At 58.1% G+C, this 113,759-nt stretch carries 113 protein-coding genes (2 of these 113 running past the window's edge); 47 read left to right on the plus strand and 66 right to left on the minus strand.

Annotated features, from left to right (window positions below):
- Positions 1-830, plus strand: the 3' portion of a protein-coding gene (hemC, locus tag BM174_RS08195) for a hydroxymethylbilane synthase (RefSeq protein ID WP_093923369.1). The gene continues 124 nt to the left of window position 1, outside the view; the window shows 830 of its 954 coding nt (coding positions 125-954); its start codon lies off the left edge, out of view; its stop codon occupies positions 828-830.
- 57 nt (positions 831-887) lie between these two features.
- Here hemC and BM174_RS08200 read toward each other — a convergent pair whose 3' ends face one another.
- A complete protein-coding gene (locus BM174_RS08200; RefSeq protein ID WP_093923370.1) occupies positions 888-1,343 on the minus strand; it encodes a c-type cytochrome in 456 nt (151 codons plus the stop codon).
- Positions 1,344-1,536: 193 nt separating this feature from the next.
- Here BM174_RS08200 and idi point away from each other — a divergent pair, with 193 nt between their 5' ends.
- From idi to BM174_RS08215, 3 genes are all read left to right on the plus strand, one after another.
- Positions 1,537-2,088, plus strand: coding sequence for an isopentenyl-diphosphate Delta-isomerase (gene idi, locus BM174_RS08205; RefSeq protein WP_093923371.1), 552 nt, complete (start codon positions 1,537-1,539; stop codon positions 2,086-2,088).
- A gap of 70 nt (positions 2,089-2,158) precedes the next feature.
- On the plus strand, positions 2,159-3,040 hold the full coding sequence (gene hemF / locus BM174_RS08210; protein ID WP_093923565.1) for an oxygen-dependent coproporphyrinogen oxidase: 882 nt from the start codon (positions 2,159-2,161) through the stop codon (positions 3,038-3,040).
- Positions 3,041-3,050: 10 nt separating this feature from the next.
- Positions 3,051-3,725, plus strand: a complete 675-nt coding sequence (locus tag BM174_RS08215) for a DUF1045 domain-containing protein (protein ID WP_093923372.1) — start codon at positions 3,051-3,053, stop codon at positions 3,723-3,725.
- Positions 3,726-3,793: 68 nt separating this feature from the next.
- Here the strand turns inward: BM174_RS08215 and BM174_RS08220 are convergent, their stop codons facing one another.
- The gene (locus tag BM174_RS08220) at positions 3,794-5,284 is read right to left on the minus strand and encodes a heme biosynthesis protein HemY (RefSeq protein ID WP_093923373.1); all 1,491 of its coding nucleotides are present in this window, start codon (positions 5,282-5,284) and stop codon (positions 3,794-3,796) included.
- Positions 5,285-5,286: 2 nt separating this feature from the next.
- Positions 5,287-6,261: a COG4223 family protein gene (locus BM174_RS08225; protein ID WP_245766303.1), complete on the minus strand. Its 975-nt coding sequence runs from the start codon at positions 6,259-6,261 to the stop codon at positions 5,287-5,289.
- 82 nt (positions 6,262-6,343) lie between these two features.
- On the opposite strand from BM174_RS08225, the gene BM174_RS08230 reads away from it, so the two are divergent.
- Positions 6,344-6,940, plus strand: coding sequence for a hypothetical protein (locus BM174_RS08230; protein WP_093923374.1), 597 nt, complete (start codon positions 6,344-6,346; stop codon positions 6,938-6,940).
- Positions 6,941-6,967: 27 nt separating this feature from the next.
- On the opposite strand, the gene BM174_RS08235 is transcribed toward BM174_RS08230, so the two are convergent.
- Positions 6,968-7,669, minus strand: coding sequence for a uroporphyrinogen-III synthase (locus tag BM174_RS08235; protein WP_177209447.1), 702 nt, complete (start codon positions 7,667-7,669; stop codon positions 6,968-6,970).
- Positions 7,670-7,757: 88 nt separating this feature from the next.
- Here BM174_RS08235 and tsaD point away from each other — a divergent pair, with 88 nt between their 5' ends.
- The 3 genes from tsaD to BM174_RS08250 are packed head-to-tail and all read left to right on the plus strand — an operon-like array spanning position 7,758 to position 10,258.
- Entirely contained in the window at positions 7,758-8,849 is a 1,092-nt protein-coding gene (gene tsaD, locus BM174_RS08240) for a tRNA (adenosine(37)-N6)-threonylcarbamoyltransferase complex transferase subunit TsaD (RefSeq protein WP_093923375.1), read from the plus strand.
- Complete coding sequence (locus tag BM174_RS08245) at positions 8,849-9,799, plus strand: NAD(P)H-dependent glycerol-3-phosphate dehydrogenase (protein ID WP_093923376.1); 951 nt, start codon at positions 8,849-8,851, stop codon at positions 9,797-9,799. Before tsaD ends, BM174_RS08245 begins: the two co-directional genes overlap by 1 nt.
- Before the next feature lie 39 nt (positions 9,800-9,838).
- Entirely contained in the window at positions 9,839-10,258 is a 420-nt protein-coding gene (locus BM174_RS08250; protein ID WP_093923377.1) for an EVE domain-containing protein, read from the plus strand.
- A gap of 227 nt (positions 10,259-10,485) precedes the next feature.
- Here the strand turns inward: BM174_RS08250 and BM174_RS08255 are convergent, their stop codons facing one another.
- The 5 genes from BM174_RS08255 to BM174_RS08275 all read right to left on the minus strand — a co-directional run bounded on the left by BM174_RS08255 (position 10,486) and on the right by BM174_RS08275 (position 14,300).
- On the minus strand, positions 10,486-10,827 hold the full coding sequence (locus tag BM174_RS08255; RefSeq protein ID WP_093923378.1) for a DUF2853 family protein: 342 nt from the start codon (positions 10,825-10,827) through the stop codon (positions 10,486-10,488).
- A 185-nt stretch (positions 10,828-11,012) separates the two neighbouring features.
- Positions 11,013-11,708: a PRC-barrel domain-containing protein gene (locus BM174_RS08260; protein WP_093923379.1), complete on the minus strand. Its 696-nt coding sequence runs from the start codon at positions 11,706-11,708 to the stop codon at positions 11,013-11,015.
- A gap of 122 nt (positions 11,709-11,830) precedes the next feature.
- The gene (locus BM174_RS08265) at positions 11,831-12,313 is read right to left on the minus strand and encodes a DUF922 domain-containing protein (RefSeq protein ID WP_093923380.1); all 483 of its coding nucleotides are present in this window, start codon (positions 12,311-12,313) and stop codon (positions 11,831-11,833) included.
- A 188-nt stretch (positions 12,314-12,501) separates the two neighbouring features.
- Positions 12,502-13,890, minus strand: a complete 1,389-nt coding sequence (gene ahcY, locus BM174_RS08270) for an adenosylhomocysteinase (RefSeq protein ID WP_093923381.1) — start codon at positions 13,888-13,890, stop codon at positions 12,502-12,504.
- Between the two features lie 104 nt (positions 13,891-13,994).
- Positions 13,995-14,300 (minus strand): hypothetical protein, encoded by a 306-nt coding sequence (locus BM174_RS08275; RefSeq protein WP_093923382.1) that lies wholly within the window; start codon positions 14,298-14,300, stop codon positions 13,995-13,997.
- Positions 14,301-14,497: 197 nt separating this feature from the next.
- Between BM174_RS08275 and BM174_RS08280 the strand changes: the two genes are divergently transcribed.
- Together BM174_RS08280 and BM174_RS08285 are read left to right on the plus strand one after the other, a co-directional pair.
- Positions 14,498-15,094 carry an HD domain-containing protein gene (locus BM174_RS08280; protein ID WP_093923383.1) on the plus strand — a complete coding sequence of 199 codons (597 nt, stop codon included), beginning with the start codon at positions 14,498-14,500 and terminating at the stop codon, positions 15,092-15,094.
- The gene (locus BM174_RS08285; RefSeq protein ID WP_093923384.1) at positions 15,091-15,585 is read left to right on the plus strand and encodes a GNAT family N-acetyltransferase; all 495 of its coding nucleotides are present in this window, start codon (positions 15,091-15,093) and stop codon (positions 15,583-15,585) included. Before BM174_RS08280 ends, BM174_RS08285 begins: the two co-directional genes overlap by 4 nt.
- Here the strand turns inward: BM174_RS08285 and BM174_RS08290 are convergent.
- The 3 genes from BM174_RS08290 to secA form a co-directional block, all read right to left on the minus strand.
- A complete protein-coding gene (locus BM174_RS08290; protein ID WP_093923385.1) occupies positions 15,578-17,134 on the minus strand; it encodes a phosphate ABC transporter substrate-binding/OmpA family protein in 1,557 nt (518 codons plus the stop codon). The two genes, BM174_RS08285 and BM174_RS08290, sit on opposite strands and share 8 nt — an antisense overlap.
- 19 nt (positions 17,135-17,153) lie before the next feature.
- Complete coding sequence (locus tag BM174_RS08295) at positions 17,154-18,161, minus strand: hypothetical protein (RefSeq protein ID WP_093923386.1); 1,008 nt, start codon at positions 18,159-18,161, stop codon at positions 17,154-17,156.
- Between the two features lie 108 nt (positions 18,162-18,269).
- Complete coding sequence (gene secA / locus BM174_RS08300) at positions 18,270-20,978, minus strand: preprotein translocase subunit SecA (protein WP_093923387.1); 2,709 nt, start codon at positions 20,976-20,978, stop codon at positions 18,270-18,272.
- 174 nt (positions 20,979-21,152) lie between these two features.
- Between secA and BM174_RS08305 the strand changes: the two genes are divergently transcribed.
- The 6 genes from BM174_RS08305 to BM174_RS08325 all read left to right on the plus strand — a co-directional run bounded on the left by BM174_RS08305 (position 21,153) and on the right by BM174_RS08325 (position 25,685).
- Entirely contained in the window at positions 21,153-22,001 is an 849-nt protein-coding gene (locus BM174_RS08305) for a peptidylprolyl isomerase (protein ID WP_093923388.1), read from the plus strand.
- A gap of 2 nt (positions 22,002-22,003) precedes the next feature.
- Positions 22,004-23,230, plus strand: coding sequence for a bifunctional glutamate N-acetyltransferase/amino-acid acetyltransferase ArgJ (gene argJ / locus BM174_RS08310; protein WP_093923389.1), 1,227 nt, complete (start codon positions 22,004-22,006; stop codon positions 23,228-23,230).
- Between the two features lie 10 nt (positions 23,231-23,240).
- Complete coding sequence (locus BM174_RS08315; protein ID WP_093923390.1) at positions 23,241-23,639, plus strand: (deoxy)nucleoside triphosphate pyrophosphohydrolase; 399 nt, start codon at positions 23,241-23,243, stop codon at positions 23,637-23,639.
- 118 nt (positions 23,640-23,757) lie between these two features.
- Entirely contained in the window at positions 23,758-23,886 is a 129-nt protein-coding gene (locus BM174_RS21580) for a hypothetical protein (RefSeq protein WP_273458308.1), read from the plus strand.
- Between the two features lie 78 nt (positions 23,887-23,964).
- Entirely contained in the window at positions 23,965-24,882 is a 918-nt protein-coding gene (locus BM174_RS08320) for a diacylglycerol/lipid kinase family protein (protein WP_093923391.1), read from the plus strand.
- Positions 24,879-25,685: a metallophosphoesterase family protein gene (locus BM174_RS08325; protein WP_093923392.1), complete on the plus strand. Its 807-nt coding sequence runs from the start codon at positions 24,879-24,881 to the stop codon at positions 25,683-25,685. The genes BM174_RS08320 and BM174_RS08325 overlap by 4 nt, the downstream gene beginning before the upstream one ends.
- 9 nt (positions 25,686-25,694) lie before the next feature.
- Here the strand turns inward: BM174_RS08325 and infB are convergent, their stop codons facing one another.
- The 6 genes from infB to pip form a co-directional block, all read right to left on the minus strand.
- Positions 25,695-28,169, minus strand: coding sequence for a translation initiation factor IF-2 (infB, locus tag BM174_RS08330; protein WP_093923393.1), 2,475 nt, complete (start codon positions 28,167-28,169; stop codon positions 25,695-25,697).
- A 9-nt stretch (positions 28,170-28,178) separates the two neighbouring features.
- Positions 28,179-28,799, minus strand: coding sequence for an RNA-binding protein (locus tag BM174_RS08335; protein ID WP_093923394.1), 621 nt, complete (start codon positions 28,797-28,799; stop codon positions 28,179-28,181).
- 22 nt (positions 28,800-28,821) lie between these two features.
- The gene (gene nusA, locus BM174_RS08340) at positions 28,822-30,576 is read right to left on the minus strand and encodes a transcription termination factor NusA (RefSeq protein ID WP_093923395.1); all 1,755 of its coding nucleotides are present in this window, start codon (positions 30,574-30,576) and stop codon (positions 28,822-28,824) included.
- Entirely contained in the window at positions 30,576-31,157 is a 582-nt protein-coding gene (gene rimP, locus BM174_RS08345; protein WP_093923568.1) for a ribosome maturation factor RimP, read from the minus strand. The genes nusA and rimP overlap by 1 nt, the downstream gene beginning before the upstream one ends.
- Positions 31,158-31,341: 184 nt before the next feature.
- Positions 31,342-32,190 carry an ABC transporter substrate-binding protein gene (locus BM174_RS08350; protein WP_093923396.1) on the minus strand — a complete coding sequence of 283 codons (849 nt, stop codon included), beginning with the start codon at positions 32,188-32,190 and terminating at the stop codon, positions 31,342-31,344.
- Entirely contained in the window at positions 32,187-33,158 is a 972-nt protein-coding gene (gene pip, locus BM174_RS08355) for a prolyl aminopeptidase (RefSeq protein ID WP_093923397.1), read from the minus strand. The genes BM174_RS08350 and pip overlap by 4 nt, the downstream gene beginning before the upstream one ends.
- 49 nt (positions 33,159-33,207) lie before the next feature.
- Here pip and ubiG point away from each other — a divergent pair, with 49 nt between their 5' ends.
- Positions 33,208-33,954 carry a bifunctional 2-polyprenyl-6-hydroxyphenol methylase/3-demethylubiquinol 3-O-methyltransferase UbiG gene (gene ubiG / locus BM174_RS08360; RefSeq protein ID WP_093923398.1) on the plus strand — a complete coding sequence of 249 codons (747 nt, stop codon included), beginning with the start codon at positions 33,208-33,210 and terminating at the stop codon, positions 33,952-33,954.
- Here the strand turns inward: ubiG and BM174_RS08365 are convergent.
- Genes BM174_RS08365 through BM174_RS08380 form a run of 4 tightly spaced genes read right to left on the minus strand, consistent with a single transcriptional unit; the run spans position 33,951 to position 36,257 of the window.
- On the minus strand, positions 33,951-34,385 hold the full coding sequence (locus tag BM174_RS08365) for a MarR family winged helix-turn-helix transcriptional regulator (RefSeq protein WP_093923399.1): 435 nt from the start codon (positions 34,383-34,385) through the stop codon (positions 33,951-33,953). The two genes, ubiG and BM174_RS08365, sit on opposite strands and share 4 nt — an antisense overlap.
- Before the next feature lie 12 nt (positions 34,386-34,397).
- Positions 34,398-35,228: a carbon-nitrogen hydrolase family protein gene (locus BM174_RS08370; RefSeq protein WP_093923400.1), complete on the minus strand. Its 831-nt coding sequence runs from the start codon at positions 35,226-35,228 to the stop codon at positions 34,398-34,400.
- Positions 35,228-35,485: a glutaredoxin 3 gene (gene grxC, locus BM174_RS08375; RefSeq protein WP_093923401.1), complete on the minus strand. Its 258-nt coding sequence runs from the start codon at positions 35,483-35,485 to the stop codon at positions 35,228-35,230. Before grxC ends, BM174_RS08370 begins: the two co-directional genes overlap by 1 nt.
- A 37-nt stretch (positions 35,486-35,522) precedes the next feature.
- Complete coding sequence (locus tag BM174_RS08380; RefSeq protein ID WP_093923402.1) at positions 35,523-36,257, minus strand: double zinc ribbon domain-containing protein; 735 nt, start codon at positions 36,255-36,257, stop codon at positions 35,523-35,525.
- Between the two features lie 11 nt (positions 36,258-36,268).
- On the opposite strand from BM174_RS08380, the gene BM174_RS08385 reads away from it, so the two are divergent.
- Positions 36,269-37,087: a methyltransferase domain-containing protein gene (locus tag BM174_RS08385; RefSeq protein WP_093923403.1), complete on the plus strand. Its 819-nt coding sequence runs from the start codon at positions 36,269-36,271 to the stop codon at positions 37,085-37,087.
- A 49-nt stretch (positions 37,088-37,136) separates the two neighbouring features.
- Positions 37,137-38,183 (plus strand): ferrochelatase, encoded by a 1,047-nt coding sequence (gene hemH, locus BM174_RS08390; RefSeq protein ID WP_093923404.1) that lies wholly within the window; start codon positions 37,137-37,139, stop codon positions 38,181-38,183.
- 77 nt (positions 38,184-38,260) lie between these two features.
- Here the strand turns inward: hemH and BM174_RS08395 are convergent, their stop codons facing one another.
- Both BM174_RS08395 and BM174_RS08400 read right to left on the minus strand, forming a co-directional pair.
- Complete coding sequence (locus BM174_RS08395) at positions 38,261-38,443, minus strand: hypothetical protein (RefSeq protein ID WP_093923405.1); 183 nt, start codon at positions 38,441-38,443, stop codon at positions 38,261-38,263.
- A 141-nt stretch (positions 38,444-38,584) separates the two neighbouring features.
- Positions 38,585-39,196, minus strand: coding sequence for a L,D-transpeptidase (locus tag BM174_RS08400; protein ID WP_093923406.1), 612 nt, complete (start codon positions 39,194-39,196; stop codon positions 38,585-38,587).
- Between the two features lie 167 nt (positions 39,197-39,363).
- Between BM174_RS08400 and dalA the strand changes: the two genes are divergently transcribed.
- Entirely contained in the window at positions 39,364-39,873 is a 510-nt protein-coding gene (dalA, locus tag BM174_RS08405; RefSeq protein WP_093923407.1) for a divisome-associated lipoprotein DalA, read from the plus strand.
- Positions 39,874-39,934: 61 nt separating this feature from the next.
- Here dalA and BM174_RS08410 read toward each other — a convergent pair whose 3' ends face one another.
- From BM174_RS08410 to hslO, 7 genes are all read right to left on the minus strand, one after another.
- Positions 39,935-40,432 carry a L,D-transpeptidase family protein gene (locus BM174_RS08410; protein ID WP_093923408.1) on the minus strand — a complete coding sequence of 166 codons (498 nt, stop codon included), beginning with the start codon at positions 40,430-40,432 and terminating at the stop codon, positions 39,935-39,937.
- Between the two features lie 155 nt (positions 40,433-40,587).
- Positions 40,588-41,808 (minus strand): class I SAM-dependent RNA methyltransferase, encoded by a 1,221-nt coding sequence (locus tag BM174_RS08415; RefSeq protein ID WP_093923409.1) that lies wholly within the window; start codon positions 41,806-41,808, stop codon positions 40,588-40,590.
- A 39-nt stretch (positions 41,809-41,847) separates the two neighbouring features.
- Entirely contained in the window at positions 41,848-43,680 is a 1,833-nt protein-coding gene (locus BM174_RS08420) for an ABC transporter ATP-binding protein (RefSeq protein WP_093923410.1), read from the minus strand.
- Positions 43,677-45,515, minus strand: coding sequence for an ABC transporter ATP-binding protein (locus BM174_RS08425; protein WP_093923569.1), 1,839 nt, complete (start codon positions 45,513-45,515; stop codon positions 43,677-43,679). The genes BM174_RS08420 and BM174_RS08425 overlap by 4 nt, the downstream gene beginning before the upstream one ends.
- Positions 45,516-45,683: 168 nt before the next feature.
- A complete protein-coding gene (locus tag BM174_RS08430; RefSeq protein ID WP_093923411.1) occupies positions 45,684-46,862 on the minus strand; it encodes a CCA tRNA nucleotidyltransferase in 1,179 nt (392 codons plus the stop codon).
- Positions 46,838-47,434, minus strand: coding sequence for a CoA pyrophosphatase (locus BM174_RS08435; RefSeq protein WP_093923412.1), 597 nt, complete (start codon positions 47,432-47,434; stop codon positions 46,838-46,840). Before BM174_RS08435 ends, BM174_RS08430 begins: the two co-directional genes overlap by 25 nt.
- Positions 47,427-48,410, minus strand: coding sequence for an Hsp33 family molecular chaperone HslO (gene hslO, locus BM174_RS08440; protein WP_093923413.1), 984 nt, complete (start codon positions 48,408-48,410; stop codon positions 47,427-47,429). Before hslO ends, BM174_RS08435 begins: the two co-directional genes overlap by 8 nt.
- Before the next feature lie 78 nt (positions 48,411-48,488).
- Between hslO and BM174_RS08445 the strand changes: the two genes are divergently transcribed.
- Positions 48,489-48,926, plus strand: a complete 438-nt coding sequence (locus tag BM174_RS08445; RefSeq protein ID WP_093923414.1) for an NUDIX domain-containing protein — start codon at positions 48,489-48,491, stop codon at positions 48,924-48,926.
- Here BM174_RS08445 and BM174_RS08450 read toward each other — a convergent pair.
- Entirely contained in the window at positions 48,923-50,215 is a 1,293-nt protein-coding gene (locus BM174_RS08450; protein ID WP_342742057.1) for a PP2C family protein-serine/threonine phosphatase, read from the minus strand. The genes BM174_RS08445 and BM174_RS08450 overlap by 4 nt on opposite strands.
- 128 nt (positions 50,216-50,343) lie before the next feature.
- On the opposite strand from BM174_RS08450, the gene BM174_RS08455 reads away from it, so the two are divergent.
- Positions 50,344-50,688: an Hpt domain-containing protein gene (locus tag BM174_RS08455; protein ID WP_177209448.1), complete on the plus strand. Its 345-nt coding sequence runs from the start codon at positions 50,344-50,346 to the stop codon at positions 50,686-50,688.
- Here BM174_RS08455 and BM174_RS08460 read toward each other — a convergent pair.
- Together BM174_RS08460 and ilvA are read right to left on the minus strand one after the other, a co-directional pair.
- Positions 50,673-51,485 (minus strand): SDR family NAD(P)-dependent oxidoreductase, encoded by an 813-nt coding sequence (locus BM174_RS08460; protein ID WP_093923415.1) that lies wholly within the window; start codon positions 51,483-51,485, stop codon positions 50,673-50,675. The genes BM174_RS08455 and BM174_RS08460 overlap by 16 nt on opposite strands.
- 9 nt (positions 51,486-51,494) lie before the next feature.
- Entirely contained in the window at positions 51,495-52,706 is a 1,212-nt protein-coding gene (ilvA, locus tag BM174_RS08465; RefSeq protein WP_093923571.1) for a threonine ammonia-lyase IlvA, read from the minus strand.
- Between the two features lie 147 nt (positions 52,707-52,853).
- Here ilvA and BM174_RS08470 point away from each other — a divergent pair, with 147 nt between their 5' ends.
- Positions 52,854-54,074 carry an argininosuccinate synthase gene (locus BM174_RS08470; protein WP_093923416.1) on the plus strand — a complete coding sequence of 407 codons (1,221 nt, stop codon included), beginning with the start codon at positions 52,854-52,856 and terminating at the stop codon, positions 54,072-54,074.
- A gap of 114 nt (positions 54,075-54,188) precedes the next feature.
- Here the strand turns inward: BM174_RS08470 and BM174_RS08475 are convergent, their stop codons facing one another.
- Both BM174_RS08475 and BM174_RS08480 read right to left on the minus strand, forming a co-directional pair.
- Positions 54,189-54,602, minus strand: coding sequence for a DUF7282 domain-containing protein (locus BM174_RS08475; protein WP_093923417.1), 414 nt, complete (start codon positions 54,600-54,602; stop codon positions 54,189-54,191).
- Positions 54,603-54,674: 72 nt separating this feature from the next.
- The gene (locus BM174_RS08480) at positions 54,675-55,367 is read right to left on the minus strand and encodes a sulfotransferase-like domain-containing protein (protein ID WP_093923418.1); all 693 of its coding nucleotides are present in this window, start codon (positions 55,365-55,367) and stop codon (positions 54,675-54,677) included.
- 193 nt (positions 55,368-55,560) lie between these two features.
- Between BM174_RS08480 and msrA the strand changes: the two genes are divergently transcribed.
- Complete coding sequence (gene msrA, locus BM174_RS08485; RefSeq protein WP_093923419.1) at positions 55,561-56,208, plus strand: peptide-methionine (S)-S-oxide reductase MsrA; 648 nt, start codon at positions 55,561-55,563, stop codon at positions 56,206-56,208.
- Here msrA and BM174_RS08490 read toward each other — a convergent pair.
- From BM174_RS08490 to BM174_RS08500, 3 genes are all read right to left on the minus strand, one after another.
- A complete protein-coding gene (locus tag BM174_RS08490; protein ID WP_093923420.1) occupies positions 56,205-57,077 on the minus strand; it encodes a ribokinase in 873 nt (290 codons plus the stop codon). The two genes, msrA and BM174_RS08490, sit on opposite strands and share 4 nt — an antisense overlap.
- Positions 57,074-59,332, minus strand: coding sequence for an NADP-dependent malic enzyme (locus tag BM174_RS08495; RefSeq protein WP_093923421.1), 2,259 nt, complete (start codon positions 59,330-59,332; stop codon positions 57,074-57,076). The genes BM174_RS08490 and BM174_RS08495 overlap by 4 nt, the downstream gene beginning before the upstream one ends.
- A gap of 72 nt (positions 59,333-59,404) precedes the next feature.
- Positions 59,405-61,183: a glycosyltransferase 61 family protein gene (locus tag BM174_RS08500; RefSeq protein ID WP_143092433.1), complete on the minus strand. Its 1,779-nt coding sequence runs from the start codon at positions 61,181-61,183 to the stop codon at positions 59,405-59,407.
- Positions 61,184-61,302: 119 nt separating this feature from the next.
- Here BM174_RS08500 and mutS point away from each other — a divergent pair, with 119 nt between their 5' ends.
- Positions 61,303-63,924 carry a DNA mismatch repair protein MutS gene (mutS, locus tag BM174_RS08505; RefSeq protein WP_093923423.1) on the plus strand — a complete coding sequence of 874 codons (2,622 nt, stop codon included), beginning with the start codon at positions 61,303-61,305 and terminating at the stop codon, positions 63,922-63,924.
- Positions 63,925-63,987: 63 nt separating this feature from the next.
- Here the strand turns inward: mutS and BM174_RS08510 are convergent, their stop codons facing one another.
- Positions 63,988-64,542: a nucleotide exchange factor GrpE gene (locus tag BM174_RS08510; RefSeq protein ID WP_093923572.1), complete on the minus strand. Its 555-nt coding sequence runs from the start codon at positions 64,540-64,542 to the stop codon at positions 63,988-63,990.
- A gap of 9 nt (positions 64,543-64,551) precedes the next feature.
- On the minus strand, positions 64,552-65,616 hold the full coding sequence (gene hrcA / locus BM174_RS08515; RefSeq protein WP_093923424.1) for a heat-inducible transcriptional repressor HrcA: 1,065 nt from the start codon (positions 65,614-65,616) through the stop codon (positions 64,552-64,554).
- Between the two features lie 111 nt (positions 65,617-65,727).
- Here hrcA and rph point away from each other — a divergent pair, with 111 nt between their 5' ends.
- Genes rph through hemW form a run of 3 tightly spaced genes read left to right on the plus strand, consistent with a single transcriptional unit; the run spans position 65,728 to position 68,199 of the window.
- Positions 65,728-66,441: a ribonuclease PH gene (gene rph, locus BM174_RS08520; RefSeq protein WP_093923425.1), complete on the plus strand. Its 714-nt coding sequence runs from the start codon at positions 65,728-65,730 to the stop codon at positions 66,439-66,441.
- A complete protein-coding gene (gene rdgB / locus BM174_RS08525; protein ID WP_093923426.1) occupies positions 66,438-67,049 on the plus strand; it encodes an RdgB/HAM1 family non-canonical purine NTP pyrophosphatase in 612 nt (203 codons plus the stop codon). The genes rph and rdgB overlap by 4 nt, the downstream gene beginning before the upstream one ends.
- Positions 67,042-68,199 carry a radical SAM family heme chaperone HemW gene (gene hemW / locus BM174_RS08530; RefSeq protein ID WP_093923427.1) on the plus strand — a complete coding sequence of 386 codons (1,158 nt, stop codon included), beginning with the start codon at positions 67,042-67,044 and terminating at the stop codon, positions 68,197-68,199. The genes rdgB and hemW overlap by 8 nt, the downstream gene beginning before the upstream one ends.
- Here hemW and BM174_RS08535 read toward each other — a convergent pair.
- From BM174_RS08535 to BM174_RS08565, 7 genes are all read right to left on the minus strand, one after another.
- Complete coding sequence (locus BM174_RS08535) at positions 68,196-69,089, minus strand: ParB/RepB/Spo0J family partition protein (protein WP_093923428.1); 894 nt, start codon at positions 69,087-69,089, stop codon at positions 68,196-68,198. The two genes, hemW and BM174_RS08535, sit on opposite strands and share 4 nt — an antisense overlap.
- Positions 69,090-69,098: 9 nt before the next feature.
- Positions 69,099-69,899 (minus strand): ParA family protein, encoded by an 801-nt coding sequence (locus BM174_RS08540; protein ID WP_093923429.1) that lies wholly within the window; start codon positions 69,897-69,899, stop codon positions 69,099-69,101.
- A complete protein-coding gene (gene rsmG, locus BM174_RS08545; RefSeq protein ID WP_093923430.1) occupies positions 69,892-70,500 on the minus strand; it encodes a 16S rRNA (guanine(527)-N(7))-methyltransferase RsmG in 609 nt (202 codons plus the stop codon). Before rsmG ends, BM174_RS08540 begins: the two co-directional genes overlap by 8 nt.
- Positions 70,497-72,368, minus strand: a complete 1,872-nt coding sequence (gene mnmG / locus BM174_RS08550; RefSeq protein ID WP_177209449.1) for a tRNA uridine-5-carboxymethylaminomethyl(34) synthesis enzyme MnmG — start codon at positions 72,366-72,368, stop codon at positions 70,497-70,499. The genes rsmG and mnmG overlap by 4 nt, the downstream gene beginning before the upstream one ends.
- A gap of 3 nt (positions 72,369-72,371) precedes the next feature.
- Complete coding sequence (mnmE, locus tag BM174_RS08555) at positions 72,372-73,658, minus strand: tRNA uridine-5-carboxymethylaminomethyl(34) synthesis GTPase MnmE (RefSeq protein ID WP_093923432.1); 1,287 nt, start codon at positions 73,656-73,658, stop codon at positions 72,372-72,374.
- A gap of 31 nt (positions 73,659-73,689) precedes the next feature.
- Positions 73,690-74,961 carry a transcription termination factor Rho gene (rho, locus tag BM174_RS08560; protein WP_093923433.1) on the minus strand — a complete coding sequence of 424 codons (1,272 nt, stop codon included), beginning with the start codon at positions 74,959-74,961 and terminating at the stop codon, positions 73,690-73,692.
- 125 nt (positions 74,962-75,086) lie between these two features.
- The gene (locus BM174_RS08565) at positions 75,087-75,536 is read right to left on the minus strand and encodes a CopD family protein (RefSeq protein WP_093923434.1); all 450 of its coding nucleotides are present in this window, start codon (positions 75,534-75,536) and stop codon (positions 75,087-75,089) included.
- A gap of 403 nt (positions 75,537-75,939) precedes the next feature.
- Here BM174_RS08565 and BM174_RS08570 point away from each other — a divergent pair, with 403 nt between their 5' ends.
- The 4 genes from BM174_RS08570 to dnaQ are packed head-to-tail and all read left to right on the plus strand — an operon-like array spanning position 75,940 to position 78,638.
- Positions 75,940-76,539, plus strand: coding sequence for a Maf family protein (locus BM174_RS08570; protein WP_093923435.1), 600 nt, complete (start codon positions 75,940-75,942; stop codon positions 76,537-76,539).
- Positions 76,536-77,369, plus strand: a complete 834-nt coding sequence (locus tag BM174_RS08575; protein WP_093923436.1) for a shikimate dehydrogenase — start codon at positions 76,536-76,538, stop codon at positions 77,367-77,369. The genes BM174_RS08570 and BM174_RS08575 overlap by 4 nt, the downstream gene beginning before the upstream one ends.
- Positions 77,369-77,959 (plus strand): dephospho-CoA kinase, encoded by a 591-nt coding sequence (gene coaE / locus BM174_RS08580; protein WP_093923437.1) that lies wholly within the window; start codon positions 77,369-77,371, stop codon positions 77,957-77,959. Before BM174_RS08575 ends, coaE begins: the two co-directional genes overlap by 1 nt.
- Positions 77,952-78,638: a DNA polymerase III subunit epsilon gene (dnaQ, locus tag BM174_RS08585; protein WP_093923438.1), complete on the plus strand. Its 687-nt coding sequence runs from the start codon at positions 77,952-77,954 to the stop codon at positions 78,636-78,638. The genes coaE and dnaQ overlap by 8 nt, the downstream gene beginning before the upstream one ends.
- 14 nt (positions 78,639-78,652) lie before the next feature.
- On the opposite strand, the gene secB is transcribed toward dnaQ, so the two are convergent.
- Positions 78,653-79,135, minus strand: coding sequence for a protein-export chaperone SecB (gene secB, locus BM174_RS08590; protein ID WP_093923439.1), 483 nt, complete (start codon positions 79,133-79,135; stop codon positions 78,653-78,655).
- 57 nt (positions 79,136-79,192) lie between these two features.
- Entirely contained in the window at positions 79,193-79,726 is a 534-nt protein-coding gene (locus BM174_RS08595) for an FxsA family protein (RefSeq protein ID WP_093923440.1), read from the minus strand.
- Positions 79,727-79,831: 105 nt separating this feature from the next.
- On the opposite strand from BM174_RS08595, the gene BM174_RS08600 reads away from it, so the two are divergent.
- The 3 genes from BM174_RS08600 to BM174_RS08610 all read left to right on the plus strand — a co-directional run bounded on the left by BM174_RS08600 (position 79,832) and on the right by BM174_RS08610 (position 82,100).
- Complete coding sequence (locus BM174_RS08600) at positions 79,832-80,488, plus strand: Tim44/TimA family putative adaptor protein (protein ID WP_093923441.1); 657 nt, start codon at positions 79,832-79,834, stop codon at positions 80,486-80,488.
- Between the two features lie 80 nt (positions 80,489-80,568).
- On the plus strand, positions 80,569-81,522 hold the full coding sequence (mltA, locus tag BM174_RS08605) for a murein transglycosylase A (RefSeq protein ID WP_425442346.1): 954 nt from the start codon (positions 80,569-80,571) through the stop codon (positions 81,520-81,522).
- Positions 81,519-82,100, plus strand: a complete 582-nt coding sequence (locus tag BM174_RS08610; protein ID WP_093923443.1) for a Smr/MutS family protein — start codon at positions 81,519-81,521, stop codon at positions 82,098-82,100. Before mltA ends, BM174_RS08610 begins: the two co-directional genes overlap by 4 nt.
- Here BM174_RS08610 and BM174_RS08615 read toward each other — a convergent pair.
- The 3 genes from BM174_RS08615 to hslV form a co-directional block, all read right to left on the minus strand.
- A complete protein-coding gene (locus BM174_RS08615) occupies positions 82,097-83,314 on the minus strand; it encodes an MFS transporter (RefSeq protein WP_093923444.1) in 1,218 nt (405 codons plus the stop codon). The genes BM174_RS08610 and BM174_RS08615 overlap by 4 nt on opposite strands.
- Positions 83,315-83,351: 37 nt before the next feature.
- Positions 83,352-84,656 (minus strand): ATP-dependent protease ATPase subunit HslU, encoded by a 1,305-nt coding sequence (gene hslU, locus BM174_RS08620; RefSeq protein WP_093923445.1) that lies wholly within the window; start codon positions 84,654-84,656, stop codon positions 83,352-83,354.
- A gap of 91 nt (positions 84,657-84,747) precedes the next feature.
- Entirely contained in the window at positions 84,748-85,311 is a 564-nt protein-coding gene (hslV, locus tag BM174_RS08625; RefSeq protein WP_093923446.1) for an ATP-dependent protease subunit HslV, read from the minus strand.
- Between the two features lie 102 nt (positions 85,312-85,413).
- Here hslV and BM174_RS08630 point away from each other — a divergent pair, with 102 nt between their 5' ends.
- Entirely contained in the window at positions 85,414-86,319 is a 906-nt protein-coding gene (locus BM174_RS08630; protein ID WP_093923447.1) for a hypothetical protein, read from the plus strand.
- Between the two features lie 50 nt (positions 86,320-86,369).
- Here the strand turns inward: BM174_RS08630 and trxA are convergent, their stop codons facing one another.
- The 8 genes from trxA to regB all read right to left on the minus strand — a co-directional run bounded on the left by trxA (position 86,370) and on the right by regB (position 98,228).
- Positions 86,370-86,690, minus strand: coding sequence for a thioredoxin (gene trxA / locus BM174_RS08635; protein WP_093923448.1), 321 nt, complete (start codon positions 86,688-86,690; stop codon positions 86,370-86,372).
- A gap of 42 nt (positions 86,691-86,732) precedes the next feature.
- Positions 86,733-90,110, minus strand: a complete 3,378-nt coding sequence (gene addA, locus BM174_RS08640) for a double-strand break repair helicase AddA (protein WP_093923449.1) — start codon at positions 90,108-90,110, stop codon at positions 86,733-86,735.
- Positions 90,107-93,064, minus strand: coding sequence for a double-strand break repair protein AddB (gene addB / locus BM174_RS08645; protein WP_093923450.1), 2,958 nt, complete (start codon positions 93,062-93,064; stop codon positions 90,107-90,109). The genes addA and addB overlap by 4 nt, the downstream gene beginning before the upstream one ends.
- Complete coding sequence (locus BM174_RS08650) at positions 93,057-93,749, minus strand: nucleotidyltransferase family protein (RefSeq protein WP_093923451.1); 693 nt, start codon at positions 93,747-93,749, stop codon at positions 93,057-93,059. Before BM174_RS08650 ends, addB begins: the two co-directional genes overlap by 8 nt.
- Positions 93,725-94,729, minus strand: a complete 1,005-nt coding sequence (locus BM174_RS08655; protein ID WP_093923452.1) for an aminoglycoside phosphotransferase family protein — start codon at positions 94,727-94,729, stop codon at positions 93,725-93,727. The genes BM174_RS08650 and BM174_RS08655 overlap by 25 nt, the downstream gene beginning before the upstream one ends.
- Complete coding sequence (gene tsaE / locus BM174_RS08660; RefSeq protein ID WP_093923453.1) at positions 94,726-95,202, minus strand: tRNA (adenosine(37)-N6)-threonylcarbamoyltransferase complex ATPase subunit type 1 TsaE; 477 nt, start codon at positions 95,200-95,202, stop codon at positions 94,726-94,728. The genes BM174_RS08655 and tsaE overlap by 4 nt, the downstream gene beginning before the upstream one ends.
- A gap of 47 nt (positions 95,203-95,249) precedes the next feature.
- Positions 95,250-96,767, minus strand: a complete 1,518-nt coding sequence (locus BM174_RS08665) for a PAS-domain containing protein (RefSeq protein ID WP_093923454.1) — start codon at positions 96,765-96,767, stop codon at positions 95,250-95,252.
- Between the two features lie 87 nt (positions 96,768-96,854).
- Positions 96,855-98,228: a sensor histidine kinase RegB gene (regB, locus tag BM174_RS08670; protein ID WP_093923455.1), complete on the minus strand. Its 1,374-nt coding sequence runs from the start codon at positions 98,226-98,228 to the stop codon at positions 96,855-96,857.
- Between the two features lie 98 nt (positions 98,229-98,326).
- Here regB and BM174_RS08675 point away from each other — a divergent pair, with 98 nt between their 5' ends.
- Entirely contained in the window at positions 98,327-98,941 is a 615-nt protein-coding gene (locus tag BM174_RS08675) for an SCO family protein (RefSeq protein WP_093923456.1), read from the plus strand.
- A 65-nt stretch (positions 98,942-99,006) separates the two neighbouring features.
- Positions 99,007-99,558 carry an ActR/PrrA/RegA family redox response regulator transcription factor gene (locus BM174_RS08680; protein ID WP_093923457.1) on the plus strand — a complete coding sequence of 184 codons (552 nt, stop codon included), beginning with the start codon at positions 99,007-99,009 and terminating at the stop codon, positions 99,556-99,558.
- Positions 99,559-99,561: 3 nt separating this feature from the next.
- Here BM174_RS08680 and BM174_RS08685 read toward each other — a convergent pair whose 3' ends face one another.
- The 4 genes from BM174_RS08685 to dnaK form a co-directional block, all read right to left on the minus strand.
- Positions 99,562-100,020 (minus strand): hemerythrin domain-containing protein, encoded by a 459-nt coding sequence (locus tag BM174_RS08685; RefSeq protein ID WP_342742058.1) that lies wholly within the window; start codon positions 100,018-100,020, stop codon positions 99,562-99,564.
- 185 nt (positions 100,021-100,205) lie between these two features.
- Positions 100,206-100,967, minus strand: coding sequence for a RadC family protein (gene radC / locus BM174_RS08690; protein ID WP_093923458.1), 762 nt, complete (start codon positions 100,965-100,967; stop codon positions 100,206-100,208).
- Between the two features lie 123 nt (positions 100,968-101,090).
- Complete coding sequence (dnaJ, locus tag BM174_RS08695) at positions 101,091-102,245, minus strand: molecular chaperone DnaJ (protein WP_093923459.1); 1,155 nt, start codon at positions 102,243-102,245, stop codon at positions 101,091-101,093.
- A 76-nt stretch (positions 102,246-102,321) separates the two neighbouring features.
- Positions 102,322-104,235 carry a molecular chaperone DnaK gene (gene dnaK, locus BM174_RS08700; protein ID WP_093923460.1) on the minus strand — a complete coding sequence of 638 codons (1,914 nt, stop codon included), beginning with the start codon at positions 104,233-104,235 and terminating at the stop codon, positions 102,322-102,324.
- A gap of 215 nt (positions 104,236-104,450) precedes the next feature.
- On the opposite strand from dnaK, the gene BM174_RS08705 reads away from it, so the two are divergent.
- Positions 104,451-105,050, plus strand: a complete 600-nt coding sequence (locus BM174_RS08705; protein WP_093923461.1) for an alpha-ketoglutarate-dependent dioxygenase AlkB family protein — start codon at positions 104,451-104,453, stop codon at positions 105,048-105,050.
- Between the two features lie 34 nt (positions 105,051-105,084).
- Here the strand turns inward: BM174_RS08705 and BM174_RS08710 are convergent, their stop codons facing one another.
- Positions 105,085-105,909 (minus strand): ABC transporter permease, encoded by an 825-nt coding sequence (locus BM174_RS08710; protein ID WP_093923462.1) that lies wholly within the window; start codon positions 105,907-105,909, stop codon positions 105,085-105,087.
- A 115-nt stretch (positions 105,910-106,024) separates the two neighbouring features.
- Here BM174_RS08710 and cysQ point away from each other — a divergent pair, with 115 nt between their 5' ends.
- From cysQ to BM174_RS08750, 8 genes are all read left to right on the plus strand, one after another.
- Entirely contained in the window at positions 106,025-106,822 is a 798-nt protein-coding gene (gene cysQ / locus BM174_RS08715; RefSeq protein ID WP_093923463.1) for a 3'(2'),5'-bisphosphate nucleotidase CysQ, read from the plus strand.
- Complete coding sequence (locus tag BM174_RS08720) at positions 106,822-107,622, plus strand: 3-deoxy-manno-octulosonate cytidylyltransferase (RefSeq protein WP_093923464.1); 801 nt, start codon at positions 106,822-106,824, stop codon at positions 107,620-107,622. Before cysQ ends, BM174_RS08720 begins: the two co-directional genes overlap by 1 nt.
- Positions 107,619-108,854 (plus strand): glycosyltransferase family 2 protein, encoded by a 1,236-nt coding sequence (locus BM174_RS08725; RefSeq protein ID WP_093923465.1) that lies wholly within the window; start codon positions 107,619-107,621, stop codon positions 108,852-108,854. The genes BM174_RS08720 and BM174_RS08725 overlap by 4 nt, the downstream gene beginning before the upstream one ends.
- Before the next feature lie 120 nt (positions 108,855-108,974).
- Entirely contained in the window at positions 108,975-109,868 is an 894-nt protein-coding gene (galU, locus tag BM174_RS08730; protein ID WP_093923466.1) for a UTP--glucose-1-phosphate uridylyltransferase GalU, read from the plus strand.
- 20 nt (positions 109,869-109,888) lie between these two features.
- Entirely contained in the window at positions 109,889-110,872 is a 984-nt protein-coding gene (gene galE / locus BM174_RS08735; protein WP_093923467.1) for a UDP-glucose 4-epimerase GalE, read from the plus strand.
- Positions 110,832-112,070 (plus strand): glycosyltransferase family 4 protein, encoded by a 1,239-nt coding sequence (locus BM174_RS08740; protein WP_093923468.1) that lies wholly within the window; start codon positions 110,832-110,834, stop codon positions 112,068-112,070. The genes galE and BM174_RS08740 overlap by 41 nt, the downstream gene beginning before the upstream one ends.
- A gap of 43 nt (positions 112,071-112,113) precedes the next feature.
- Positions 112,114-113,124, plus strand: a complete 1,011-nt coding sequence (locus BM174_RS08745; protein WP_093923573.1) for a glycosyltransferase family 2 protein — start codon at positions 112,114-112,116, stop codon at positions 113,122-113,124.
- Positions 113,121-113,759 carry the start of a DUF5927 domain-containing protein gene (locus tag BM174_RS08750; RefSeq protein WP_093923469.1) on the plus strand. Its footprint extends 1,059 nt past the window's final position, so only the first 639 of its 1,698 coding nucleotides appear in the window; it begins with the start codon at positions 113,121-113,123; its stop codon lies beyond the right edge, outside the window. The genes BM174_RS08745 and BM174_RS08750 overlap by 4 nt, the downstream gene beginning before the upstream one ends.

Raw genomic sequence — 113,759 nt, forward strand, 5'->3', positions numbered from 1 at the left:
AGGCGTTCCAGATTGTCGTGATTAAAACCACCGGGGACCGGATCATCGACCGCCCGCTCAAAGAGATTGGCGGCAAGGGCCTATTCACCCGCGAGATCGAAGATGCGCTGCTTGATGGCGGCATCGATATTGCCGTGCATTCGATGAAAGATATGCCGACCTTGCAGCCAGACGGGTTGCTGCTCGATACCTACCTGCCCCGCGAAGACGTGCGCGATGCCTTCATCTCGCCTCGTGCCAAGAGCCTGGCCGATCTGGCGCCCGGCACTGTCGTAGGCACTTCGAGCCTGCGCCGTCGCGCCCAGTTGAAACTGCGCCGCCCCGATCTGGAAGTGGTGGAATTTCGCGGCAACTTGCAGACCCGTTTAATGAAGCTTGATCAAGGCGTGGCGGAGGCGACGTTCCTCGCGATGGCGGGGCTGAACCGTCTCGCAATGGATGAAGTGCCACAGACCCCAATTGAAGTGACCGATATGTTGCCCGCCGTGGCGCAAGGCGCGATTGGCATTGAGCGCCGTGCCGACGACATGGCAATGGCCGAGATGCTGAGCGCGATCCATGACGTGCCAACAGGCCAACGACTCGCAGCAGAGCGGGCGTTCTTGGCCGCGCTTGATGGCTCCTGCGAAACCCCGATTGCAGGCTTGGCGGAACTGGAGGGCGGTTCCCTGCGCCTGCGCGGCGAAGTGCTGCGCCCCGATGGCAGTGAAAGCATCACCGATGATGTGACATGCGCCATTGAGGATGGTGCCCTAGTGGGACAGCGGATGGCGGAAAAGCTGCTGGCGGAGGCGGGTGCGGGCTTTTTCGATTGGCGCACCGGCAACTGACCCTCGCCAGCGAAGAAATCACCACCCGGATAATCCGGCTGGTGACATCCGCAACAATTACTCTTTGGCGGTCGCGCCGACTTCGGGGCCGACCGAGACCAGATAGGCCCAAAGATCGGTCGCGTCTTCTGCGTCTTTCAGCTTGAAACCCATCTTCGATTTCGCCTTGGTATCCTCTAGGTAGGTTTGCAGGAATTTTCTCGGGTCCGCGACGTAACCGACAAAATCAGCCTCGGTCCAGACCAAGCCCTTTTCCCCAGCCTCTACGAGCGATGCGCCATAGCGAAACCCTTCGACGCTTCCGGCCTTGCGATCAAAAAGGCCGTAAAGATTGGGTCCGGTTTTTCCGCCCTTCTGGATAGCTTCGTCATCGTTGTCGATCACCGCATGGCAGGCCTTGCACTTGCGAAAGACGTTCTCGCCCTTTTCAGCATCGCCCGTCGCATGCGCCTCTGCAGAGGCTCCTCCTGCAGACAGTAACAGCCCGAGTGTGGCGGCGGTAAATAGCTTCATGATGGTTTCCTTTTGTTGACGGGTCATAACCTAGCGCGGCTTAAGCCAAGGTAAATTCCAATTGCGCCAGCGCGCCGGTTCGACCCACACGACAAGATGCTGGTCAACATCCCGCCCATGGTCCATACCACCGCCCATTCTTCGGACAGGCTCCGAGCACCACAGCAAACTCCGACAAGGACGATGATCTGACATGGAAATTCTTATCCCCGCCTGGGTTGATGGTGTGTTACAGCCTGTTGAAAAACTGGCCGCCCACCAGCGGGGCCTGCGCCATCTGGCGGTGTCAGTATTTGTGATGGATCAGAGCCGGATATTGCTCCAGCAGCGCGCTCTAGGCAAATACCACACTCCCGGACTTTGGGCGAATACCTGCTGCACCCACCCCGCATGGCGCGAAGACCCTGCCGCTTGCGCCGAACGGCGGCTAAAGGAAGAGCTTGGCATTGGCGGCCTGACGCTCAGGCATCGCGGGCAGCTTGAATACCGTGCTGACGTGGGCGGCGGGATGATCGAGCATGAAGTGGTCGACGTTTTTATCGCCCAAGCAGCCGCCGACCTGCCAAGGACCCTTAATCCCGATGAGGTGCGGGCGGCGCGATGGGTCGAACTCGACATGCTCAGGCGCGAGATCGCCACCGAGCCAGAGAGCTTTACCCCGTGGCTGCGGATATATCTGGCCAAACATGCCGAAGCGATCTTTGGCAGCAATGGCCCGCCCACCCGAGATCGCGACGAAAATTAGCTGCCCAAACATGGTTTATCACGGCCCCAACCCTGATAAGACCATCACAACAGCCAACGGGACATTCGATATGACGCAGGAATTTGTTGAAGAGCGCAAAGAGGCCGCCGCATGGTTTCGCACCCTGCGCGACCGGATTGTCGCCGAGTTTCATGCGATTGAAGACCGCCACGCCGGAGATACCCCAGCGGGCCGCGTCGAGGTTACGAAAACCACCCGCACCTCTGAGGACGGCTCCGACGCGGGCGGCGGCGAGATGAGCGTGATGCGCGGCGGCCGTGTGTTCGAAAAAGTCGGCGTCAATATCTCGACCGTCTACGGCACGCTGGGGGACCGTGCCCAAGCCGCGATGGCGGCACGTAAAGGCATTCCTGGCATGGCGGAAGACCCGCGCTTCTGGGCCTCGGGTATTTCGCTGGTCGCACATATGCAAAACCCGCAGAGCCCTGCTGTGCATATGAACACCCGCATGTTCTGGACCCCGCATGCCTGGTGGTTTGGCGGTGGCGCCGACCTGAACCCATGCATTGAATACGCCGAGGATACCGCGCATTTCCACGACCAGATGGCGCAGGCCTGTGCACCCCATGGCGACACGCTCTATTCCGAGCTGAAAGAATGGGCCGATACCTATTTCTATATCCCGCACCGCAAACGTGCGCGTGGTGTGGGCGGCATTTTTTACGATGACCGCAACACCGGCGATTGGGAGGCCGATTTTACGCTGACCCGAGATGTCGGTGCGGCCTTCCTGCCAGCCTTTGTGCCGCTGGTCGACAAACGCCATCCGACGCCGTGGAGCGACGCTGACAAAGACACGCAGTTGCGCCATCGCGGGCTCTATGCCGAATATAACCTCGTCTATGATCGTGGCACCCGCTTTGGTCTTGAAACCGGGCATGATCCCGATGCGGTTTTGATGAGCCTGCCGCCCATGGCCAAGTGGTATTAAGGTCGCGGCAGTGTTTGACAGATATGCAATCTACTACACGCCGCAGGGTGCCTTGGCCGGGTTGGGTGCTGCGTGGCTGGGTTGGGATGTGGCGCAAGCGGTAACGCGCACCCATCCTGACGTGGCGGGCGTTGACGTTGCGGCGCTGACCGAAACACCGCGGCAGTACGGATTTCACGGCACGATCAAGCCGCCCTTCGCCCTCGCATCCGGCAGCACCGAAGCCGAACTGCGCGCCGCGACACGCGATCTTTGTACGCATCTCTCCCCTGTGACGCTAGAAGCGCTTGAGGTTTCGGCAATGGGCAGCTTTCTGGCGCTGACGCCCTGCGGTGACCAGACGGCGCTGCGTAGTCTCGCCGCCGAAGTTGTGCGCGGGCTAGATGCCTTTCGTGCGCGCCCCTCCGAGGCCGAGCTTGCCCGCCGCCGCCAGCGCCGGTTGAGCGCCGCGCAGGAGGCTAACCTCACCGATTGGGGCTATCCCTATGTGATGGATCAGTTCCGCTTTCACATCACCCTCACCGGCAGGGTGGCGCGTGCCGAGGTTGAAAGCACCCGTGTTACGGCGGATGCACTGTTCACACCGCTCCTGCCAACACCTTACAAAATCGACAGCCTGACCTTGGTCGGGCAACGCAGTGACGGTAATTTTCAGGAAATCGAACGGTTTGGCCTGACCGGATAACTACCATTCGGGTCTGCGGTAATAGCCTGTCGAGCCGACCCAGACGTGGCCAGCTCGACAGATGTCGCTTATTTTCTCAGATCTTCCGTGCCCTGCTCCGGTGTATCCGGAATGATCTGGGCATCCTCGATCTCGTCATCCTCGACGATAATCACCGGATCAGCAGCTGTCGATTTATCTTCCAAGGCGCCAACGATCAGCGGCAGCATCTGCACACCGCCAGGCATGGCGACCTCGGATTGCGGCGGGTGCTTCCATGCCAGCGTATCAAAGCTCTTGCAGTTCTCGCAAATCGGCTTCCACTCGGCGTGGATGTGATGGCAGTTTTCGCAGATCCATTGCGGGCCGCGCGACACAGTCAGAGCCCGCGCCAGCCAGCCTTTGACCACAGTATCAGACGCGCCTTCGCCCCGTTCGATCGCAGCCATCAGTGTGACAGAACGCGCTGTCGGATCGGTTTCGACCAAATTGCCCAGCGCACGGCGGGCTTGCGGGAAATCCTCGTTGGCGATGTGCAGCTCTGACATCACCATCTTGGTTTCCGGATCTTGCGGCTGAGATTTGGTCAGCGACGAGAACCGCTTCAAGCGCTGCTCTGGCGTTTCGTCAGGTGCGATGGCGGCAAATGCGGCGGCCAGATCGGGGTGCGGATGCACGCTCCACGCCTTTTGCAGCACCCGTGCGGCATAACGCGGCTTACCTTGGTTGATATAACCATGTGCGGCCATGACCGCAGCGGGGATCAGATCGGGCGACAATCGGTTCGCCTCAATCGCGGCTTCGCGGGCCTCGATGCTGTTGCCTTCGTTTATCACATCCTTGGCTTCGGACAGCGCCAGAACTGCATCGCGGCGTTTGTGCACATCGCGCGGCAATTGGCCGTTCTTCAACTTGGCGCTCAACGTACGGCGTGCACCGGCCCAGTCTTCCTTGGCAGCCTGAAGCTGCAACAGAACATCGCCGGTTTCTTCGTGCTTGGGTTTCAGCGCAAAGGCTTTCTCCGCCAGCTTGAGCGCGGTCTCGGTGTCGCCATCGGCCAACTTTTGCTTCATGATGCCGCGCACGCCGACAAAGCGGGTTTTCTCATCAGTTACCAGCTTGCGATAGGTTTCTTCTGCCTTACGGCGATCGCCCGCAAGCTCGGCAGCCTGCGCGGTCAGCAGGTTGGTCAGCGCAGGACGGTTCAGATAGCGGTCTGCCTTCGCCGCCTTGGCCATCGCCACGCGCCCCTCGCCGCTCGCCAGCGCCATCAGCCCCTCTGACAGCGCGTCAAAGCCTTTGCGCTCGCGATTGCGATCAAAATACCGCGACAGCGCAGTGTCATCGCCGTTGAGGAACTTCCACGTCGCCACGAGCAGCGACAGAACCTTAAGCAGCAGCCAGACGACAACCATCAAAATTGCAATCGCGATGACCGATTGGAGCGGGCCAAAGCTGTATTCGGTGCCCATGACAGTCACCTGAATGCCGCCCTGACTTTCGAGCAGGAAGCCCGCACCCCATGCCAACGCAGCCACAACAGCAACGAAAAGGATAATCTTGATCAGAGACCACAACATACTCAGTTTCCTTTGGTTGCTGTCAGGCGGTCTGACAGATCTTGCACAGCCGCCTTGGCAGCTTGGCGGGCTTGGGCATCGGCCAGCCAGTCGTTAATGCCGCCACGCGCAGCTTCGGGCAGGGTATCAAGCTCGGCAATTGCGTCGTCGAGCCGACCGTCGCGCACTGCGGCTTCGGCACGTGATAGTACCGCATCCGGATCGTTACCCTCGCGCGGCGCGACCGAACGGGCACCTAACTGGCGGCGCAAAAATCCGCCAAATCCGGCGTCATTGTCTGACGGCGCCTCGGCGCGGGCAGCGGAGAGTGTCGCGCGGGCGCTGTCAGGAAAGCGGCTTTGCAGACTGTTGAGGGTTTTGACGCCGGTTTCCGCCGTGGCCGTCAGCGCCTCCGGCACATCCGAAATCCCGTTGTCGCGCAGTTCGGCCAAGGCGCTTTCAAAAAGCTGGCCATCATTGATCGCAGCAGTAATGCGGGTCAGTCCTGACTGGATCGCGGCGGTCTGGGCCGCATTCGCGGTTGCCTCCTCAACGCTCAGGGCATTGTCCAGCAAGCCTTCAATCTCGCGGCGCTGCTCTGCGACTGATGATTGGAGCGCCGCCAGCTCTCGCTCATACGCGGCAATCGCCTCCTCCGAGGTGCCACCGGTGATCGGTCGCTTTTCAACGGCAGTCAGGCGGGAATCAATCTCGGCCAGGCTAGCTGACTGCGCCGACAAATCATCGCGCAGCGCTGAGATTTGGGGCGGCAGGTCTTCGAACGCGGACAGATCGGCGCTCGGCGTAGGCTCGGCCCCTTCCAGCGCGGCGATACGGTCTTGCTGCTGCGACAGGGTTTCGCTGAGTTGCGCGGTGCCTTGATCATTCCGAAGGTTCAAAAGGTCCAACTCTGATGCGGCATAGCCAAGCCCGCCGGCAATTACGCCGCCAAAGACCAGCGGCAAGAACACGCTGCGTCGCGGCTTGGCTTCTGGCATAGATGGGGGCGGGGTCGAGGCTGAAGTCTTGTTAGAAGGTGGCGTCGTGGTGGTGGGCTTTGGCTGATCCGGGGCACTTGCCTTGCTGTCGGATTTCACATCAGGCCGTGCCGAGGCGGCAGCGGTTGCGATGAGCGTATCAGACGCCGCGCTGTTCTTTACGTCGGGCTTGTCAGGCGCGCTGGAGACCTTTGTGTTGGCCGTACCACTGGACGCTATAGATTTGTCGGTAGCGGCGGCGACCGTGGCAGCCTTCTCGCTAGTGAGTTTGGTATCTTTGCCGGAGGAGGCTTCATCCTTGGTCGCAGATGCCGTCGCTGCATCAGATTTCGTCACATCTGACGAAGACGAGACGGCAGGCGATGGGGGGCTCTTGGCTCCCGCGTCAGAAGTTCCCGATGCGGGTTTAACTTTGGAGGTGGCCGCATCAGTGCTTTGCGCCGAAGATTGCGTTGACGCCGCTTCGCCCGCTGGAGTCAACGTAACTCCCGCGCCGGATGTGGGCGTACTGTCGGCCGATTTCGCTTTTGCACCAGCCGCGCTCGCACTCGAAGTTACAGATTTGTCAGGAACGGCTTTGGATGCCTCCGCAGACTTGCCGCCCGCAGGTGCCGTCTTTTTCGCTTTTGCCAATGTCTTCACCCTTCCCGATTCTAGCCCGCTTATCAGCCTGCTTTGACAACCTTAGCGGTCAACCCTGCTGCTCTCAAGGTAAGCTGGGGTGACGCAACAGCTTTTCAACGTTGGCGATCATTTCTTTGGCGGTAGGTGCTGCTGCCACCGTGATATCAGCCTCAGCCAAGCCCCCCAACGCTTCCGCAACCGCAGAACTGAGAGCAATAACCGTCGCGCGTGTGGCGTGAGGTACGCAACCAGCAAACAGCGCGGCACTACGGGGGGAAAACAGCGGGACGATCACGCTATCGCCCGTCACCAAAGCCTCATGCGCCTCAAAGGACAGCGCCACTGCCTGTTGGTCATAGAGCACGTGCACATCCACCGACTTACCAAACCCCTGCAAACTCTCGGCAATATCGCCGCGCTGATAACGGCCAGCCAGATGCAGCAAGCGGCGGGCCTGTCCCTTTGACAGCGCAGCTATTAAATCCGCTGCGGTTTGCGCCACATGCGCAACGACCCAGCCTTGCCCCTGCGCGGCCTCGGCGGTGCGGGCACCCACGCAATATACTGTTGTCCCCTGACCCTCAGGCGCGAACTCGACGGCCTGCGCCGATGTGAAAATCACCCCATCATAGGGGCCAATATCTGGGGCACTGCCTGTCGCAACGATTTCGAGCACAGGCGAGGTAACCACCCGCACGCCCGCCATAACCGCTGGATCAAGCCGCGCGACAAAGCCGTGTGACTGGCGCAGCGGTCGGGTCATCAGCAGGGTTGGCTTGGTCATTTCGGCCCTCGGGAATGATCGCCAGCATTGTTTGACAGTGGAAGCGGTGTTACCTGCGCTGACAGAGTGTTGCAACGGAAAGCAAGTGATGTCGGGCACATTGACCATCCTCGGGTTGGAAAGCAGTTGCGACGATACCGCCGCTGCGGTGGTGCGCGTGCATGCAGATGGCAGCGCCGAAGTATTGTCCTCGGTCGTGCTGGGCCAGAACGACCTGCACGCCAGCTTTGGCGGCGTGGTGCCTGAGATCGCCGCCCGCGCACATGCCGAGCAACTTGATCACGCGGTGGAACAGGCTCTAACACAGGGCGATCTGGCAATGACTGCTGTTGACGCCTTCGCCGTCACCGCAGGCCCCGGTCTGATCGGGGGCGTGGTATCAGGGGTTATGTGTGCCAAAGGGTTGGCGGCCGGGACCGGAAAGCCGCTGTATGGGGTCAATCACCTGGCCGGACACGCACTGACCCCGCGCCTCACCGATCAGGTACCCTACCCCTATTTGATGTTGCTGGTGTCAGGCGGGCACTGCCAGTTTCTGATGGTCCACAGTGCCGACCGGTTCGAGCGTTTAGGCGGGACCATTGACGACGCCCCCGGCGAGGCGTTTGACAAAATCGCCCGCCTGCTCGGCCTGCCCCAGCCTGGTGGCCCAAGCGTCGAAAAAGCGGCTCTAACAGGGGACAACTCACGCTTTGTGTTTCCCCGCCCCCTGTTGGACAGGCAAGGGTGCGACCTATCCTTCTCCGGCCTCAAAACAGCCGTGCTGAGAACCCGCGATGCGCTAATTACCGATAATGGCGGGTTAAGCGGCACGGATCAGGCTGATATTGCGGCGGGGTTTCAGGCCGCAGTAGTTGATGTGTTGGCGCAAAAATCGCGACGTGCTTTTGCGGCCTACCCGCAAGAAGCCACGCGCACCTTCTGCGTCGCGGGCGGGGTTGCAGCTAATGGCGCGATCCGCGCAGCGCTTGAGGGTATAGCGCAAGAGTTTTCGGCTGGCTTTGTGGCGCCACCTTTGGCGCTGTGCACCGACAATGCCGCGATGATTGCCTATGCTGCTGCAGAACAGATGGCGGGCCGAGCGCCCGATGGATTGACCCTCTCGGCGCGCCCGCGTTGGCCGCTAGATACCTCACAGCCTGCGATGCTTGGCAGTGGCAAAAAAGGAGCGAAAGCTTAATGGTCTCTGTTCTGGGCGGCGGCGCCTTTGGCACCGCATTGGCAATCTCACTGGCGCAGAAAAGCCCTGTGATCCTCTGGGCGCGGGCACCGGAAGACATGGCGCAAAATCGCGAGAACAAGGCGCGCTTGCCGGGTTGCGAGCTGCCCGAAGCGATCACGGTAACGGGCGATCTTGCGCTGGCCATCAAGGACGACATCCTGCTGGTCGCCGTTCCGCTGCAAAGCCTGCGCGGTTTTTTGGCAGGTCACGCTGATGCATTTACCGGCAAAACGATCGTCGCCTGCTGCAAGGGCATTGAACTTTCCACCGGCGCAGGGCCGGCCACAGTTATTGCGGAAACCATCCCCAGCGCCACCTCGGCGATCCTGACCGGCCCCAGCTTTGCCGCCGATATCGCGCGCGGGCTGCCCACTGCACTCACTCTTGCCTGCGCCGAAGACGCGGCGGGTGCACGCTTGCAGCAGGCTCTAACAACGGCAAACTTGCGGATATACCGGACCACAGATACCGCAGGGGCCGAGCTTGGTGGCGCGCTCAAGAATGTGGTGGCGATTGCTTGCGGTGCCGCGATGGGCGCGGGGTTAGGCGAAAGCGCCCGTGCCGCCCTGATGACCCGTGGTTTCGCCGAGATGCAGCGTTTTGCCGCCCACCGGCACGCTGACCCTGCGACCCTGTCGGGGCTGTCCGGCTTTGGCGATTTGACACTCACCTGCACCTCACAACAGTCGCGGAACTACAGGCTAGGGCTGGCTCTGGGCAGCGGTAGCGATTTTGATGCCTCGACCACCGTCGAAGGAGCGGCCACGGCGCGTGCGATGCACGAAGTCGCCGTGAAAAACGCCTTAGAAATGCCGATTACAGCGGCGGTGACTGGCCTGTTGGATGGGAGTCTGGACGTAAAAAGCGCGATGGCGTCCTTGCTGAACCGGCCCTTGAAGGAAGAATAAATCCTTCGCGACGAGACATATTTAAGGGAGACGATTGCCATGGCCTACTGGCTGTTCAAAACCGAACCTGCGACGTGGAGTTGGGCCGACCAGATGGGCCAAGCCGAGCGCGGTGAAGAGTGGAACGGCGTGCGCAATTATCAGGCCCGTAATTTCATGCGGCAGATGGCAATCGGCGATCTGGGGTTTTTCTATCATTCGCAAACCGAGAAAGCCGTTGTCGGGATTGTCGAGGTATGCGCCTTGTCGCACTCCGACAGCACGACGGAGGATCCGCGATGGGATTGCGTCGATATCCGCGCGGTTCGGCCTTTTAAGAGGCCAGTGACGCTGGATCAGATCAAATCCGATGGCAGTCTTGATGAAATGGTGCTGGTGAAGAATTCGCGGCTTTCTGTGCAACCTGTGCTCCCCACTGAGTGGGAGATCATCTGCGAGCTTGGCCAGACAACGCCCTGAGGCAAGACCTTCCCCCGCCGCAAACGGAAAAAGGGTCCTGACGCCCTGCCAGAACCCTCTCTCACCCGTCTCATCCCGACCGAAAGAAACGGTCTGGAAAGGTTCGGACCCACACTCCCGTCTAGGCCAGATCGAAGATTCCAGCAACAAATTGCTAGGTCAAATTGTACCGATACCGGGGCTGGCGATATGCTGCGCATGGCCCCGACTTCGCTCAAGCCGGTATTTCAGCTGTAAACAGATTCTTTGCTAAAGTGTTTGGTCAGCATATAGTAAATTACCGCACGGTATTTGTTCCGCTCGGATTTACCGTAAGTCTCGATCGTCTTCTGAATGCCCGCCATCAGATCAGGACCGTCTGGCAGGCCGAGTTTCTTGATCAGGAAGTTGTTTTTGACAGTTTCCAGCTCACTATCCTGACTGGAGGCCACAGTCTGTGAATCTGCGTTATAAATTGAAGGGCCGCAGGCGATTGTCACTTTAGTAAGCAACGCCATATCCGGCGACATGCCACACTTATTCTTGAGATCGTCCGCGTATTTTTCGATCCATTCGTCGCGTTTACCCATCGTGAAATTCTCCCGCCTTGAACTTTTAGCCGGTACATCCGGCTTTGCACGCAGAGCCTAGTGTCAAACAGCGTTTCAAAAAAGCATTTTCTCAGGCCTGCTATTTGCACGCGAACCGCGTGAGGCGAGGGGTAAAAAAGGGGCGCCGCGTGGCACCCCTTTATCGTTCAACCATTGTCGGAAAGTTATACGCCTGAGTCCAAGGGCGCATCAGCGTCCAGTTTCTCATATTCGGCCTCGTCAATTTCGGCCATCGCCTCGAGTTCTGCGTTGGTGCGCGTGCTCAGTTTCAGGTCACCTTCGGCAGCCCGCGATATCTCGCTCAGCGGTATCGCCACCTCATGCTCGCCAAACCCGAGGAACCCGCCAACGCCGATAATGGCAGCAAGTTCACCGTTATAGCGCACGATCGTATCGATCTCGCCAATATCTTCGCCGTTGGCTTCGACCACATTCAGGCCAACGATATCAGACGCAACCATGCCTGAGAAGCTATCGACCATCGTGTCGGTGGTCGTCGTAGCTGTCTGGCTGGAGGAAGCACTGGCTTCGGCTTCGGCAACGTTATCACTGGCAGGCTTGCTTACCGAATTGGCGGTATCCGATGCGCCGGTGAGCGTATCTGTTTCTGCCTCGGCCTCTTTCAAATCCGTGTTGGGCGTATCGCCATCAGCCGCGACTGAGGTTTGAGCAGATTGCTTGACCGAGGTGTTTGTATCCGTGTTCACATCGACGCTCGACTGGTCGGCACCTGCGGAAACGGAAGCGCCCGTATCGGCTGAAACTGAACCGGCAACATCGCCTGTAGCGGCTGTCTGTGCCCAAGCGGAACCTGCAGTCAAAGCAATTACTGCGACGGTGGCTTTCAAAGTATGTGTCATCGTTTTCTCCTTTAATGCTGTAGCATCTTCGGGAATAAAACGAACGGGTGCGGTGCTTGTTCCAACAATGTCACAGGTCAGCGAAATAATGCCGGATGCGGGAACCTTTTGGCGGATTGCAGCTAGCGCAGGGTCGCGCCGTCTTTGACGCCGTGGTTCGTTTGCGCGTCAAAAGCGATATCCGCAGCATTATATCTCCGAATGATCGCATCGCCGTTCTGACATTTGTCAGCCTCGATCTCTCGCGCGGCTTGAATACTGTGTAGACCATGCTGGGCCTCATGCTGCGTCAGGGCGGTGAGCATTGCGTCGAACTTTCGCCTGACCTGTGCTGGCATCGCGGAAGGGTTGGCATGTTGCGGCAGGATATAGGCCACGTCGACCTCAAGCTTGCAGGAACGAGACCATCGCACATGCCATTCGGTGAAGGCCCAATATCCTCGCGGCCCGCGCTTGTTCATCTGCTCGATCAGCCCATTCACGGAAGTTGCCGTTACCTCGTAAACCTTAGTCTGCTGCGAAACCTTTGGCTCTGCTATGCTTGTGCCCGCAAATGCGAGGACCAAGGCGGCGGCGGTCGTGATGGACTGAAAAAGACGCGTCATCCTACCCTCGACATTTGAATGCTTGGCACAGCTTTGCCGCAAGCAGGCTATATATCAAGCCGCTTGGCTTTTGCATGACGCATTAAATTCATATGGGAATCGTCGGCAGCCTGACGGGCCGGAGTTCTTTGCCGCTTGGCGAGAACGCGCGGCGGCACGAGGGGAACCCTGCGCCGCCGCTGCTTTGATTAGTAGCGGTAGTGTTCTGGCTTGAACGGGCCTTCTGGCGTGACGCCGATATAGGCGGCCTGCTCGGGGCTCAATTTGCTCAGCTTCACGCCGATCCGGTCCAGATGCAGGCGCGCGACTTTTTCGTCCAGATGCTTGGGCAGGATGTAGACGTCATTTTGGTACTTGTCGGTATTTTCCCAAAGCTCGATTTGCGCCAACACCTGATTGGTGAAGGAAGCGGACATCACGAAGGAAGGGTGGCCGGTGGCGTTGCCAAGGTTCAGCAAGCGGCCTTCGGAGAGCAGGATCAGACGATGCCCGTTCGGCATCTCGATCATGTCGACCTGTTCCTTGATGTTGGTCCACTTGTGGTTCTTCAGCGCGGCGACCTGAATTTCGTTGTCGAAGTGGCCGATGTTGCCGACGATCGCCATGTCCTTCATCTCGCGCATATGCTCGATGCGGATCACGTCTTTATTGCCTGTCGTGGTGATGAAGATATCGGCGCTACCGACAACATCTTCCAGCAGCACGACTTCGAAACCGTCCATTGCAGCCTGAAGGGCGCAGATCGGATCAACTTCGGTCACCTTCACCCGCGCACCAGCCCCGCGCAACGATGCGGCAGAGCCTTTGCCGACATCGCCGTAGCCCATGACGACCGCAACCTTGCCGGCCATCATCGTGTCGGTTGCGCGGCGGATGCCATCGACCAGCGATTCTTTACAGCCGTATTTATTGTCGAACTTCGACTTGGTGACGGAATCGTTCACGTTGATTGCAGGGAACGGCAGCTGGCCTTGCTTGACCAGCTCATACAGACGGTGAACGCCCGTTGTGGTTTCCTCGGAGACGCCTTTGATCTGGTCACGCACTTTGGTGAACCAACCGGGGGACGCCGCCATGCGCTTCTTGATCTGCGCCTTGATGACTTCTTCTTCCTCGGAAGTCGGGACGGCGATGACGTCTTCACCAGCTTCGGCGCGGGCACCGAGCAGTACATAAAGCGTCGCATCGCCGCCGTCATCGAGGATCATATTGGGGCCGTCAGCAAACGCGAAAGACTTGTCGAGATAGTCCCAATGCTCTTCCAGTGACTGGCCCTTGATCGCGAAGACCGGCACGCCGGATGCGGCAATGGCTGCGGCGGCATGGTCTTGGGTCGAGAAAATGTTGCATGAGGCCCAGCGCACGTCAGCGCCCAGCGCAGTAAGTGTCTCGATCAGTACGGCTGTCTGGATGGTCATGTGCAATGAGCCGACAATGCGCGCGCCTTTCAGCGGTTTGCTTTCGCCGTACTCGGTGCGCAGCGCCATCAGGCCCGGCATTTCAGTCTCGGCAATGTCGAGCTCTTTGCGGCCATAGGACGCCAGCTCAATGTTCTTAACGATATAATCCGCGGCCATGTGGCACCTCATCCAAGCATATATGAGGGCCGCGTATCATCACTGGCGATGTTTCTCAATCGTTGCTGACCGTGGCAGGCGGGTTACCTACCAATTAGATGTGCTCAACTCGCCGTGCCGGGAATGGTTTTCAAATCCGACTCGAAGAAATCGGTCCCTGCCGCCACGATACAGGTCGTGCCATTGGCATTCGTCATCAGCACGGTAAATGTGCCGGTTTCCGGAGACGCCCAGACCTCGACCACGGCAGCGGCCTTTTTGGTTTTCTGCAACCCGCCCGCTGTCAGCTTTTCAGAGTACTTGGAGGAGAGTTTATCCACTACAGCATCGCGCGGTCCGCATTGTGCGGCATAGGCCGGCGTCATTACTGCGCTGATCGCCACGAGGGCGGCTAGAATATGTTTGTACATGTCGTTTCCTTACCCGTTTCGTGTTTCAAGAAAAGGAAAGGGCGCAAAGTGTCAGAGACTGCGTCCTCCCCCCACTATTGCTCTTGTGATCGCGGAACTGTTTTGCAAAAACCGTTCCGTCGGCAGCATGCGATCCACCTGAAAGGGTGCGCCTGAATTATGGCGAAATAGAGGCACATGGCAGGACCTGTGATTTAATGGCAACAACACCACGCGCATGGCAACGGATGCTCTCGGGCCGCAGGCTCGACCTGCTGGACCCGACGCCGATGGACATCGAAATTGACGATATCGCTCACGGGCTTGCCTTTGTGGCCCGCTGGAACGGGCAGACACGCGGCGACTTTGCCTATTCGGTGGCCGAGCATTCACTTTTGGTCGAGACCCTTTATGGGCGCATTGAGCCGCGGGCGCCTGCAAAATGGCGGCTGGCGGCCTTGCTGCATGATGCGCCGGAATATGTGATCGGCGATATGATCTCGCCCGTAAAAGCGGCGGTCGGGCCGAGCTATGGTGCGCTTGACGAACGGCTGACCGGCGCGATCCACTTGCGCTTTGGCTTGCCCGCAGCACTGCCCAAATCGGTCAAACGACAGATCAAACGCGCCGACAGAATTAGCGCTTGGATGGAAGCGACCCAGATCGCCGGTTTCTCCGAAGCCGAAGCAACACGGTTCTTTGGCCGTTTTGATGCGGAACTGACTGAAGGGCTGGATATAGTGCTGCGCGCCCCCATTCAGACCCGTAACGCCTTTACCGAGCGCCACGCGGCCTTGCTGGCGGAAATGCCATGATTACTGTGCGCCGCGCCGCTGAGGCCGATGCAGGCCAGATGGCCAGCCTGCTGAACGAGATTATCAAGATCGGCGGCACCACGGCAATCGTGCGGCCTGTCATCCGCGAGGACCTCGCGGACTGGATGGCGCAGAACGCAGATCACTCGGCATGGCACATCGCCAGCGACGCGGCGGGTAAAGTCGTCGGCTTTCAATGGGTCGCGCCGAATTCGACTTTGCCGCCAGACGCCGCAGATATCGCGACCTTCGTGCAGATCGGCCAAAACGGGCTCGGTATCGGTTCGGCGCTGTTCGAGGCGACCAAAGCGGCGGCGCGCACGCTCGGCTATAGTTGGATCAATGCGAATATCCGCGCCGACAACGAAGGCGGGCTGATCTATTACCAAAGCCGCGGCTTTCAGGATTACGGCGTGATCGACGGCTACACGCTGTCCGATGGGCAGGTGGTCGATAAACGGCTCAAGCGGTTCGACCTGTCGCTTACCTGACCCAGACCTCGACGCGGCGGTTTGCTTGCCTGCCCCATGCACTGTCGTCACAGGCCATCGGCATCGCTTCGCCGAAGGCATCAACCGAGATCCGGATGCGTTCCAGATTGGCGGTCACGGCAGCAGCACTGACGGCCCGTTGCACGGCCTCCGCACGGCGCAGTGCGATGTCGCGGTTGGCCCGCGCTGCCCCGTCACCATCACTGAACCCCACAAACAGCACATCGCGCGCATCGTATTGGCCCTGCTCCATCGCGCGGGCAAGTTGCTGCACGTTGGAGCGGGACTGCGCATCCAGCCGGATGGACCCCGCCTCAAACCGGAACGAGGTGGTCAGCCGTGCCATCGGCTTCAGAGTCGCGTTCATCCGCTGCAATTCCTGCAAGGTAATCTCCTCCCCAGCGACGGTAATGGCGTTGGAGAACCGGTTGCCCTGCTCTTCGATAGGAATTTCCTCGGGCGTCTGGTCCACAAACCCTGCCCGCCGGATCACATTCTGCGCGGCAGGTTCGCGGGTGAAGGCCAGAAACTCGCGGGCGATCAGCGGCAGGCGGCGGGCGGGGAAATAAAGAAACATCGGCGCGGTGAGCGGATAGTCTTCGGTTTTGATTGTGCGCCGTGCCGCATCAAGGTCAAACCCGCAGTCCCCGCCCAGCGTCAGCACCTGTGTATCACGGTGATCGGCATAACTGGTGATCCCCAGTGCGAAAATATCCTTGGAGACAGCCTCCGCCAACTCGGCGGGCAGCGCATGACGGATGATGCCGTCGGTCAATTGCAGGCTGGCGGGGGTCATCACATGGTCGACGATGGCTTGGCTCAATCCACTGGCTACGGCAGGTAGGTGTAGCTCGATCGGCGCGTCCGGCCCGCCCAGGTCCTGCCAGTTCGTGACCCGTCCAGCGAACACCCGCGCCAGCGTCTGCGGCGAAATGCGTTTAACTGGGTTGGTCGGGGATACCACAGGCACAACGGCATCCAAGGCCAGCACGCGGCTACGGTTGGCACCTGTCATATCGCCGAGCCCCAATTCGCGGGCATTGATCCGTTCTTCGCGCCGGATTTCACGCAGCGCCATGACGATATCGGCATCATCGGTCAGCAGATCGGCAAAGCCTTCGTCGGTATTGGTGGCACTGAACCTGAACCGAGCGGCAAGCTGGCCATCATCTTTGCGCGACAACGATAGCGTAAAGACAGTTTCGCTGCCTTCGCGGACGACGGTGTAATTATCCCGTTGGGAAAAGGCCTCGATTAGCGCCGGCATCAAAACCGCACCCATTGTGGCAGAGCCGGATAGATCGACCTCGGCCACGAAGTTCTCGAGGTTCGGACAGCCGGGACCGTCACAATCGACGCCCGAGCCATCGATCGTCAGCTCGCCGTATTCAGTGCGCAAACGGTAAAACTCGCCGTCGTACCCCAGAAGCATGCCAGCGAGTTCGACCTTGCCATCGCGTGAGGTCAAGGTCACATCCTGCGCTTGCGCGGCAAGGGTTGTGCAAAGGAAAAATGCGGCGATGGCCGCCGCATGTTTCAGGTTGATCATGTGACCCCGAGGTGTTGCGTTAGTTCTGCGCAACCTTCAGGTCTTGGAGCAAATTATTCAACACAAGAAAGCTGCCAACCGCATCGCAATCCGGCACGGGGAGTGTCAGATTCTGGGTTTTGATCCGGCCACCGCTATCGATTTCAAGCGTTTGCGCTTCAATCTCGACGCCACAGTTGCTGGCGCTTATTTCTGTCTCAACACTCAACGCGACGTCGCCAGAGCCTACTGCGGCGTTCTTGGGGAAGGTATAGACTTCTGCCAATAGCGGATCAGCGGCCATAGTGTCGCCATTGCGGGTCAGCATGCCACCGGTTCCGACCACGGTCGCCGCCATATCACCAGGCGCGCCAGACCAGACATGGCCAGCGGTGCCGTAATCCGCACCGAATTCGCGGGCGTGTATCTGAAAGCCGGTATCGCCTTTCCACTGCAACACCACGCGGTCGAAATCGCTCAGGTCTTCGACGGTTGTCTGCGCAACAGCGCCATCACCATTGGTGAAGGCCATGACAAATACCGCATCCCGCGCAAGTGCAGGCACCTGAACCGACAGGCTGCCAGTGGCGGAGGTGGTTTCCGTGAAGATCATCCCGTTATGGTGCACGGTAATCCGCTCGTTGGGCAGACAAGGCGCATCGAGTTGCAGCTCCACCATCGCCGTGGCGACAGGTCGCGCATCGGCGGTTATCGCGCAGCCGGGGCGCTTGATCTTGGCGGTATCAGGCATGGCGGGCTCGGCCAATACACTGCGCGGCGCAGAGACAGTGGTAATGCGGCTGTCCGTCGTGGGCAGCGCCACATCCGAGCTTAGCTCGCCGGAGGTAAGCGTGATTGCCTCGACCGTCAGCAGCGCGTTACTGGCCGAATTTTTAGTGACATAATCCTGCGGTACCGGCAGGGCGGACATGTCCTGATCGGGCCCATACCGTTTTTCAGCCGCTTCGCTGTTCTGCATGACAAAACCAATACCAAGCGCGCAGCCCAGCGTTCCGACCGCAGTCAATATTTGCTTCTTGCGTGACATGTTTTTGTCCCTTCCAACGGAATCGTTCAAGGACATGTATCGCGCTAGAAAGGGGCCTAGATGTGGCCAACTAGTGAGTTGTTTTAGGCAGAACCTAGGCGGGCTCGCTTACGCGAGCCGACCGTGGCAATGCTTGAACTTCTCGCCCGACCCGCAGGGGCAAGGCTCGTTCCGGCCTGGATCACCCCATGTGGTTTGGTCGTCTTCGACAAAGCCATCGGCGGGTTGATTGGCGTTTTCGGCTGCAAGTTGATCGTTGGCCGATGCATCTGCTGCAGCCTCGACTGCGGCCTGACGTCTGGCAAGATCTTCCAGCATCGCTTGACGCTCTTCGTCGGACATCGGCTGGATCTGGCCGAGCTTCTGGGTCACGTCCTGACGCAGGGAATCGAGCATCACCTCAAAGAGTTGGAAGGACTCGTTTTTGTATTCGTTCAACGGGTCACGCTGCGCGTAGCCACGGAAACCCACGACCGAGCGCAGATGCTCAAGAGTCATCAGGTGATCGCGCCATTTGCCGTCAATCGACTGCAAAAGCAGCTGTTTCTCGATATTGCGCATATTCTCGTCGCCGAAAGCGGCAGCCTTATCGGCCATCATCTTGTCGGTCGCTTCGATCAGGCGCTCGCGGATCACCTCGTCGTCAACACCGTCTTCTTCACACCAAGCAATGACCGGCACATCGACATTCAACTGTTCGATTACAGCAGCGTAAAAGCCCTGCGTGTCCCACTGATCGGCATAGGTGCGCGCGGGCATATAGGTGTCGATCAGATCGTCGATCACCTGATGGCGCATGTCGGTGACGATCTCGTTGAGGTCCTCGGCTTCCATGATATCGCGGCGCTGGCCAAAGATGACTTTGCGCTGTTCGTTCATCACATCGTCGAATTTCAACAGCTGCTTGCGGATGTCAAAGTTGCGGCCTTCGACCTTGGCTTGGGCCCGCTCCAGCGATTTGTTCACCCAAGGGTGGATGATGGCTTCGCCTTCTTTTAGGCCCAATGTGGTAAGAACTTTCTCTAGCCGCTCGGAGCCAAAAATACGCATCAGATCATCTTCGAGCGACAAAAAGAACGAGGTCCGGCCCGGGTCACCCTGACGGCCTGATCGGCCACGCAACTGGTTGTCGATCCGGCGGCTCTCATGGCGCTCTGACGCGAGAACATAGAGCCCACCTGCGGCCAGAACCTTTTTCTTCTCATCGGCGTGCTCTGCCTCGATCCGCTGGCGGATTGCGACGGGATCGGCCTCGGGATCTGCGTCCAGCGCCTCCAGAACCTTCAACTCGACGTTGCCGCCAAGCTGGATGTCGGTCCCTCGGCCCGCCATGTTCGTGGCGATCGTCACAGCCGCAAATTTGCCCGCATCGGCAATAATCTGCGCTTCCTGCTCGTGCTGGCGCGCGTTCAGAACGTTGTGCTCAAGGCCCGCCTCGGTGAGCAGCTTGCTCAGCATTTCGGACTTTTCGATCGATGTGGTCCCGACAAGACAAGGCTGGCCTTTGTCGTGAGCCTCCTGAATCTTTTCGATCATCGCCGCATATTTTTCCTGCACCGAGCGATACACGGCATCATCTTCGTCAATCCGCGCAATCGGCACGTTCGTCGGGATTTCCACAACACCGAGGCCATAAATCTCGGCAAATTCCTCGGCTTCGGTCAGAGCTGTACCGGTCATTCCCGCCAGCTTGTCGTAAAGCCGGAAGTAGTTCTGGAAGGTCACCGAGGCCAGCGTCACGTTCTCTGGCTTTATCGTCGTGCCTTCTTTCGCTTCGATCGCCTGATGCAGCCCGTCCGACAAGCGGCGGCCTTGCATCATCCGGCCGGTAAATTCGTCGATCAGCATGACCTCGCCGTCACGCACCATATAATCACGGTCTTTCAGGAACAGCTTGTGCGCCCGCAGACCCTGGTTGATGTGGTGAACGATGCTGGTGCTTTCGGGGTCGTACAGCGTCTGCTCAGGCTCCAGCAGCGAACGCGCGCGTAATTGCTGTTCGAGGAACTCGTTGCCCTCGTCGGTAAAGCTCACATTGCGGGTTTTCTCATCCAGATCGTAGTGTTCTGGCTCGAGCAGCGGGATCACCTTGTCGATGATGACATACATATCCGAGCGATCTGTGGAGGGGCCGGAGATGATCAGCGGCGTGCGGGCTTCGTCAATCAGGATGCTATCGACTTCATCGACAATCGCAAAATGGTGTTGCTTTTGCAGGATTTCGCTGAGGTTCGACTTCATGTTATCGCGCAGATAATCAAAGCCGAGCTCGTTATTGGTGGCGTATGTAATATCGCAATCATAGGCGGCGCGTTTAGCGTTTTCCGACATCTGCGAAACCGCGGCACCCGTGGTCATACCCAGCGAGGCAAAAACCTTGCCCATCCAATCCGCGTCACGTTGCACAAGATATTCGTTGACGGTCACGATGTGCACGCCCTTGCCGGTCAGGGCATTCAGGTAGGCGGCGAGCGAGGCAGTCAGGGTTTTACCTTCACCGGTCTTCTGCTCGGAGATATTGCCTTGGTGCAGGAATATCGCCGCCAAAACCTGTGTATCAAAGGCGCGCAGGCCCAATGTGCGGCGCGCACCTTCGCGGCAGTTGGCGAAGGCTTCGGGCAGCAGGGCGTCAAGGCTTTCGCCTTCCGCCACACGCTTGCGGAACTCTTCGGTCTTCTCGATCAGGCCCGCATCGCTGAGCTTGGCAAATTCCGGCTCCAGCGCATTGACCTGCTCAACCAGCGGACGGGTCGCCTTGATTTTGCGGTCGTTTGGTGTGCCAAAGACCTTTTTGGCGATTGTTCCGATACCGAGCATGTGATCCCCTGCCGAAGTTGTGATGTTTGCGCCGATCTGCTTGCCCAGCGTCCAGTGCACCCCTAGATAGGTGCGGAACCCGGCATCCGAGCGGCGCCCTTAGGGCGATGTAAGGGCCGCACGAAACGCTGTCAATGTAGCAGCCCTCCAGCGGGGCGAACGATAGGACGAACCATGCATAAACCACTCACTTTTCTGGCATCCCTGACCATTGCGGCCAGCCTTGCCCTGCCCGTTGCGGCCCAAGATGCACCGACCATCGATACAGTTGTCGCCTCCGTTAATGGCAAAGACATCACGCTGGGCCATATGATCGTGGCGCGCGCCAGCCTGCCCGAGCAGTATCAGCAGTTGCCGGACGACGTGCTTTTCACCGGCATTCTCGACCAGTTGATCCAGCAAACCGCGCTGGCTGATACCTTCACCGGCGATTTGCCGCCACGGGTGACGATCTCGATAGAAAATGAAACACGCTCCCTGACCGCAGGCGAGGTGGTCGAGGGCATCATGGCCGAGCCAGTGGCCGAGGATGCGATCAAAGCAGCCTATGACGAGCAATACGCCAACGCAGAGCCAACCGAGGAATACAACGCCTCGCATATTCTGGTTGAGACCGAAGAAGAAGCAAAAGCCATTCAGACCGAAATTGAAGGTGGCGCTGACTTCACCGAGATCGCCAAAGAGAAATCAACGGGCCCATCTGGCCCAAGCGGTGGTGAACTGGGCTGGTTCGGTGCCGGCATGATGGTTCCCGCTTTCGAGGCGGCAGTGGTCGAAATGGACACCGGCGCAGTATCCGACCCCGTCCAGACCCAGTTCGGCTGGCACATCATCAAGTTGAACGAAAAGCGCAAGAGTGAAGCGCCTGCTTTGGAAGATGTCCGCGAAGAGATTGAGCTGCAGGTGCGCCAGACTGATGTGCAAGCCGCCATCGAAAAGCTGACTGCCGATGCAAAAGTTGAAAAGAACGACGTCGAAGCCATCGACCCAGCCGTTCTGAAAAACCTCGACTGGCTGGAATAAACATGGGCAAATCACTTTCGGTTTCCCCGCTCGCCCCTGCGCAGTTCCCTGACCTGCCGGTTATTGAGGGCGTCCGCTTTGCCACAACGGCGGCGGGCGTCAAATATCAGGGGCGAACCGATGTGATGCTGGCGCTTCTGGCGCCGGGCAGTGCGGTTGCGGGGTCTTTCACGCGCTCTGCAACCCGCGCCGCGCCGGTGCTGGATTGTCAGGCCAAGATCAGCGGCGTCTCGGACGAAGGCGCTGCGATTCTTGTGAACTCCGGCAATGCCAATGCCTTTACCGGCAAGGGCGGCGTCGCGGCGGTTGAGGCGATTACCGCCGCCGTCGCCAAGGCCTGCGATGTGCCACAGTCCCGCGTCTTCACCTCCTCGACCGGGGTAATCGGAGAGCCTCTGCCCTATGAGCGGATCACAGCGGTATTAGGCGATCTGACCGCCAAGCTGGATGCTGGATCCATCGCCGAGGCCGCCAAGGCCATCATGACCACCGACACCTTCCCCAAAGGCGCCTCCGCCTCCGTCGAAGTGGATGGCAAGACCGTGAAGATCGCGGGCATTGCCAAAGGGTCGGGTATGATCGCGCCGGATATGGCGACGATGTTGGTCTATATCTTCACTGACGCGCAGATCGAGCAACGGGCTTTGCAGAACATTGTATCGATCCACACAGATGGCACTTTCAACTGCATCACCGTGGACAGCGACACCTCCACTTCTGACAGTCTGATCATGGCCGCGACCGGCGCCTCTGGTGTTGACGTAACCGAAAGCGAAGCGTTCAGCGATGCCCTGCACACGCTAATGCTTGACCTGGCACATCAGGTCGTGCGCGACGGTGAAGGAGCGACCAAATTTGTCGAGATCGCTGTTACAGGCGCCGCCAATGATGCCGATGCCAAGACCCACGCGATGTCGATTGCAAACTCGCCGTTGATCAAAACTGCTATTGCCGGCCAGGACCCGAACTGGGGCCGTGTGGTCATGGCGATTGGTAAGTCAGGCGCCGCCGCTGATCGGGACCGCTTGTCGATCCGCTTTGGCGATATCGAGGTGGCCAAGGACGGCTGGCGCAGCCCCAGCTACTCCGAAGAAGCCGCGGCCGCGCACATGAAGGGCGAAAACATCGTCATCGGCGTTGAACTCGGCTTGGGCGAAGGCACCGCAACGGTTTGGACCTGTGACCTGACCCACGGCTACATCGAGATTAACGCCGATTATCGGTCTTGAGGGCAAAGTGGTGAAAACTGTACTCGTCTCAGCCGTCGCCCTGATTGATGTAGACGGGCGGGTTTTGCTGGCACAACGTCCTGAAGGCAAACCAATGGCGGGCCTTTGGGAGTTTCCCGGCGGTAAGGTTGAGACGGGTGAGACGCCTGAAGCAGCGCTGATCCGCGAATTGCACGAAGAGCTTGGCATCGAGACCTGGCAATCGTGTCTGGCACCGCTGACCTTTGCCAGCCACAGCTATGATGATTTTCACCTGTTGATGCCGCTTTTTGCCTGCCGGAAATGGCAAGGCACGCCAGTAGCGCAGGAAGGCCAGACCTTGGCTTGGGTGCGGGCCGCGAACCTGCGCGATTATCCGATGCCCGCCGCTGATATACCCCTCGTGCCGATCCTTCGCGACTGGCTTTAGTTTCTCGTTAATGGTGTAAAAATTAACACATCGCTAATTATTTGAGCAGCTTTAAGACAATCTTGTAGATTTAGTGAGATTGTATCGTAGAATCACTTCAGGTTTGGGAGAGATCTACATGTTGCGTACAATTACCATGGGCTCGTGCATATCCGTTCAGGGCATCTTTGTTAAAACCATGCCAGATGGCCGGATTTGCGTTAAAGTTGATGACGTGGTGTTTTCGGGAAAACCGGTCACACGCTAAGCGTTACAGCGATATTTCAGTCGCCGGCGAACCAATTGCCGGTCACGGGCGTTTGCTCTCGAATAATTTGAGAAGCATATGCCCCAACAACGCATTACGATTGTCCTGAATTCAGCGTCTGGGCGTCACAATAGTACCGATCAAGAGACGACCTATCGTCGCGCGTTCGAGCATCACGGTTGCGATGTGCGCATCGTGCGGATCAGCGACTATGAAAGCGTCGAGGATGCAGCACGCGCAGCGCTGAGCAAAGCTGATCATACTTTGGTCGTCGCTGGCGGCGATGGCACTATCTGCGCTTTTGCCTCGGTTATGCTAGAGCATGACCGTCCCTTCGGCATCATTCCGTCAGGCACGTTCAATTATTTTGGTCGGTCGCTCGGTTTGCCCGAAGAGCTTGAGGCCGCGGTCGAATTGATTGTTACCGGCGCGGCAGGGCCGGTCGAAGCGGCGACGATTAACGGCAAAATGTTTCTGAACAATGCCAGCATCGGCGCTTATGCGGCAATCTTGCAGACCCGCGAGGGGATTTATAAGCGCTGGGGTCGCAGCCGGATTGCGGCCTATTGGTCTGTCGTAAAAGCGCTAGCGACATTTCGGGCGCCGCTGCACCTTGATGTGACGATTGATGACGTACATCGTAGCTTCAAGACGCCGCTTATCTTCATCATCAACAATGCCTTTCAGCTTGAGCAGATGGGGCTGGACGGCATCGACTGCATCCATTCCGGCAAAATGGTGGTGCTTCTCGCCCCAGACACCAATCGCTGGGGGCTCTTTAAACATGCGGCCGCCCTTGCTGTTGGATTGGCCAGAAAGCAAACGGATTACACCATGCATTGCGGGAAGGACGTCAATATCGTCATGAGGCGCGCCAGGCGGCCCGTCGCACGGGATGGCGAGTTGACCCGCATGGCAGGGCCATTTGAATTGCGCCGTACCAGCCGGCCCCTGCAAGTGATCATGGCGCCGGAGCGAACGGAGCAGGTCAGATGACCCGGCTCGTTCACCTTTCCGACCTGCACTTTGGCAAGGACCGCCCCGACTTGCTGGAGCCGCTGCTCACTGCTGCCGAAAACCTGAACGCCGACCTGGTGGTGATTTCGGGCGATCTGACACAGCGGGCGCGCCGGAGCGAATATCAGGAGGCCCGCGCGTTTATTGACCGTATTGCGGCGCCCGTTCTGTGCGTACCGGGCAACCATGACATCCCGATCCACCGCCCCTTCACGCGGTTCTTTGCGCCGTGGCGATATTACCGCAAATGGATTTCGGCGAACCTGACGCCCGTTGTCGAAACCGAGGACGCTTTGGTGGTTGGGCTGAATTCCGTTGATCGTTTCAGCTGGCAAACTGGCCGGATGAGTCGCGGTCGCCTGCGCAAGGCCTGCAAAGCGATGGAGGCCGCCGATCCCGGAAAGTTACGGATCATGGTCACGCATCACCCGCTCGACCATCCATCCGAGACAAAGAAAAAACCCATTCCCGGCGCGGCTGACGCGCTCGACAGGCTGATCACCTGTGGCGCGGATATGATCCTGTCGGGTCATCTGCACGTTTGGCATGCGGGCATGTTTGCCCACCGTGCCGGAAACAATGGCCAGCGCGTGGCAGTGCAGCTTCATGCAGGCACCAGCCTGTCATCGCGGGTGCGCGGCGAGCCGAACGATTTTAACCTGATCGATATTCGCACCACAGAAGTGGCGGTTGAGCGGATCAGTTTTAATGAAGAAGACCGGCGCTTCGAAAAGACAGAGGCCCGAACTTTCGAACGGGCCTCTGACAGAATAGTTCGGTAGCGCGGCTGCTTAGCTGAGCGTCCGCGTCACTTCCTCGCGCTCGAAAATCTCGATCACATCGCCGGGGCGGATGTCGTCGTAATTCTCGAATGCCATGCCACATTCCTGACCGGACTGCACATCGCGGACTTCGTCCTTGAAACGCTTGAGCGTTTTGAGCGAGCCTTCGTGGATCACGATGTCGTCGCGCAGCAGGCGCACACCGGCGCTGCGGCGGGCAGTGCCTTCGGTGACCAAGCAACCCGCGACTTTGCCGATGCCTGTGACCTTGAAGACCTCCTTGATCGAGGCATACCCTATGAAGGTCTCCTTGATCTCGTTGCTCAACAGGCCAGAAGCGGCGGCTTTCACGTCGTCCACAAGGTCATAGATCACCGAATAATACCGGATCTCGACGCCCTTTTGGTTGGCGGTGTTACGCGCTGAAGCGTTGGCACGGACGTTGAAGCCCATGATCGGCGCACCTGACGCTTCGGCCAGACCAACGTCGGTTTCCGTAATCGCGCCCACACCGGAGTGGAGAACACGCACGCGAACCTCGTCGTTGCCAATTTTTTCCATCGCCTGAACGATGGCCTCGGCGGAACCCTGAACATCGGCTTTCACCAAGATCGGTAGCTCGCTGACGCTCTGGTTGGCTTTGGCGTTGGCCATAAGCTGTTCCAGCGTTGTCGCGGCACCAGCGGCCGCACGTTTGTCTTTGGCCGCTTTCGAGCGATAGGTCGCGATTTCACGCGCCTGTGCTTCGGTTTCTGTCACGTTCAGTGCGTCGCCCGCTTCGGGTGTGCCGTTCAAGCCCAAAACCTCGACCGGAACAGACGGACCGGCCTCTTTGACACGCTCGCCTTGGTCATTGATCAGCGCACGGACCTTGCCGTATTGCTCACCCACAACAAAGATGTCGCCCTGACGCAGTGTCCCGTTCTTGATCAGAACAGTGGCAACCGGACCGCGACCGACATCAAGTTGAGCCTCGATCACGGCACCAACGGCAGCGCGATTTGGGTTGGCTTTCAGCTCAAGGATCTCTGCCTGCAAAGCAATCGCTTCGAGGAGTGTATCCAGACCTTGGCCCGTGACAGCCGAAACTTCCACGTCCTGAACATCGCCCGACATCTTTTCAACAATCACTTCATGCTGAAGCAGATCAGTGCGGACCTTGTCAGGGTTGGCCGAGGGTTTGTCGATTTTATTGATCGCCACGATCATCGGCACTTTCGCCGCTTTCGCGTGGTGAATTGCTTCGATGGTCTGAGGCATTACAGCGTCATCCGCTGCAACGACCAGAACCACGATATCGGTGACCTGAGCACCGCGTGAGCGCATCGAGGTGAATGCCGCGTGGCCGGGCGTATCGAGGAACGACAGGACCTGACCGCTTGCGGTTGTGACCTGATAGGCACCGATGTGCTGGGTAATGCCACCGGCTTCGCCAGCAACAACCTTTGCGTTCCGGATCGCGTCAAGCAGCGATGTTTTACCGTGGTCGACGTGGCCCATGATCGTAATGACCGGCGGACGGCCGACCAGATCCTTGGCATCGTCTTCTACGGTTTTGATCACGTCTTCGACGTCCGCATCAGAAACACGCACAACTTTGTGGCCAAACTCTTCGATGATCAGCTCGGCTGTGTCAGCGTCGATGACCTCGTTCTGGGTGACCATCATGCCGTTGTTCATCAATGCCTTAACAACTGCGCCGATTTTCTCGGCCATACGTGTCGCGAGTTCGGACACCACAATTGCTTCGGGCAGGTTGACGTTACGCACAATCTTTTCACGCTCGACCGAACCGCCCATCGCCTTTTGGCGTGCACGCTCCTGCTTGCGCTTCATCGCAGCCATTGACCGCTGACGACCACCTTCGCCGCCTGTAAGCGCTTGGTTCAGCGTCAGCTTGCCACCACGACGGTTGTCATCGCCTTGGCGGTTGCGCTTGTCTGTATCCTCACGGTCACGTTCGGTTTTCCGTGCGGGTGCCGGTGCGGGTGATTTCGCATTGGCTTGTTTGGAGGCGACAGGATCGGACGGCGCAGCAGCAGCCTGAGCGGCAGCCTCTGCTTCGTTCTTGCGGCGTTCGTCTTCCTCGGCTTTCGCCTTGAGGCTTTCCTCGCGCTCGCGCTCTTCAGCCTCTTTGGCTTCCAGCTCGGCCCGACGGCGCTCGCGATCTTCGGCGCGCGCCTTCTCTTCGGCTTCGCGCTGAGCGGCCTCTTCGGATTCGCGGGCCTTGGCGGCCTGAACCGCCTTCAGGCGGCGATCCATTTCAGCATCTGTGATGCCTGCGGGACGCTTGGAGGGGTCACCAACAGGGCCGGCTCCCGGCCCACTCGGCTTTTGGCCACCCGGTTTGGGGACCACAACGCGCTTGCGCTTGGTTTCGACCACAACGTTTTTGGTCCGCCCATGGCTAAAGCTCTGCTTTACATTGCCCGGGCGTGCGCTGCCGCGCAGACCCAAAGTCTTCTTGCCGTCACTATCGCTCATCTAGCTCGTCTATCCTTTCGGCTGGCCCTTGCCAGCCTCGTTATCGCGCACGCCTCGTAGTCGTTGGGCTTCCTCTACAACACGTTGCGTGAGTCCACCAGAGGCGAGCGCCCCATGTATCACAGTTTGGCGACCGAATGCCAAACCCAATTCATCTGCGGTCAGCCACCCGATATAGTGGCCATAATGCGGAGTGCTCAGCTTGCTTTTACCGCGCCCTGAGCCGTCTACCGCCTGTATCAATACTTCGGCCTCTTCGGTCTGCAACCAGCCTTTGACCTTTTCGTATCCCGCTACGGCCTTACCGGCCTTGCGTTGCAGCGAAATCAAATCAACGACCCGCCGCGCCAATTGCCGTTCTACCTCGTCTGGCAGATCTTCGGCTACCTTCACGGGCTGCTTGGCGGCCCGTGAAAACAAGTTCTTTTTCGTTGCCAGCTCCAGGGCGGCCCGATCAGCGGCGACATACATGCCGCGCCCGGGAAGCTTGCCCAGTACATCCGGGAAAACCTGACCATCCGGCCCCACCACGAAACGCACCAACCCATACTTAGGTTGGACTTCGCCCGTGGCAATGCACTTGCGGTCAGGACCGTCTGTCCGGTCGTTCGGAGCGCCATTGCGACCCATCAGGAAACCTCGAGGCCTGCGATCAGGCCTCGATTTCCTCGCTGGCTTCGTCGTCTTCGGCGTCGCCTTCCAGATCGCTCGGATCAACCCAGCCCAGCATGACCCGTGCGGTCATGATCATTTTCTGTGCTTCCTCAAGGGTCACTTCGAATGGTTCCAGCGTGCCGTCATCCTTCACGCGCTCGCCATTCTCGGTAGTCCAACCGCCAGCCAGCTCCCAATCGGCGCAGGTGGCGAAATCTTCGAGCGTTTTTACATCGTCTTTGGCAAGTGCCTCTAGCATCTGGGGTGTCAGGCCTTCAAATTCAACCAGGCTATCTTCGACACCCAAGGCACGGGCCGCATCCAGCGCCGCTTTGTTCTGCGCTTCCAGCACATCCTGTGCGCGGGCTTGCAATTCCTTCGCGGTATCTTCGTCAACACCGTCGATTACCAGCAGTTCGTCAACTTCGACGTAAGCCACCTCTTCGAGGTTTGTGAAGCCTTCGGAGACCAGCAACTGGGCGAAGAATTCATCGAGGTCGAGGTTGTCCATAAACAACTTGGTGCGCAGTTCGAACTCGGCCTGACGGCGCTGGCTCTCTTGCGCCTCTGTCATGATGTCGATGTCGAGACCGGTCAGCTGTGACGCAAGGCGGACGTTCTGGCCACGACGACCAATCGCCAGCGAAAGCTGTTCTTCGGGCACAACGACTTCGATCTTGCCTGCTTCTTCGTCAAGAACCACCTTGGTGACCTCGGCGGGCTGCAATGCGTTCACGAGGAAGGTTGGCTGGTCTTCGTTCCACGGGATGATGTCGATCTTTTCACCCTGCAATTCGTTTACCACGGCCTGAACGCGCGAACCGCGCATACCGACACAGGCACCGACCGGATCGATCGAGCTGTCATAGCTGATCACCGCAATCTTGGCGCGCGAACCGGGGTCGCGGGCAACGGCTTTGATCTCGATGATGCCGTCATAGATCTCGGGCACTTCCATCTTAAACAGTTCGGCCATGAATTCAGGTGCCGTACGGCTCAGGAAAATCTGTGGGCCGCGCTGCTCGCGACGGACTTCTTTGATATAGACACGGATACGGTCGTTCGGGCGATAGCTTTCGCGGCCGATTTTCTCGTTGCGACGCAGGATCGCTTCGCCTGCACCAACATCAACGATGACGTTGCCATATTCTTCGCGCTTGACCTGACCGTTGATGATTGTACCGGCACGGTCTTTGAATTCTTCGTACTGACGGTCACGCTCGGCTTCACGGACCTTTTGCAAGATCACCTGCTTGGCGGACTGCGCAGCAATCCGGCCCATTTCCACGGGCGGTACTTCGTCAACGATCTCATCGCCGATTTCTGGCGCTGTCTTCTGCTCGACATCCTGCATCGCGGCGTTATCGGCCTCGGTCGGGACGCGCATTAAAAAGCGGCGGATCGGGCGCGAAACAGCGCCTTCTTCCTCAGAGACTGACATGCCTTTGACCACAACGATCGGCGTGCGTGAGGCTTTGACAGTTTCAGCAGCCTGCTCGGGCGTAAACTCGGACTGGTAGTTTTCCAGAATATCTTCGGCAACCACGGTGCGGACGCGGGTGAATGTCGCGCGGCCGGTCTTGCGGTTGATCGACACGCGAATGTCCATCTCGGCGCCGTAGCGGGATTTGGCCGCACGGGCCAAGGACTCTTCCATTGCTTCGACCACCAAACCGGGGTCGATCATCTTTTCACGCGCTACAGCTTCGGCAGTTTGCAACAGCTCGAGCTGGTTGGCAGATGTAATGGCCATCAGTTTTCTCCCTCATCAGACTCGTCGGTCTGGATCTCATCAAACTTTGTTTCGTCAATTGCGCCCGATGCCTTGCGCTGGCGCAGCATCTCGCGAATCAGTTCGTCGGTCAGGACCAGCTTGGCGTCAGTCAACCATTCGAACTTGAGGCCAATGGTGCCCTCTTCGACGTTGATCAACACCTCGTCACCCTCGACACCGGCCAGCTCGCCTTTGAACCGGCGGCGGCCATCAATCAATTCTTCAGTTTCGATCTTGGCCTCATAGCCCTCGAAAGCTTCAAAATCCTTGAGGCGGGTCAAAGGCCGGTCAATGCCGGGGCTGGAAACTTCGAGCGTGTATTCATCAAGGATCGGATCCTCAACGTCCAGCGTGGCCCCGATGGACTGGCTGATCAGCGCAAGATCATCGACCTCGATACCGCCATCAGGGCGGTCGGCCATGATCTGCAAAATGGTGGATTTGCCCGACATCAGCCGAACGCGCACCAATTCGAATCCCAGATCCTCGATCACCGGAGTGATGATCTCGGCCATACGGCGGTCAATGGCGGCTTTGGCGATTAAGTCGTTGTTGGACATAGTTTCCTGCAAGCACAAAAAAACGGGCGCGCGGCCCGTGTTCAAGATCGGTGGAGCGTTTGGTTTGGACCCGAACGCGCCGCTGTTGAAGGGGATATAGGCTGATTGCGCCAAGACTGCAAGCCCAGTGATCAGGGCCCCGAAAGGCGGAGTGCGTAAGGGCGCGACATTCAGCCGAGCAGCGTTATCCGAACCACCAGCGTTCAGCAGCGCGCAGATTATCCATGCTGCGCTGGGTGCCAATCTGTGCCGGATGCGCCAGATCGCGATTTGCCGCACAGCCCTTGGCCACCATCAACCCGCGATCGCAGCCTTTATGCCCGACAGGCAGATCAGCGGCATCAACGAGATACTCCTCTAGCGCCTGCACCCGCACCTGCGGCGCCGGGATCGACACCAGCTCAACCTCGTCAAACCAACCCGCCTGTCCGTCTTTGTAGTGGCTGGCAGCGCGCGTTGCGATCACCTGCTGTCCAGCGGCGAAATGGCGAAGCTGGTAGAGCCCCGTGCCGATACCCGCCATCGGCGCATGGGCGGACCGGATGATGAACTCGGGCGCAGAAAGCCGCAGCGGCAAACCGGCGTCAGGCTCATCCAGCGTAATTTCCAGTCGGTCTTTGCCACGCTCGGTGATCACGGCACCCGATCCCAGCGCGCCCCGCAGGCTGAACGCCACATCCCGCGCCGTAACCCGCGCCCCGTCATGAAAAAGCACATCAGGCCGCAGATCAAACTGCCAAACGTGGCCCAGCGCATCGGAGCGCCAATCCACCGCCAGCTCGCCGCGCAATGTACCGTCGGCGGCAAGCTCGGTCAGTGTGTCAAAGATCAGCCCCTGCCGCGCGACCTGCATGAACAGCCCGTCACCCTGCGCCCAGGTATCGCTGCGCATCGCTCCTGAAAGCGCCACCCGAAACCGCCCGCCTTGACGTGGGGCGCCTGCCGCAGAAACGCCTGTCGCGGCGAGCAAAGCGGCCGCTGCCGCGCTGGAAAATAGCGCGCGTCGGTCAAGCTGGGGGCGGCCTTTGGTCATGCTGCTGCAATCCGGTCCATGGCACGCACCAATTCGCCGCTGATACCCGGCTCCGATAGGGCGTGCCCTGCATTGCGCACCATCTTCAACTCACCAGCAGGCCATTTTTGCACAATGTCATAGGCGCTTTTGGGCGGGCAGATCATGTCATAGCGGCCCTGCACCACGATGCCGGGAATATGGGCAATCCGGTCCATATTTGTCAAAAGCTGACCATCAAACTCCAGGAAACCCGCATTGGTGAAATAATGATTCTCCAACCGCGAAAAGGCGCGGGCATATTCCGATGGCCCCTCATGGCTGCTGCCAGATGAATGAATCGAGGCCAGCGCATTTTCCCACGCCGCCCAGGCCCGTCCATACTTCTGCTCGGTCGGCAGATCGCCGGAGAACAAGCGGCGGTGATAAGCTGCGATCATATCGCTGCGCTCGTCTTCGGGGATCAGCGCGATAAACCGCGCCCAAACCTCGGGCCAGAATTTGCCCGCCCCGCCGCCATAAAACCAGTCGAGCTCGGCTTGGGTCATCAGAAACACGCCGCGCAGAACCAGATTGCGCACCGCTTCGGGATGGGCCTGCGCATAGATCAACGCCAGCGTCGCCCCCCAAGATCCGCCAAACACCACGAATTTCTCAATCCCCAGCGTCGAGCGAATCAGCTCGATATCCGCCACCAGATGCCATGTCGTATTGTCGGTGACCGAGGCATGGGGCCGCGAGCGCCCGCAGCCGCGCTGGTCAAACAACACAACGCGGTATTTTTCAGGATCAAAATAGCGCCGCATCGACGGGCTGCACCCGCCCCCGGGACCGCCATGGAGCACCACAACGGGGATACCTTCGGGGTTACCACACTGCTCGACATAGACCTGATGGCCTTGGCCAACCGCCAGCATCCGCTGGTCAAACGGATCAATCGGCGGATAAAGGTACTGCACCGCGTGCTTTTGGTCGGGAAACTTGTCCATGGACGCCCTATATAAACTGTCAGCTCAAGAAGAACACAGGGAGAGCAAAATGCAAGGGCAGCGATCAACCGTAGATACCGCTGAAGTCGCGAAATTCGAGGCAATGGCGGCCGAGTGGTGGGATCTGAACGGCAAGTTCAAGCCGCTGCACATGCTCAACCCCTGCCGGCTCGACTATATCACCAGTCAGATTGCAGGCGAGTTTGATCGTGATCTTGCGGAGGCACAGCCGTTCAAGGGCTTGCGGATACTCGATATCGGCTGCGGCGGCGGCTTGCTCTCCGAGCCGATGGCGCGATTGGGGGCAGATGTTGTGGGCGCCGATGCGGCGGCGGGCAATATCCCTGTTGCGCAGGTTCATGCCGAACAGTCGGGCCTAGAGATCGATTACCGCCACAGCACCGCCGAAGCACTGGTCGAAGCGGGTGAGCAATTCGACATTGTGCTGAATATGGAAGTGGTGGAGCACGTCGCCTCGCCGATCGATTACCTGACCGCCTGCCGCGCACTGCTCAAACCCGGCGGGTTGCACATCTGCTCGACGCTCAACCGCAATCCAAAATCGTTTATGATGGCGATCGTCGGTGCCGAACATGTGATGCGCTGGTTACCCAAAGGCACGCATGAATGGTCCAAATTCATCACGCCAGACGAGTTGTTTGACCTGCTGACCCGCGCAGGGCTGGAGCCGGTTGATCGTAAGGGCTTTGTGTTCAATCCAATTGCTTGGACATGGCGGCTGTCGGATCGCGACTTGAGCGTGAATTACGTTACTGCGAGCCTCAAGCCTGCTTAATCGAGCTGACGCCTGATCTCGCGCAGGATTGGCAGCGCGGCGCGCGCCTGCTCTTCGCCGAGCTTTTCAACAACCTGATTGATCATCGGCGTAATCGCCGAGACCGCATTCACATGTGCGAGCCGCCCAGCGGGACTGATCCCCACCATCTTGCGCCGCGCATCGTCCCAATCGGGGCGGACGTGGATATATCCGGCCCATTCCAGCTTGTTGAGGGTATTGGTCATTGCGCCGCGGGTGACATTAAAAGTTTCGGCCAATTGCGCCGGAGAACGTTCGCTGCCGTGCCACGCGAGACTGTTGAGCACCGAGAAATGTGAGATTTCCATCCCCTTGGGCAGCACCCGCGTCAGTCGGTTGCGCACACTTTGATCGGCTGCCAGCAATTCGCTGAACAACTGGATCGCGAGGGTATTTTTCTCATCACTCATCAACTCAACCGGTTAGGGGCCTGAAAACGCGCGGCGATTGGTCAAGCTTGGTACCTTGCGCCGCGTCGCCTCGATGCTTTGTATATCCAGATCAACGGTATAGACGCCAGCCTCGGTGCCTGCGTCAAGCAGCACAGTGCCCCAAGGATCAATTGCCAGCGAATGGCCGTAGGTGTCGCGGGTTTTATGCGTCGCGCTGGCGTGGGTGCCGGTTTGCGCCGGTGCCAGCACAAAACACCCCGTTTCAATCGCCCTTGTGCGCAGCAGGCTGTGCCAGTGCGCAGCACCGGTGACGGGAGAGAAAGCCGCAGGTGCGGTCAATATCTGTGCGCCCGCCCCCGCCAATGCTTGGTAAAGGGCGGGGAATCGCATGTCGTAGCAAATGCTCAGGCCCAACTTGGCGAAACCGGTCTGTGCCACCACCGCCTGTGCGCCCGGACGGTAGCCAGCCGATTCGCGGTAAGTTTCGGTCTCGTTGATATCGACGTCGAACATATGGATTTTATCATAACGCGCCGCGATGTCGCCCGCAGGGGAGATCAGGAAACTCCGGTTGGCAAAGCGGCCGTCGGCATCGCCGGTTTTCAAGCCGAGCGATCCGATCAGCAGCCAGATGCCGGTTTCTGCCGCAACAGCACGCAGGGCGGCGAGGGTGATGTCGTCGTCTTCCAGTTGCAGGACATCATTCTGATGCGCGCGGCTGGTAGAAACACAGTTGGTTACTTCGGGGGTCAACACAAATTCAGCCCCCTGCGCTGCTGCATCGCGCACCATTTTCAGGGTCACCGGCAAGTTTGCCCCCGGATCATCCGACACGTTCAATTGCAGCAGCGCGACTTTCATCACGAGGCCAGCAGCGCGTCGAGTTTGCCTGCACGTTCCAGCGCGTGCAGATCGTCGGAGCCGCCAACATGGATATCGCCGATGAAAATCTGCGGCACCGTGCGGCCACCATTGGCGCGCTTGATCATCTCGGCCTTACGCTCGGGATTGGACAGCACATCAATCTCGGAAAAGCTGACGCCTTTGTTGGACAAAAGCCGTTTTGCAGCGTGGCAAAAACCGCAAAGTGGCGAGGTATAAAGTTCGACTGTTTTCATTTTTTGGATCTCTTTAATCGGAGGAGTAGCCCTTGATCTAGGTCTCTTTTGCCACGCGCGCCAGTGTTACGACTGAAATCGGTCCGGAACCGGCTGCCAGACAGGCGTTTGCGCAGGCGCTTAAGGTAGCGCCGGTGGTCATCACATCGTCTACTAAAAGCACGGGACGCCCGATCATCCTTTGACTGCGTCCGGTGGTGATACTGATCGCATCGTGCAGGGTATCCCACCGCTCCCGCGCGGTCATCCCGTCAAGCGTTTGGGTAGATTTGTACCGCCTGAGCAGATCAGGACACCAACTCATCTCCATTCGCTTGGCTAATGCAGCCGCGAGCAGCGCCGACTGGTTATACCGCCGCCGCAACAACCGCCGCGGATGAAGGGGCACAGGGGCAATTATTGCGTTTTCGGGGATCCGGCCAGCGATGGCATTGTGCATCCACAGCGCGGCAGGCTTGGCGATCTCCTGCCGGTCGCCGTGTTTTAGCGCCAGCACCAGTTTGCGCCCCACACCTGTATAAATCAGCGCCGCACGCCCTAACTCCCACGGGCGCGGATAGTGCAAACAGTCGTCGCAGGCGGCGGCCTCGGCCCCGATAAAGCCGGGCAAAGGAATGCCGCAGCCATCACAAACAGCGCCGCCGATGAAGCTTGTTTCGCTCCAGCACGGGCCGCACAAGCCAAAGTCACTGTCGACGCGGTCGCCGCAGGTCAGGCACCGTGCGGGATAAATCGCATCCAACGCTGTTTGAATTCCTGCCAACAACGTCATATTGACCTCCTATGACCGCGCACCCCACCATGACCGACCTCACTGCCCTTGATCGCTACCGCGCCCGCGCCACGGCGGCGGGGATGTTTCTGCACGAAGCAGCTGCGGATGATCTGCAGGATCGCCTAGGCATGGTTAATAAATCCTTTCGCCAAGGCGTCGTGGTCAGCGGGTTTCCTGACTTTTGGGCAGCGCGGTTTCCCGAGCTTGAAATGCTGGCCGCGCAGGAAACTCTCGCGCTTGAGCCTACCTCGCAGGATTTGGTGATCCACGCGATGGCACTGCACTGGGCCAATGATCCCGTTGGCCAGTTGATCCAATGCCGGCGGGCTTTGCGACCTGACGGGCTGATGCTTTCGGTGGGCTTTGGCGGGCAGACCTTGACCGAACTACGCGCCTGTCTGGGCCAAGCCGAAGCTGAAGTGCGTGGAGGCATGTCACCCCGCGTGGCTCCGATGGCAGATTTGCGCGATATGGGCGCTTTGCTACAACGTGCGGGCTTTGCCCTGCCGGTGGCCGATAGCGTGACGATCCTCGTTGAATATAGCGATGCCTGGCATTTGATGCGCGATTTGCGAGCGATGGGCGAAACCAATGCGCTTGAAGCCCGCCTGCGCCGCGCCACCGCGCGCAGCGTGCTGACCCACGCAGCCGAGCTTTACCAATCACATTTTGCCAAAGATACTGGCCGGATCACCGCGACTTTTGAGCTGGTTTTTCTTGCTGGTTGGGCGCCTGACGCCAGCCAGCAAAAACCTCTGCGGCCTGGATCGGCCCGCCAAAGTCTGGCCGCAGCGCTGAGTACAGACGAGACGAAGCTACCGATTTGACGCTAAGCTGACGAACCACTCCACTTTATTCCGTTCTAAGGATCTTTCTATGCAGGCCGCCCGCCCCGACCACAGCGCTGCTGACCATCCGAAACTGCCCAAACAAAAGGTCGGCGTGTTGCTGGCCAACCTTGGAACGCCCGACAACTACGACTACTGGTCGATGCGCCGTTACCTTGGCGAGTTTTTAAGCGACCGCCGCGTGATTGATTACAGCCCGTGGCTCTGGCAGCCCTTGTTGCAGTTGGTGATCCTGAGCAAACGGCCCTTTACCAGCGGTGCCGCCTACAAATCAATTTGGAATCATGAAGCGGACGAAAGCCCCTTGATGACCATCACCAAAGCCCAGACAGCCAAAATCTCGCAAGCGATGCAGGCGCGGTATGGCGACGATGTGATGGTCGAGTTTTGCATGCGCTATGGCAATCCCTCGACCCGTTCAAAGGTCGCGGCAATGACCGCTGCGGGCTGCACCAAAATCCTGTTCTTCCCGCTTTACCCGCAATACGCCGGAGCGACCTCTGCTACTGCTTGCGATGCGTTCTTTGCCGCCCTTGGCCACGAAAAATGGCAACCAATCGCGCGTGTTGTGGAGCCATACTTCGACCGACCGGGTTATATCGAGGCTTTGGCGCAATCTGTTGAAAAAGCCTATGAAAATTTGGCGCGTAAGCCCGATATCCTGATCTGTTCCTACCACGGCGTGCCGATCCGCTACCTGATGGAGGGCGATCCCTACCACTGCCAGTGCCAAAAAACCACGCGCCTGCTGAAAGAGCGACTCGGTTGGGCCGATACCGAGATCATGACGACCTTCCAGTCCAAGTTCGGGCCCGAAGACTGGCTCCAGCCTTACACGGTTGAGGAAGTGGCGCAGCAGGCTGAGGCGGGCAAGAAAAGCATCGCAATCTGTGCGCCTGCCTTCTCGGCTGATTGCATCGAAACGTTGGAAGAGATCAACGAAGAAATCCGCGAAAGCTTTGAACACGCTGGCGGCGAGCAGTTTACCTACATCCCCTGCCTGAACGACGATGACGCCCATATCGCTGCGTTGTCGGATGTAATTGCAGAGAATCTGCAGGGGTGGGTCAGCTAAGCGGCTGATTCCACACCCTGAAAACAGAAAAGGCGGCGCCAAAGCACCGCCCTTTCCAATTTAGTAACCGTTACCGATTAGTCGGAAGCAACAGCAGCAGCAACCAGAGCCAGCAAGATCAGCGGGATCAGGATACCAGCCGAAGAAGAAGTAGCTTCTTCAACGATAACCGGCGCTTCGATGATCGGATCAGCCAGCGAGCCAGCAAATGCAGTCGATGCAGCAGCAGACAGAGCAGCGGCGAGAACGAGTTTTTTCATATTCATAACCTCCAGAAAAGGCGTGTTGCACAACGTACAATCACGCACCCAAGACTTACCTCGTGAAACTTTGTAAACAGCATAACTTGAGGATTGCAAACCCGGATTCAGGATTCAGTCCCCACAATCAGTGTTATGTCGTCAAATTAGCAACACTTGAGTGCCCACATTGGCCATGCCGAAGAGCTCGGTAATATGCTCGTTATACAGACCGATGCAGCCATTGGACGAACGGCGGCCGATCTTGCGTGTGTCATGGGTGCCGTGGATCCGGTAATAGGTCCAGCTGAGGTACAGCGCGTAAGGCCCAAGCGGGTTGTCAGGGCCCGGTCCGATCACGGCTGGCCACTCGGGGTTCCGTTCCAGCATCGACGGCGTCGGGCGCCATGTAGGGGCCGTAACCTTCTGGGTGACGCTCGTGCGACCACGGCGGGTCAGCTCTTCGGTCAGTGGTACGCTGGAGGGGTAGAGCTTATAAATGCTCTGATCTTCGGACCAGTAATGCACTGCGCGGCTGTCGATATCGACAAGGATCGCGCCATTGCGGGTGTTGGAGAAATACGGCTGCCAGTCCAGCATACGAAAGCTGGAGATGTTGCGCGGTACGGATTCTGTCAGGTCACGTTCGGCTTCGGTCGTGGCGGCAGAATTAACCGATGACGTGTTTTGAGCCAGTGCCGGAGTTGCCAACAGGGCTGCGCTGCCTGCAAGGAACGTCCGGCGGCTGGGGTAAGGAAATCTCTTGTCAGACATGTGTATGTCTCCGTTGAGGGTATGGAATAATTCTGTGCACTATATGGCTTGAATGCCGCAGTTTCAAATCAAAGCCGCGTCATCAAGCAGAGTCACGCCGATGTGCGTTTGAACTGCAACGCCACGCCATGTAAGGACGTGCAAACCAAATTGCGTGGAGCTGCGCCATGATCCGTCTACTTTCTATTCTTCTTTCTCTCACGATTGCCCTCGCGGCTTGTGTTCCTGCATCCACGCCCAATGGGTCAGACGGCAGATCAAACCCTCGCGCCTATCGCATCGACCGGGCTGATGCCGGAAAGATTCAGTTCCGTATGGTTGATTCGATTAACGCACTGCGTAGTTCCGCAGGTGTTGCCCCGATCCAGCTGGACGCCAAGCTGAACGCTGCAGCAGCGACACACTCCCGTGATATGTCGGTGCAGAACCGTCCATGGCACTTCGGCTCAGACGGGTCGTCACCTTTGGACCGTATCCGCCGCGTTGGCTACACTGGCCCGCTGGTCGGCGAGAATATCTCCGAGACCTACGAGACCGAGCTTGAGACTTTGGCCGCGTGGATGGAACAGCCCGACACCCGCCGCATCATCATGACAGAAGAATCCCGCAACATGGGTTTCTCATGGCACCAGGAATCCGGCGGCAAAATCTGGTGGACGCTGGTAATGGGCGGCTAAACAAAAATGGGCGGCCCACAAGGCCGCCCGTTTTTGCAGATCAGGGTTTCTACCAGAAATCCTAGGGCGTGATCAGGATCGGGGTTCCGTCACGCACCATCGCATAAACATCTTCAATCTCTTTGTTTTTTACCGAGATGCAACCCCACGTCCAATCATGCTTGAGGAATTTGCGCGGGTCCTGCTGGCCGTGGATAAAGATATCCCCACCAGGTGACTTACCCATTTCCTGCGCGCGCATCCGGTCCAACTCGTTGGGGTAAGAAATCCCGACGGACAGGTGGAATTTGCTATTCGGGTTACGCCGGTCGATGGTGTAAATACCTTCGGGCGTGCGTCCGTCACCCTCGAACGTCTTATGGCCCACGGGCGCAAAGCCAAGCTGAATGTCGTACTGCTCCAGCACCCGGTCATGGTGCAGCAGCATCATTTTGCGGTCGGTTTTGTTCACCACAACATAGGTGACCTCCGGCCCCCTATATTTCTTGAATTTGGTCTGACTACACGCTCCGAGCGCCACCAATGCAGTGCCGCCCAGAATCAATGTCCTGCGATTCATGTCCCTTGCCCTTTGCCTGCGGCCTTTTTGGCCATTTTTTCAGGGACTAGCATATATCGCGGAGTTTATCATTCAAAAAGAGGTGAACAGCGGCCTGCACGTCGGCCTGAAGCAGGTTCGCAACAAAACGCCGATACCGGTATTCCGTAACGTACTTAGGCAGGTTTTGTGAGGCAGGCGGCCAGCTCGACATGGCTGGACCAGCGGAACTGATCCACCACCTGTATCCACTCCAGCACATAGCCCGCCGCGACCAGAACCGCCGCATCGCGGGCAAAAGACACCGGGTTACACGAGACATAGGCCACTTTTGCAACCTTACTGCGCACAATCTCGGCAATCTGCGCCTCGGCTCCGGCGCGGGGCGGGTCAAGTACAACGGCGTCGATCTTAGCCAGCTCATCCGGCAACATTGGACGTCGGAACAGATCGCGGGTTTCGGTGGTCACCGGTTTTAGCCCCTTGGCCATCCGCCAGCCCTTGTCCAAGGCGGCCAGCATCGGCTCTTCTGATTCGACCGCATGAACGGAGGCATGCAGCGCCAGCGGCAGCGCGAAGGTCCCGACACCGGCAAATAGATCAACGATATGCGCCGCATCGCCAACCGCTTCCCTGACCGCGTGCAGCAGTGCCGCCTCGCCGTGGGCGGTCGCCTGAAGGAAAGCACCTGCGGGGGGCGTGACATCTGCCCTGCCCATGCGCAGCACCGGCGGCACCCGTTGGGCAATCGTTTCGCCCTCCCACGTCAGCCGCGCCAGACCCGTCTTTTCACAAAGCTCGGCCAGCTCCTGACGAAGAGGTCCGTCGAGCTCCTTGCCGTTTTCGACCGAAACATCGAGCCCGTTATCACAGGCCGTCAAAGTCACCGCCAAGGCAGCCTTGCGGCTGGTACCGATCACGGCAAGCTGTTCGGCAATCGGAAGTCCGGCCATCACAGCAGGAGAGAGCAACTTGCAGTCGGGGATTTCGATAATCACATCCGAGGCACGCCCGTGAAAACCGACCATCGCCGCCTTTTTGGTGCGCCGCGCGGTAACTGTGGCCCGTCGGCGCGATTGCGGCGGCGAAGTTTTAATCGGGCGGAACGTCGTTTCCAACCCATGTGCCGTCAAAGCGTGCCGGACAAAATCAACCTTCCACTCCGCCACAAATGGATCAGAAGCATGTTGCAGCAGGCACCCGCCGCAAGACTTGAAATGGCGGCACGGCGGGGCCACCCGCTCCGCCGAAGGGGTGATGATACGCACATCGCGCAGCGTTTGGCCTTCAAGCGTGCCTGAAACCAGTTCGCCGGGAAGGGTTAGCGGGGCATAGACCGGACCTTCGGCGATCCCGTCGCCGTGATGACCAAGTCTGTGGATTTTATATTCGCTCATGCACAGGCCATAGCGTGAGCGGCGCTGTTGCGAAAGGCTCTATTCTGCGGCGTCCATGCTGAGGAACCCGCCGGACTGGCGCTGCCAATACCGCGCGTAAAGCCCGTCTTGCGCCAAGAGAGCCGCGTGTGTGCCATGCTCGGCAATGCCGCCTTGATCCATGACCACGATCCTATCCATCTCGGTCAAGGTCGAGAGCCGGTGCGCGATGGCCAGAACGGTCTTGCCCTGCATCACTTGCTCCAATGCCGACTGGATCGCGGCTTCGACCTCACTGTCGAGCGCGCTTGTCGCTTCATCCAGCACCAGAATAGGCGCGTCTTTGAGGATAGCGCGGGCTAAGGCTATGCGTTGGCGCTGCCCGCCAGAAAGCTTGACGCCTCGCTCCCCCAGATGTGCGTCATAGCCGCGCCCGCCCCTGTGGTCCTGCAATTCAAGAATGAAATCATGCGCCTCAGCGCGTTTGGCGGCCTCCATCACTTCGGCATCTGTCGCGTCAGGTTTGCCGTAGCGGATGTTGTCCATCGCCGAGCGGTTGAACATCGCAGTTTCCTGCGTGACCATGCTGATATTCTGCCGCAAACTCTCCTGAGTGACATCGGCGATATCGGTCCCGTCGATCAAAATGCGCCCCTCCTCTGCTTGATAGAGCCGCAAGAGCAGCGAAACCAAGGTTGATTTCCCCGCGCCCGAGGCACCGACGATGCCGAGTTTTTCGCCCTGCCCGATGGTCAGATCGATCCCGCCAATGCCGCCCTTTTCACGACCATAGGCAAAGCCCACATCTTGAAACGCGATTTCGCCGCCTACGACCACCAGATCCTGCGCATCTTGGGCGTTCTCCACCCGCACCCGCGGGGTCAGCGTCCGCATGCCGTCTTCGATTTCGCCGACATTGGAGTAAATCGCCATCAGCGTGAAGCTTACCCAGCCGGTCATCTGCGCAATCCGGATCGAGATCGCGCCTGCCGCAACGATATCGCCCTCGCTCGCAATGCCGCGCTGCCACAGCAGAAGGGTGCTGCCGATCAGCAGAACCGGTAACAATCCCGCAAGGCTCATCAGCGCCAGCCGGAAGCCTGCAGCCAGATACCCGAAATCAAGCGCGCGTTGCCGGAAGGTACCCATCGCGCCCAAGGCGGCACGGTCCTCGAAATCGGCATGGGCAAAGAGCTTGACGGTTTTGATGTTGGTGATGGTATCGACCACCTGCCCCGACACCATCGCCCGCGCGCCCGCACGGGCAGCAGATCGCGCGCGCACCCGTGGCAGAAACCAGTTGATCAACCCGAAATAGAGCACCAGCCAAACGGTAAAGCCCAAAGCAATCCGCCAATCGATCCCGACCAACAGCGCGACCGAGCCAAAAAGCGACGCCAACGCAAAGGCCACAACGTTGATCACTTCCGAGGCGACATCCGTGACCGCGCGGGCTGCTTGCATTTGTTTTTGCGCAATCCGTCCCGCAAAATCGTTGTCGAAAAACACCACGTTCTGACCCAGCGTCCAGCGGTGCAACCGCGACAAGACCAGCGGGTTCAGGTTTGGTTGGACCATGATCGCGTTCGAGGCCGAGGACAGACCAAAGAGCACCGGACGGGCGATCAGAAAAAACGCTACCGCGCCTAAAATCAGCGCCAGATTGCTGCCGTCAAAGAAACGCTCGGGGCCCGAAGCGCTCGTGGCATCAATCACCTTGCCTAAAATCCAAGCGGTTCCCGCTTCCATCATGCCTGCCGCAGCCGACAAAAACGCCGCCAGCCACAACACGGGCCAAGCGCCGGAAAGGCACCACTTCATGAACGCCCACAGGGTTTCAGGGGGCGCGCCATCTGCCGCCCGAAACGGTTTTATCCAATCTGAAACCATCACGCGTCATCTTCTGTTTGCAGGAAACCACCTGACTGACGGCCCCAGAAGCCAGCATATAGCCCGCCCTGCGCCAAAAGCGCGTCATGGCTGCCCTCTTCGGCGATCTTGCCACCATCCAGCACCAAAATCCGGTCCATCTCGGCGATGGTGGACAGGCGGTGGGCAATCGCGATCACCGTTTTGCCCGCCATCATACCATAAAGCGTTTCTTGAATGGCCGCTTCCACTTCGCTGTCCAATGCGCTTGTCGCCTCGTCGAGCAGCAGGATCGGCGCATCTTTCAGGATGACCCGCGCCAAGGTGATGCGTTGGCGTTGGCCGCCTGACAGCTTTACGCCCCGCTCCCCGACCCGCGCGTCATAACCGCGATTGCCCTCCGGATCGGACAGATCGAGGATGAACTCATGCGCTTGCGCCTGTTTGGCGGCGGCGATCATCTGGGCTTCGGTGGCCTCGGGGCGCCCGTAGAGGATGTTGTCGCGCACCGACCGATGCAGCAGCGAGCTGTCCTGTTGGACCATCCCGATACGCTGGCGCAAGCTGTCTTGTCGGACTTTGGTGATGTCCTGCCCGTCGATCAATATTTGCCCTGCGTCGGGATCGTAGAACCGCAACAGCAGTTTGACCAAGGTCGACTTCCCCGCGCCCGAACGGCCCACGAGGCCGATCTTTTCACCGGGCTGGATTGTCAGACTAACCCGCTCCAACCCGCCGGACCCGCGCCCGTAGTGGTGGCTGAGTTTCTTGAGCTCGATCCGCCCATCGGTCAGCTTTAGCGGTTTGGCGTCAGGATCATCCGTGAGGTGGATGGGCTGTGCGATGGTCTCCATCCCTTCGGCAACGACACCCAGCTCGCGGAAAAACGACGAAAGCGCCCACATGATCCACGCGGTCATCGAATTCAGCCGCAGGGTGAGCGCCGCAGCAGCAGCGACCACGCCAACACTGGCCTCCCCGTTGGTCCATAAAGCCATCGCCCAGCCGATAACGCCGACAATCAACAAGCCGTTCAGCGCCACCAAAGTCACATCCATGATGGTGAAGATCCGCATCTCGACCTGAAATGTTTTACGCGCGTTTTCAATTGCATCTCGGGCAAATTCGACCTCCAGATCATGATGTGCAAACATCTTGACCGAATGGATGTTGGTATAGGCGTCTACCACGCGCCCCGTCACTTGCGACCGCGCATCCGAAGCGGCCTTTGACGCAGGACCGACCCGCGACACGGTCCACGCAACCAGCCCGCCATAAAGGACGAACCAGCCAAAAAGCGGGATCAAAAGCCGCAGATCAGAGGTGGAGAGCAAGATCGCCGCGCCGATCATATAGGCAAGCGAGTAGGAGATTGCATCAAAGACCTGAAACACCACCTCGCCCGCTGCTGGGGGTGTCTGCATGATGCGGTTGGCGATCCGGCCAGCGAAGTCATTCTCAAACCAGCCGACCGATTGGCGCAACACCTGCCGATGCGCCCGCCAGCGGATTAGCGTGCCGAAATTCGGCAGGATGGTGTTGTTGAGCAAGGCCACATCCAGTCCCTGCAGCACCGGACGGACCAGCACGATAAACAGCGCCACGAGCAGCAGTTCGGTCCCGTAGTCGGCCCACATTCGCGCCGGATCACCGCCCAGCAAATCCACGATTCGGCCCATGTAATAGATCAGCCCGATCTCGATTGCAGCGACAACGATCGACATCGCCGCCGTCAGTGCGAAAACCTTTTGAAACGGGCCGGCATAGGCGCGCATGAATGGCCAAAGCCGTTGGGGCGGGGCGTTGTCTTCGGCGTAATCGGTGTAGGGATCGACAAGATTTTCAAAAAAACGGAACATGAAAGGGAGTCCAATAACTTGAATATACGAAATGTTCAGGCGCTGCATTTGCAGGCCTGCCGTGGATGGTGGTTATGCCAACTTCAGCTGAACCAGATCCCGCGATACATTTTGCATTCCTCCGTCTTGTCCCTCGGCTCTACAGAAAAATACCATCTGTGTCGAGCTTCAGGGCGTAGCGAGCAGCGCGTCACGGCTCAGAGTAAAGCTGCTATCGATCCAGCGTTGTTCGAGCAAGGCAAGCCGAGCGCCCAGCGCGGGACCTGTGAACTGCGGCATCAGGTCGGTTGCGCGAATGGGGAACTGCGCCTCAGTCGCCGATTTTATCGTCTCTAACCCAAGCGGATCGGGCTGTGTTTCGGTCAGGGCAGCGCGCAGTACCAGCGCTTGCTCGGCGATGTGACCGCTGTGCCGATATGCGATTTCAGCGATCTTTTGCGAGCCCAGCGCCGCCCCTCTGATCTTTTCCAACGCGCTTGCATCGGCTCTACTCAGCCGCATTCGGCTGACAACATCTTCACCCCCCAACCCTGCAAGTCGGCAAATCCAATCAGGCTGAACTCCTGCGAGGGTTTCCATATGTACCAGAACGCTGATCCAGCGGTCGTCGGAAGCGGGCAGGATTGCGGGCAGCACCCCGATCTGGCGCATCACGGCGAGAGTTGGTGCCGGGTCTGGCGCGGCGAGGAGTTTGCGTATTTCCAGCCCGATACGATCCGCCGAAAGCGTCTCTAACCCGTCAATATTTGCAGAAATAGCAGCGAGGACTTCAGGGTCGTAGCCTTGGTCGGGCGCCGTAAAAAGTGCGGAAAACCGGAAGTATCTCAAAATCCGTAGGTAATCTTCGCGGATGCGGGCGCTGGCGTCTTCAATGAATACCACCCGCCGCGCCAGCAGATCGGGCAGACCTTCGAGCGGATCAATCAACCGCCCCTGCACATCGGCATAGAGCGCATTCATCGTAAAATCGCGTCGGCGGGCATCATCGGTGATGTTGTCCGAAAACGCGACGACCGCGCGGCGTCCGTCCGTTTCGACGTCTCTCCGGAAGGTGGTAATCTCGAACGGGGTACCGTCAGCCACAACCGTGACGGTGCCATGCGCAATGCCCGTAGGGACCGATTTCAACCCTGCCGCGCTGGCGAGTGTGATGACCTGCTCCGGCAAAGCATCAGTCGAGAGATCGACGTCACCGCCAAACCGACCCAATAGTGCATCCCTGACGCAGCCGCCGACGAAATAAATCTTGTGCCCGCCCGCCTCGATAGCGCGACACAGCTTTTGCGCCGCCGCATCGGTCAGCCACCACGTATCGGGTGGGATTATTGTGCCATCTGCTCTGTCCATGCCCGCAACATACGCGCAGTCGCGCCCCAGATGTAATAGGGGCCGTATGGCACCACGAAATAATGCCGCTGTTGCTTGCGCCAGCGCCGTGAATGCACAAGGTAATTCCGCGCATCCAACACATGTGTGAGCGGCACGGTAAAGACCTCCTCCACCTCGCCGGGTTCGGGGATAATGTCGAACTCTTCGCGGATCAGGCCGATCACCGGCGTCACCGTGAACCCCGTGACCGTTTCATGCGCCGGCAGCGTACCGAGAACATCCACCAAGTCAGTGGGAAGCCCGATTTCCTCTTTCGCTTCGCGCAAGGCCGCGGCGACGACATCTGCATCGGTCTCGTCCTGCTTGCCGCCCGGAAAGGCGATCTGCCCCGGATGGTGACGCAAAGCCGAAGATCGTTTGGTGAGGATTAATTCGAAACGCCCGTTGCGCTGAATAATCGGGGCCAGCACCCCCGCAGGCCGCAACGTCCGATCAGGCGACAATACGACATCGGGGTTCAGATCAAAATCGGACGACGTGACACCGGTTTGTGCCAACGCCGCCCGAAAGGTTTCAATCTCGTTATCCACCTGCTTCTTTTGCCTCGAACCCGACGCTGGCAGGATCAAGATCGTAATGTGCGCCGCAGAATTGACAGTCTGCGGTGACGCGGCCTTCGTCCGTGGTCATCTTTTCTATGTCGCGTGCCGAATAGATCGACAGGCTTTGACGAACCTTATCTTCGGAACACGAACAGCCAAATCGCACCGGCTGGGGTTCAAAAACCCGCGGGATTTCCTGATGGAACAAACGTGCCAGCAACTCGGTCGGCGGCAGGCTGGGGCCGATCAGTTCAAGCTCCTCAACAGTGTCGAGCAGGACATTGACGCGGTGCCAGTTATCGCCCTCTTCGCCGTCAACCAGATCGGTCGCCTTCAATACGTCGCCTGAGCCTTCGACCTTGGCAACAAATGGCGATGCTTTGGGCATGTGCTGCAACATCACACCACCCGCGCGCCAATGTTCCGCCGTTTTGGGACCGGACGACTTGCCAAAGCTGAGCGAGAACCGTGTGGGCAACTGTTCGGACTGGGCGAAATAGGCCTCGGCGCAGGTGGCGAGTGACCCGCCTGTGAGAGGCGTAATCCCTTGGTAGGGCGTCATGCCGCTGCCTTGATCGATCATGATCGCGAAATAACCTTCGCCAACCTGCTCAAAGGGCGTGCCGTCGGTCAGCCGGTCTTTGTCATAGCTGGCATAGGCGCGAATGCGGGCGGGCTGATCCTCGGACTCAGGGCCGTAATAATCAGTGGCGATCATCCGCACCGGTCCTTTGGACTGCACCTGCAGTGACAGCTTCCAGCGCAGTTTGACTGTCTGGCCGATCAGCGCGGTCAGTAGAGCCATTTCGGCGACCAACGCCTCGACCTGTGGTGGATAGTCATGCTGGCGCAGGATGCCCTCCAACACGCCGTCAAGACGCGCAACGCGGCCCCGCACATCAGCATTTTCGAGCTGGAAAGGCAGGACGCTATCGTCCCACGCGATCTGGTTTGTTGGGGTCATTTAGGTTTCCTTTTCGGGGGTCGCTTGGCATACCGCGTTTATATAGGCACAGCAACTCAGGGATAAAGGGGCGGCGAGATGATCAGACGTGTGGGCGACGCGCCCCTGAGCCACGAGCAGTATCGGCTACGTGCGGGGGTTTATGCGATCCTGCCGCTGAAACGAAGGTTTCTTTTGACCGCTCAGACCCATCCGCAACTGGATGTGCAACTTCCCGGCGGTGGTATTGATGCAGGGGAATCACCCTTGCAGGCGCTGCACCGCGAGGTTTTGGAGGAAGTCGGCTGGCGGATCGCAAAGCCCCGCAGGCTGGGCGCGTTCCGGCGTTTTGTTTTTATGCCGGAGTATGATCTTTGGGCGGAAAAGCTGTGCCATGTATATGTAGCGCACCCCGTGCGCCAGATTGCCGAACCGACCGAGCCGGATCATGTGACGCTGGTACTATCGGCTGCCCAGGCTATTCCCGCTTTGGGTAACGATGGCGACCGGCATTTTCTGGAGCAATGGGCCCGCTAGGCCGCACCGGAATATTCGAACAATATCCCTGAAACATCATCGGGGAACTCATCCATCCCCGAAAATTCGCTTAGCTCCCATATCAACGCTTCAAAATAGGCGGGGCCAGAGATGTCGCGGATATCTGCCATCAGCTTTTCGAGGCCCGCCTCTTCCAGCATTTCGCCAACCATATTGGGGCATTCGGTCACGCCGTCGGATAGGATGAGCAAACGCTCTCCGGGGGAGAGCTCCACCTCGAACTGATCAAAGTTAACGCCAGGCATCAGCCCAACCGGAAAGCCCCCCGATCCGACCTGAAAGGTCGTCCCGTCTGCCCTTTGCACCACGGGATGTGGATGGCCCGCCTGCGCAATCACCACCTTGCCGCTGGTCAGATCGGCGATTGCAAAAACCAGCGTAAAATAATGCTCGGTCTGCATTTCATTTAGCACGAGATTGTTCAGCAGTCTGATTACGTCTTTGGGTGCGCGGGCGGCATAGGTGCCGTCTGCCTGACGTTCAAGCGCAAGATTTTGATCGGGTGCAGTGCTGGAAAGATGCCCCGCCAGCCGCGCTGTCATCAAAGCGGAGCTGATACCGTGGCCCGAGACATCCAGCGCGAACATGCCCAATTGGTCATTCCCTATCGGAAACGAGCCGACCAGATCACCGCCAACATGGCCGCTGGAGCGTAGCATTAAGGTCACATCCGCCTGCGCAAATTTACGATGGCGTTCGCGCAACAGCGATTGCTGGAGCTTCTTGGCTTCGACTAAATCTTTGTCGAACGATTCGTAGACCCGCTGCAACTCTGTCAAAGTTTCGGAGATCATGCTGTTTTTCTGGGTCAGTTCGCGCTGCATTACCAAAATACGCTCGCCCGCTGCGATGCGCGCGCGCAACTCATCGTTGTTCAGCGGCTTCGTCAGAAAATCATCTGCCCCCGAATCAAGGCCCAGCGCCACCTCGGTCTTGTTGCTTTTTGCCGTTAGCAAAATGAAATAGGCATAGCGATCTTGCGAGAGTTCGCGAAACGCGCGGCAAAATTCCGGTCCGCTCATCCCCGGCATCATCCAGTCGCTGAGCACCAGATCAGGCATCCGCGCCCGGCATTTTGCCAAAGCAGCCTCCGCCGATCCCGCCTCCATCACCTCATAGCCCCAACGGGTCAGCAAAGCGGCCAGAATGCAGCGCTGAAGCTTGCTGTCGTCCACCAAAAGCACCAAGCGGATCGCGGCACGCCCCGGTGGCGTGTCAGCGGCAACGACGCGGTTTTGATAGGCCATATGATCTTTGCCAACTAACATCTCTGCCTGTTGGATAAGGCCCCTTGGTTAAGGCAAGATAAAAGCTCGATTTGCACCTAATGGAGGCGCGTGCGTAAGCGCTTCATTAACCTTGGCGTGGCAGTTTGCGGATACCAAAGGAGCATATCGTGATCAGTTGGGATCACGTCAGCTTGTTGCGCAGGGATATCGGCGACGCAGAATTTAATGCCGTTGTCACGCTGTTTTTCGAAGAGGTGGAAGGCAGGCTCACGTGTTTGCGCGACGCTCCCGACCCCGCAACCTTGCAGTCAGATTTGCACTTTCTCAGAAGCAATATGCTCAGCCTCGGTTTCGCCGACGCCTCGGTACTCTGCCACGCGGGGGAAAAGCTTTCGGCAGAAGGGGCTGCCAATGAAGTAGAACTGGATGATATTTTTGGGTGCTATGCCAACTCGAAACGGTTGTTTCTGGACGGGTTGGCAAAGTCGAAGCTGGTTCACACCAGCTTATAGAGACTCTCGGCGCTTACTTCGCCAAATGCATCCTGTGCCTTGGCACGCAGCATCTGCATGCCGGTGATCCAACGGTCATGATCTTGGGCGCGGTGCAGGCAATAATCCTTCACCACTGGATGGGACAGGATCAGGAACCGGTCCGACTCGACCCCTTCGACAATCGCCTGTGCCACGTCATGCGCAGTGAGCAACGACGCGCGCGTGGCCGCATCGGCATCTGAAAGCCCGATCAAGGGCGTGGCGACATATTGAGGGCAGACCACCGAGACATTTATACCGTCCTCGCCATGGCTGATCGCCAGTGATTCGGCAAAACTGACCGCGGCATGTTTGGTCGCCGAATAGGCCGCATCGCCGATCTGGTTCAGCAGTCCCGCGGCCGAGGCGACATTGACCAAATGGCCCGATCTGCGGGCTGTCATTGTGGGCAACAAAGCCCGCGCAGCATAGACATGCGCCATTACATGGACCTGCCAGTTCAGCATCCAGACCGCGTCTGGCGCCGAGGCCGCGTGCGTCGGATCGCCCTGCCCCAAACCGGCGTTGGAGACAAAAATATCTGTCGGGCCCTGCGCCTGTTCGGCTTGCTGGATCAGGTTCTGGACGGCAGATTCGTCGCGCACGTCGCAGGCAACGGCAATGCCGCTGATCTCGGTGGCCACCGCAGTCGCTTTGTCGAAATCCAGATCGGATACGCAGACCTTGGCCCCCATCCCCGCCGCAGAGCGTGCAAGCGCGGCGCCGATGCCACTGCCCGCACCGGTAATAATTACCGCACTCCCTGAAAACTTCATAACGCCCCCCTAGATCACGAACTGCGCCAGTGTTTCATCATTGGTGATGTCCGTATAGGTAAAGCCGCCGTCGGTGATGCGCTGGAACATTGCCGGAAAATTCTCGGGCTTGTCGGTTTCGATCCCGATCAGCACCGAACCGAAGTTGCGGGCGGATTTTTTCATGTATTCGAACCGCGTGATATTATCCTGCGGGCCGAGAGTTTCGAGGAAATCGCGCAGGGCACCGGGGCGTTGCGGCAAGCGCAGGATGAAATATTTTTTCAATCCGGCGTAGCGCTGCGCCCGTTCCTTGACTTCCGGCAGCCGTTCGAAATCGAAATTGCCGCCCGAGGTCACGCAAACCACTGTCTTGCCGCGGATCTGATCGGCCACCTCACTCAACGCTTCAATCGCCATCGCCCCTGCGGGCTCCAGCACGATACCCTCAACGTTCAGCATCTCCACAATGGTGACGCAAATTCGGTCTTCGGGCAGATTGATCACATCATCGCGTGAAATAGCTTTGAGCCGCGCATAGGTTCGTGCGCCCAGCTTGGCCACAGCGGCCCCGTCAACAAACGAATTGATCGGCGAGACGTCAATCGGCGCGCCTTCATCCAGTGCGGCAGCAAGGCTTTTGGCGCCCTTGGGTTCGACAAAAGTATAGCGGCACTGATCCCCGAAAAAGCTGTAGGTGCCGGCAGAAAGGCCGCCGCCGCCGACTGGCAGGATGATGTGGTCAGGGACCCGCCCCAACTCCTGCTCGATCTCGACCGCAACTGACGCCTGGCCTTCAATCACGTCTTCATCGTCAAAGGGCGACAGAAAATGGGCCTTCTCAGCCTCGCAAAAGGTCTGCGCTGCCACCAAGGTTTTATCGAAGTAGTCGCCGACCAACCGGACCTCGACCGCATCACCGCCGAACATCCGCGTCTTGAGAATTTTCTGTTCCGGCGTGGTCACGGGCATGAAAATAACGCCGCGCACCCCGAAATGACGGCACATAAAGGCCACACCCTGCGCGTGATTGCCCGCCGAAGCACAGACAAAAAGCTGCTGTTCCGGGATCACCTTGCGCATCGCGTTAAACGCGCCGCGCAACTTATAGGACCGCACCGGACTAAGATCTTCGCGCTTGAGCCAGATGTCGGCGCCAAAGCGTTCCGACAGCAGTTCATTGCGCAACAGCGGCGTTGGCGGAAACACCTGTCGCATCTTCGCGGTCGCCAATGTCGCCATCGCCTGGAAATTCTCTGTCACTTTGTGGCCTCTCAACGTCGGTTCTCTCTGCGATAGGCTTGCAAACAAGGCAGGTCAATGTGACGTGATCTTGCTCGTCGATGCAAAACCCGATACCTCGCGGGGCGAACCAGTAAGGAAACGCCGATGTCCGCGCCCAAGAAAGTTGTCCTCGCCTATTCCGGCGGGCTTGATACCTCGATTATTCTCAAATGGCTGCAAACCGAATATGGCTGTGAGGTCGTGACCTTTACTGCCGATCTTGGTCAGGGGGAGGAGCTTGAGCCCGCCCGCAAGAAAGCCGAGTTGATGGGGGCCTCCGAGATTTACATCGAAGACCTGCGCGAAGAATTTGTGCGAGATTTCGTCTTTCCGATGTTCCGCGCCAACGCGCTTTATGAGGGGCTGTATCTGCTCGGCACTTCCATCGCGCGGCCGCTGATCTCCAAACGTCTGGTCGAGATTGCCGCCGAAACCGGTGCTGATGCTGTGGCGCATGGTGCGACCGGCAAGGGCAACGATCAGGTTCGCTTTGAACTGGCCGCCTATGCACTGAATCCCGACATCAAGGTGATTGCACCGTGGCGTGAGTGGGATCTGTCCAGCCGCACCAAGTTGCTGGAATTTGCCGAACAGAACCAGATTCCGATTGCCAAGGACAAGCGCGGCGAAGCGCCCTTCAGCGTTGATGCCAACCTGCTGCACACTTCCTCGGAAGGCAAAGTGCTGGAAGATCCCGGCGTCGAAGCGCCTGAGTATGTTTATCAGCGCACCGTTGATCCGGAAAAAGCCCCCGATACGCCCGAGTTTGTCGAGATCGGGTTCGAGCGCGGCGATGCTGTGTCGATCAACGGCGAGGCACTGTCGCCGGCCACGATCCTGACCAAACTCAACGAGATCGGTGGCAAGCACGGCGTTGGTCGTCTTGATCTGGTTGAGGGGCGGTTTGTCGGCATGAAATCCCGTGGCGTCTATGAGACACCGGGCGGGACCTTGCTGCTTGAGGCACACCGCGGGATTGAGCAAATCACGCTCGACCGTGGCGAAGCGCATTTAAAAGACGAGTTGATGCCGAAGTACGCCGAGCTGATCTATAACGGTTTCTGGTTCAGCCCCGAGCGTGAAATGCTGCAGGCGCTGATTGACAAGAGCCAAGAGCATGTGACCGGCACCGTTCGCCTGAAACTCTACAAAGGTTCGGCCCGTACCGTCGCGCGTTGGTCCGAGCATTCACTCTATTCCGAAGCGCATGTGACGTTCGAAGACGATGCCGGCGCTTATGACCAGAAAGACGCGGCAGGCTTTATCCAGCTGAATGCGCTGCGCCTGAAACTGATTGCGGCACGCAACCGCAGGTTGAAAAAATAGTCGTTTCGGCTTGATCAGCCAAGCATACAAAAGGCCCGGACTTATCGTCCGGGCCTCCTACTCATTAACAAATACTCGTTAAACAGACCGGCCACACACACAGCCGGCGTAAACTTATTTCGCTGTCACAACCTGCATGACGAGATTTCCGTCAGGCTTGACCGGGCCGTCTTCTTTGGCGCCCAGCGTGTATTCAAAAACGCCTGTCTTCATTCCGCCATCTTCGGCATGAACCATCAACATCAGCATTTCGCCGGATTTGACTTCTTCCTGCAGAATCGCTGTGACGTCTGTATTTTCGCCCGCGCGCAGGGGCGCATAGCCAACGACAACGCCTGGCTTCATTTCAGCATCGGTGCGGTGCACAACCAACCAGCCGTTCGCGCCGGCCATTACTTTGCCCGCGCTAACGATACCGTTGGATACGTCCTGATCGGCGGCATCAACCATGGCGGCCATATGCGCGTCGGCGAATGCCATGCCGGCTGTCAACGTCAGTGCGGCGGCAGTGCTCATCAGAAACTTCATGGTAATCTCCCTGTTGGAACCAATGCCTCAGTCACGCAACGCGCGAGGTAGTAGTTTCAGCGGGAAGAAATTTTATTTTAGGCGCTGTTCCCAAAGTTCGTTGTAATAGGGCAACGCCGCATCACACACCGATTGCAACGGCGCGGGCAGGTCAGGCAGCGGCCCTTCGGCGCCAGCAATGCCCGTGCTGTTATGCACTGCACCATACCAATGCGCGGCCCAGATCCCGTCTTCAGCACGCGCACCACGTGGCCAACTCAGCATGGCAGGGTCAAATTCGAGATCGATTGCAGCGCAGAGTTTGCGCAACATGCCTTCGGGATCGGCACGAATGTCTGTACTGTCGATCACTAAACCGCCGATTTGCGCAAATAGATCGCTTTGTTGTTGATAGCCGATGTCCTGCAAGGTCGGGGCTTCGCGCTTGGCATCATAGCTGGCGATCACCCGCGCAGGGTGGCGGATCAGGTGGATATGCACACAGTCCTCGGCCCAGCCCATCGGGAAGCCGTCCATCATGTGATGCGGCATCTGCTTCATATAAAGGTGCGGAGTGCCACCTTGGGTGCAGAGCTTGGCAACCTTTTCGGGGTCGGTCTCATGCGCCTGCAAAATCTCGTCGCGCATCGGGTGGTCATATCCGGTAGCGGCCAGATAGGCAGCGTAGAACGGCTCGTCCATCGCCGCAAAATCAGGGCGGGAGGCGAAACTATACATCATTGCCGTGCTCAAATTTCGGGGCCCTGACCACATGGCGATGCGCATAATTTTCCATCCGATATTGAATTTTTTCCGTCTGCGTAGGTATGGCGCGAAGACAGCGCCGCGAAAAGCACGAAGATATGTTTCATCGTCACACGGGTTGGTCACTGCGCTTCACCACTGCGTGAAATCAGCTGATCCAAGTTGTTCTGTCGCGCATTTCGCGGCAGCCTCACGCGCAAAGGGAGAGATCATCATGCGGATTTCAACATTCAAGGTTCTGGCGCTGGCTGCGGCAATGGGGCTGGGGCTATTGGCCCAAACCGGCAAAGCGCGGGCGGGCACAGAAACACTCACCGTAGCGGGAGGATGCTTTTGGTGCGTGGAGTCCGATTTTGAGTCGGTCAAAGGCGTGGGCGATGTGGTGACTGGATTTACTGGCGGCACCTCAGCTGGCCCAACCTACGAGAGCCACGGCGACCATATCGAGGCTGCCGTAATTCCGTTCAACAACAGCACGGTAAATGCAAAAACGTTGCTGGATAAATTCTTTCGCTCGATTGATCCGACCGATGCGGGTGGGCAGTTTTGTGATCGGGGCCATGCCTATTCCACGGCTGTTTTCGTGTCCTCACCCCAGCAACGCGCGGCTGCCGAAGCGGCAAAAGCCGAGGCCGAAGCCGCGTTGGGCCAAAAGATTGTCACGCCAATCTACAACGCGGGCGCGTTCTTTCCGGTCGGGGCCTATCATCAAGATTACTACAAGAGTGACGAACGGCTGGCGATCACCAGCGTCGGCATCGGGCTCAAAAAATCAGAAGCCTACAAACGCTACCGCAAAGGCTGTGGCCGTGATGCGCGGGTGAAACAATTGTGGGGTGGTGCCGCGGCTTTCACCCATTAATCAAAGTTGTGGTTCCGCACCTCTCGGAGTTCCGGAACCACATCGGCAGTGCCGCGGCGCGTCACCATCAAAGCCGCTGCGCGCAGCGCCAGATCAAGCGCATCCAGCATTGCCATGCCGCGATCCAGCCCCGCCACCAGATAGCCGGTGAAGGTGTCACCCGCCCCCGTGGTGTCCACCGCGTTGACCTTGTAGGCAGGGAGGCGCGTGGCAGCCGCGCTATTGCGGGCAATGAGCTCGCAGCCCATGCTGCCCAGCGTCACGACGATGTTTTCAATCACCAGATCCGACAGTTCTTTGCCCGTCGCGTCGCGCAATTGCGCGGCTTCAACCTCATTTAGAACCAGCAGATCGATATGGTCGATCACTTCTAACACCGCCTCTGCGGAAAATGGCGCTGCGGCATAGACCACCTGCAGGCCCAGTGTTCTCGCAGTGCGGGCCGCGTAGGGCTGGCCGTTGGTTTCGTTCTGCATCAGCAGCACATCTTTGGCCGAAGCCTGCGTCAGCGCCCCGCCGATCATCTGTTCTGTCAACACCCCATTCGCGCCTGAAAACAGCACGATGCTATTTTCGCCAGCCCGATCAATGCAGATGTTGGCATGGCCTGTCGGCGTTTCGGTCAGGGTAATATGCGGCGTATCGACCCCGTATTCCAACAAGCGATCCACTGCCCACTTACCTTCTGGACCGACGGCACCGATATGCGAAACACGGGCACCGGCGCGGGCGCAGGCGACGGACATATTCGCGCCCTTGCCGCCCAAGCCCTGCTTGTAGTCGGTTGCGGCCAATGTCTCCCCCGGGGCGACCAAATGCGGCAGATAGTAAAAGTTATCTACGTTGATCGACCCGAGGTTCCAGATCATTCGCCGACCTTGCACGCCGCCAGTATCGCCATGTTGAGAATGTCGTTGGCGGTGGAGGTGGAGGAGCATATCTGGATCGATTTATCCAAACCGGTGAGGATCGGGCCAATGACTGTCGCCCCTGCCATCTCCTGCATCAGCTTGACCGAAATGCTGGCCGAATGGCGTGCGGGCACCACAAGGATATTTGCCGGACCGGTAAGCCGCGAGAACGGATAGTTCTTCTGGATATCGGTGTTCAACGCGACATCGACGGTCATTTCGCCTTCGTACTCGAAATCTACGCCACGCGCGTCCAACACCTTGGGCGCCATGCTCATTTTCACAGCACGTTCCGACAGCGGGTAGCCAAACGTCGAGAAGCTGACAAATGCCACGCGCGGTTCCAGCCCCATATGGCGGGCAACCTGCGCACCGCTGACAGCGATGTTGGCCAGATCATTCTCGTCCGGCCATTCGTGCACCAGCGTATCGGCGATAAAGACGATCCGGCCCTTGTGCAAAAGCGCAGTAAAGCCCGCCGCCCCATGTTCGGGATTAGCATCGAAAACGTGGTTCAGACGGTCCAGAATATGCGCCGACTTGCGGGTCGCACCGGTCACCAACCCGTCCCCATGCCCGTGCTGTAACATCAGCGCTGCAAAAACGTGGCGGTCCCGTGCAGCAAGGCGGTGAATATCTTTTGCATCCGCACCTTTGCGCTGCAACCGGTCGTAGAGAAAGGATTTATAAGTCTCGAGGTGCTCGGTATTGGCGGCATTTACCACCTCAAGCTCGCGCACCGCGTCTTCCATACCCGTCGCCCGCAGTTTAGTGGCAACGTCATCGGCCCTGCCGACCACCAGCGCTTTGCCCAGACCGGAGCGCTGATAGAGCACTGCGGCACGCAACACCCGTGGGTCATCACCTTCGGCAAAGATCATCCGCGCTTGGTTGGCACGGGCGCGGGCATTAATGCCGCGCAGGATATTCGCAGTCGGGTCCATCCGTGATTTCAGGCTCAGCTCATAGGCGTCCATGTCGATGATCGGACGGCGTGCCACACCGGTATCCATCCCCGCCCGCGCGACTGCCGGCGGGATGCGGTGGATAAGACGCGGGTCAAACGGGGTCGGGATAATGTAATCCCGCCCGAAGGTCAGCGATGTGCCGTAAGCCACAGCCACCTCGTCCGGTACGTCTTCACGGGCAAGATTGGCGAGCGCATGGGCGCAGGCGATCTTCATTTCGTCGTTGATGGCGCGGGCGTGAATATCAAGCGCCCCGCGGAACAGGTAGGGAAACCCCAACACGTTGTTTACCTGATTGGGGTAATCGCTGCGTCCGGTCGCCACGATGGCATCTGCGCGCACGGCGTGGGCCTCTTCGGGGGTGATCTCCGGATCAGGGTTTGCCATGGCAAAAATAACCGGATTGGGGGCCATGCTCGCTACCATATCAGGCGTGACAGCGCCTTTGGCAGAAACGCCCAGAAAGACATCCGCCCCCTTCATCGCATCGGTGAGGCTGCGCAAGTCGGTGTTGGCGGCATGGGCAGATTTCCACTGGTTCATGCCTTCAGCGCGGCCCTGATAGATCACGCCCTTGGTGTCGCACATGATGCAATTGTCGTGCCGTGCACCCATCGCCTTGAGCAATTCAAGGCAAGCGATGCCCGCCGCCCCCGCCCCGTTCAGCACAATCCGCACATCTTCGATTTTCTTACCCGACAAATGCAGTGCGTTCAAAAGACCGGCCGCGCAGATTACCGCCGTGCCATGCTGATCGTCATGAAAGACCGGAATATCCATCTCTTCCTTGAGCCGCTGCTCAATGATGAAACATTCGGGTGCTTTGATGTCTTCTAGGTTAATGCCGCCAAAGGACGGCCCCATAAGCCGCACGGCGCGGCAAAACTCATCAGGGTCTTCGGTGTCGAGCTCGATATCAATGGAGTTCACGTCGGCAAAGCGTTTGAACAGAACCGCCTTGCCTTCCATCACCGGTTTGGAGGCCAGAGCGCCCAAATTTCCCAACCCCAAAACCGCCGTTCCGTTCGAGATCACCGCCACAAGGTTGCCCTTGTTGGTGTAGTCATAGGCTGTCTCGGGGTTTGCGGCGATTGCCTCGCAGGGCACGGCCACGCCCGGCGAATACGCGAGGCTGAGATCGCGCTGGGTGGTCATTGGAACGGTGGCGGTAATTTCAAACTTGCCTGGCGTCGGCTCAAGATGAAAAGCAAGCGCCTCTTCCGAGGTGATACGGTTCTTATTCACGGTATTGGCTCCTCCCCGGTGCCTTGTTTTATCCTGCATAACGGCGAAATATCCGCAGCACAATCAGGGCAGTCAGGTGACGTACCGCACCCATTCGTGCGCGGACACAAATCGGTCGTGACGGTCGGGAAAATCCGCCAGCAGCCTCGAGAGCGCCCAGCGGATCACCTGCGGCCGTTCGCATCGGTTCGCACACCAGATCATGCGTACCAAAGTTTGCCAACGCTTGGGGTCGGCCTTGAAAGCTTGGTCCAGCGCCACAAGTTCGGCCTTAGGCAGATCAAGCTGTTTGCAACAGTCCGCTTTCAGCAGGCACAATTCAGCGTCCCGTGCGACCATTTCTGCATGACCGGCCAATAACTTTTCGGTCTGATCAAACGCACCAGCGGTGTATGTTGCACGGGCGAGTTTCTTGAGGTCTGTGCTTTGGGCCAAGGTGGGGAACTGGCCCAAGACTGTCACGATGAAGGCCATAACCTGCCCGATGCCCGCTTCGCCCAACGCCACGGGCACGATGCCATCCACGGCGAAGTTCGGCTCTGACAAAGGGTTGTCGGTGTTAAAGTCGGCAAAAAAGCTGATGTATTTACAGCCCGCAGCATTCGCCAAGGGCCAAAAATCTCCCCAACGGAATTGCGCGGTCTGCAAGGTGCCGATCTCGATCACGTAAGCCTCGGAACTGGCGAACAGCATATTGGTAAATCCGGCGCCATGGTACGACACCATCGCCTCGGCGTTTGCCATGATCGCGATCTGCTCCAACGGGCTGAGATTTTCAAACACCACGTACTCGAACCCGAACAGACGAAGATGATCAAAAAGCAGATCCTCGCCCTGCATATGACGCTCACGGCTTTGGCGATCATCCCGCCCGACATAAAACCGTGTTGGCAGATGGCTGAAATCGCCCCCCTCCAGCGCATCCAGCGCACGTTGGCGCAACAATAAAAGCGCGCTGCTCACCGTGTTCATCGCAAGCTGGGATTGCGCGGCCGCTGTGGCCTGCGTGCCTGCCCAAACCCGATTCGACAGCGCGAGTGCTGCGAACGGGTCCGATTGCATCGGCTGCTGAAAATGCGCGCCCGCGAGGTCAAAGGCGGTCAGGACAAACGGATAGTCTTTCGGTGCACGCTCGAAATGCACCCGCCCGCTAAATTCCGGAAAAAGCGCCTCGACAAAGCTCTCGGCGAACGGGCGCTGCTTTTCCGCATTATTTGGAAAATGGAAATAGATCTCCCCTTGGAAATCCAGTCCGTCAAGCACGGTGAGTTGCGACAGAGACTCAGTGATAAAATGGAAGTAGTTGAAGGTGTTGCGGCACGCGACGGCAAAGTCGACGCCCTGTAAAAATCCAGCATCAAGCACCGGGATATGGCTGTCAGGCGCGCCTGCTTGGCACTGCGTGAAATAGTCGGCAAGTTGCGGCTTAACCGCCGGCACGCTCGTCTCGCCCTCATCACTCTGCCAGCGATGCTGATTGATGGCCCGCACGCCCGCCGCCCCGCTGAGCAGCACCTTGTCGTGCGATGTGATGTAGGATTTGCGAAACCCTGCCGCCTGCACCAGGACGGGCACGCAGTTGTAGATGACGGCGGATTTAAATTGCCGATGCTTTTTCATCAGTGCAATCTGGGTATTGATCATGGCGGTAATGGGCGCATGCGCACTCGCCGCAAAACCCTCAATCGTGGTGTGCGCCAAGGGCTGCCAGATGAATGTCGGCTTTTGCAGCGTCCACAACCCACCGTCGCGCCAAGGATTAAGGAACAGCTCATCCGGCGGCAATGAAAAGTCGATCTTGTTGCGCACGGTCAGCAACACCTTTGGTTGTCGTTTTTGCCAGTTTAACACCCCATTGCCCTCCGTCCACAGCCGAGCCGCGCAGCCTGCCCCTTTCCCTGACAGTCATGGTTTTGTAGAGACAGGGAGGCCAAGGGGGCATTCTGGTGAGTGAAGAAAAAGTAACGCCGATGATGGCGCAATATCTCGGTCTGAAAGCGCAGTATGCGGACGCGTTGCTGTTCTACCGGATGGGCGATTTCTATGAGATGTTCTTTGAGGATGCCGTCGCCGCAGCTGAAGCGCTGGATATTGCGCTGACCAAACGCGGCAAGCACGAGGGCAACGATATTCCGATGTGTGGCGTACCGGTCCATGCGTCCGAAGGCTACCTTCTGTCGCTGATCCGCAAGGGCTTTCGCGTCGCCGTTTGCGAGCAGATGGAAAACCCGGCCGAGGCCAAAAAGCGAGGCAATAAGTCAGTCGTCAAACGCGATGTTGTGCGTCTGGTGACCCCCGGCACCCTGACCGAAGAGGCGCTGTTGGAAGCACGCCGCCACAACTACCTCGCCGCCTTTGCCCAAGTGCGCGATGCCTGTGCGCTTGCGTGGGTCGATATCTCGACAGGGGCGTTTCATGTGATGCCCTTGCCGCTTGTGCGGCTCGGACCCGAATTGGCCCGTTTGTCTCCGTCGGAGCTTATCGTACCCGATGCGAAAGAGGGCGAATTTCACTACTTAGTCTCTGAATTTGGCCTCGCACTTACGGGGCTCGCACGCTCCGCATTCGACAGCACCAGCGCCGAGAAACGCATCTGCCAACTGTTCGAGATCGCAACCCTTGATGCTTTTGGTACCTTTAGCCGCGCCGAGGTTTCCGCCATGGGCGCCTTGATCGAATATCTGGAGATCACTCAGAAAGGCAAACTGCCGCTGCTGCGCCCGCCGGTAAAAGAAGCCGAAGCCCGCACCGTCCAGATCGACGCCGCCACGAGACGCAACCTAGAGTTGACACATTCGCTGAATGGTGGTCGCGCCGGATCGCTCCTCTCGGTGATGGACCGAACCGCGACGGCCGCAGGTGCACGGCTTTTGGAGCGGCGTATCTCCAGCCCGTCACGCGTCTCTGAAACGATCAAAGACCGCCTCGACGCGATTAGTTTTTTCCACGAAGCCCCGCAGGTGATGCAAGATGTGCGCGGCTTGCTGCGGCAAATCCCCGATCTTGATCGCGCCCTCTCGCGGCTCTCGCTTGATCGCGGGGGTCCGCGCGATCTTGCCGCCATCCGCAATGGCCTGGCGCAAGCGGCAACCCTCAGCCAACGGTTCACAGACACCGATCTGCCCATTTTGATCGCTGATGCCCAGTCCGGACTTGATGTCCACGAGATGCTGACCACCCTGCTCGACAATGCCTTGGTCGCGGAGCCCCCGCTGATGCTGCGCGACGGCGGGTTTGTCGCCCCGCAATATGACGCCGAGCTAGACGAGGCTCGCACCCTTCGCGACGAAGGCCGCAGCGTGATCGCAAGGATGCAGCAGGAGTTCGTGGCCCAAACAGGCATCACCGCACTGAAAATCAAGCACAACAACGTGCTGGGGTACTTCATAGAAACCACAGCGACGCATGCCGAAAAGATGCTTTCGCCTCCGTTTTCTTACACCTTCATTCATCGCCAAACCACCGCCAATCAGGTCCGCTTTACCACCGTCGCGCTGTCGGAAATGGAGACGAAAATTCTTAATGCGGGCAATCACGCGCTGCAGATTGAAAAGCGGATTTACGAAGAACTCCGCCAAGCTATTCTGGAAGTCGCCGCCGAAATCTCAGTGACCTCCGCTGGCTTGTCCGAGATCGACCTTGCCACTTCGCTGGCCGAAGTGGCGCAGACCGAAGATTGGGTGCGCCCCGTGGTGGATGACAGCCGGGCGTTTGAGATCACTGCCGGACGACATCCAGTGGTGGAACGCGCACTTGCGCAGCAAGGCGGATCGGCCTTCATCGCCAACAACTGCGACCTTAGCGCTGATGCCACAGCTGCCAATATCTGGCTGCTCACCGGCCCGAACATGGCAGGTAAATCAACCTTCCTGCGTCAGAACGCGCTGATCGCTCTGATGGCACAAATCGGCAGCTTTGTGCCCGCATCCCATGCTCATATCGGGCTAATCAGTCAGCTTTTCAGCCGTGTCGGTGCCTCCGATGATCTGGCGCGCGGGCGGTCGACCTTCATGGTTGAGATGGTCGAAACTGCCGCAATTCTTAACCAAGCTGATGACCGCGCACTGGTTATCCTTGATGAAATTGGCCGTGGTACTGCGACCTATGACGGGCTTTCGATCGCCTGGGCGACACTCGAACACCTGCATGACGTCAACCGCGCCCGCGCCCTATTTGCCACCCACTACCACGAGATGACGTCGCTAGCGGTTAAACTCGACGGGGTCGATAACGCCACCGTCGCCGTCAAGGAGTGGGAAGGTCAGGTCGTTTTCCTGCACGAAGTGCGCAAGGGCGCTGCAGATAGGTCCTACGGCGTCCAAGTCGCACAGCTGGCTGGCCTGCCGGAAAGCGTCATCGCCCGCGCCCGTGTGGTGCTCGATGCACTGGAGAAAGGCGAGCGCGAAGGCGGCGCCAAGCAAAAAACGCTGATCGATGACTTACCACTGTTCTCGGCCATCCCGACCCCGCCCCCCGCGCCCGCGGTTAAATCAGCGGTAGAGGAAAGTCTGAGAGACATCATCCCTGACGAGCTGACCCCGCGCGAGGCCCTCGATCTGATCTATAAACTAAAACAGGCGGCCAAAACCTGACCGCCTGTTTCATTTGGCAAAGTAAACTCCCGCCGGAGGCATCAAACCTCTAGGGCACAAACTTTAGCTTGCGGGCATCGACGATACGCCAACCTGCGCCGGGCGCAGCAGACGGTCGTGCAACATAAAGCCTTCGGCTGCGACCTGAATGATGTCGCCTGCCTTGGTGCCCGGCACGGGCGCTTCGAACATCGCCTGATGATGCTGCGGATCAAACCGGTCCCCGACCTGAGGCGCAATCACCTCCATGCCGTGTTTCTTAAACACGCTGAGCAATTCGCGCATGGTCAGCTCGATGCCTTCCAGCAGCGGGCCTGAAATGCTGCGCTGCTCTTCGGTCGCTGCCTCAAGGGCGCGTTTCATATTGTCGTAAACCGGCAGCATGTCGCGCGCCAGTTTGGAGCCGCCATAGTTCTCGGCCTCGCGACGATCCTTATCGGACCGTTTGCGTGCGTTCTCGGCATCGGCCAGCGCCCGCATAAAGCGGTCTTTATACTGGTCACGCTCGACGCGCACCTGCTCAAGCTCCAGCTCTTCTTCGTCGATCTCTTCCGCAAAAACATCTGCATCCGCGTCATCGATATCATCGAGAAATTCGTTTTCTTTCGGCTCTGCCATCATCCACCTCTAGCTCCGGTCGGATACGAGTTTTCCAACCAGTTGTGCCGTGTAATTCACAATCGGCACAATACGTCCATAATTCAGGCGCGTGGGCCCGATCACTCCGACGGCCCCGATCACCTTACGATCAGCGTTCATATATGGGGAAACGACCAAAGAGGAACCCGAAAGTGAGAAAAGTTTGTTCTCTGAGCCGATAAAAATGCGCACACCCTCACCACCCTCGGCCAGTTCGAGGAATTCGGCAATATCCCGCTTGCGTTCAAGGTCATCAAACAGCGATCTGATCCGCTCGAAGTTTTCCGCTTCGCCATCCGCGTTCAGCAGATTTGAGCGTCCCCGCACGATCAGCCGCTCGGGGCTTTCGCCCTCCCCCTGCCACAGAGCCAATCCGCTCTCGACCAATTGCTGCGCAAGACTGTCGATTTCCTGACGCCGGTTGATGATCTCCTGTGCGATGGTGCGTTGCAATTCGCTGATGGTTTTGCCCTCGACCAGCGCGTTCAGAAAGTTCGCCGCCTCGCGCATCGAGCTTGGGGTTTGCCCTGGGGGAGGTGCGAAAAGCCGGTTTTCGACATGGCCGTCCGAGAATACCAACACCACCAAGGCGCGGTCTTGGGCCAGTGAGACAAATTCAATATGCTTGATTGGCGCTTCATGCTTTGGCGTCAGCACCAATGAGGCGCCCTGCGTCACACCCGAAAGCGCCGATCCAACTCGATCAAGCAGCCCGCCAACGTCACCACCGTTATCCCCCACGATGGAATCAAACTTCTCGCGGTCCTGTTCGGTGGGTTCGCCAAGCTCGATCATGCCATCAACAAACATCCGCAAGCCCATCTGCGTTGGCACCCGCCCCGCGCTCGCATGCGGCGAGCCGAGCACCCCGAGATACTCCAGATCCTGCATCACATTGCGAATCGTCGCCGCGCTCACGCGCTCGCTGAAATCGCGCGTCAATGTGCGCGAGCCAACGGGATCGCCGCTCGCCAGATAGCCCTCAACGACCCGGCGAAACACTTCGCGGGACCGCTCGTTCATTTGATTCAGCAGATTGGAGGTCTCGGTCATCACTCACCCTGTTCCACTGCCAATAGAGGTGCCCCGCCGGCAAACGTCAATCGGGGTTGCATCACCGCAGGCAGCAGCGTTATGCCAAAAGTATAGTAAAAAGGATATGTCATGCGCCCCTCCGGCCGTAAACTCGATGAAATGCGCCCCGTCTCTGTTGAAGTCGGATTTACCCGCCACGCTGAAGGCTCGGCGCTGATCAAGGTCGGCGATACCCATGTTCTGTGCACCGCTACGATCGAAGATCGCGTGCCGCCGTTCATCAAAGGCTCTGGTCTGGGCTGGGTCACCGCCGAGTATGGCATGTTGCCCCGCGCCACCAATACGCGGATGCGTCGTGAGGCCACGACTGGCAAGCAGGGCGGTAGAACTGTTGAAATTCAAAGACTTATTGGTCGGTCCCTGCGTGCGGGTGTTGACCGCGTCGCATTGGGCGAGCGCCAGATCACAGTCGATTGTGACGTGCTGCAGGCCGATGGCGGCACCCGCTGCGCCTCGATCACCGGCGGCTGGATCGCTCTGCGCCTTGCGGTGAACAAACTGATGAAAGCGGGCGATGTGATCTCCGACCCGCTTGTAGATCCAGTCGCTGCGGTCAGCTGTGGCATCTATGCCGGCCAACCCGTGCTGGACCTTGATTACCCCGAGGACTCCGAAGCAGGCGTTGACGGTAACTTTATCATGACCGGCACCCAGAAGCTCATCGAAGTGCAGATGAGCGCCGAAGGCTCGACCTACTCGCGTGACCAGATGAACCAACTGATGGACCTCGCCGAAAAAGGCGTGCGCGAATTGGTCGAAATTCAGAAATCCGTCACATCATGAGCCTTAAGTTCAGCGGCGACCGGCTTTTAATTGCCACGCATAATGCGGGCAAGCTTGAGGAAATGGGGCAGTTGTTCCGTCCTCGTGGCATTACGGTAGTCGGCGCCGCTGAACTTGGGCTGACGGAGCCGGAAGAGACCGAAACGACCTTCGTCGGTAACGCGCGTATCAAAGCACACGCTGCCGCGAAAGCCACGGGTTTGCCGGCGCTTGCGGATGATTCCGGTATTGAGGTTGATGCGCTTGACGGTGCGCCGGGCGTCTATACTGCTGATTGGGCGGAAACGCCCGAGGGTCGCGACTTCCTGATGGCGATGAGGAAGACTCACAACCTGATAGCAGCCAGCGACGCCGCCAAGCCATGGCGCGCGCGCTTTTGTGCAACATTGGTGCTGGCATGGCCGGACGGGGAGGATGTGGTTGCCGCAGGGACCGTCGAAGGTACCTTGCAATGGCCGATCCGTGGCGCGCAAGGGCACGGCTATGACCCTATGTTCCAACCTGACGGGTATGACATTACCTTTGCCGAAATGGCGTCAGCCGAAAAGAATCGGATCAGCCATCGCGCTGATGCCTTCGCCAAACTGATCACTGCCTGCTTTGACTGAGGACTGGCGCAATGGCGGCTTCGGCCTGTATCTGCATTGGCCGTTCTGCGAGTCCAAGTGCCCTTATTGCGACTTCAACTCCCATGTCAGCCGGAGCATCGACCAAAGCGCATGGCGTGACGCCTACCTGATCGAGCTAGAACGCGCCGCTGCCGAGACGCCTGATCGCGTTCTGAACGCTGTCTTCTTTGGCGGCGGCACACCTAGTTTGATGGACCCTGATGTCGTGGCCGATGTGATCAGCGCGATCCGCAAGCTTTGGCCCATCGTCAACGACTTGGAAATTACGCTTGAGGCGAACCCCGGCTCCGTAGAAGCGGGCCGTTTCGCCGCCTTCCGTCAAGCGGGCATCAACAGAGTGTCGATGGGTATTCAGGCACTGAATGATCGCGACCTTGCCCGCCTTGGTCGCCTCCACACCACAGCAGAAGCATTGGAAGCTTTCGACATCGCCCGCAGTACCTTTGATCGGGTGAGTTTTGATCTGATATATGGGCGGCAAGACCAGTCGTTAAGCGATTGGGAAAGCGAGCTGCGACAGGCCCTATCCCTCGCGATAGACCATATTTCAATGTATCAGCTGACGATTGAACAAGGCACAGCTTTTGGCGATCGGTATGCCCGCGGCAAACTCGGTGGCCTGCCAGATGATGATCTCGGCGCAGATATGTATGCATTAACCCAAGACATTGCCGGTGAGATGGGCATGCCCTCCTATGAGGTATCCAATCATGCCCGGGAAGGTGCGCAATCGCGGCACAATCTGATCTACTGGCGTTACGGCGATTACATCGGGATCGGCCCTGGTGCGCATGGTAGGCTCACTTTGAGCGAGAAAAAGTTTTCAACCGAGTGTTTTAGCAATCCGAAGAAATGGCTGGATGGCGCTAACTCCGCACAGACCGAAAAGCCCCGCACCCTACTTACCCAGCAAGACCAAGCAACCGAATTTCTGCTAATGGGTCTGCGGCTGAAAGAAGGTGTTGATTTGGAGCGCTATGCATTGCTCAATGGTGCGCCCGTGACGCAATCGAAGATTGATCATCTAACGGATCTGGGTATGGTGCGCATTGAGGATTCAAAATTAATTGTTGAGGATCAAGGAGTTATGATCCTCAACGCTGTCATCGAAGCTCTTATTCCTGATTAATTACCGCCGAGCAAACGGCAGAGCGTATCAAGTTCGTCGAGCGAGCTATAACTCAGTGTCATCTGGCCTGCCTCCTGACCAGGTTTATGATTCAAGAACACTTTTATCCCAAGTGCAGCGCTCAAATCGCCTTCAAGCGCCTTGGTATCCGCGTCTTTCTCGGACGTATCTTTCGGCTTTGGCTTTTTCGCAGCTTCACCATTGGGTAACTGACGCTTCACCAAGGATTCGGTCGCGCGCACAGACAAACCATCGCGTACCACAATTTTTGCGAGTTCAGTCGCATTCTCAGCAGGGATGAGAGCGCGCGCATGGCCAGCCGAAAGATCGCCAGCCCGCAACATTTCGATAACAACTTCTGGCAGGTTGAGAAGGCGCAGCAAGTTTGCAATGTGGCTGCGGCTTTTGCCAAGCGCGGTTGCCATGTCTTCTTGAGTATAGCCATGCTGGTTCATCAATTGGCGATAACCGGCGGCTTCCTCCACGGGGTTCAGGTCTGACCGCTGAATGTTCTCAATGATCGCAACTTCAAGGACTTCGATATCTGTAAAATCACGTACGATGACCGGAAGTTCGTGCAATTGCACCATTTGGGCTGCACGCCAGCGGCGCTCGCCCGCGACTATTTCAAAGCTACCGTCAGCGCGCTTTCGAACAATTAGGGGCTGCAACACCCCCTTCTCCTTGATCGACGCTGCAAGATCGTCGAGGTCTTCTTTTACAAAGCTTTTGCGTGGCTGGTCGGGATTCGGCGTGATCCGCTCAATCGGAACGAAATGATCAGCGGCGGCAACACCTTGCGCTGCGGCAGCTTCTGTCTCAGTTACATCAGCCATCAGCGCGGAAAGTCCCCGCCCCAATCCTCTTTTACGTTCATGTTTATCAACCATTTCTGCCTCTCAAACTCTATTATTCGCAATTAGCTCTTTGGCTAAATCTCGATACGCCTGCGCCCCTTTCGAGCCGCTATCATACGCCAATACTGGCATGGCAAAGCTCGGCGCTTCGCTTACGCGCACGTTGCGCGGTATGACAGTTTTAAATACGACATCGCCAAGATTGCTCCGCGCATCGTGTTCGACTTGCTGGGATAGATTATTCCGTCGGTCGTACATCGTCAGAACAACACCCTCGATACGCAAATCTTTGTTGCCGGTTTGCCGGACTTCACGGATTGTCATCATAAGTTGTGACAAACCTTCTAGCGCAAAAAATTCACTTTGCAGCGGGATGAGCACCGAGTGTGCTGCAATCATCGCATTCACGGTTAGCAAGTTAAGCGATGGTGGGCAGTCTATCAGGATATAGTCATAGCCATACGCGTCCATTTGCGTCTGCCGAAGCGCGTCGTGTAGGAGATAACTGCGCTTTTCGTTGGAAATGAGCTCCATATCTGCGGAGCTCAAATCGACCGTTGCTGGCACAATCGAGAGACCCTTTATGCTTGTTTCTTGAATGACCTGATTGAGATTAACGTCTTCGAGCAATAATTCGTATGTCGTGTACTCGCGGTCCTCTGCTTCAATTCCCAAACCTGTAGACGCGTTCCCTTGTGGATCGAGATCGACCAGCAGCACACGGTTACCGTTCTCCACCAGAGCAGCAGCGAGGTTGATTGATGTCGTCGTTTTGCCCACCCCGCCTTTTTGGTTCGCCACAGCAATTATTTTGGGTCCCGTCGGACGCGATAGATCAGACACGAACGATATCCTTAATTTTTAGTATAGCGGCTTCGGAATTTGTCTGACTTTTAACATCTGTACAGGTGTAGGACCATTGTTCTTGCGCGGCGTCGTGCTCTTTTTGCCAATTCACCCCTTTCGGAAAAATAGCTATTCCATCCGGCGTGAGATGTCGGACCGAATAGGATAAGAGCTTTGGTAAGTCCGCAAGCGCACGCGCGGAGAGAACATCCGCGCCAAGCGGGGGCACGTCCTCAATACGTTTAGCATGTACAGTCGCCTCAAGTCCTAGCTCGCGAACCGCAGTCCGTAGGAACACTGCTTTACGCTGATCGCTTTCGACCATTGTCATAAGTCCGGCACGGTCCGTGCTTTGCCAGATAATCGCTACGATAATCGCCGGGAACCCGCCTCCGCTGCCCAGATCCACCCAATGACCCCGGTCAGGTGCGAACGTGGCAAGTTGCGCAGAATCGAGAATATGGCGATTCCAGACATCATGTACCGATGCGTTGGAGATCAGATTGATCTTCGCAGTCCATTTTTGAACAAGATCGGAAAACGCGTTTAGTTTGTCGATTGTTTCACGTGAAACATCGAGTTCGCAATCACCACTCACGCGGAATGCTTTCTGTTTGCACGATGTAAATGTGAAAGTAGAAGTGTCAGTGCCGCTGGTGTAATACCCTCAATCCTCGATGCTTGACCTATGGTAGCCGGCCGAGCCGCAATGAGCTTCGCTTGCAACTCGTTCGAGAGGCCGCTTAGGCCAGCATAGTCAAATTCTGGTGGGATCTTGTGCGCTTCATCCTTCTGCAACAAAGCAATGTCTTTCGCTTGGCGAGAAATGTAATTGGAGTACAGGGCATCCCGTTCAAGCTGAAGTCGGATTTCTATCTCAACTGTGCAAAGCCTCTCATCAAGCGGGACCAGGTCCTCAAAGTTTACGTCGGGGTGTGAAAGAAGTTGAAATGCGGTTCTTTTACTGCCGTCCGGAGACAGCATTATTCCTGCTGCTATCGCTTGATTGGTCGTATAAGTTTCGTTTGTCAGCATAGATTTTACTGCTTCTAGCTGCTTAAGCTTTCTGAGAAACATCTCTTGCCGCTCCGGGGAAACACAACCAATCTCTATTCCGATTGGAGTCAGCCTTTGGTCTGCGTTGTCCGCGCGAAGGGAAAGCCTGAACTCCGCTCGTGATGTGAACATACGGTATGGTTCACTTACTCCCCGAGTCGTCAGGTCATCAATCATGACGCCGATATAGCTGTTTGTTCGGCTGAAAAATATCGCTTCCTTATTCTTAGCGCCAGAAGCTGCATTGAGCCCCGCGACTAGCCCTTGTGCCGCTGCTTCCTCGTAACCGGTTGTGCCATTTATTTGACCAGCCAGGAATAAGCCAGGTACCGAGCGAACCTGCAATGTCGTATCGAGTGAGCGCGGGTCAACATAGTCGTATTCAATTGCGTATCCTGGTTGCAGGATTTCGGCCTTTTCTAGGCCTTTCATCGATCGAACATAGGCCAATTGCACGTCGGCCGGCAAAGATGTCGAGATACCGTTTGGGTAAACCGTGTGGTCGTCGGACCCCTCCGGCTCCAGGAATACTTGATGGCTTTCTTTATCTGCGAAACGAACAATTTTATCTTCGATTGAGGGGCAGTACCGCGGCCCAACACCATCAATATGCCCGCCGTACATGGCAGACTTGGAGAGATTCTCGCGAATTATACGGTGAGTTTCTGAATTTGTATGCGTAATGCCGCAGGAAACCTGCGAAGCTAGTGGCGCTGTGGGCAGAAATGAGAAAGTGACAGGATCTTCATCACCTAATTGCTTTTCTAGAATTGACCAATCGATTGTGCGACCATCTAACCGTGGAGGGGTTCCAGTTTTCAACCGACCCATCGAAAGCTCGAAACTATCAATTCGCTCGGCAAGCTTTACGGAGGCATTGTCTCCCATTCGCCCCCCAGACCTGGATTCTTCGCCAATATGGATCACGCCACGCAAAAATGTGCCTGTAGTGAGAATCACCGAATTTGCACTTAGCTCTGTCGTGTCAGAGAGTATGACGCCGGTAACGGTATCTCCGTTCATTTTGAAATCGGTGACTTCTCCTTCGACGATTGTAATGTTTGGTTGAAACTGAATTTCCCGCAGCATTGAGGTACGATATATCTTTCGATCCGCTTGAGCGCGTGGACCTTGCACCGCGGGGCCCTTTTTACGATTTAGCAGACGAAACTGAATTCCTGCCTCGTCCGCGACGCGGCCCATAACCCCATCCATCGCATCAATTTCGCGGACTAGATGCCCTTTTCCCAAACCGCCGATGGCTGGATTGCACGACATAACGCCAATCCCATCAATCTTCAGCGTAACAAGTGCAGTCTTGGCCCCCATACGTGCAGAAGCATGGGCTGCCTCAGCGCCCGCGTGACCCCCACCGATTACTATGACGTCAAAATGTTTCACGTGAAACACTCCTTATTTACCCAGACAAAAACTCGTAAAGATCTCATCCAGTAGGTTTTCAACATCAATCCGGCCAACAAGCGCTTCTAAAGATCGGACTGCGAATCGCAACTCTTCAGCAGCTATATCATAACGGTCGGGCCCGTGGTCCAGTGCAGCGTACACACTCTGCAATCTCTCGGCGGCATTCTGCATCGCTTCCCGATGTCGGGCGTGGGTTGCAACGCCAACATCGGAATAACGTGACAGCAAAATTTCACGGATGCGCGTGATCACAGCATCAACGCCAATGCCAGTTTTTCCCGAAATTGCATTTTCCGGGTCTGTCAATAGATCGGCCTTGGGACGGACAATGATATCTTCAGTTTTGGGAGTGATCAGCAAATCGACGCCTGGTTCCGCGATAAACAGCCGTAGATCAGCACGCTCGGCCCGCTCAACCGCGCGTTTGATTCCGATACTCTCAATTGTATCATCGCTTTCGCGTAATCCTGCGGTATCTAACAAAGTGACCGGCAATCCGCCCAAATCCATCCTTACCTCGATAACGTCGCGCGTTGTGCCAGCAATCTCCGAGGTGATTGCTGCTTCGCGGCCTGCGAGTGCATTCAGCAATGTAGATTTCCCTACATTCGGCGCGCCGACAATCGCTACCTCAAAACCGGTCCGGACGCGCTCCGCCACGCGTGAACCGGCTATCTCAGCGGCCAATTCATTGTGCACAGAGCTCAATAGCGTCGAAACTTCGGGTGTCACATCAACAGGAACATCTTCGTCCGCAAAATCGATTGTTGCTTCAATCAAGGCGGCGGCCCGTATCAATCGCGTGCGCCAACCTTCAACCAAATCACCCAAGTGGCCAGAAAGTACGCGCAAGGCCTGCTTTCGTTGAGCCTCAGTCTCCGCCTCTAACAGATCGGCCAAACCCTCTACTTGGGGTAAGTCCAAACGATTATTCTCCAACGCGCGGCGGGTAAACTCTCCGGGTTCAGCCAGACGGGTGTTCTCTTGTTGACCCAACACGGTCAAGACTGCCCGAACAACAGCGATACTGCCATGAAGATGGAATTCAACCACATCTTCGCCAGTAAAACTATTTGGCGCTTCGAAGGTCAAAACCAGACCTTGATCGATCTTATTGCCCGCACCGTCGGTTATCGATCGAAGCCCGGCTACCCGCGTTTTGGGGAGGGGTCCGGCGATGCGCGCCGCGATGGCAAGCGCCGCCGGTCCGGACAAACGGACAACAGCGACCCCCGCACGTCCTGATGCGCTGGCTTGAGCGTAAATCGTATCCATGACTCTTAAACTATTGTTTTAGCTGAATAAATCAGGTGTTCATTGAATCGAAGAAATCAGAGTTTGTCTTGGTCTGTTTCAGTTTACCGAGCAGGAATTCAATCGCGTCTGTAGTTCCCATCGGGTTCAGGATGCGACGCAGAACAAAGGTTTTCTGAAGATCGACCTTATCGACGAGCAGGTCTTCCTTACGGGTGCCGGATTTGATGATATCCATCGCGGGGAAGACGCGCTTGTCGGCAATTTTGCGATCAAGCACGATCTCGGAGTTGCCGGTACCTTTAAATTCTTCAAAGATGACTTCGTCCATCCGGCTGCCTGTGTCGATCAACGCCGTAGCGATAATGGTGAGCGAGCCACCTTCTTCGATGTTCCGCGCGGCACCAAAGAAGCGTTTGGGCCGCTGCAGAGCGTTGGCATCAACACCACCGGTCAGAACCTTGCCAGATGAGGGCACGACAGTGTTGAATGCACGACCAAGGCGCGTGATAGAATCGAGCAGGATCACCACGTCACGCTTGTGCTCAACCAGCCGTTTAGCCTTCTCAATCACCATATCAGAGACAGCGACGTGCCGTGTTGCGGGCTCGTCGAAGGTCGAGGACACAACCTCGCCCTTGACGCTGCGCTGCATATCAGTGACTTCTTCTGGCCGTTCGTCGATCAGCAGAACGATCAAATAGCACTCGGGGTGGTTCTTTTCGATGCTGTTGGCGATATTTTGCAGCAGCACCGTTTTACCGGTGCGCGGCGGCGCCACGATGAGGCAACGCTGGCCTTTACCGATTGGCGTGACCAAATCGATAATCCGAGCCGAGCGATCCTTGATCGTCGGGTCGTTGACTTCCATGGTCAGCCGCTCGTCAGGATAAAGCGGCGTGAGGTTCTCAAAAGCAACTTTGTGACGCGCCAACTCGGGGTCTTCAAAATTGATCTTGGTGACTTCGGTCAGCGCGAAATAACGCTCGGTATCATCAGGGGCCTTAATCAGCCCTTCGATGGTATCGCCGGTGCGTAGCGAGTGCTGCCGGATCATATCGGGCGACAGATAGATGTCATCCGGACCTGGCAGGTAGTTCGCCTCGGGTGAACGCAGAAATCCGAAACCGTCCTGCAGAACCTCCAGCACACCGTCGCCCGAGATTTCCCAGCCCTCATCCGCGCGTTCACGCAGGATCTGGAACATCATCTCGCCCTTGCGCATCGTGGAGGCGTTTTCAATCTCCAGCTCTTCGGCCATTGCCAGAAGGTTTTTCGGCGTCTGCGCCTTAAGGTCAGCGAGGTTCAGCGTTTCGATTGTCATGGAAATTCCTGTTCAGCAGCAGCAAGGGCCGGCTGGTCGTTCGTGGGGAAAATTGCAGATTTGCGCCATCCCCGGACGGGGCGGTTGCGCTGGTATACGCAGGCCCCCTGCCCGAGTCAATCAGTTCAGAATTTGACCACCACAGAGAGCACAATGACGATCATCAGCAACGTTGGGACCTCATTGGCGATGCGGTACTGCCGGCCGCTCACTGTGGCCTCTCCACGGCCCGTTCTGGCAACGCTGCGTTCAAGCCAGATGTGGAACCCGCTCATCGCAATTACCGACAGCGCTTTGGTCCATGGCCAGATCATCGACCAATCGACAATGCCGGGTGTGAACACGAGGCAAAGCCCGAACGCCCATGTCGCCAGCATCGCCGGTCCCATGATCACATGCGCGAGCTTGTATTCCATCATTGAGAACAGCTGATGGGTGTCTCCCGTCAGCCCAACGCTTTCCGTGTGATGCACCAGAAGGCGCGGCAGATAGAAGAGCGCCGCCATCCACGAGATCACGGCCATGATATGGAAGGCTTTGATCCACGGGTAGGCCAGGCTTAGCAGGTCAGACATTTCAGACTCCGTTCGTTCCACCCTTCTTATAATAAATAAGAAGATAAGTAAGATTGATGATGTAAGTAGGGTCATGAATTTCTGTGGATTAACCTGTTGTTCCAAGGGTTATCCAGACGAGGATAACAATCCAGGCATCGCTGGGTACGACTCATCTGCGGAAATAATTTACTTTTGTATTCAATAGCTTGTAAATTTTAGCCCAGATGCCGCCTGTGTATAATTCTTGGGATGCTTTACCGTTTGACCGAGTTATCACTGATACACAGTTATCCTTGTGCACCTGAGCGGGAATCGGTCACAAGCCAGCGAAAGCCAGCCCGAGCACAGTAGTTGTGCCAATCTCACCGACTATGCAGAACAACTCCCTAATAAATCCTTAACTCACACACAGGTTATCCACATGGTTACACCAATCATCCTCGCTTCGGGTTCTGAAATCCGCTCCCGGTTGCTGCAACAGGCCGGTGTCAGCCATGAGGTGATCAAGCCACGAGTGGATGAAGAGATGATCAAACAATCCATGCTGGCCGAAACTGCGCCTCCCCGCGACATTGCCGACACGCTGGCCGAGGTGAAGGCGCGAAAGATCAGCGAAAAACACCCCGAAGCCTTGGTAATTGGCTGTGACCAAGCACTGGACCATAAGGGCACGCTGCTTTCAAAGCCTGCAACGCCCGAAGATGCGATTGAACAGCTGCGCAGCCTGCGGGGTGATCGGCATAGTTTACTGTCGGCTGCGGTGATCTGCGAAGGCGGTAAGCCAATCTGGCGGCATGTCGGGCAAGTGCGTCTGCGGATGCGTGATATCAGCGATCTCTATCTAGAAGAGTATGTCGCCCGCAATTGGGACAGTATCCGCCATTCGGTCGGCAGCTATAAGCTGGAGGAAGAAGGCGTGCGCCTGTTCAGCGCCGTCGAGGGGGATTACTTTCACGTTCTCGGTATGCCACTTTTGGAACTGTTGAACTATTTGACGCTACGAGGAGACCTGCCAACATGAGCTTGCCAAAAATTCCACTGGCGGGGGTCATCGGCTCTCCTATTGCGCACTCCAAATCACCGCAATTGCATCAGCATTGGCTCAAAACCTATGGGATAGCGGGCCACTACATCCCGATGGATATCGCACCGGAAGATCTGGCCGAGGCGATCCGCACCCTGCCCAAGCTGGGGTTCGTCGGGATCAACGTCACGCTGCCGCATAAAGAAGCGATCATGGAACTGGCCGATCTGGTGACCGACCGTGCGACCTTGATCGGGGCGGCGAACACGCTGATCTTTCGCAAGGATGGGAAGGTTCACGCCGATAACACAGACGGTTATGGGTTTTTGGAAAACCTTAAGTCAGGCGCGCCCGACTGGCAGCCCAAAGCCGGACCAGCGGCGATCCTCGGCGCAGGTGGCGCAGCGCGGGCGGTGGTGACGTCGCTGCTTGATGCCGGTGTGCCCGAAATCTACATCTCCAACCGGACCCGGGTGCGTGCCGACCAACTCAAGAAAGATTTCGGCAGTCGTTTGCAGGTGGTTGATTGGGTTCAGGCTGGAAATATGCTCGATGACGCGACGCTGGTGGTTAACACCACCTCGCTGGGGATGATCGGCAAGGGCCAGTTGCGGGTGCCGCTTGACGGGCTGCGGCCGGGCACTGTGGTTTCCGATCTGGTTTATGCGCCGCTCAAGACCCAACTGTTGGAAACAGCAGAGCAGATGGGCTGCGTCACCGTTGATGGATTGGGGATGCTGCTGCATCAGGCGGTGCCTGCGTTTGAACGTTGGTTCGGCACCCGCCCAAAGGTCGATAGCGCCACGCGCGCGGCGGTTCTGCGCTAATGTTCTTGCTGGGCCTGACCGGATCCATTGGCATGGGCAAGTCGACGACCGCCCAGATGTTTGCCGATCTCGGCTGTGCCGTCTGGGACGCGGATGCTGCCGTGCACCGATTATATAGTGTCGGCGGCGCTGCGGTTGCCCCGTTTAGCTCAGCGTTTCCGACGGCTCTGGTGGATGGAGAGGTGTCCCGCGCCATACTCAAAGAAATTATCGCGGCAGACCCCACAGCGCTGCGGCAGATTGAACAGATTGTGCATCCATTGGTTTCGCAAGACCGTACCGCATTTCTAAAAGCCGCCACTGCCGATATTGTTGTGTTGGATATTCCGCTGCTGTTTGAAACGGGCGGCGATGCACGGATGGATGCGGTGGCCTGTGTCACCGTTGACGCGGAGATTCAGCAGGCGCGGGTGCTGGCCCGTGGCACGATGACACCGTCGCAATTCGAAGCGATCCTTGCCAAACAAATGCCAAATGACGAAAAATGCGCGCGCGCTGATTATGTAATCCATACCGATAGTCTTGAGGGCACCCGTGCCGAAGTCTCGGTAGTTGTTGCTGAAATAAGGAAGAGCCTGACCGATGCGTGAAGTCGTATTAGACACTGAAACCACTGGTTTTGACCCTGAAAGCGGCGACCGTATCGTGGAAATTGGCGCGGTCGAGCTGATGGGTCATATGGCCACGGGCAAGACCTACCACCAATATATTAATCCCGAGCGCTTCATGCCGGACGAGGCGTTTCAAGTGCACGGGCTGGGCGATGATTTTCTCCGCGACAAACCGAAGTTCGCGCAGATCGGTCAGGCATTTCTCGATTTCATTGGCGATTCAAAGCTGATCATTCATAACGCCGCCTTCGACATCAAGTTTCTCAACGCCGAGCTGAAATGGATGGGATTGCCGCAAATTCCGTGGGCGCAGGCGCTGGATACTTTGGCAATCGCGCGCAGCCGTTTTCCCGGCTCGCCCGCGTCTCTGGATGCGCTTTGTCGTCGGTTCGGTATCGACAACACCTCGCGTACCCTGCACGGCGCGTTGTTGGACAGCGAAATTCTTGCGGAAGTCTATCTGGAGCTGATTGGTGGACGGCAGCCTGACTTTGCGTTATCAACGCAACCCGAGCGCCGCGAGGGGGACAATGTAACCGAATGGGCCCCACGGCCGCGCCCAAACCCCCTGCCCTCACTGCTGACCGAAAAAGAAGCCGCCGCCCATGCCGAGTTTGTCAGCAAATTGAGCGGCGACGTTCTATGGCGCCAGAACTAGGCACCGCGTTGGCTTCAGGCGTCGGCTTTTGGCGGATTTTCCGCCTGACGACGCGCGATTTCGTTGCGGTAAAGCGACAGGAAATCGATGTTCTCAAGGTTCAGCGGCGGGAAGCCACCGTCGCGTGTGACATCGCTGACAACGCGGCGCAGGAACGGGAAGATCATCCGCGGGCATTCGATCAGCAGGAACGGATGGATCTGATCATCCGACACGCCTTCAATGTTAAAAATGCCGACATAATCAATCTCAAGCAAAAACAGCATCGTGTCGGCGTCTTTGGCCTTTGAGGTAATCTTGAGCTTGATCGAGGTCTCATACTGGTTGTCGCCCGAACGCTTTTTGGCATCCAGATTAACCTGAACCTGCACATCCGGCTGCACATCGGCAGGCGCGCCTTTTTGCGCCATGATGTTTTCAAATGACATATCGCGGATGAACTGTCCCAGAACCCGCATTTGCGGGTTCTGCTGAGGTGTTGCTTCGGCTTCGGCCATGACGGGCTCCCTTAAGAAATCAAATCCCGCTGGGTTTAGCAGGTTGCCCCGCCCCCCTCAATGCTTTGTCCAACCCGACGGGCCTTCTTTACCCTGCCGCTCAGCCTCGGTGATTTCGTGGTAATCGCCATCAATCACCTCACCCTTTTCGGCTGCTTGGGCCGCGGGATGTATCGGCTCGGGCCGCGCTTGCCCGCCACGCCCGTGCGGCGGCATACCGCCCTGCTGGGTGCCAAAGCTGTGAATGTTCACCCGCGCCTGAATGGCCTGATAGACCGCGCGTCTGATTGCGGGCACCAGCAGGGAAAATCCGATAGCATCGGTGAAAAATCCCGGTGTCAGCAGCAATGCGCCAGAAAACAGGATCATCGCGCCATGCACCAAAGGCTCGGTCGGGTCGCGCAGATCAGAGAAGGACGACTTCACCTGCCCTAGCGCAATCGCGCCCTGCGATCTTACCAGCCAGGTACCTAAAACAGCGGTAAACAGCACAATCGCCAGCGTCCAGCCAAGGCCGATTGCGCCCCCGATCTGGATGAATAGCGCGATCTCAATCAGCGGGATGGCAATAAATGCGATCAATAGCCACATGAACAATGGTCCTTTCACTTCCGGGTAGAGTGGACTTGGTCCGGTCAAGCACCTACATAAGGCGTTGACCGCGACGTTTCCATGCTTTGACCCAATGAGGTTCCGATGAATTCACCGTTGATACAGCTGCTGGTGTTAGCTGGCATTGCCGTATTCCTGATCCTACGCCTGAAAAACGTACTGGGGACACGCGAGGGTTTTGAAAAACCTGCCGTCACCGACAAGCCTACCGCCCGTAGTGGGCCTGCGCTTGAGGTGATAGAAGGCGGCCCCGATCTTGATATTGCAGATCATGTCGCCGTAGATAGCGAGGCGGGCAAGGCTCTTGCCGAGATGAAGCGCATCGAGCCGTCTTTCAGCGCCAGCGAGTTTCTTGGTGGTGCCCGTGGCGCCTATGAGATGATCGTGATGGGCTACGAGCGCGGTGAGTTGTCCGACATTCAGCCGTTTCTCTCCGAAGACATCTACGAAAGCTTCGTGGATGGCGTTGCCGCCCGCGAAGATCAGGGCCTGACGATTGAGGCGAAATTCTTTGGCGTGCGCGAAACAACGCTGGTGGATGCCTCGCTTGATCCGGTCACCAAGGAAGCAGAGATAAAAATCCGTTTCGGCGCAGAGCTTACTTCGGCAGTCCGCGACGCGGATGGCAAAATCGTCGAGGGCAGCACCACTGAAATCAAGCGCCAGAAAGATACTTGGGTCTTTGCGCGCATCATGGGCTCGGACGATCCAAATTGGCTTCTGGTTTCTACAGACGGGTAAGTCATGCCGTTTGTGCATTGGCAGTCGCGGGGGGTGTCTTAGTGACCACGCCCGCCAACGCCGATGCAACCTATCAGGTGATGGAGTTCTCCCAGCTTGACGGCTGGGAGAATGACGACCACGCCGCCGCCCTCGACGTCTATCTCAGCACCTGCCGCGACATGACTGAAATTGATTGGAGCGCGCTGTGTGAATTTGCCAAAACCGACCCCGATCCGCGCCAGTTTTTCGAGCTGTTCTTCCGCCCTGTGCTGATCGAAGATGGCAAAGACGGAATGTTCACCGGTTATTTCGAGCCCGAACTTGAGGGTGATCTTTTCCCTTCAGAGCGGTTTGCCTATCCGGTCTATTCGATGCCACCCGAGGCGTTGGAGACAAACCCGTGGCTCACCCGCCGCGAAATCCTTGATACTGATGTTATGGCCAACCGCGGGTTGGAGATCGCTTGGGTTGACGATCCGGTCGAACTGTTTTTTCTGCAAATCCAAGGGTCCGGTCGGATTAAACTGCGCGATGGCACCTACAGACGGGTGGGCTATCGCGGTGCCAACGGCCATCCCTACCGCTCAATCGGGGTCGAACTGGTCAACCGCGGCGTCTATGAGGCGCATCAGGTCAGCGCCGAGGTAATCAAGAATTGGGTGCGGCGTAATCCTGTCGACGGGCGCGAATTGCTGTTTCACAACCCGTCTTATGTGTTCTTCCGAGAAGTCAGCAAGGTGCCCGCCGATAAAGGCCCCCTTGGTGCGATGAACCGTTCAGTCACGGCGATGCGCTCGATTGCGGTTGATCCGTCCTACGTCAAGCTCGGAGCACCCGTGTGGATTGAAAAGGACGGCAAGGAGCCCCTGCGGCGCCTGATGGTGGCCCAAGATACCGGCTCGGCAATCAAGGGAGCGCAGCGCGCAGATGTATTTTTTGGCACCGGAGATGCCGCAGGCAAGCAAGCGGGCACTCTGCGCGATCCGGGCCGTATGTTTGTGCTGCTGCCGATCCAGCGCGCCTATGCCCTGCTGCCCGAAAGCGCGATATGAAACGGCGGCGGTTGAACAATGATGATCTGGACCTGTGGCGCAGGGTCACGGACCGGACCGAACGGCTGGACCTGAAATCCCTGTTCACCCCACCCATCGACGCCCCGGCACCCGCGCCACCGGCGATCCGCAGGGCTAAACTGGCTGTGCAGAGCAAGCCCATGCCACCCACCAAAGCCCGAACCAATGACCTTAGCCCGTCGTTACAAGACCAGATGCGCGGCACATCGGTGCAGATGGATCAAAAGGCATTTGGCAAGCTCAAGCGTGGCAAGCTGCGCCCCGAAGGGCGGCTTGATCTGCATGGCATGACCCTCGAACAGGCGCACCCGAAGCTCACGGGCTTCATCCTCAACGCCCATACGCGCGGCAAACGGCTGGTGCTGGTGATCACCGGCAAGGGCAAGCAACGCGACGATGGCGGCCCGATACCGGTGCGCTACGGTGTGCTGCGCCATCAGGTTCCGCAATGGCTGTCGATGCCGCCGCTGAAATCTGTCGTCTTACAGATCACGCCCGCGCACATCAGCCACGGCGGCACAGGCGCGTATTACATCTATCTCAGACGTCACCGTTAGCGGTTGAGCAGCGGGCGATAGCGGGCAATGCCCAAGGCCGCGAGCGCTGCCGCCAATACGTAGTAGGCCGAGATCGGCAGCATCTGTTCGGGGAATGTGATGCCAAGGTCGATCAACCAGCCTGTGATGCCCGGACCGATGGCCGAGCCAAAGACCATCAGCGCAGCGGCAACCGCCTTGATTGCGCCCAAATGTCGCGTGCCGAAATACTCGGCCCAGAACACGGCGGGCACGGTCGATTGCATCCCTTGGCCCAAGCCAAAGATCGTCAACCCGATCCCTGCCATGAAAATCGTATCGGCATAGGCCAGCACGGCGAAGGACACCGCAAAGGGCAGCATCTGGAACGGGATGATCCGGCTAACCCCGAAACGGTCAATCGCCCAGCCCGATGCAAAGGTCGAGCAAACTGACGCCAGCGTATAAAACGGCATTAAAGCCACGTAGGAGACCAGATCCCAGCCCTTCACCTCGGTCAGGTGCACCTGCTGGAAAAACAGCGCCGTGCCCCATGTTGCAGGCCCAGCGATCAGCGGGATCATCAGGAAAAACAACCCACAGCGCAGCATCTGCGCCCGCGTCCAATGTTCGCCGCGCATCCCAGCAATCTGGGTGGCGTTCACCATGCTTTGTGGCGTGCGCTCCTGCCGCAGCAGCCACAGGATCACCGGTATCGTCAGCAGCACGATCGCCGCCGCCAGCACCCACAAATTGCGCCATGTGCTCAGCGCGAACAGCGCCACAAACAAGACTGGCAAGATCGCCTGCCCCGCAGCAAACCCCATCGAGGACAGCGACAGCGCCTTGCCACGGCTGGCCTCGAACCAACGCACCATCGCGACCGCGCCAAGCTGGGACATCATGCCCTGCCCCGTAAAGCGCAGCGCAAAGATCACAAAGATCAGCAATATCCAGTTGGGCACCACAGCCATCGACAGACAGGCCAGCGCCAGTCCGATCATCACCCCGAGCGCCAGCGCCCGAACGCGGAACCTGTCGGTCAGCACACCCGCCCAGATCATCGCAATCGCCGACATCGTTGTGCCGATGGTATAGACCCCGCCCCACTGGCCGTCGCTCAGGCCAAAGTCGGCCTTAATTTCTCCCGCAAATAGCGAAATGAAAAAGGTCTGCCCATAGGACGAGGTGAAGGTCAGCAAAAAGCCTGCGAGAAGAAACAGCCAATTGCGGGAAAGGAAGCGTAGGTAATCCATGCCCCTTCATCGGCGGGGCATGGAGAAAAGAAAAGACCTAAAGAACGTAGCGGCTCAGATCCGTCGAGCGCGACAAGGCGCCGAGATTTTTCTCGACGAAATCGGCGTTGACCTCGACGCTGTCGCCGCCCCGATCCGGCGCATTAAAGCTGAGCTCTTCGAACACCCGCTCCATCACCGTATAAAGCCTGCGCGCGCCGATATTCTCGACCGCGTGATTCACATCCGCCGCGATTTTCGCCAGCGCCCTGATCCCGTCTTCGGTAAAGGAAACCTCGACCTGCTCGGTGCCCATCAAGGCGGTATATTGCAAGGTCAGCGCATTGTCGGTTTCGGTCAGAATGCGCACGAAATCATCTTCGGTCAACGCGCGCAATTCAACGCGGATCGGTAGCCGGCCCTGAAGTTCCGGCAGCAGGTCAGACGGTTTGGCTACGTGAAACGCCCCCGACGCGATGAACAGGATGTGGTCGGTTTTCACTGGACCATACTTCGTCGAGACTGTGGTGCCTTCGATCAAGGGCAGTAGATCACGCTGAACACCTTCACGCGATACATCGCCGCCACGGGCATCGGAACGCGCACAAACCTTGTCGATCTCGTCGAGGAAAACGATACCATTTTGCTCGACTGCTTCGATCGCCGCCCGGTTTACCGCCTCGTCGTCGAGCAATTTGTCGGCTTCTTCGCCAATCAAAATCTCATAGCTTTGCGAAACAGTCAGCTTCTTCTTGGTCTTGCGACCGCCCATGGCTTTGCCAAAAATATCACCCAGGTTCATCATGCCCATCCCGCCGGGTTGGCCGGGAATATCCATGGTTTGAAACGGGTTGGTGGTGTCGCTGATCTCCAGATCGATCATCGTGTCGTCAAGCTCGCCCGACTTCAGCTTTTTGCGAAACATCTCGCGGGTGCCTTCGCGGGCTTCGGACCCGGCGACCGCGTCGATCACCCGTTCTTCGGCTGCCTTATGGGCATTTGCCTTCACATCCTCCCGCATGTGTTCGCGTGTCATTGCGATGGCCCCGTCAACCAGATCGCGGATAATTTGCTCCACGTCGCGCCCGACATAGCCAACTTCGGTGAACTTTGTGGCCTCAACTTTAAGAAACGGCGCACGGGCCAGTTTTGCCAAACGGCGGCTGATCTCGGTCTTGCCGACGCCGGTGGGTCCGATCATCAAGATGTTCTTTGGATAGACCTCGTCGCGCAGGTCATCGGCCAGTTGCTTGCGGCGCCAGCGGTTGCGCAGGGCCACGGCAACGGCGCGCTTTGCGTCCTGTTGGCCGATGATAAAACGATCAAGTTCCGAGACGATCTCGCGGGGGGTAAGGTCGGTCATAAGAGGTTCCTTGTTGCGCTGCAGATGGGGCATCGGCGCGCCAGAGGTACAAGAGTATGAGATGAGAAGACGCAGTCTAAGGGCCGCGCAATCACGAAGCTGCGCTGATCGTTTCCACCGTCAGTTTGCCGTTGGTATAGACGCAAATATCCGCCGCAATCGCCATGGCATCGCGGGCAATGGCTTCGGCGTCGCGGTCACTGTCCATCATGCCGCGCGCGGCAGCGAGCGCATAGTTGCCGCCCGAGCCAATCGCCGCGACATTGTGTTCGGGCTCGAGCACATCGCCCGCGCCGGTAATCACGAAAAGGTCCGTGCCGTCGGTAACAATCAACATTGCTTCGAGCTTTTGCAAATACTTGTCGGTGCGCCAATCCTTGGCCAACTCGACGCTCGCACGCTGCAACTGGCCGGGGGTGGCCTCCAGCTTGGTCTCAAGCCGCTCAAGTAGGGTAAAGGCATCGGCTGTTGAGCCGGCAAAGCCCGCGACCACATCAAAGCCACCGGGTGACAGGCGGCGCACCTTGCGGGCGGTCCCTTTAATCACCGTCTGACCCAGACTGACCTGACCATCACCGGCGATGACAACCTGTCCGTTCTTCTTCACCCCAACGATGGTGGTGCCGTGCCACCCGGGAAATTCCTGCTTTGCCATTTTGGCCTCCTGTCGTCTGGAGTTCTATATGGCCCCCGACCCCGCAGGGCACAAGGGCAGCGCCCCTTGTCCGCCTGTCGCGGGTTAGATAGCGTCGGCCAAATGGCCAATCATCAAACAGTGCGTTTCTATCTTGAGCCCCCTTTGCGGGAGAGCGCGGCTGCCGGCGCACACAACTTTATCGGGCTGATAGCCAAAGTCTGTGCGGCGGCAGGGCTTGTGCCACAGTATTGCGATCTCGCTGATGCAGGGCTGGCAAATGGCGGCTATGCGCTGACCCATATGAAGCCCCCCGAACGCCCCAATGGCTTGGTGTTTCGCCGCGTCTATCAATACCCGTTCTGGCAGATCGACCAGACCGCCGCGCGCTGGGACTGGGACACCGCTCAAGCCAAATTTGATCCATCACAAATCGATCTGGCAGAGGCAGCGCGGTTTTTTGCCTTTTGGCAAAAACGGCTCTACGGCGCGGCGCCCAAGGTCACAAAGCAGGCGGGATACATCTACGTTCCCTTGCAAGGCCGGCTGTCCGAACATCGTTCGTTTCAAAGCTGTTCGCCGCTACAGATGTTAGAGCATTGCCTTGCCCATGAGCCGCTTCGGCAGGTGATTGCCACGCTGCATCCGAACGAGCATTACTCCGCAGCCGAACTCGCCGCGCTGGAGCATTTGGAGCGCCAGCACGCACGGTTGACGGTCACAGTTGGCGACATGGTCCAGCACCTGCAAAACTGCGACTATGTGGTGACGCAGAACTCCAGCGCCGCCTTTGGAGGATTTTTCTTTCAAAAACCCGCACTGTTGTTTGCAAAGATCGATTTCCACCACATTGCGGTACGCGCTGATATGGCCGATCTCGCGGAAAGTTTTGCACAGGTGACGCGCAACACCCCTGACTATGCCCAATATATCTGGTGGTTTTGGCAGGATCAGTCGATCAACGCAGGGCGCACGGATGCAGAGGCAAAGATCGCGGCGCGGCTCAGGCGGTTTGGCTGGCCCATATAAAAAGGGCGCCCCGTTTCAGGGACGCCCTTGGCGTGCTTAAGCGCGTTGGCTTAAACGGATTCTTCGATCCAGCTTTTCAGCGCGGCCTTGGGGCGCACGCCTGCAAGGTTGGATACGACCTGACCGTCTTTGAAGATAAACAGTGCCGGAATGCCGCGTACACCCATTTGAGCAGGTGAATTCGGGTTTTCGTCGACGTTGACCTTAACGATCTTCACCTTGCCCTCCATTTCGGCCGACAATTCTTCAAGCGAAGGGCCGATCTGTTTACAAGGGCCGCACCATTCGGCCCAGAAATCCACCAGAACGGGGATATCGGAATTTTTCACTTCGGCGTCGAATGTAGCGTCGGTGACTGCGACGGTGGCCATGTTGCTCTCCTGCAAGGAATGAATGTGTATCAGAACTGGAACCTAGGAACGCACCGGCCCATCGTCAAGATAGGGTGAGCGGCGCAGCGCCGATGTCACGGCATCGTGGGGCAGTGGCATTAGCTCTCTGGTGACCGTCCAAAGGATCGCGGTGTGCACCTCGCGGTCGGGGTATATCTGAGCCAATAGCGCAGCGTAGGCTCCCATTTGGCGCAGAATACCTTCCGGACAGACCTCGGCATTCTTGGGCACAACACGGTTGGTTTTAAAATCGATGGCGAGCACTGATTTTTCCGTCAGGATCAACCTGTCAATAGTGCCGTGCAGGCGGCGCGGGCCAATTGCGCCGGTCACGCTTACCTCCGCCAGGGTTTCGGGCGAAAAGATGTGCCGCAGTGCGGGATCATCCAAGACGGCGCGGGCCTCGGTTTTGGCGGCGGCGATAACGTCTTCTGCAAGCAAGTTGATCGCGCCGAATGTGTCCTCTTCCTCGGCGATTTCGGGCAGGGTCTCCAGCAGCGCGTGCACCAGCGTGCCATAGCTCAAGGCGGCGGCCTGATCACTGCCTGCCTCACCGGCAAGTGCTTTCGCCCCGCCAAGATCAGAGGGCGTTAGGACTTCAACCGTCGTTGCGGCTGGCGGGGCCACAGTGGTAAATACCGGATTGAGGTCAGGAAGTTGCGCCAGTATCTGCGGCTTCTCGACCAGCTCCAGCCCGCTCCAGTCGCCTTCCTGGAACCGTAATATATCGCCGCCTTCATCCGGCAGCGCGTTGATGTGCCCCATCGCCGCCTCGGTGATTTGAAACCACGAGCTGCCATCCTTCGACAGATCACCAGCAGCAGCAACGATCAGCCATTTTTCGGCGCGGGTCATCGCGACATATAGCAGGCGCAAACGTTCGGCGTGCTGCGCGGCTTTCAAATCTTCGGTCGTATCTTTCAAGGTGCGGGGCATATCGTCGGCCACAGGTTTCCACACCGGCATCCCGTCAAGCTTGATGATCTCGTCCTTGATCTGCACATCACGGCGACCTGTATCGGGCAAAATGACAATTGGCGCCTCCAACCCCTTGGCCCCATGCACGGTCATCACCCTAATCTGGTTAGATGCGGAATCGATCTGCCGTTTTATTTCAAGGTCATCCGTTTGCATCCATTCCAGAAATCCGGTCAGGCTCGGCACATCATTGCGCTCGTACGCCAATGCTTGGCTGAGCATTGCGTTGATGCCGTCCTCGGCTTCCGGTCCCAAGCGCGACAGTAGGTTGCGGCGTCCGTTGTGGCGGGTCAGCACCCGCTCAATCAGGTCATAGGGCCGCAGAAAATCGACCTGTGCCCGCAGATCAGTCAGCATCGCGAGCGTCTCGGGATACGCCTTGATGCGCAACCGCAGGCTTTGCCAAAGTCGTGGCTCCTCCCTGTAGTGGGCAAGGGTAAAAAGCGCCTGCTCGTCCCAGCCAAATAGCGGTGATTTCAACGCAGCAGCCAGCGATAGGTCGTCATCGGGCGTCGCGAGAAACGACAGTAACGCCGCCAAATCTTTCACCGCCAACTCGGCTCCAACCTTCAGACGGTCAGCGCCCGCGATAGGCAGATCGGAAGCTTTGCAGGCGCGGATGATCTCCGAGAACAAGGACGACCGCCGCTGTACAAGGATCAGGAAATCTCCGGGTTGGATGCGGCGCTTTACCACGCTTCCCGCGGCAAGGCCGTCGTCGGGAATGAAATGTTCGCCTTCGGTCAGTTCCTTGATCCGCGCGGCAATCTGTTCGGCCAGAATGACAGTGTGATGGCGCGGCGACAGACGGTCCACGGGGTCGGTCCAAGGGCCGTCGGGTTCGACCTCGGCTTTTTCCACAATCGGCCACAGGTCAACACGACCGGGTAAAACATGCTTGAAAGCTTTGTGTAGGGTCTGTTTATCGAAATCTGGCTGTGTATCGGGATCAAAGGCCGCATCGACCAATCGCAAGATCGCAGCCGAGGACCGGAACGAATAATCCAGACTGCGGTGTTGGAACAACATCCCTGCGTTTGCGATCTTCTTCTCGAACTCCCCGGCCTTGCGATCAAACTCGCGTGGGTCAGCCCCCTGAAACGAGTAGATGGACTGTTTGCGGTCCCCGACCACGAACAGGGTGCGCTTTGCATCCGGTCGCGATCCGGTCCCGCTGTAAAACTCGTCGGTCAGCTTTTCGATCACATCCCATTGGCGCGGTGACGTATCTTGCGCCTCGTCGACCAGAATATGATCAATGCCGCCATCAATCCGGAACAAGACCCAAGCCGCGACATCCTTATCGGACAAAAGCGCGCGGGTTTTCAGAATTAGATCATCGAAATCCAGCCATCCGCGCAGCTCCTTCTCATGGGCGTAACGGGCTAAAAAACGCTCTGCAAAGCGGTGTAGAGCCAATGTTTTCTCGACCACTTTCAACGCTAACCGCGCCTCGCGGGCCTCTTCGACTCTTTGCATCAGGTCATCAAGCTGCGGCATCAACTGTGCGATGACCTTTTGGGTGGGCTTGGTGGGAAATGATCCGATCTTGGCCGTGAAGGGACCGGCCTTCGCCGCACCGGCTCCTGTCAGCAGAACAGATTCCAGCATTGGCAGGGCCGACAAATCAAAGCTCGCGATGCTTTGCAGGTTGAGACCGGCCTTTTCGTCCATCCCGCCTTTGGCAATCAGATGCGGGATAATCTGGGTGATCAGATCGGCCTCGTCGCCGTCAAACACCATGTCCTCGATTGTGCTGGTCGTTAGAGTTGCGGGTTGTTCAAACGCCGCAAGCAAGGCAGAGCGGTCAGGCAGGGTCGCAAAGGCATCGCGCTGGTTGACGATGCTGCGGGTCAATTTCGAGAGGTCCTCGCCGGTGTAATGCGCGGCTATATCGGCGATGAGGCCTGCATCTTCACCCTCGGCCATGGTGTCGACAATCTCGGCGCGCAGCAGATCGGCGGCGCGATCCTCGATCTCGCTGAACTGCGGGCTGACCCGTGCCTCCAACGGAAAGCGCCGCAGGATCGAGGCGCAAAACGAGTGAATCGTCTGAATTTTCAATCCGCCCGGCGCTTCGATTGCCAAGGCGAACAGCGTGCGGGCATCGCGCAGTGCTTCGGACGAAAGTTCGCCTTCAATCCCCAGTTGGGACAGTGATTGGCGCAGGTCCGCGTCTTTGAGCATTGCCCATTCGCCCAAACGCTTGAACAAACGGTTCTGCATCTCCGAGGCGGCAGCTTTGGTATAGGTCAGGCAGAGAATTTGTTGGGGCTCGACCCCGCTGAGCAGGAGCCGCGCCACACGGTCGGTCAGCACGCGCGTCTTGCCAGATCCTGCATTGGCTGCCAGCCAAGTCGAGGCATCAGGGCGGGCCGCTTCGATCTGGGCGCGGGTGGCATCGTCAAACATCTGGGTCATTCCACATCCTCCGCATTGGCCGGGCTGGTACCGTCCCATTCGCCAAAGCGTGAAAGCTGGTCATAATCGCCAGCCGCATCTTCGGTTTTGACCATCCGCCGCGCGGTAAAACCCTGCGTCGGGCTGAGGTAGCTGGCGATCAGGTCATGTAGCCCGGCCAAGACTTCGGCGGGGGGCTCGTCCTCCAATGGGGCGGGGATTTCCACAGGCTTCGCACCAAGCCCGATAAAGGCCGCGAGTGCGACGGGCGCGGGGCCGATCTCGGCGAAACTGCCCGCCTCAACCATCGCGGCTTCGATCAGCAATTGTTTGTCAAAGCTGCGCTGTTCTTTCGGGCTGGGCGGCGCGCCGGTCTTGTAGTCGTAGATCAGCACATCGCCGTATTCGGACTTGTCGATCCGATCGGCGATGCCATTGAGCGTAAAGCCGAGGTCGGGAAAGACATGTTTGCCGCGGGCAGCATTTTCGAACGCCACGGGGGTGGAGAAGGACTGCCGCCGCTTTTCATGCTCGATAAACCAGTCCGCAACCCGTCCGATCCGCGCCAGCCACATGGCGCGAGCGGCGGGCCACGGCGCCTCTACCTCCAGCACTTCGGCGGCGATTTTCATCATGTTTTGTTTGGTCAGCAACGCCGGATCAGCGGTGGCGGATTTCACGAAGCGCTCCATGATTTCATGAAGGATAATGCCGCGCACTGGCGCGTCGGGCGATTGCACCAGCGGGCTGATGCGCCGCAATTTAAGGCTATGGCGCGCGTAGATCGCATAAGGATCACGGATCAGGCGCTTGATCTCGGTCACCGAAAGCTCGCGCGGGCGGGCCGCGACGGGCGGGCGCGGCGAGGGGCGGGGTGCGGGATCGGTGCGGGTGACCTGCTCAAGTGCGCGAACCTGATCAACCCAGACATCACCGCGGGCGCGCATCTGCTGCCACGCCTCCGGCCCCCCGGTTTGCGACAGCCCGCCCAGCAGGTTGCCCAAACGGTTCAGCCAGCGCGATGGCACGGTTTCGGCCTCGTCCGAGCGGATCGCGCGGGTGAGCCAGACCTCACGTGCCGCAATCGCCTGTTGATAATCATGGGATGATAGTCCGATGCGACGCTCAGGCAAAAGAAGGCCCGCCTGCAGCCGCATCTGGCGGTTCAGCCATGGATCGGGGGGTGGCGCTTCGGGCCAGACCCCGTCATTCAACCCTCCCAAAATCACCAGGTCAGCACCTTGAACCCGCGCCTCCAGCGTACCCCAAACCATGATGTCGGGGCGCGGTGCATCGCGGTCGCGCACCTCGGCGCCTGACAGCAGGGCGCCGGCCAGATCGGCGTAGTCGGAGGCTGACATTTCGCCGCCATGTTCGGCATGGGCCGCGAGTTCGGCCATCACAGCAGCAGCCTTTTCGCCTGTCTTTTTTGCCCAAAGTTCGTGGTTTTCACCGCCTGCTTGACCTGCGGCTATGGCATTTGCCAAGCCAAGATGGCGCGCTGTCCAATCTGTCAGCAAAAGCGGACCGTGGATCTGATTGTCGGGAAAGATACCAGCAACCCAATCAGCCCATGCATTGAACGCCTGCGGCTCTTTCAATTTCGCGGCGATCTTGGCTGCGACACGCTGCACCCCTTCGGCGGAAGGGTACGGCAGGCCGTCTTTCCTGATCTGAAGTTCCAGCCGCTGGGTGTTAAGCAAATGGGCATTGCGGTCACTGCCGGAGTGGGTCAGCGGGTGCTTAAGCAACGTCAGCAGAGCTTCGGCCCCGAGCTTAGTGCCAAACAGCCGCGCGACATGGCGCAAGAACCGCCCCGGAGGCGATAGGTGCAAAGGTGTGCCGGCGCTGTCATCAGGCAAGATGTCCCAACGGTCCAGCGCGGCGGTGACCTGCCGTGACAGCATCCGGTCCGGCGTGATCAGCGCAGCGGTCTGGCCATCCTCTACCGCTTGGCGCAGGCGCAGCGCGATGCTGAGAGCTTCGATACGCGGGGTCGGGGCTTCCAACAGGGTGAGGTCGGCAGTAGCACCCGCGAGGTTTTCAAGTGCGGGACCTTCGGTCAGCCATGCGTGGGTCACGGGTGCGGGGCGCAAGGACAGCGATACCAAAGCATTGCGCGGCGCGGAGTGGGGCGCGGTCTCGGTCCAAGGGGTGACTTGCGCGCGGGACAGATCAAGCGCTTTCATCAAATGGCGAAAGCGGTATTGCGGGTGATCCTCGGACAAAAGCTCGCGGTCGAGATCGGCCCAGACCGCCGTGGGCATGTCAAAATCGAAACCGGGCAGGATGATCGCGCCCTGCGGCAGCCGTGCGACGGCCTGCATCAACATCGACGTCGTGCCGCGCGATCCGGTGGACCCCGCCAGTATGATCGGGTGCTGCGGCGGCGACTCATCCCAATGGGTGATGATTCGGCTGATCAGTTGCCTTTGCCGCGCTTCGGTGTCGGGTTCGGTGATGGTGTGCGCCAAATAGCGCTGGGCGATCTCCAGAAAGGTCCGCGCCCGCTGCCAATGGCCGGATTGGTCGCTGACATCCAGATCGGCAATCGCATCCGCTGACACACCTTCGCCCTGCATCTCGTCGATCAAGCTCGCCAGACTATCAGACAGTGCATAAAGCGAGGCACGCGGCGCGAGGCTGCTATCGGTATCGAGCAGTTTTGATACCAGCTGGATCAATGCCAACCGGCGGCGCAGGGCAGGGGTGGCGGGCGGCAGGGTGACGTTCGGCACCAGCGTGTCGAGTTGGGTCAGCAAGCGGATGCGCGGCAGAAATCCCGCCGGTCCCGCATCAAAAAGATCGCGCATGCGACGCGCCATGCGGCGGGTGTTAACAATCAGATCGACCCGCGCCATCGCCTCGGGGGGCTGGCCTTCCAAGCGGCTGTGCAATCCGGTGATCAAAGCCTTGGGGAAATCCACGCCGGGGGCGAGGCCGAAGAGACGGGGGGCATCGGACGGCTTAAACATTCTGTGCCGCCAACATATCTTCGGCGAGTTTGATGCCGTCGGGATGGCCCACATCGCACCAGTTGCCGGGGTAAATCAGGCCGTACAAACGCTGGCTTTGCAGTATCCGGTCCCACAAGACGTTGAGAGAGAACTTCGAGGCGTCAATTTCAGCAAGCAGATCAGTTTTGATAATCTGGACCCCACCATAGATCACGCCGGGCCCACGTTGCAGCCGCCCGTCTTCACCGATGATAAAGTCGCCCGTGCCGGCATGCCCGACCGCCTGCGCCAGCGGCACCGAGATCAGCAGTGCATCCATTTTCAAGGGCTGCCAAGCGCGGGCCAGCAAGCTTAGCGGGTTGGGGCCAGCCCAGATCGCATCGGTATTGGTGGTGAACACCGGTCCGTCCCCGAGCAGCGGCAAGGCATTGCGCAGCCCGCCGCCGGTTTCCAGAATCTCGGGTGTCTCTACCAGCGTTTGAACGCCGCGCTTTTCCAAAAGGCCCTGCAACACTTGCGGCTTGTAGTGCAAATTAGCCACGACCTTCGTAAGCCCCGCCGCGCCTACCAGATCGAGCGTGTGATCAATGAGCGTTTTGCCAGCGACCTCGATCATCGGTTTCGGCTGGTTCAGGGTCAAATCTTTCATACGCGTGCCGAAGCCTGCGGCAAACATCATCACGGCGCTGGGGTGGTTATGCATTGGCGTCTCAGATGCTCCAGATTTTCGGGGGTCGGCGGTGGCAGGTGGGTGTGGATGAAAGCGGCGAGGCCACCCAGATCTGGGTGGTTCAGGTTTTGCAGAACATAGCCCCAAACGCGCGGGATCATGTCGATGTAATGCGGTTTGCCATCGCGTATGCCAAGCCGCGCAAATATGCCAAGGATCCGCAGATTGCGCTGGGCACCAAGGATCGCATAGGCGCGGGTAAATGCGGCAGGGTCGGCACCCGATTGCGCGAGGTAGTAAGACACCACTGCGGTTTGGATATCTGCTGGCACATCGCGCCGCGCGTCTTGCAAAATCGATACCAGATCATAGGCCGGATGCCCCAATAGCGCATCTTGGAAATCCAGCAAGCCAACCTGCGCAACGCCGTGCCTTTGTGGCAACCACAGCAGGTTTTCGGCATGGAAATCGCGCAGGATCGGGACAGCGGGCGCGGCGGCCACCTCCGCAGCGAGCGGTGCAAAGACCTCGCCGAACTGTTCAGCGGCCTCGGGCGAGGGGGCGTACCAGTCAAAGGCAATCCCGCTCATCTCGGTCAACCAAGTCGCGTCGCAGGCAGGCAGGGCAATCGGGTCGGCACGGTGCAGGTGCACAAGCGCATCGGTCGCCGCGCAGTACAGCGGCATCTGTTGATCAGATGCTTGCGCCATGAGACGGGCAAATAATGCATCGCCCAAATCTTCGATCAGCAGAAAACCGTTTTCGACATCCATTTCAAAAAGGCGCGGGGCGCTGAGGCCAATGGCGACGAGATATTCTGCTATGCGCACAAAGGGCCGCACGTCTTCGCCCTTTTCTGGCGGCGCATCCATGAGGATTACGGTTGAGCCATCCGGACGTGTCAGGCGGTCATACCGACGGTTGGACGCATCTCCGGCGATGACGGTACGCTGCGCATCAATCCAGCCGGTCGTGGCCAAAAACGCTTGGGCGAGAGCGGCGCGATCGGTCATTGGGTGTGCCATTCTGTCAGGCGCAGGGTCCACGCGGAGTCCTGCCATGTCAGCGTCATTTGACGCGCTTCGGCATCGGTCAGATGATCTAGATGCACAGCCAGCGCGCGTTGTGGCATTAGCGACCCCAAGCGGTCTGGCCATTCCACCAGACAAATTGCTGTGTCAAAAGCTTCCAGCAGGCCAAGCTCTTCGACCTCGTTCACCGAAGTCAGCCGGTAAAGATCGCTGTGCCAGATTTCGCCCTTTGTCGTTTCATAGGTCTGCACCAAGGTGAAGGTCGGCGAGGGGATATCTTCGGGGGTGGCTAGCAACGACCGGATGAGGCTGCGGCAAAAATGGGTTTTGCCCGCACCGACATCACCGCTGAGCAAAACCACATCACCCTGCGCCAGCACACCGCCAAGGGCGCGGGCAAACTGCGCGGTTTCTTCGGCATTCTGAAAGGTCTGGGAAATTTTGTGTTCGGACATGGGGCATGGTTACCGCTGCCCCAGAACAAAAACAATCCGGTGCTGGCTTAATCAGCGGAGATCAGGCCCTTTTCGGCATATTCGCCCGCCCGTTCGGTCGCGGGCCGAAACCGTACCAATGTCGCACCCGACGGCAGACTGGAAACCGTGCACTGAACGGCAGAACTGTCATCGAAATCAATCGCCATCGACAGACTTTGGCGCCCGCCACGGTGACCAACAAAGCAGGAGATTTCGCTCCAGTCCGGCCCATCACACGACCGTCCCCGCCACAGAGCGATGGCATCTGCGATGGTCACATCGGAGAAGGCAGAATCCGGTTGGTGCTGCCACATTTTTTGATAGGCGGCATTGCTGAGGCTCAGCACGCCGGAAGCGGTAAAGACGACCAATCCATCGTGCATCGAATCCAGCAAGATCTGGTTCTGCTCAAGCTCGGCGCGGAAATTGCGGGTCAGGGCAACCTCGGCAGTGATATCTTCGATCAGAAAAGCAGTGGCGCCGTCGGGGTGCGGACGTCCGGTAACTGTAAAGGTCTGGCCATTCTCAAGCGTCCATGTCTCGCGGTACTGTCCATCGCTTGCCTTTGCGATCACATCTGAAATTTCCTGCCGCCATGTACGGTAGTTCTTCGGCTCGGGCATGCGGCGGTTCTCTCGCAACTGGTCAAAGAACGACACGATCGAAGGGCGTACACTGAGAAACTGCGCCGACAGGCAGGTGAGGTCGACCAGAGCAGGATTGAACAGGACCAACTGCCCTTTACGATCAAATATTGCCAGACCGGTGCTGAGGTGGGCAAAGGAATTTGCCAGCGTTTGGACGAAGTTTCGCTGCGCCCTCTCGGCTGCAACGACAGATGAAATGCAGGTCGCGTGATGAATAGTGACGGCGCCAACATTAACCTTGGTGACCTGATACCAGTCCGGTTTTCCCGGCGTGGCGGACTCGAGCGGGTAACGGTCGGGGTTTGAGGTATCGGCTGCCTTGAAGAGTAATTCAGCCGGATTGGCCTGCGCGCCCAGTACCGATTTATGCAGGGCGTCATATGCCCTGTTCGACCAGCACAGTGCGCCCGCTTCGTCCAGATGCCAGACGGGGCCAGGGGCGGTATCGCACGTAGCCTGCAGGGCCTCGAATTCCGTTGGCGGCACCAACGCGGGCCGAGCCTTTGTTGGCGCGCTGGCTTTATCCAAGGTGACCCAACAAAAATCACCCCGCCACCCGATTGAGACCTGCTGCGGGGCAGCAGGATCGTTGGCAAAGAGTGTGAGCGGGCCGTCGTGGGCAGCATCGGCGTGGTGCGGAAAATCCGGAAAACGGTCTGATAATAGGTTGCGCAAATCATCCCAGACATGAGTGCCGGGTGCGAGGGAGAAAGCCCGCAGCGCTGTTTCGTTACCGTGGTGGAGCACACCTTGATCGAATAAGAGGGCCAAGGGTTCGGGCTGTTGAATCTGCGGCAGGGCAGCGCGCTTCCAGAAGGTCGGGAGACCCATCGTTACCAGCACGATCGATAAGCCTGCGATGCAGATCACAAGCAGGACTTCGGTTAACGGCAACACAGCAGCACCCTTTCGGCAGGATTAATTTTTACCGATTTTTAGCTACTTATATTAACGTCAGGTTAATTTTTGAGGCGCAGCCGGGGCTTAAAGCGTGAAGCGGGCGTTTGCCCCTAAAGGTCGCGTCATCTCTTCAGGAGTAGCTTCCAACTGGTGACGTGGCCAACTGACTTGCACAATTGCGCCGGAAGACGCGTGCCCGCCGCGCTCCTGCATCTCATTGGCGAAACGCAGGGTGGCGCCAGAACGCTCCAGCAAGGTCTTGGCAATAAAAAGACCCAGCCCCATGCCTTCGTATTCAGGGCGGATACCGGAAACCGGAAAGCCAGTGCGGCGGCGCACGAAAGGATCGCCGATGCGCCCCAGCATTTGCGGCGGAAAGCCAGGGCCGTCGTCAATGATCCGAACGGTGATTTCGCGGGTATCCCAACCTGCCTCGACCCAGATCTGACCTGCGGCAAAATCCACCGCGTTCTGGATCAGGTTGCGCAGCCCGTGAATGATCTCGGGTTTGCGCTGGATCATCGGCTGTGCCCCGTTCGTAAGATGCACAAGGTGCACCTGCTTGCCCCGCTCCATATGCGGCTCGGCGGATTCCAGAATTACAGTCTCCAGAGGCGCTTGGCGAAGCTGCAAATCGTCTTTGCCAGAACGACCCATATCGCGCAAAATATCGCGGCACCGGTCTGCCTGATCGCGGATCAAAGCGGCGTCTTCGGCCAGCTCGGGTTGGTCTTTGAGATCACTCAACAGCTCCGCACTCGCCAGCTTGATCGTCGCCAGCGGTGTGCCTAACTCATGCGCGGCAGCGGCGACAACACCGCCGAGATCGGTAAGCTTTTGCTCGCGTGCCAGTGCCATCTGTGTCGCCGCCAACGCATCGGCCATCGAATGGATTTCCGAGGTAACGCGGCGCGAATAGGCACTGGTAAAGATGATCGCGATGATCAGCGCAATCCAATGGCCAAACACAAATAGGCTGGGAATGCGCAGGACATCGCCGGCTTCGGTGATCAACGGATGATGCCAACTGGCCAAAACGGTGACGATCACGATCGCCACACTGCATAGCACCAGCGTAGAACGTAGGCTGAGCGCCGCCGCAGAAATAGTGACCGGCCCCAAGAGCAACAGCGCGAAAGGGTTGTGCAGCCCGCCAGTGAGAAACAGCAAAAATCCCAATTGCAGCAGGTCAAACAGGATCATCGCGAGGTTTTCACGCTCGGAGAGACGCTTGTTCTCAGGGAAGATAAATGTCGCGATCAGGTTGCCGATGACCGACGCACCGACCGCAAAAAGGCACAAGCCAAGATCAAGCTGCAGACGATAGAAAACTTCGGCCACCGCGATGGCGATCAACTGCCCGCAGATCGCGAACCACCGCAAAAGGATGATGGTACGCAGCCTGATCCAGTTGGCCCGCGGGCGGGCGCCGAACGGTCTGATGGTCGCCTGCGTCATCTGCGCACCTTTGGATCATTGCCTGTTGTGTCCGCTCCGTTCTAGCGTAGTTCTGCGCCCAACCGCGATCAAGGCGCCAAAGCGCGCAGGAGACTTCGATGAACCGTTCCTTTGCCATTCTTGCCGCCGTCTCGGTAGTGCTTTTCCTTGCCGTCACAGCATGGTTCGTCTTTCGCGCCCCGGGTGGCGACCAGTTTGCGCAATGCAGATCGTCGACAGTGGCGGGCGGCGATTTGGGCGGCCCGTTCGAATTGGTGAACGCCAACGGCGAAACGGTGACCGACAAGGATGTGATCACCGAACCTACATTGCTGTACTTTGGCTATACCTATTGCCCCGATGTCTGCCCGCTGGACGTGGACCGCAACGCGCAAGCCGTCGAGATCCTTGAGGAGCGAGGCCAGAGCGTTGTGCCCGTTTTCATCACCGTTGATCCGGCCCGCGACACCCCCGAAGTTGTGGGTGACTTTGCGGCCAACATGCATCCGCGGATGATCGGGTTGACCGGATCGCCGGAGCAGGTGAAAGCCGCCAGCGCCGCCTACCGCACCTATTACAAAGCCCACCCCGCGACAGATGGTGAATACCTCGTCGACCATTCGACATTCAGCTATCTGGTGCTGCCTGAGTATGGTTTTGTCGACTATTTCCGCCGCGAATTGCGACCAGAGCAAATGGCCGACACAATCGGATGTTTCGTCGATCAGTCATGATGTTTGACGCCGTGGGTCTGTGTCGCCTACTTATAGGTGTCAGTAAAAGGTGAGGGCCGGAGTTGATGGGCGATGATGAGCTAGATCTCGGGCCGGACCGGACGCTTTTACTGGTGGACGATGATGAGCCGTTTCTGCGGCGTTTGGCCAAGGCAATGGAAAAGCGCGGCTTTGAAGTCGAGACAGCCGGATCGGTTGTCGCGGGCCGTGCCATCGCGACCGCGCGGCCCCCGGCCTATGCCGTGGTGGACCTGCGGCTTGAGGATGGCAACGGGCTTGATGTGGTCGAGGTGTTGCGCGAGAAACGCGCCGATGCGCGCGTGGTTGTGCTGACCGGATATGGCGCAATTGCCACGGCGGTTGCAGCGGTCAAGATCGGCGCCACAGACTACCTCTCCAAGCCTGCCGATGCCAATGACATCACCAATGCGTTGCTGGCGACTGGGGCCAACCTGCCGCCGCCTCCCGACAATCCGATGAGCGCGGATCGGGTGCGCTGGGAGCATATCCAGCGGGTTTATGAGCTGTGTGATCGCAATGTCTCGGAAACCGCGCGGCGGTTGAACATGCACCGACGCACGCTGCAACGGATACTGGCAAAGCGCTCGCCGCAGTAGACATTAGCGAAACTCGGGCGGCGCGTATTTCAGCAAAATCGGCACGACCAGTTCTTCCTCGTCGATCAGATGGCGGTTCAGCATCGGTGCGAAACTGTCCAAGGTTGCTTTGAACGCCGCCGCCTTGTCCTTGAGCGCATCTGGCGGCCCGCTTGTTTGCAGCACGCCATTTGCCGCCCCCGCGAGATCGGAGAGGAGCGCGTCCATCTGATGGTGGTCACTGTCCAGAATCTCGAACCCCCGCGCCGTGGTCTGGTCGAGCTTGGCCATCACGGGGAAATAATGCGCGTCTTCGATCTGGTGATGGCCGTGCAGATCGTTAATCAACATCCCGCCAAATCTGTGCAGCCTTTGTTGATACTGCCGCGCATCCAGATTGCCATCCAGCATCTCCGAGACATCGCGATCAAGGTGCTGGGTCAGGCTACGGAATGACAGATGCTTATCTAACCAAAAGGCGATGAGCTGCGAATAGTTCGGATTTTCCTGCCATTGCGCGGAAACTCCGCGACCAGCGCGCGCAGGGTATCGGGCAGCGCTGTGCGTTGGGCAAGGTCAGTGACGGTTGGCGGGGGCGCGGCGGGCTTTTTCATCATGTTCAGCTAATCACGAAATGCGGTATATTAAACTGGCGATCTGCAGATCCGCTAGAGATAGCCCTCGGCGCGAAAGCTCAACTCGCGGGATTTGCCGATGATCAGATGGTCATGTAGGGTCAGCCCCAAGGCATTGCAGGCTGCAGCGACTTGGTTGGTCATGTCGATATCCGCGCTCGACGGGGTCGGGTCACCGGAAGGATGGTTGTGCACCAGGATCAGCGCCGAGGCATTTACCTCAAGCGCCCGTTTGGCGACCTCGCGCGGATATACAGGCACATGATCAACCGTGCCCTTGGCCTGTTCCTCATCCGCGATCAGCACATTCTTGCGGTCGAGATACAGCACGCGAAACTGTTCGGTCTCGCGGTGGGCCATCGAGGTGTGGCAATAGTCGAGCAGGGCATCCCAGCTTGAGACGATATGCTGTTGCAGCACCCGTGATCGCGCCAGACGCTGGGCGGCAGCCTCGACAATCTTTAGCTCGACAATGACCGCGTGGCCGACCCCTGTTACATCCAACAGCCGTGCCTCGGGGGCGGTGATCACACGGTTAAAATCGCCAAATTTGTCCATGAGGGTACGCGCCAGCGGTTTGACGTCACGCCGCGGAATGGCGCGGAAAAGGACCAACTCCAGAAGTTCGTAGTCCGGCACTGCCTGCGCCCCACCCTGCATGAAACGTGCGCGGAGCCGCTGGCGGTGGTCGGCAATATAGGAGGGCTGTTTGCCCGATACCGCCGCCGTTTCGGGCGCTTCGTCCATCAGGAAGGGGAGCGGCTGTTCGCCGAAAGAAGGATCAGTGCCGGACATATCCACAGCCTGCAAAAACAGCGTTAGGATTTAGTTAATGGCGCGATGAAAAACGGGCGCGGAGATAAAAATCATCCACGCCCGTTTCGATTACTTGGCATTCCACATGCCAGTTCGTCGGCCTTAGCCCTTCATCGAATCCCAAAAGCTTTTGACGCTGGAGAAAAACCGGCTGCTTTTGGGGTTATTGTCAGTCGCCAGATCGTCGAACTCCTGCAGCAGTTCTTTTTGACGGCTGGTCAGATTTACCGGTGTCTCCACCGCCAGTTCAACGATCATATCGCCCGTACCGCCGCCCCGCAGCGGTGGCATACCCTTGCCGCGCAGACGCATCTGGCGTTTGGACTGGCTGCCCGCAGGGATCTGCAACCGGCTGCGCCCGCCATCAATGGTTGGCACCTCGATGTTGCCACCCAAAGCGGCCGTCGTCATCGAAACAGGCACACGGCAGAACAGGTTAGGACCATCACGCTCGAACAGCTCGTGTTCGGAGACCTCGATAAAGATATAGAGATCACCGGTCGGGCCACCGCGCATGCCCGCTTCGCCTTCGCCAGCAAGCCGGATCCGCGTGCCGGTTTCAACACCTGCGGGAATGTTCACGCTCAAAGCGCGGTCTTTTTCGACACGGCCCTGACCACGACATTTCTTGCAGGGGTTCTGCACGATCTGGCCCATGCCCGAACAGGTCGGACAGGTGCGCTCGACGGTGAAAAAACCCTGCTGCGCGCGGACTTTACCCATGCCTGAACAGGTCGGGCAGGTGGTTGGCTCAGCGCCGCCTTCGGCCCCTGACCCTTCACAACTGTTACACTGGACAGAGGTCGGAATGTTCAAAGATTTCTGAATGCCCGCAAAGGCATCTTCGAGCGAAATCCGCAGGTTATAGCGCAAATCAGCACCGCGTGCAGCACGCCGCCCGCCGCCAGCACCACCGCCGCGTTGGCCCATAAAGTCGCCAAAAAGATCGTCAAAGACGTCAGAGAAAGCCGAGGAGAAATCACCCTGCCCGCCGCCGCCAAAACCGCCAGGCCGTCCGCCGCCCATGCCACCCTCAAATGCCGCATGACCGTAGCGGTCATAAGCGGCCTTCTTGTCAGCGTCCTTGAGCACTTCGTAGGCTTCGTTCGCGTCCTTGAACTGGGCCTCGGCATTGGGATTGTCGGAATTCCGGTCGGGGTGCAGTTCTTTAGCCTTCTGGCGAAAGCCCTTCTTGATCTCGTCGGCAGAGGCTCCCTTGGCGACGCCAAGCACCTCGTAATAGTCACGTTTTGCCATGGTTCAGCTCCTGCTATGGAACACAACGGGCCGGCCCGTCAAACGGACCGGCCCTGTCTTGGTTCCAAGAACACGCTTACGCGCGCTTGTCGTCGTCCAGATCTTCGAAGTCGGCATCAACGATATCATCGTCGCCACCGCGCTGCGCATCTGCGGCTTGGGCCATATCATCGTCACCCTGCTCTTGTGCAGATTTGTAGATGGCTTCGCCCAGCTTCATAGCCGCTTCGGTCACGTTCTGGATGCCCGACTTGATCTTGTCGACATTGTTGGCTTCCAGCTCGTCCTTCAGCGCAGCGATGGCAAGTTCGATCGCTTCAACAGTTGTCGGATCAACCTTGTCCGCATGCTCTTCTACTGACTTTTCAGTCGAGTGGATGAGGCTTTCGGCCTGGTTTCTGGCTTCGATCAGCGAACGACGCTCTTTGTCGGACTCGGCATTCTCTTCCGCGTCCTTGACCATCTTCTCGATATCCGCATCCGACAGACCGCCCGAGGCTTGGATCGTGATCTTCTGCTCTTTGCCTGTGCCTTTATCCAGCGCACCTACCGACACGATACCGTTGGCATCAATGTCAAAGGTCACTTCGATCTGGGGCATGCCGCGAGGGGCAGGCGGGATGTTTTCGAGATTGAAGGCACCGAGGATCTTGTTGTCGGCGGCCATCTCGCGTTCACCCTGGAAACAGCGGATCGTCACAGCGTTCTGGTTGTCTTCAGCGGTCGAGAAGACCTGAGACTTCTTCGTCGGGATCGTGGTGTTGCGGTCGATCAGTCGGGTGAACACGCCACCCAGCGTCTCAATGCCCAGCGACAGGGGTGTCACGTCGAGCAGAACAACGTCTTTGACGTCGCCTTGCAGAACACCGGCCTGAATGGCCGCACCCAGCGCCACAACTTCGTCAGGGTTCACACCCTTGTGTGGCTCCTTGCCAAAGAACTTGGTCACTTCTTCGATGACTTTCGGCATGCGGGTCATACCACCCACAAGCACGACTTCATCAATATCCGAAGCCGACAGGCCCGCGTCTTTCAACGCAGCGGCGCAAGGCTTCATCGACGCTTTGATCAGGTCGTTCACGAGGCTTTCCAGCTTGGCGCGGGTCAGCTTCATCACCATGTGCAACGGCTGGCCGTTGGCGCCCATGGAGATAAACGGCTGGTTGATCTCGGTCTGGCTGGCAGAAGACAGCTCGATCTTGGCTTTTTCAGCAGCTTCTTTCAGACGCTGAAGTGCCATCTTGTCTTGGGTCAGGTCGACGCTGTGTTCTTTTTTGAACTCGCCCGCCAGATAGTTGACGATGCGCATGTCAAAGTCTTCACCACCAAGGAAGGTGTCGCCGTTGGTCGATTTCACTTCGAAGAGGCCATCGTCGATCTCGAGGATGGTCACGTCGAAAGTACCGCCGCCAAGGTCATAGACCGCGATGGTTTGGGTGTTTTCTTTGTCGAGACCGTAAGCCAGAGCAGCGGCTGTCGGCTCGTTAATGATACGCAGCACTTCGAGGCCGGCAATCTTGCCCGCGTCTTTGGTGGCCTGGCGCTGTGCATCGTTGAAGTAGGCAGGAACGGTGATGACCGCTTGGGTCACTTCCTCGCCGAGATACTTCTCGGCTGTGTCCTTCATTTTGCCAAGGATGAATGCAGAAATCTGGCTGGGCGAATACTTTTCGCCGCGCGCTTGGATCCATGCGTCACCATTGCCGCCGTCAATCACGTTGAACGGCATGTTCTTACGGTCTTTTGCCAGATCCGCGTCATCATTCCGGCGCCCGATCAGGCGCTTCACACCAAAAACGGTGTTTTCGGGGTTGGTGACGGCCTGCCGCTTGGCAGGTTGGCCGACAAGACGTTCATCGTCGGTAAAGGCGACGATTGACGGGGTTGTACGTGCCCCTTCCGCGTTTTCGATTACGCGCGGCTGGCTACCATCCATGATGGCGACGCAGCTGTTTGTTGTTCCAAGGTCAATACCAATTACTTTGGCCATGTTTTCGATCCCTCTTTGCTTCAAGGCGATTGCACGAGACAGTGGCCCGTTACGGCACCCTTGCCCCGATCTGGTGACACTGAAAGCCTGCTGGGCTGTCAGCGGTTCGGAGCGTATATAAGGAGGGGTTCTGCACCCTGCAACCGCTGCATGGGTTGTGACGGCGGGATTTTTGGTGATTTTTTCGATCTGGTGATCGCGGGCGGGGGCTGTGGATGGTTTTAAGGCTCAAAGGTTTTGACATTCATAAGGGCTGGCTGGACAAGCCCGCCCAAGCGCAGGTGCTTGCAGAAGTGCGCGATGCGGTACGCCAAGCGCCGCTGTTTCACCCCGATTCGCCTTACGGCAAGAAAATGTCGGTGCGGATGTCATCAGCCGGGCAATACGGGTGGTTTTCCGACAGGTCAGGCTATCGCTATGTCCCCCAGCATCCAAATGGCAGTACGTGGCCGCCGATCCCCCAAGCCGTGCTGGATATCTGGTCGGCCCTGACAGGGCTGGAGCGGCAACCTGAATGCTGTCTGATTAATTACTACGACGCCACCGCCCGGATGGGCCTGCACCAAGACAAGGATGAGGCTGATTTCCGCTGGCCGGTGGTGTCGGTTTCGCTGGGTGACGACGGATTGTTCCGCATCGGCAACCAGACCCGTGGCGGCAAGACGGAATCGATCTGGCTGCAGTCAGGTGATGTTGTGGTTATGGGCGGCGAGGCGAGGCTGACCTATCACGGCGTAGACAAGATCCGACCGGGCTCATCAGCGCTGCTCAAAGATGGCGGACGGATAAACCTGACGTTGCGGGTTGTTGATTAGACATTCATGCAAGGGAAAGGGCCAGGGCGTAAACCTAACGGCGCGCGTTCCAGCTGATTGAGGCATGTTTACGGGTGTAAAACTCGCCCATCAGCCCGATCATCACCAACACCAGCGCGACCCACAGCGGATACTCCCAATTGCTGTAACGCGGGTTGTAGTTGATGAAAACAAAGCCGCGGGCTTGATCGATGCTGTGAAACAGCGGGTTCCAGTCAAACATTGTCAGCATGTAACCCGGCAAGGTATTGGCCACAAACATCTTGCCCGAGGCGATCATATTGGCGCGTTGGTAGACTAAGGAAAATATGCTGACGAAGGTTGGGAACCAGGGTTTGATTGCCAGCAGCACGAGACCAAGGGCACAGCCGGTGAACCATGCGATCAGCAACATGCCAAAAGCGGCGATCGGCTGTTCAATATGGATCGGGGCCCATGCCACGTGATAGGCAAACAGGATCATGAACAGCGATAGAACCTGAATATATAGTGAGCCAAGGGCCGCCGAAAGAATGGCGACCATGGTGGTCATTGGCGCGTGCTGCATCATCGGGCTGGCGGGACCTTCCGAGCCTGCAACCGCGCCTAAGGCTTTGGTGTGGGTAAGGTATAAGAAAATGCCGGACATGATATAAAGCAGGAAATCACCGCGCAAAGCCGCGCCACGTAGGCCCAGCAGGCTGAACATGACATAAAATGCTGCGACAAACATCACCGCCTGCATCATATTCATCGCAATCGCGACAAACGCATTATTGTGTTGTTTGCGCACACTGCGGACAATCGAGTGGTACACCAGCCCGGCCATAGTGAGGAACGAGGCCCAGTTTCCGGACGATTTACGGGTGGATTGGAACATCAGCCCCTGCCTTCTAAATGCCAAGTTCTCGCACGGAATTCTTGCCGTTCCGTTAGCTGCAAACCATAAGGGGAACCGAAACACTTATCAACGAAAGCCGAAAGGGCAAAGCCGCATGGATTATGAAAAACTGGTTAGGGTGATGCGCAAACTGTCGCTAGAGGCAGGCGACAAGATCATGGAAATCTATGGCCGCGATGATTTCGACGTGAAGTCCAAGTCCGACGATAGCCCCGTGACGGCAGCAGATGAAGCCGCCGATGCCATCATCTCAAGCGGTTTGCGCGCGGCGTTTCCGGATGTGGCGCTTGTTACCGAAGAGCAATCCGCCACTCATGATACGCAAGGCATGACCTTTCTGATCGTTGATCCGCTGGACGGCACCAAAGAGTTCATCCATCGGCACGGTGACTTTACCGTTAACATCGCCTTGGTCGAAGACGGCGTGCCAACGCGCGGCGTGGTCTATGCCCCCGCCAAAAACCGCATGTTTTTTACCCGCGCCGATGGCCAATCCGTTGAGGAAACCGGTGCCTTTGACAAAGAAGCCGTCGGTGAGACAGCTGAGATTTCGGTATCGGCCGCTGACAATGCCGCGCTGATGGTTGTTGCATCCAAATCGCACCGCGATCAGGCCACTGACGACTACATCAGCAAGTATGACGTGCGTGATATGACCAGCGCGGGGTCTTCGTTGAAATTCTGCCTGATCGCGACAGGCGAGGCTGATCTTTATCCGCGTGTGGGGCGCACGATGGAGTGGGACACGGCCGCAGGCCACGCAGTGTTATCAGGCGCCGGCGGCGCTGTTGTGCGCTTTGAAGACCATACACCACTGACTTACGGCAAAGCCGATTTCGCCAACCCGTTTTTCATTGCCCATGCACCGGGCGTCACGTTGAAGCCCGCCTGATGTCGGTCCTCATTGTCATTCCCGCCCGCTATGCCTCCACCCGCTATCCCGGCAAGCCGCTGGCCGAGCTTACTGGCGCCACTGGCCAGTCACGCAGCTTGATCGAGCGATCGTGGCGTGCGGCCTGTGCGGTTGGCGGCGTCGACCGTGTGGTTGTGGCCACCGATGACGACCGGATCAAGGACGCAGCGGAGGCCTTTGGCGCCAAGGTAGTGATGACCTCGCCCCATTGCGCCAACGGCACCGAGCGCTGCGCCGAGGCCCATCATGTTTTGGGCGGCGCCTATGAGATCGTGGTGAACCTGCAAGGCGACGCGCCGCTGACGCCGCACTGGTTTGTTGAAAGCCTCGTCGAAAGGCTGCGCGGTGCGCCGGACGCGGGGATCGCCACCCCTGTTTTACGTTGCGACGGTGCCGCGCTCAACGGGTTGTTGGCGGATCGAAAGGCGGGTCGTGTCGGTGGTACGACGGCGGTGTTTTCCGCAGACAATCACGCGCTCTACTTCTCGAAAGAGGTCATTCCCTTCATCGCGGAAACCTTCACTGACGAACAAGCCACGCCGGTGTTCCACCATGTCGGGGTCTATGCTTACCGCCCCGATGCGCTGGAAAGTTATCCAACATGGCCGACGGGCCCGCTGGAGCGGCTTGAAGGGCTGGAGCAGCTTCGGTTCATGGAGAACGGGCGCGCTGTTTTGTGTGTCGAGGTTGAGGCCAAGGGCCGGGCCTTTTGGGAATTGAACAACCCCGAAGACGTGCCGAAGATCGAAGCCATGATGGCGCAAATGGCGCTTGAATGACAGATATGCCGGTCAGTGTTATCGTCGTCAGTCGAGGCCGTCCGCAGGCCTTGCAACGATGCCTGACCGGACTGGCACAGCTGCAATGCGCGCAGTTTGAAATTGTGGTGGTGGCCGATCCGCAAGGTATTGCCACCGCCGAAGTCCTGCCCTTTGCAGCCGCGCTCAAGTTCGTCCCATTTGACGAGCCAAATATCTCGGCGGCGCGCAACATCGGTCTGTGCCACGCGGCAGGCGACGTTGTGGCGTTTATCGATGACGATGCGGTGCCAGAGCCGTATTGGCTGGCGCTTTTAGCGGCGCCGTTCGGGCAGTCTGCCGTTGCGGCTTCGGGGGGGTATGTGCGGGCGCGCAATGGGATCTCCTTCCAGTGGAAAGCCCGTAGCCTAGATGGCTTCGGTGCGCCGCAGCCTTTGGGCATCAATCCCACCTGCGCCACGGTGCTGCACCCGCCCAAGGGCAATGCGGTCAAGACCGAAGGCACCAATATGGCGTTCCGCCGCAGCGTCTTGGTCGAGATTGGCGGCTTTGATCCGGCCTATCACTATTTTCTGGACGAAACGGACGTGAACATGCGCCTCGCGCAGGCCGGTCATGCCACAGCATTGGTCCCTTTGGCCGAGGTTCACCACGGATTTGCCGAGAACAAGCTGCGGAGTGCGGCACGGGTGCCGCGCGATCTGTTTGATATCGGGGCCAGTTGGGCGGTGTTCCAACGCAAACATATCCGCCCCGATGCGCAGGCCGGACATTGGCAAAGCTTGCGCAAAGCCGAGCACGACCGTCTACTCGCCCATTTGATCAGCGGCGGATTGGAGCCGCGCGATGTAACGCGCCTGGCCCAAAGGCTGGATCGGGGTTATGACGAGGGTCGCGCGCGGCCTTTGGCGCACACTGCACTGCCGCGCCAACCGGCAACGCCGTTCCTGACCTTCCCCTCCCAAAGCCGCAAAACCAGTCACATCGCAACCCGCCCGATCCATTTGCGAAAAGACCGGATGCGGGCGGCGGCGCGGGTGAAAAACGGTGAAATTGTCACCCTTTTCGATTTTTCAGCAACGGCCCTGTTCCACCATGTGTGCTTTGGTTTAGACGGGGTCTGGCTGCAGCGCGGAGGGTTGTTCGGAAAGTCCGATCGGGATCAGGCAATAATCCGCCTCCACAGCCGGATACGACGTGTTGAATTAGAGAGAGGCCGCGTTGCTACTCAGCGCGGATTCAGTCATGAGTGATGTGGTAAAATTTTTTCTCGTTTTGACGAAACTCCTGCGTCCTGTAGGATGAAAAGTGTCTAAAACGCTCAAGGCCAGCCGCGATAGAGAGCGGAAGATATTTTGGAGGCTGTAAATTATATGCGTAGAAAAGTGACGAAGGCCATATTTCCGGTCGCTGGTATGGGCACCCGTTTTTTGCCCGCTACCAAATCTGTTCCCAAAGAAATTATGACTTTGGTAGACCGCCCGCTGATCCAATATGCAATCGACGAAGCCCGCGCCGCTGGCATCAAGGAATTTATCTTTGTGACCTCGCGCGGCAAAGGCGCTTTGGAAGACTATTTCGACCACGCACCCCAGCTTGAGCAAGAGCTACGCCGCAAGAACAAGACCGAACTGCTGGAAGTTTTGAACAGCACCAACATGGAAAGCGGTGCGATTGCCTATATCCGCCAGCACCGTGCGCTGGGTCTGGGTCATGCTGTTTGGTGCGCCCGCCGCTTAATCGCCAACGAACCTTTTGCCGTGATCCTGCCCGATGACGTGATAGCCGCCGAAAAGCCCTGCTTGCAGCAGATGGTCGAAGCCTACGCCGAAACCGGCGGCAATATGGTTGCTGCGATGGAAGTCGAACCCGAGCGCGCCTCGTCCTACGGGATGCTTGATGTGTCCGAAGACATGGGCCAGTTGGTCAAGGTCAAGGGCATGGTTGAAAAGCCAAAAGCCGAAGATTCGCCGTCAAACCTTGCGGTTATCGGTCGCTATATTCTCTCCCCTTCGGTGTTGCAGAACCTCAACCAGTTGAAGTCGGGATCGGGCGGAGAAATCCAGCTGACCGACGCGATTGCGAGAGACATCGAGCTTGACCGCAATGTTTACGGCTTCCGCTTTCGTGGCCAGCGCTTTGATTGTGGCTCTAAGTCAGGATTTTTGCAGGCGACTGTCGCTTTCGGTCTTGCCCGCGAAGAACTGCGCGACGATTTGAAGGCATATCTGGAAAGCATCATCCATCTGGATAAAGCGGCCCAATAACGGTCTTCGGAGGACTTAAGATGAAGAACGTTCTGGTAACAGGCGGCGCGGGCTATATCGGCTCGCACGCCTGTAAGGCGCTTGCCCTTGCGGGCTATACTCCCGTGACATTTGACAATCTTATTACTGGCTGGCGCGACGCCGTGAAGTTCGGACCTTTCGAGCAGGGTGATTTGCTTGACCGCGCCCGTTTGGATGAGGTGTTTGCGAAATACAAACCCGTCGCAGTGATGCATTTTGCGGCACTTAGCCAAGTTGGCGAAAGCATGACCGATCCCGCCAAATACTGGCGCAACAACGTGATGGGGTCACTGAACCTGATCGAGGCCGCCACCGATGCCGACTGTCGGCATTTCGTGTTTTCCTCGACCTGCGCGACCTATGGCGATCAGGACAATGTGGTGTTGGACGAGAACTCCGTGCAATTGCCGATCAACGCCTATGGCGCGTCCAAACGCGCAATCGAGGATATGCTGGTCGATTTCGCGGCTTCGGCCGGTTTGCAGCATGTGATCTTTCGCTACTTCAACGTTGCAGGCGCAGACCCCGAAGGTGAAGTGGGTGAGTTCCACCAGCCCGAGACCCATCTGATCCCGCTAATGCTTGATGCCATTGACGGCAAGCGCGATGCGCTGACGATTTTTGGCACAGATTATGACACACCTGATGGCACCTGCATCCGCGACTATGTGCATGTTTGCGATCTGGTTGATGCCCATGTGCTTGGCCTCAAATGGCTGGAGGAGGGGCGCGGCAATCGTGTTTTCAACCTCGGCACCGGATCGGGCTTTTCGGTCCGCGAGGTGATCAATCACAGCCGCGAGGTCACCAACCGTGATGTGCCGTTCAACGAGGGTGCGCGACGACCCGGCGACTGTACCAAACTGGTGTCTGGCTCGCGCCGCGCTGTCAGCGAATTGGGCTGGGAGCCGCAACGCTCAAACCTGAACCAGATGATCGCAGATGCGTGGAGATGGCATCAAAACGGCCATTACTCCGCCTGAGATGGCCGGTGCCCGCCTTCTGGATGTGACGAGAAGTCTCAGGCGCGCGGGGCGGGTAGCAACAGGTGTGGACCGGGTCGAGATCGCCTATCTCGAACATTTCCTCACCGACGAGATACCGTTTTTTGCCTTGGCGCGCACGGCGCTCGGCTATGTGCTGCTGGACCGGGACGGCGCGCAGACGTTTCGCGACAAATTGGCGGGTGATCTGCCATGGGGCGGCCCCAGCATGTTGTCGCGTCTGGTAATGGGCCGGGACCGGGCGCTGGTCCGGGCAGAAAGCGATCTGCGACGGCTCGCGGTGGGGCGGGCGATACCAGCCAATCTGGGTAGAATGTTACAAGCGCTGCTGCATGACACCTTCGCGTACTACAATGTCGGCCATTCGAACCTGACGGATCGGATGTTAAAATCGGTCAAATCCGCAGGCGGCGGGATCCATGTGCTGGTTCACGATGTCATCCCGCTGGAATTTCCGCAGTTTCAAAGGGCCGGCACTGTGGCGCCGTTTCGCGCCAAGATCGATCGCGTCGCGCGGCTGGCGGACCGCGTGATTTACAACAGTCACGATACCCGGCAGCGCAGCGAAGCGTTTATGCGTCTGGCGGGCAGGGTGCCTGACGCCATTGTCGCACATTTAGGTGTGACCATACCGCAGCCCGATCTACAGGCGCTGCCCTCGTCGCTGCCGCCATCAGAGCCATATTTTGTGACAGTTGGCACGATTGAGCCACGCAAGAACCATGCTTTCCTGCTCGACCTCTGGGCGCAGATGGGGACTGAGGCACCGCTGCTGCTCATCTGCGGAAGCCGCGGCTGGAACAATGCAGCAGTCTTTGACCGGCTCGACCAATTACCCCGCGACGGCAGGGTGCGCGAAGTTTCAGGACTCAGCGATCCGGCGCTTGCGGCCTTGGTTGCGGGGGCATCGGGGTTGTTGTTTCCCTCGCTGGCCGAGGGCTTTGGCCTGCCAGCGATCGAAGCTATGGCGCTCAAAACGCGCGTTTTGTGCAACGATCTTCCGGTTTTCCGCGAAGTGACTGATGACAAAGCTGTTTACGCGCCAGTGTCCGACGGGTATTTGTGGACCAGTACAATTAAAGAGTGGGGCAGCAGTCCGGCAGGCGCTTGGTCAGGCAACACATTCAAAGGTTCGGGTTGGGCTGAACATTTCAATACCGTCTTAAGATCGAGGTGATAGCGCAGGACTGCAGTGGTACATCCCAGCGTAGAGGGTGATTTTGGGAATAATTCAGTCATATAGACTGAGGCTTCAGCGCAAACGATGGCGCATCAGAGCGTTTCGAAAGCGTCGGGAGCTGAAAAGGGTTGTGAACCGGACGGAGGATATCCGCGCCGACGATCTTTTGCTGTTTTGCACCCAACGCAACGAACGCATCAGACTGCCCTATTTCCTTGAGTATTATCGCGAGATGGGCGTCGGCCATTTCTTCTTTGTCGATAATGACAGTAACGATGGATCGCTCGACTATCTCGCGGATCAGCCTGACGTGTCGGTCTGGTCTGCCAAGGCCAGCTATAAGCGGGCCCGCTTCGGCGTCGACTGGCTGAACTGGCTCCAGATGAAATACGCGCACGGCCATTGGGCGCTGACCGTCGATCCGGACGAATTTCTGGTTTATCCGTTCTGTGATACGCGCCCATTGCGCGCCCTGACCGATTGGCTCGACGCCTCTTCGATCAAATCCTTCTCGGCGATGCTGCTGGACATGTATCCAAAGGGGCGGCTGGACGAGCAACCCTATCAGGCGGGCCAAAACCCGATCGAGATCGCCTCATGGTTCGACAGCGGCAATTACACGATTTCGCGCAATCATTTGTTCACCAACCTGTGGATACAGGGCGGCCCGCGTGCGCGGGTGTTTTTCCCTGACGAGCCTGCGAAAGCGCCGGCGCTGAACAAGGTGCCGCTGGTGAAGTGGGACAAACGCTACACCTATGTCAGCTCTACCCACATGCTGCTGCCGCGGGGTCTTAATCAGGTCTATGATGAATGGGGCGGGGAGAAAGCATCGGGTGTCCTGCTGCATGCCAAATTCCTCGACACATTTGGCGCCAAGGCCGAAGAGGAGCTTGAGCGCAGCGAGCATTATGCCGCTTCGGTGGAATACAAAGCCTATGCTGACCGTCTGAAAGACGATCCGCAGCTTTGGTGCAAATGGTCCGAACGTTATATCAGCTGGCGTCAGCTGGAGATTTTGGGGCTGATGTCCAAAGGGAACTGGGCGTGACGGTCGGGATCATCATGCTCGTGCACACAGCCCTTGGCCGTGCTGAACAGATTGCGCGGCACTGGGCTGCGGCTGGCTGCCCCGTGGTTATTCACGTCGACAAGAACGTGCCGCGCAAGACCCGCGAGACTTTTGTCGCGGGACTTTCCGATTTGCGCGATGTGTATTTTTGTGCCCGCTACCGCTGTGAATGGGGAACTTGGGGCATCGTGGCGGCCTCCCAATCCGCCTCCGAGAAGATGCTGGCGCAGTTCCCTGATGTACGTCACGTCTATCTGGCGTCTGGGTCTTGCCTGCCACTGCGTCCAGTGCAAGAGCTTATCGACTACCTCGACCAGCGGCCCCGCACCGATTTCATCGAAAGCGCCACAACATCCGACGTGCCTTGGACCGTGGGTGGCCTTGACGAAGAACGCTTTACCATGCGGTTTCCGGTGTCTTGGAAGAAGAACCGCTTTTTGTTCGACAAGTTCGTCCAAATCCAGCGCCGGTTCAAAATAAAGCGTAAGATGCCTAACGGGTTGGTCCCTCATATGGGGTCGCAGTGGTGGTGCCTGTCGCGGCAGACCCTGTCGGCCATCCTGCAAGACCCCGATCGCCCGACATATGACAGCTTTTTCCGCGAAGTCTGGATA

Source organism: Sulfitobacter brevis (assembly GCF_900112755.1).
Classification (GTDB): Bacteria; Pseudomonadota; Alphaproteobacteria; order Rhodobacterales; family Rhodobacteraceae; genus Sulfitobacter; species Sulfitobacter brevis.

Coding starts and splice junctions, on each gene's coding strand:
- mltA (WP_425442346.1), top strand. CDS start 80,569: ATGGAGTTCTCCCAGCTTGACGGCTGGGAGAATGACGACCACGCCGCC.
- BM174_RS08365 (WP_093923399.1), bottom strand. CDS start 34,385: ATGAGTGATGAGAAAAATACCCTCGCGATCCAGTTGTTCAGCGAATTG.
- BM174_RS08385 (WP_093923403.1), top strand. CDS start 36,269: ATGACCGCGCACCCCACCATGACCGACCTCACTGCCCTTGATCGCTAC.
- BM174_RS08630 (WP_093923447.1), top strand. CDS start 85,414: ATGGCCAATCATCAAACAGTGCGTTTCTATCTTGAGCCCCCTTTGCGG.
- BM174_RS08490 (WP_093923420.1), bottom strand. CDS start 57,077: ATGATCTGGAACCTCGGGTCGATCAACGTAGATAACTTTTACTATCTG.
- secA (WP_093923387.1), bottom strand. CDS start 20,978: ATGCTCGGTATCGGAACAATCGCCAAAAAGGTCTTTGGCACACCAAAC.
- dnaJ (WP_093923459.1), bottom strand. CDS start 102,245: ATGGCAAAACGTGACTATTACGAGGTGCTTGGCGTCGCCAAGGGAGCC.
- BM174_RS08335 (WP_093923394.1), bottom strand. CDS start 28,799: ATGGGTCGCAATGGCGCTCCGAACGACCGGACAGACGGTCCTGACCGC.
- rdgB (WP_093923426.1), top strand. CDS start 66,438: ATGAGCCTTAAGTTCAGCGGCGACCGGCTTTTAATTGCCACGCATAAT.
- BM174_RS08370 (WP_093923400.1), bottom strand. CDS start 35,228: ATGAAAGTCGCGCTGCTGCAATTGAACGTGTCGGATGATCCGGGGGCA.
- radC (WP_093923458.1), bottom strand. CDS start 100,967: ATGTCCGGCACTGATCCTTCTTTCGGCGAACAGCCGCTCCCCTTCCTG.
- BM174_RS08275 (WP_093923382.1), bottom strand. CDS start 14,300: ATGTACAAACATATTCTAGCCGCCCTCGTGGCGATCAGCGCAGTAATG.
- BM174_RS08650 (WP_093923451.1), bottom strand. CDS start 93,749: ATGCATAACCACCCCAGCGCCGTGATGATGTTTGCCGCAGGCTTCGGC.
- BM174_RS08260 (WP_093923379.1), bottom strand. CDS start 11,708: ATGACACATACTTTGAAAGCCACCGTCGCAGTAATTGCTTTGACTGCA.
- BM174_RS08535 (WP_093923428.1), bottom strand. CDS start 69,089: ATGGTTGATAAACATGAACGTAAAAGAGGATTGGGGCGGGGACTTTCC.
- BM174_RS08425 (WP_093923569.1), bottom strand. CDS start 45,515: ATGTTCCGTTTTTTTGAAAATCTTGTCGATCCCTACACCGATTACGCC.
- dnaQ (WP_093923438.1), top strand. CDS start 77,952: ATGCGTGAAGTCGTATTAGACACTGAAACCACTGGTTTTGACCCTGAA.
- BM174_RS08710 (WP_093923462.1), bottom strand. CDS start 105,909: ATGTTCCAATCCACCCGTAAATCGTCCGGAAACTGGGCCTCGTTCCTC.
- BM174_RS08235 (WP_177209447.1), bottom strand. CDS start 7,669: ATGACCAAGCCAACCCTGCTGATGACCCGACCGCTGCGCCAGTCACAC.
- BM174_RS08445 (WP_093923414.1), top strand. CDS start 48,489: ATGATCAGACGTGTGGGCGACGCGCCCCTGAGCCACGAGCAGTATCGG.
- BM174_RS08410 (WP_093923408.1), bottom strand. CDS start 40,432: ATGAATCGCAGGACATTGATTCTGGGCGGCACTGCATTGGTGGCGCTC.
- BM174_RS08295 (WP_093923386.1), bottom strand. CDS start 18,161: ATGTCACGCAAGAAGCAAATATTGACTGCGGTCGGAACGCTGGGCTGC.
- tsaD (WP_093923375.1), top strand. CDS start 7,758: ATGTCGGGCACATTGACCATCCTCGGGTTGGAAAGCAGTTGCGACGAT.
- BM174_RS08720 (WP_093923464.1), top strand. CDS start 106,822: ATGTCGGTCCTCATTGTCATTCCCGCCCGCTATGCCTCCACCCGCTAT.
- BM174_RS08400 (WP_093923406.1), bottom strand. CDS start 39,196: ATGTCTGACAAGAGATTTCCTTACCCCAGCCGCCGGACGTTCCTTGCA.
- msrA (WP_093923419.1), top strand. CDS start 55,561: ATGCGGATTTCAACATTCAAGGTTCTGGCGCTGGCTGCGGCAATGGGG.
- BM174_RS08610 (WP_093923443.1), top strand. CDS start 81,519: ATGAAACGGCGGCGGTTGAACAATGATGATCTGGACCTGTGGCGCAGG.
- ahcY (WP_093923381.1), bottom strand. CDS start 13,890: ATGGCCGCGGATTATATCGTTAAGAACATTGAGCTGGCGTCCTATGGC.
- trxA (WP_093923448.1), bottom strand. CDS start 86,690: ATGGCCACCGTCGCAGTCACCGACGCTACATTCGACGCCGAAGTGAAA.
- coaE (WP_093923437.1), top strand. CDS start 77,369: ATGTTCTTGCTGGGCCTGACCGGATCCATTGGCATGGGCAAGTCGACG.
- BM174_RS08475 (WP_093923417.1), bottom strand. CDS start 54,602: ATGAAGTTTCTGATGAGCACTGCCGCCGCACTGACGTTGACAGCCGGC.
- infB (WP_093923393.1), bottom strand. CDS start 28,169: ATGAGCGATAGTGACGGCAAGAAGACTTTGGGTCTGCGCGGCAGCGCA.
- BM174_RS08280 (WP_093923383.1), top strand. CDS start 14,498: ATGGCAACAACACCACGCGCATGGCAACGGATGCTCTCGGGCCGCAGG.
- secB (WP_093923439.1), bottom strand. CDS start 79,135: ATGGCCGAAGCCGAAGCAACACCTCAGCAGAACCCGCAAATGCGGGTT.
- BM174_RS08395 (WP_093923405.1), bottom strand. CDS start 38,443: ATGAAAAAACTCGTTCTCGCCGCTGCTCTGTCTGCTGCTGCATCGACT.
- dnaK (WP_093923460.1), bottom strand. CDS start 104,235: ATGGCCAAAGTAATTGGTATTGACCTTGGAACAACAAACAGCTGCGTC.
- galU (WP_093923466.1), top strand. CDS start 108,975: ATGCGTAGAAAAGTGACGAAGGCCATATTTCCGGTCGCTGGTATGGGC.
- rph (WP_093923425.1), top strand. CDS start 65,728: ATGCGCCCCTCCGGCCGTAAACTCGATGAAATGCGCCCCGTCTCTGTT.
- dalA (WP_093923407.1), top strand. CDS start 39,364: ATGATCCGTCTACTTTCTATTCTTCTTTCTCTCACGATTGCCCTCGCG.
- BM174_RS08430 (WP_093923411.1), bottom strand. CDS start 46,862: ATGGACAGAGCAGATGGCACAATAATCCCACCCGATACGTGGTGGCTG.
- hemH (WP_093923404.1), top strand. CDS start 37,137: ATGCAGGCCGCCCGCCCCGACCACAGCGCTGCTGACCATCCGAAACTG.
- BM174_RS08705 (WP_093923461.1), top strand. CDS start 104,451: ATGGTTTTAAGGCTCAAAGGTTTTGACATTCATAAGGGCTGGCTGGAC.
- BM174_RS08570 (WP_093923435.1), top strand. CDS start 75,940: ATGGTTACACCAATCATCCTCGCTTCGGGTTCTGAAATCCGCTCCCGG.
- hemF (WP_093923565.1), top strand. CDS start 2,159: ATGACGCAGGAATTTGTTGAAGAGCGCAAAGAGGCCGCCGCATGGTTT.
- BM174_RS08740 (WP_093923468.1), top strand. CDS start 110,832: ATGCGTGGAGATGGCATCAAAACGGCCATTACTCCGCCTGAGATGGCC.
- argJ (WP_093923389.1), top strand. CDS start 22,004: ATGGGCAAATCACTTTCGGTTTCCCCGCTCGCCCCTGCGCAGTTCCCT.
- BM174_RS08325 (WP_093923392.1), top strand. CDS start 24,879: ATGACCCGGCTCGTTCACCTTTCCGACCTGCACTTTGGCAAGGACCGC.
- BM174_RS08680 (WP_093923457.1), top strand. CDS start 99,007: ATGGGCGATGATGAGCTAGATCTCGGGCCGGACCGGACGCTTTTACTG.
- BM174_RS08220 (WP_093923373.1), bottom strand. CDS start 5,284: ATGTTGTGGTCTCTGATCAAGATTATCCTTTTCGTTGCTGTTGTGGCT.
- BM174_RS08575 (WP_093923436.1), top strand. CDS start 76,536: ATGAGCTTGCCAAAAATTCCACTGGCGGGGGTCATCGGCTCTCCTATT.
- BM174_RS08225 (WP_245766303.1), bottom strand. CDS start 6,261: ATGCCAGAAGCCAAGCCGCGACGCAGCGTGTTCTTGCCGCTGGTCTTT.
- rimP (WP_093923568.1), bottom strand. CDS start 31,157: ATGTCCAACAACGACTTAATCGCCAAAGCCGCCATTGACCGCCGTATG.
- ubiG (WP_093923398.1), top strand. CDS start 33,208: ATGCAAGGGCAGCGATCAACCGTAGATACCGCTGAAGTCGCGAAATTC.
- hslO (WP_093923413.1), bottom strand. CDS start 48,410: ATGACCCCAACAAACCAGATCGCGTGGGACGATAGCGTCCTGCCTTTC.
- BM174_RS08725 (WP_093923465.1), top strand. CDS start 107,619: ATGACAGATATGCCGGTCAGTGTTATCGTCGTCAGTCGAGGCCGTCCG.
- BM174_RS21580 (WP_273458308.1), top strand. CDS start 23,758: ATGTTGCGTACAATTACCATGGGCTCGTGCATATCCGTTCAGGGCATC.
- BM174_RS08565 (WP_093923434.1), bottom strand. CDS start 75,536: ATGTCTGACCTGCTAAGCCTGGCCTACCCGTGGATCAAAGCCTTCCAT.
- BM174_RS08450 (WP_342742057.1), bottom strand. CDS start 50,215: ATGTTAGTTGGCAAAGATCATATGGCCTATCAAAACCGCGTCGTTGCC.
- BM174_RS08460 (WP_093923415.1), bottom strand. CDS start 51,485: ATGAAGTTTTCAGGGAGTGCGGTAATTATTACCGGTGCGGGCAGTGGC.
- BM174_RS08655 (WP_093923452.1), bottom strand. CDS start 94,729: ATGACCGATCGCGCCGCTCTCGCCCAAGCGTTTTTGGCCACGACCGGC.
- BM174_RS08350 (WP_093923396.1), bottom strand. CDS start 32,190: ATGACCAAAGGCCGCCCCCAGCTTGACCGACGCGCGCTATTTTCCAGC.
- BM174_RS08250 (WP_093923377.1), top strand. CDS start 9,839: ATGGCCTACTGGCTGTTCAAAACCGAACCTGCGACGTGGAGTTGGGCC.
- hslV (WP_093923446.1), bottom strand. CDS start 85,311: ATGGCAAAGCAGGAATTTCCCGGGTGGCACGGCACCACCATCGTTGGG.
- BM174_RS08675 (WP_093923456.1), top strand. CDS start 98,327: ATGAACCGTTCCTTTGCCATTCTTGCCGCCGTCTCGGTAGTGCTTTTC.
- addA (WP_093923449.1), bottom strand. CDS start 90,110: ATGACCCAGATGTTTGACGATGCCACCCGCGCCCAGATCGAAGCGGCC.
- BM174_RS08380 (WP_093923402.1), bottom strand. CDS start 36,257: ATGACGTTGTTGGCAGGAATTCAAACAGCGTTGGATGCGATTTATCCC.
- BM174_RS08245 (WP_093923376.1), top strand. CDS start 8,849: ATGGTCTCTGTTCTGGGCGGCGGCGCCTTTGGCACCGCATTGGCAATC.
- BM174_RS08265 (WP_093923380.1), bottom strand. CDS start 12,313: ATGACGCGTCTTTTTCAGTCCATCACGACCGCCGCCGCCTTGGTCCTC.
- BM174_RS08285 (WP_093923384.1), top strand. CDS start 15,091: ATGATTACTGTGCGCCGCGCCGCTGAGGCCGATGCAGGCCAGATGGCC.
- ilvA (WP_093923571.1), bottom strand. CDS start 52,706: ATGGCGACATTGGCGACCGCGAAGATGCGACAGGTGTTTCCGCCAACG.
- hslU (WP_093923445.1), bottom strand. CDS start 84,656: ATGACCGACCTTACCCCCCGCGAGATCGTCTCGGAACTTGATCGTTTT.
- nusA (WP_093923395.1), bottom strand. CDS start 30,576: ATGGCCATTACATCTGCCAACCAGCTCGAGCTGTTGCAAACTGCCGAA.
- hrcA (WP_093923424.1), bottom strand. CDS start 65,616: ATGACCGAGACCTCCAATCTGCTGAATCAAATGAACGAGCGGTCCCGC.
- galE (WP_093923467.1), top strand. CDS start 109,889: ATGAAGAACGTTCTGGTAACAGGCGGCGCGGGCTATATCGGCTCGCAC.
- BM174_RS08415 (WP_093923409.1), bottom strand. CDS start 41,808: ATGAGCGAATATAAAATCCACAGACTTGGTCATCACGGCGACGGGATC.
- tsaE (WP_093923453.1), bottom strand. CDS start 95,202: ATGTCCGAACACAAAATTTCCCAGACCTTTCAGAATGCCGAAGAAACC.
- pip (WP_093923397.1), bottom strand. CDS start 33,158: ATGGACAAGTTTCCCGACCAAAAGCACGCGGTGCAGTACCTTTATCCG.
- regB (WP_093923455.1), bottom strand. CDS start 98,228: ATGACGCAGGCGACCATCAGACCGTTCGGCGCCCGCCCGCGGGCCAAC.
- BM174_RS08200 (WP_093923370.1), bottom strand. CDS start 1,343: ATGAAGCTATTTACCGCCGCCACACTCGGGCTGTTACTGTCTGCAGGA.
- grxC (WP_093923401.1), bottom strand. CDS start 35,485: ATGAAAACAGTCGAACTTTATACCTCGCCACTTTGCGGTTTTTGCCAC.
- BM174_RS08255 (WP_093923378.1), bottom strand. CDS start 10,827: ATGGGTAAACGCGACGAATGGATCGAAAAATACGCGGACGATCTCAAG.
- BM174_RS08615 (WP_093923444.1), bottom strand. CDS start 83,314: ATGGATTACCTACGCTTCCTTTCCCGCAATTGGCTGTTTCTTCTCGCA.
- addB (WP_093923450.1), bottom strand. CDS start 93,064: ATGTTTAAGCCGTCCGATGCCCCCCGTCTCTTCGGCCTCGCCCCCGGC.
- mutS (WP_093923423.1), top strand. CDS start 61,303: ATGATGGCGCAATATCTCGGTCTGAAAGCGCAGTATGCGGACGCGTTG.
- idi (WP_093923371.1), top strand. CDS start 1,537: ATGGAAATTCTTATCCCCGCCTGGGTTGATGGTGTGTTACAGCCTGTT.
- BM174_RS08320 (WP_093923391.1), top strand. CDS start 23,965: ATGCCCCAACAACGCATTACGATTGTCCTGAATTCAGCGTCTGGGCGT.
- rho (WP_093923433.1), bottom strand. CDS start 74,961: ATGACAATCGAAACGCTGAACCTCGCTGACCTTAAGGCGCAGACGCCG.
- BM174_RS08510 (WP_093923572.1), bottom strand. CDS start 64,542: ATGGCAGAGCCGAAAGAAAACGAATTTCTCGATGATATCGATGACGCG.
- BM174_RS08470 (WP_093923416.1), top strand. CDS start 52,854: ATGTCCGCGCCCAAGAAAGTTGTCCTCGCCTATTCCGGCGGGCTTGAT.
- cysQ (WP_093923463.1), top strand. CDS start 106,025: ATGGATTATGAAAAACTGGTTAGGGTGATGCGCAAACTGTCGCTAGAG.
- BM174_RS08305 (WP_093923388.1), top strand. CDS start 21,153: ATGCATAAACCACTCACTTTTCTGGCATCCCTGACCATTGCGGCCAGC.
- BM174_RS08290 (WP_093923385.1), bottom strand. CDS start 17,134: ATGATCAACCTGAAACATGCGGCGGCCATCGCCGCATTTTTCCTTTGC.
- BM174_RS08595 (WP_093923440.1), bottom strand. CDS start 79,726: ATGTGGCTATTGATCGCATTTATTGCCATCCCGCTGATTGAGATCGCG.
- BM174_RS08600 (WP_093923441.1), top strand. CDS start 79,832: ATGAATTCACCGTTGATACAGCTGCTGGTGTTAGCTGGCATTGCCGTA.
- BM174_RS08480 (WP_093923418.1), bottom strand. CDS start 55,367: ATGCGCATCGCCATGTGGTCAGGGCCCCGAAATTTGAGCACGGCAATG.
- mnmE (WP_093923432.1), bottom strand. CDS start 73,658: ATGGATACGATTTACGCTCAAGCCAGCGCATCAGGACGTGCGGGGGTC.